Genomic DNA, 113,065 nt, shown 5'->3' on the forward strand with positions numbered 1-113,065 from the left:
CCCAAACAAAAAGGAACCATTATTGCATGTTATTAACCGACTTTTCACCCCAAGTCATTGACTTATTCTCGGCCAGTCATAGAAAATAGCCTGTTCCCAATCCAAAAACTCTTTTGATTCCGGTAAATGGCCAATAGCGCAAGTCCTGAAGACAATATCGTTTCGATTAGCAACTTGAGCTTTTCCAGAGGCCCCAGGAAAATTTTCGACGCTGTCAGCCTGGAGATTCAGCGCGGCAAAGTCACGGCCATCATGGGCCCCAGCGGCACCGGCAAAACCACGCTGTTGAAATTGATCGGCGGCCAGTTAACCCCGGATCGCGGCCAAATCCACGTGGACGGGCAAAATGTTCACCGCCTGAAACCTCGGGAACTCTACGAATTGCGCAAACGCATGGGCATGTTGTTTCAAAGCGGCGCGCTGCTCACGGATATGAGCGTCTATGACAATGTGGCGTTTCCGATGCGCGAACATACCCACTTGCCGGAATCGATGATTCGCACCTTGGTATTGATGAAACTGCACGCCGTCGGTTTGCGCGGTGCCCGCCATTTAATGCCCAACGAGTTGTCCGGCGGCATGGCCAGGCGGGTAGCTTTAGCACGTGCCATCGCTCTGGATCCGCTAATGATCATGTACGACGAACCGTTTACCGGCCAAGACCCCATTTCCAAGGGCGCGCTGGTACACTTGATCAAGGCGCTAAACACCACTCTGGGCCTGACCAGTATCATCGTCTCGCACGACGTACAAGAAACCGCCGCCATCGCCGATTACATCTATGTCTTGTCGGGAGGCAAAATCATCGGCCAAGGCACCCCGCAAGAATTACAACAATCCGATTCGGAGTGGGTGCAACAGTTTATGCACGGTGATGCCGACGGCCCTGTACACTTTCACTATTCGGCGCCTGATTACCTAGACGATCTGCTGGCGAGCAAATAACCACCTTGTATTCAACCATGTTTCAATTCCTGCAAAATCTGGGAAAAGCCACGCGCAGCAGCTTTGCCAAGCTCGGCCGCGCTTCGTTTTTTCTGAGCCACACGCTGACCGGCATTAGCGACGTGCTGCCACGCCCCAACCTGCTGATCAAACAGGTGTATTCGGTAGGGGTTTTGTCATTTTTGATTATCACCATCTCCGGCCTGTTCGTCGGCATGGTTTTAGGTTTACAAGGTTTTAATATTCTGTCCGACTTCGGCGCAGAGGAATCGCTGGGCGTGATGGTGGCTGCCTCATTGGTACGCGAATTAGGCCCTGTAGTGTCGGCACTATTGTTTGCCGGCCGGGCAGGCTCGGCATTGACCGCCGAAATCGGCTTGATGAAGGCCACCGAACAACTGTCAGGCATGGAAATGATGGCCGTAGACCCGATCAAACGCATCATTTCCCCGCGTTTTTTGGCAGGCTTTCTGTCCATGCCCTTACTTGCCGCCTTGTTTAGCGCCATTGGCATCATGGGCGGCCATCTGGTCGGCGTGGGTATGCTCGGCGTAGATGACGGCGCGTTTTGGGCGCAAATGCAGGCCAGTATCGATTTTCAAGAAGACATCATCAACGGCGTGCTGAAAAGCGTGGTGTTCGGCTTCGTAGTGTCCTGGATTGCCTTGTTCGAAGGCTACGATGCCATCCCCACTTCAGAAGGCGTCAGCCGCGCCACCACCCGCACTGTGGTCAATTCGGCCTTCTCGGTACTGGCCCTCGATTTCATTTTAACCGCACTCATGTTTGGAGACATTTAACATGCAGCATTCCAAAACCCAGGATACTCTGGTCGGTTTTTTTGTCGCCAGCGGCATCGCCGCCTTGTTTTACATGGCGCTGCAAGTCAGCAATCTCGGCAGCTACAGCAGCGACGACAGCTACACGGTCATCGCCCATTTTCAAAACAGCGGCGGTCTAAAAGTCAAATCCCCGGTGTCGGTTGCCGGCGTGCGCATCGGCCGGGTATCCGCAATCAGGCTGGACAAGGACAGCCACGAATCGGTCGTGGAAATGCGCATCGAATCGCAATACAACAATCTACCCAGCGATTCCGGCGTGAGCATTTATACCGCAGGCCTGCTGGGTGAGCAGTACGTCAGCCTGGACCCAGGCTCGTCGGACGAATATTTAAAGGATAAAAGCACCATCGACATCACCAGCTCCGCCATCGTGCTGGAAGAAATGATAGGCAAATTCATGCTGAACAAAGCGGAAGGCAAATAATGTCCAAGCTGACATTAACCGAACAGTCGCCCGGCCACTTTACCGTGGAAGGCAGCCTGACTTTTGCCAGCATCGACAAACAAACCTTGCAATCCTTCAAGTTTCTGAAAGGCATGGACAGCATGTGCATCGATCTAGCTAAAGTCCAGACCACCGATAGCGCCGGCCTGGCCTTGATGATCGAATGGATCAGGCTCAGCCGGATGGGCCGGGTCAAGCTGTCCTTCAAGAACATTCCGGCTCAGCTGCTGGCATTGGCCAAACTCAGCGGCTTGGACGAAACCGAATATTTTGCAACCCACACGCATTAAGCTGCATTCCAATTTACAAACCAATAAAAATCCATGGATAAATTACTGATTACCGGCGGCCAACCGCTACACGGCGAACTGAGAATCTCCGGTGCCAAAAACGCCGCCCTGCCTATTCTTGCCGCCACCTTGTTGTCCGATGTGCCGGTCAGCGTCGGCAACATTCCGCATTTGCACGACATTACTACTACCATGGAATTGTTGGGACAAATGGGCGTGGGACTGACCGTCGACGAAAAAATGAACATCGAAGTCGATACCAGCACCATTCACAAATACGAAGCGCCTTATGAGCTGGTGAAAACCATGCGCGCCTCGATTCTGGTATTGGGCCCCTTGCTGGCGCGTTTCGGCGAAGCGTATGTCTCGTTGCCCGGCGGCTGCGCCATCGGCACACGGCCTGTAGATATTCACATCGACTCGCTGCTGAAAATGGGCGCCGACATTACCGTCGAAGCCGGCTATATCCACGCCAAGGTCAAACGCTTGCAAGGCTGCCATCTGGTGCTGGATAAAGTCACCGTGACCGGCACCGAAAACATTCTAATGGCCGCCACACTGGCCGAAGGCGTGACCATCATCGAAAACGCCGCGAAAGAACCGGAAGTCACCGATTTGGCGCATTTTCTAAATAAAATGGGCGCCAAAATCACCGGCGTCGGCACCGATATTTTAACAGTGGAAGGCGTGGAAAGACTGGGCGTCGAAGGTTTGCATTACGACATCCTCCCCGACCGCATCGAAACCGGCACGTATCTGGTGGCAGGCGCAATTAGCCGCGGCCACGTCAAACTGAAAAACACCGACCCCAATACCCTAGACGCGGTATTGGTCAAATTAAAAGAAGCTGGCGCCGACATCACCTGCGGCGAGAATTGGATTGAATTGAATATGCACGGCAAGCGTCCAAAAGCCGTCACCGTGCGCACCGCGCCCTATCCAGCTTTCCCGACCGACATGCAGGCGCAATTTACCGCGCTAAATTCGGTCGCCGAAGGCGTAGGCCTGATCACCGAAACTGTATTTGAAAACCGTTTCATGCACGTGCAGGAGCTGCAACGCATGGGCGCACAAATCAAATTGGAATCTAATACCGCCATTTGTACAGGCAGCGGACAATTGAAAGCAGCGCCGGTCATGGCTACCGATCTGCGGGCTTCTGCCAGCCTAGTCTTAGCCGCTCTGGTCGCAGAGGGCGAAACCCTGGTGGATCGGATTTACCATATCGACCGTGGCTACGACCATATCGAAGAAAAATTGTCACAACTGGGCGCTACCATTCGCCGCGTTCCTAACTAAATTACTAGCAAAACCATGTTGACCATTGCCGTATCCAAAGGCCGTATTTACGAAGAAGCCCTGCCGTTTCTGGAACAGGCCGGCATCACGCCGATCGACGATCCGGACAAGAGCCGGAAGCTGATTCTGCAAACCACCCGCCCCGACGTGCAGTTGGTGATCATCCGCGCCACCGACGTTCCCACCTTTGTGGAATACGGCGCAGCGGACTTGGGCATCGCCGGCAAGGACGTGTTGATGGAACACGGCGCGGAGAGCCTTTACGAACCTTTGGATTTAGGCATTGCCGGTTGCCGCTTGATGACCGCCGGCCCGGTTAATGCCCCGGAAGTGAAAGGCCGCTTGCGGGTCGCCACCAAATACGTCAAAACCGCACAGCGTTATTACGCCAACCTGGGGATACAAGCCGAAATCATCAAGCTCTACGGTTCGATGGAGTTAGCGCCGCTGGTCGGATTGGCCGATTGCATCGTCGATTTGGTCGATACCGGCAACACCCTAAAAGCCAACGGCCTGGAGCCACGGGAACTAATCGCCAACATCACCTCTCGACTAGTGGTGAATAAAGCAGCGATGAAAATGAAACATCAAGCCATTCAAGCGCTCATCGACCAGTTCGAAACCACGTTGGCCCAGAGGGCGTAATCATGACTGCGATCAAAATGCTCTGCCTAGATAGCGCGGCAATCGACTTTGACAAACAATTGCAAGCCCGTTTAGCCTGGGATGCCAGCGATGATTTAGAGATACACAAACGGGTATTGGACATCATCGCCGACGTAAAAAAGCGCGGCGACAAAGCCTTGCTGGAATACACCAACCGCTTCGACGGCACCGCGTTTAAAGCCGCCTCCGAACTGGAACTGGACCGAGCTGCATTACAACAGGCCTGGGATACTTTACCCAGCACCCAAGCCATTGCTTTGCAAACCGCCGCCGACCGCGTCCGTGCTTATGCCGAGCATCAGAAGCTGCAATCCTGGCAATACACCGAGCTAGACGGCACCGTACTGGGCCAAAAAGTCACCGCATTGGATAAAGCCGGCCTCTACGTGCCGGGCGGCAAAGCCGCTTATCCGTCTTCGGTCTTGATGAACGCGATTCCGGCGAAAGTCGCCGGCGTCGGCGAATTGATCATGGTCGTCCCCACCCCGCGCGGCGAAACCAATGCCCTGGTATTGGCGGCGGCGCACGTGGCCGGCTTAGACCGCGTATTCACCATCGGCGGCGCCCAAGCGGTTGCAGCTCTGGCTTACGGTACCGAATCGATTCCGGCGGTGGATAAAATCGTCGGCCCCGGCAACATCTATGTCGCCACCGCAAAGAAACTGGTATTCGGCCAAGTCGGTATCGACATGATTGCCGGACCTTCCGAAATTTTGATCATCTGCGACGGCCAGACCAACCCGGACTGGATCGCGATGGATATGTTCTCGCAAGCCGAACACGACGAAAACGCCCAGGCCATTTTAATCAGCGATGATCCCGCGTTTCTGCAGCAAGTGGAAGCCAGCATCAACAAATTGCTCCCAGACATGGAACGCGCCGACATCATCCGCGCATCCTTGACCGGTCGCGGCGCGTTCATCAAAGTCGCTAATTTGTCCGAAGCCGCGCAAGTCGCCAACCGCATCGCCCCGGAGCATCTAGAGTTGTCCGTAGCGGAACCGGAAGCCTTGTGCGAGCAAATTCATAATGCCGGCGCCATCTTCATGGGCCGCTTCACCGCCGAAGCGCTGGGCGATTATTGCGCCGGACCGAACCATGTCCTGCCCACCTCCAGCACGGCCCGCTACTCATCGCCTTTAGGGGTTTACGATTTCCAAAAGCGCAGCAGTTTGATCAATTGCTCAGCGGTTGGCGCGCAGAACTTGGGCAAGATTGCTTCAGTGTTGGCGCGGGGCGAGAGTCTTACTGCGCATGCTCGGTCGGCGGAATTTAGGATTTAATCAACAAACTCGCGGAGGCCGGATAAGCGAAAGTATTTCCGGCCTGCAAATTATGCTGGCGAATGATCCTTCAGCCATTCTTTCAAGGCATCGTTCATCCTAGTCTGCCAGCCTTTGCCGGTAGCACGAAACGCCTCCAGCACCTCTGCATCCAACCTAATCCCGGTAAATACTTTCGGTGAATCCTTACGTGGCCGGCCACCTTTAGGCCTAAGCATTTCAACCGCCTGCTCCGTCCCAAATAACTCGGCAAACACCTCGCCGGCGGGGCGCATTTGTTTAAAATCGGTTTCGGTCAGATTTCGGACTTCGCCGCCTGCATCAGTTAATGGTATTGGTTCTGCCATATTTGCGGGCCTCTCTTAAATTTGCTTTTCGGAAACTAATGACGCGGATTCCACCGGTCACGGGAGTAAAACATAGGACATGTAGTCGCCCATCAAGATAACCAATCGCAACAAAACGTCGCTCCGGATGATCTTTACGAACATCTTCCGTTGCAATGGCGCTAGACCAGTCAAAATCTGCCACTCGCTCGAAGCTTAAGCCACGTTCGATTATGTTTCTGGCGTTTTTTACAGGATCGAACTCGATGATCATGAGGCATTAATGTATAAACAAAAACTGGTTAGAGCAAGTTTTTGTTTATACGAAAAGTGATTTTGTGTCGCTAACGCGACGATTTTTATATGTCGGGTCTCGGCCCGACAGCCTATTTCCTGAGCTTCTCACTTTTGGCGAGGGGTGGAATAGCGGGAACAAAACCATCCCTTATTTCAATATGAGTCGAAGCAGAGTCATATTTTTTTATATATGAAGCCTCCAATGATGTCTTTGTTTGAGATAGTTTTTATAGTTGGTTCAATTCGTGATCTTAATCCAACTTTATAAGCAAAGTTCGATAAGTAACCTAGCGTTGAGTGACAATAATTTAGTCCATCTACACTAACGCTGGGAGCGTCCGTTAATCCAGCAAAAGTTTTTATAAGATCATCAAAGTCTTCGAACAAAGAGCGACTATGCCTTGCTTTAGAGGCCTTAGATGGATCTTGGGGCATAGGACATTCAATAATCGGAATTTTTTTATTGCAAAATTCAATTAATTTGTAATTTGCAAACAGTATCTTTTCTGCTTGAGCAATCGGAGCAGAGTGCACGACCAAGTCCCTATACTCGCCTAAAGCTTTCAGCCAACCATTACCACTAGTTATTGATAATAATTCACGAATCAACACATCTTCTATAGACATTTTCTTTATGTCTTTTAATAATGAAGACATTGAATTTATATTTTTGTTTCTTATATTATGAAAATCAACTATATGAGCTGCAATAAATTCAGCAAGATAATCTCTAAGTATGCATGCATCAATCAGGAACGTCTGAATAGACAAATAACACAACCATGTAAAATTATCCATAAACTTAATTTCTTTGACGTGATTCTCCCGTTCGAGGATTGCCAAAAGCTGTTCATGGTATCTGTCAGAAAGTTCTTTTACCCTCCAACCACACACCCTCAACTGGTGAGATATTCGATTTGATAAGTCCCAAAGACGCCCATCTTTAATTGTATATGCGCTATTTCCTAGATTGCCCCATAATATGGCGGCCTCTTCATTTATCCATCTATCACTACAAGATTTGTTGTACGCTCTCCATTCTGGAAGGTCAGCGCCTTTAGCCTGATATGAGTTATCAATGAATTCAATTCCAATGATTTCTTGATTCAATGATTCGATACTACTGTAGAGCAGTTTATAGTGTGACGTATTAAAAATAAAAGATTGATTTTTTGAAGCAGGGTAAAGTTCACATTTAGGATTAGCTTCATTTGTACAGCGCAGCCCTCCTTTTAAATGCACAACCCTAATTGATGGCCATTCATGATTCATTGAGTTCACAAATCCCTGGCTGAATATCAGCCTTCTTAAATTTAGATAAAATCTTGTCAATCGTTATCCAGAGCCATAACACGCAATCTTTTAGACGCCAATAAGCTAATTAGTATTGCACCGCTTTTGGGCCCTCGATAATTTGGCGAATTTCGCTAACGTGAATGCGCTCTATGAGTTACAAGTTACGCAAATGTAGGCAATTTCAAATCTCGCGACTTGGGCTTTCTCCCCCATGCCGCGCCGAGCACCGGAACTTTTGGTGGGAATAGCCCGAAGGGGTGCGGCAGGGATGCCGCACGTTGGCGAAGGGGCAGGAAGCCCCTTTCGCCAACCCCCGCCAAAAGCTTCGGAGCGCAGGAAACAAGCGGCATCCGGGTGACTTTTCTTTGGCCAAACACAAATTCGTCTGGAACGAATTTGAACAGCCGATAGGCTGGCCCGAAGGGCGAAAACCAAGGATGGTTTTCGTAGCGAAAGTTACTCGGCTGTCGAGCCGAGACCCGACTTCAAAACCAGCCGGCGCACCAGCGACACAACCACACCACAACCCAGCGCATTATCCCCTGCGACTAAAAGACCAAAACCCCACAACCCCCACGCCAAATAACCAAAACGCTCCCGGTAGCGGCACCGTTTGCAACACTACATTATCCAGGCCGGCGGTTTCGATGATACCGTTGGTAAATTCGCCGTGAATGTACAACCCACTCAAATTGGACAGGACATTTTGAAAATCACTTTGACTGGCAAACACCCCGCCTGTGCTGCCCAGCCGCCATTCCGAGGAGGGCGCAAAAGTCAGACTGATATGAGTCCAGCTACTATCCGGCACGATGTTCGGGTCGCGTTTCCAGAGTAGGCGTTGGCCGTTGCCAACTAACATGACGTCGGTGGTTTGCCAATTGACATCGCCATCGCGATACGTGAGATCGTAGGACAGCCCGGTAGCGCCGAGCTGCGAGCCCAAGAAAGCCGCGGGAGCGGAGAAGGTAAAATCGCCGCTGTCAGGGTCGGTGGCGGCCAGATAATTGCCGGGATTGCCACCACCTGATACATGACTGGGTTGGTATTGGCCGATGATCGAATAATTGTTCTGGCTGAAATCGGCAAAACTGACGATTTGCCAGTTCTCGCTGTCGACATCGAATGAACTGGACACGCTGGCGAGAACCGGCTGCGACGTCAACAATACGATAGCAACAGGTAACAACTGTTTTTTGTTCATGATGGGTACTCCCAAGGTAAAAGCCCGGCACGGGCAACGTGTTTGCTTCGCCACAAGGCTCAAGGCATTAGTGGAAATGGTCGTAATTTTTGTCGAGCCTCGTATCTCCGCCTTCAAATAGTCCAAGCATCAGGCTGTTATCAGGCGCAATAAGGCTTAAGGACCTTGCAAATATTAGACGATTTGTAATTTCCCGGCGGGGATTACTCCAGTATCCCGCAGTAAGTACTTATCTCAGCTTTTAAACGGACATACGAGACAAGGCCCGCCATTTTGTCGGCTAAATACAAATTAACTTCTAGCGAGCGCCCACAGCCGACAGGCTGCCATACAGAGCAAAAGAACATCAAAGGTTTTCGTGGAAAATGTCATTTGGCCGTCAGATCACGAACTGCCAATAAAATAGTTGCCACGCCAGCGGTGTATACCTAAATGTCCTTAGCAGCATCCTGCACCAAGCCGCTCAAGCGCCGAATCAGCTCCCCTCTGGCACTGGTCTTGCGCCAAACCATGCCTATGGTCCGGCTCGGCGCCGGCTCAGCGAATGGCAGATAACGTAGCCCCGGTTCGTCTCGCACCGCGATACGTGGCATGAAGGTGATGCCGGTACCGGCGCGAACCATTTGCCGCAAGGTTTCCAGGCTGGTGGCGCGAAGATCCTGTTCTTCGTCGGCGCCGATTGTTTGGCAGATTTGCAAGGCATGCCCACGCAGGCAATGGCCTTCGTCAAGCAACAGCAAATGTTCGCCGTTTAGATCGTCTGGCTCGACTTGCGGCTTGACCGCCAACGGATGACCGTCTGCGACCGCCAGTAGAAACTCGTCGTCGAACAAGGCCTGGCTTTCCAGGAAATCCTCGTAAATCGGCAGAGCCAGCAAAGCGCAATCCATCTGCCCGCTGCGAAGTTGCTGTAACAATTGCTCGGTTTTTTCCTCGACTAAAATCAGGCGGATGCGTGGCAAATCCTTTTTGATTAGCGGTACCAGTGGCGGAAACAAATAGGTCGCCAAGGTTGGAAACGCGCCGAAACGCAGGTTACCGGCCAACGGGTCCTGGGCTGTCGCAGCCAGTTCCTTGATATTGTCTTGCTCCTTCAAGATGCGCCTTGCCGACGCCACGATCTGCTCGCCTAGCTCGGTAGGCAGCACTTTTTTGTTGGTGCGCTCGAAAATCTGGATACCCAATTCATCTTCCAACTTTTTAATCTGGGTACTCAAGGTCGGCTGGCTGATGCAACAACGGTCGGCAGCCTGCACAAAGCTGCGCAAGTCGGCAACGGCGATCAAATAATGTAAATCCCGCAGATTCATAGCCACCCCGTAAATAGCCAATAGCTATCGTTTAAATGATAACAATCGATTATGAGTCGATCATCGCGCAGAAACGCGCCTCGGCCGCCAAAGCCGCGACTTAAAATAAAGTCTAAGCAGTCCTTGGTTACCCACGCAAGCGGCACATACTGGCTACAGTGGGTAGTCACATTTCCACAACCGCTATAACTTGCCCACAAAATCTGTGGATAAGTCTGTTGGCAACCCGTTAAAAGCCGCTCTAAGTTGTTGCTGTGCTTAGAGTGGTGTTAAATTGTCTAAAATTTATACACTTTCCATTTCTTTAGACAACCCGGCACTTTGACCGGCCCCAGTAAAGGATCACAGATGATAGATTGGAACCACACCTATGCGGCAATTTGGCGTCAGCGCCAGGCGTTTCTGCGTCCTGTTCGGCAAATCGATCCGATCCGGCTGGATCAACTGCTGGGCATAGAGCCGCAAAAGCAGCAAATGATAGACAACACGCTGCGTTTTCTGGCGGGACTGCCGGCGAATAATGCCTTGTTATGGGGCGCGCGCGGCACTGGCAAATCCTCGCTGGTGAAAGCCTTGTTGAACGAATATTTGCATGAAGGTTTACGAGTCATCGAAGTGGATAAACAAGATTTACTGTATCTGCCGGAAATCGTCGACGACATTCGCGAACATAATCAGCGTTTTATTATTTATTGCGACGATTTATCGTTTGAGAACGGCGACGCTCTCTACAAGCCGCTGAAAAGTGTATTGGAAGGCTCTATTGAAATGCCGCCGGAGAATGTGCTGTTTTACGCCACGTCCAATCGCCGCCATTTGCTGCCGGAACATATGCGCGACAATCTGGATACGCTGCTGATTGACAACGAGGTGCATTATTCCGACACCATTGAGGAAAAAATCTCACTGTCCGACCGCTTCGGTTTGCGGCTGGCGTTTTACCCGCAGCATACTCAGACATACCTGGATATTGTCGACAGCTATTTCGTCGATTATCGCGGCAACCGCGAGGCTTTACACAAATCGGCGCTGGATTTTGCCCATCAGAATGCCGCCAAAAACGGCAGAACCGCGAAGCAATTTTTCAATGCCTTTAGTAATGACGAGCGTACCGAACAGCTGTAACTCCGTTCTAAACAAAGCGGCTCTCGGACTGGCGGGAGCCCGCTTAATACTTTGGCCCCCGATTTCGCAGGATTAACGGTATCGCGGAAATAATTACCAATAGAGCCGGCAATACTGTCTATTTAAAATCTTCGTCATCGAGAATAATCGAGCCGTCCTGCGCCCAATTCACTTGGGTGATACCCGGCTCCTCAGCTTCCAGCGCTTTAATAATCGCTTCTTTTTCATTCAGGAGTATTTGCTGCGCCCGCACCTGATCGGCCAAGGCCCGATTTTCCAACAACATCCGTTTGTGCGCCAGACCGTTCTCGACCACATTGACAATTTCCAGATTGCTCCAGGGCTTGTTGATAAAGCGAAATACTTCCGCCTCATTGATGGCGTGCTGGGCGCCTTCCAGGTCGGCAAAGCCGGTCAACACAATGCGCACAGCATCCGGCTGCATGCGCTTGAATAAAATCAAAAAATCGATACCGTTAATACCCGGCATTCGGTAATCGGAAATCACCAAATCAAAGCTATGTTCCTCAGCTAACAACAGTGCTTCCTCGCCGCTGGTTGCGGTAACGGGTTCGTACTGTTTCAGCAACCGCGTCAGCGCTTTCAGCACGTTCGGCTCGTCGTCGACGATGAGTATTTTAATATCTGCCTGGTTCATGATTTTGCACTAACAGTGGTATATTGATGACATAGTCTGGCAGGTAAAACCCCGTCTGCAAGTTTGGTATTCAAAAACCGCCAGACGCACCGGACTATTCGGTAGACGCCGATTCCGGCGGCCGAATCGGCAGCCAGACTCGAAACCGGCTACCCTGCCCAAGCTGGCTGCTTACTTCGATTTTACCGCCATGTTTACGGACGATATTCTGCGAAACCGACAACCCTAGCCCGGTGCCCTTGCCGACCGGCTTGGTGGTGAAGAACGGCTCAAACAAACGCGGCAGGTTCTCCGGGGCAATACCTTTGCCGTTATCGCGGATTTCCACCCAGACATTCGGCTCCGTGCAACCCGTACTAATATGAATATCGCCTTTGGTATCAATCGCGTGCGCGGCGTTAATCAGTAAATTCATAAACACCTGATTCAATTGCGAAGGCAGGCAATAAATCTCCGGTATCTCGCCGTATTGCTTGTGTACGGTGCAATGGTACTTCAGCTCGTTGTTGATAATATTCAGCGTGGAATCCAACCCTTTATGCAAATCGGCCAGTTCCCAATCGTTTTTATCGGCATGCGCAAAATCCTTCAAATCCTGAATAATGTCACGCACCCGCGACAAACCTTCCATGGACTCAGCAATCAATTCCGGAATATCGCCGCGCAAATAGTCAAGCTGCTTGGTTTGTTTCAACGTGCGCAAGTTTTGCAGCGCCTCCTCCGAAAAGTTTTTTTCGGCTAAAGCCGCGTTGTAAGCATCCATCACGCAAAAAACGTCACACAAATAGCCGTTCAGCGTATTCAAATTAGAATTGACGAAACCAATGGGATTATTGATTTCGTGAGCAATGCCGGCCGCCAGTTGCCCTATTGCCGCCAATTTTTCCGATTGTAATAGTTGCAAATGTACAGACTGATTCTCCTGATGCCGGCGTTGCACTTCGGCTTCCAGATAGGTATTTTGGTTTTTTAGCCAATCCCGGGCATGCTTCAGTTCCAGCTGCGTTTTGATTCTGGCCAATAGAATCGACAAATGACACGGCTTGTAAAGATAATCCACCGCACCCAGTGACAAACCCCGCTCTTCCTCCAGATCAGAGGTCAGGGCGGTCACGAATATCACGGGAATATCGCCGGTTTTGGGATCGGCTTTTAGCTGGCCGATGACTTCGTACCCATCCATATCGGGCATCATCACATCCAACAAAATCAAATCCGGCTTTGGCGCACCACCCGCCAATTGCAACGCACGCTGCCCGTTGGTCGCTACCAAAATCTGGTAATACGGGGCGAGAAACTGCCCGAAAACCGACAGGTTGATAGACTCGTCATCGACTAACAGAATGGTGGCTTGGCGCTCTGTCGATTGTTTATCGGATTCCATCTAAATTCCGTTGGCTTAGGTGAACCATGATCTGGATTGACTGCAAGCGTCTCAGGCAAGCCGATTCCGGTCACGACCCGCTTTTTGGCGCATCGGCAAAGTTTACCCGATTGTTGATGACATTCCAGTATGAACAGTGTGCCGATAGCCTAAAGTGCCTTTTGGCACTGCTTATAACCGCATATCACGGAGTTTATGCCGTAAAACCCGATCTAATAAAGACAAATCGCTTACGCTACAAGATTGGATCAGCGAAACCACCAATACACACTAAAATAAAAGGGGAAAACCACTGGCTGTTTTGCCCATGCCGAATAGATCAAACCCCATCATGCCAGGCCTCAACGAAAGCGAAAGCGCAATTGCTACTACTCCTACAGGTTTCCATCGCCTATGACCACCACCCCTCCCGATACCGGACGGCCGCCCCCCCCAGCTGGCGATATGCTGGCAACGGTCGGCAGTAACGATCAGACGTTACGCATACTGCTCAAACCCGATCTGTCGGTACGCCAAGCCCTCGACACCACCGCTTTGCGGGTACGCGCTGCCTGCGGCGGTTTGGGCACCTGTGGCGCGTGTCTGATTCAAACCGTAAGCGGCGAATTTAACCCACCGACGCTGGCGGAACGGCAAAAGCTGCTTCCTGAAGATTTGGCTGGCGGCATACGTTTAGCCTGCCAGTTGCGGGCGCGCAGCGACTGCACGCTTTATCTGGACAATCCGGCGCCGCATTCCGCCTGGAAAAGTCTGGACCCCACCCCGCTTTATCAAGCCCACGCCAATCCTGCCGTTTCCGAATATGTCTACGGGGTGGCGGTAGACCTGGGGACAACACACATCCGCCTATCGTTGTGGAATCGGCAATCCGGCCGACGCATCGGCACCCGCTACAGCATCAATCCACAAGTTGCGCATGGCGCGGACATTCTGACCCGGCTGGATGCCGAGCGCCTGGACGATCAAGATTGCCGGCGCATAGGCCGGGAAGCGCGCGCGGCCATCATCGACGGCATACGCGACATTCTCAGCCGCGATATGGGCGAAATAACGCCGATACTGGCGGAACTGGGCAAAGTATTAATAGTGGGCAATACCGCGATGTTGACGCTGATTTGCGGCAATAGCGGCGACTGCCTCTACCAGCCCGAGAACTGGCAAAGCCCTATCGCCTGCCTGCCCGCCGATGCCGATGCCTGGCGGCAGACATGGCGCACACCGCATGCCGACATCGACATCGCCCAACCGCTGGCTGGTTTTATCGGCTCAGATTTACTGGCCGACCTGCTCGCTACCGGCATTACTGAGCAATCGCAACCGATGCTGTTGGCCGACTTCGGCACTAATACCGAAATCGCCGTGTGGGACGGCAGCAACCTGTGGGTCAGTTCCGTGCCGGGCGGTCCCGCTTTTGAAGGCGTAGGCATGCGCAACGGTTTAACCGCAGAAGCCGGTGCAATTTGCAAAGTGTCGGCAAGCGGCTTACGGACGATAGGAGATGTCCAGGCGCGCGGCTACTGCGCCAGCGGCTTCATTGATGCCATTGCCTTGCTACTGGACCAAAAGCATCTGAAACCGTCCGGACGCTTCGCCGAACCGCAGTCCGAACAAGGCTTTTTATTGCAAGCCGACATTCCCAAAAGTGCCATTTTTGCGAGCGACATCGATATTTTCCAGCGTGCCAAGGCATCGACAGCCGCTGCCATGTCACAATTGATGTCGTACGCAGGCTTGGCAATAAGCGATTTGAATCGGCTGTGGATTTGCGGAAGTTTTGGTCAACATTTGGACCTAAACAGCGGGTTGCGGGTTGGCTTACTGCCTCCTATACCCCCCGAACGGGTCAGCCTGCTGGCCAATGCCAGTCTGGCCGGCTGCGAACAACTGCTGTTGAATCCGGCCGGGCCAAGTCTGTTAAACAATATTGTGCAACGGGCGCGCGTGGTCAATCTTGGCGGGGTTTTCGAATATGAAAACCGCTTTATCGACAATTTACGCTTGCAGCCCATGTCTATCGAGGAATTCGAATAATGCTCGACGCTTATATTCAATCCTATAACCAGGCGGTATTCGAAACCGATAAGCCGGCCGCCCTGGAGGTCGTCAATCACGCCTTAAACGACGGATTCAGCCCCGAGGATATCGTCTTCAAATTAGTCATCCCGGCCATCGAGTTGATGATGACCTTAATCGAAAAAGATCCGGACGCCAATCTGGCCCAGCATTTCATGACCGCGCAAATTGCGGCCGACGTCACCGAAAAAATGCTGGAAAAATTCAGTAAACCGCCGGAAATGATAGGCCGGGTCGTCATCGGTGCCGCCTACGGCGACTTGCATTCCTTGGGCAAACGGATCGTTAGCGGCTGCTTGAAATCGCTGATGGTGGATGTGGTCGACCTGGGCACCAACGTCACTGCCGAAAAATTCGTCGATACCGCGGTAGCCGAGAACGCCCAAGTCATCGCGGTTTCCGCGATGATGGTCCACACCGCCACCAGCGAAAAAGGCAGCCTGGGTGTGCGCAGTTTGTTACAAGAACGTGGTCTGGAACAACAAATCAAACTGGCGGTAGGCGGCGCTCCCTACCGTTTCGATCCGGAGTTGTACACCAAGGTCGGTGCGGATGCCTGGGCGCCGGATGGCGTCACCGCCGCCAAAGTCATCGTCGATCTGATTCGCGAGGTCAAGCCATGACACCTATGGAAATCCTCACCGCGGCGGCGACCGGCAACCCCGCGCCGCGCATTCCGGTTTTTTGCAATATGTCCGATCACGGCGCCCGAGAATTGGGCATGCCCGCCAAGCAATACTTCAGCAGGGGCGAATATGTGGCCGACGGCCAATTACGCCTGTTGCGGCGCTACGGCTACGACAACATCTGGAGCCTGCATTATGTTGGCAAGGAAGCGGAGTTGCTGGGTTGCCGGGAAATCCTGTTTGCCGACGACGGCGTTCCAAATGTCGCGGACTTCGTCATCAAAAACCTGGACGACATTGCCAAACTCGACATTCCCACCGACATTACACAGCATCCGGCCTGGCAATCGGTTGCCGACTGTCTAAAGATTTTGTGCTGCGAAGTCGGCACCACGCATCCGATTTGCGCCTACGTCACGGCCTCGACCACCTTGCCGGCCATCTTGATGGGTATGGATAAATGGATGGAGTTATTCCTGCTCGGCCCGTTTGATGTCCGCGACGAACTGCTGCGCAAATGCTCGGATTTCTGCCGGCAGGAAATCGCCGCCTTACGGGCCTTGGGCGCCAATGTGTTGATTTACTCCACGCCGTTTGGCTCGCCCTACTTCGTCAGCCGCAAGCAAATTGAGCAAAAGGTGATGCCCTGGATGCGCCGGGACTTGCTGCCGGGCGGAAATGAGGACATCGTTTATTACTGCGGCATGGCGGGTTTTAACGATGTGATCGATTTGGTTTTCGATGAACTTCACATCAAAACTCACTACATCAGCCCACTTGCCGACTTAGCCGAAGCCAAACGCCTGATCGGTAATCGCGGCCTGACCTGCGGGGTGATCGACGATATTAAAATGATTCACTGGAGCACCGAGCAAACCCGCGCCGAAGTGCAGCGTATTATCGAAATCGGCAAAACCGGCGGCCATTTTTTGTTCGGTAACGGCGTCATGCCAATGGCTGTGCCCGAGGCCAATATTCGGACTATGGTCGATGCAGCATTCGAATACGGGAGACTGCCATGAAAACCTTCGCGATACATCCGGAAAATCAAACTCCGCTGACCATGGTGGGCTGCGGCATTTTGCGTAAGGAAGTGGACGGACTAATCGCGAAAAATCACTGGAACGTGCATACCCATTATCTGGATTCGGCCTTGCACAATTACCTGAATCGTTTGTCGACCGAGCTGAATCAGGCGCTGGAAGAACGCGAGAAACTCGGCGAAAAAACCGTGGTGTTTTACGGCGGCTGCCACCCGTTGATGGAGAAATATCTGGAGGGCCACCACACTTGCCGCACCCACGGCCAAAACTGTATCGTCATGCTGCTCGGCTACGAGTTATTCATGCAGGAACTGGAAAAAGGCGCGTATTTTTTACTGGAAGACTGGGCCTTGACCTGGGAACCCATGATCACCGCCTGCTTCGGCGCAAACATGACGGTGATCAGGGAGATATTTCACAGTAGTCATAAATATATTCTGGCGCTGCGTACCCCCTGTAACGGCGATTTCAGCGCCGCCGCCGAAACCGCCGCGCGCTTCGTGGATTTGCCGCTGGCATGGATGGATGTCAGCCTGGAGCATTTGGAAACCGTTTTGGCCGATGCCATCCAACGCCGGCTTGCTGCGGAACAATGACCCAAGCGCCCTCCCATCAAGAGTTGCAGGACCAAATCAAGCAATTGGAAACCCGCGTCCGCAAGCTTTCGGAAGAAAAAGCGAATCTATATTTGATTCTGCACATGCTGGAGTTGTTAAACCCCATCGCCGGCGTCGAAGGGTTGTTAGAGAGCTTAATGACTGCTTTGTGCGGCAGTTTGGGCGGCAGCAATGTCGAAATTTATTATCTGGACGCAGGGGCAATCCATTACGCCAATTTAGCCGGCGAACGCCAAATTATTGATCATATCGACGATCCCTTAATCAACGAAGTTTTTCAGCAGCGCCGCTTTGTCGAACAAACCTCGGATTCTGAGCACACGCTACTGCGCGGCATGACGCCGGCCATTGCCTGCACCTGGGTCATGCCCTTGCAGGTGGGCAAAGAATTAATCGGCGCCATCAAAATGACCGACATGTTGGGCTCCGCGCAAATGCGCGATTATCTATCGCCGTTTTTCTCGCACATGGCGCTGATATTGAGCAATGAAATCAAAACCCGCATCGCGGAAAGCGCGAACCAGGCCAAAAGTAATTTCCTGGCCACCATGTCGCACGAAATCCGCACCCCGTTGAACGGTATCTTGGGAATGGCGCAACTGCTGAGTCTACCTGACTGCGACCCAAGCAAGCATCAAGAATGCGCCCGCACTATCCTCGCATCCGGACAGACTCTATTAACCCTGTTAAACGATGTGTTGGATTTGTCTAAAATCGAAGCCAATCGGCTGGAGCTGGTTTACTCTGCCGCGCAGCCTCGGCAAATCATCACCGAAGTCCAGTCGCTGTTTGGGGAAAGCGCACATCAGAAAAACCTGCAAATCGAAACCGTCTGGCTCGGCCCAAGCGAGCAATGCTATCTACTGGATCAAATCAGAGTCAGGCAAATGCTGTCAAATCTGGTCAGCAATGCCATCAAATTTACCCATCATGGCGTAATCCAAATCCAGGTAACCGAGTTGCGGCGGCAAGACTCGCAAGCACAACTGGAATTTTCCGTGTCCGATCAAGGCATCGGCATTGCCGCCGACCAACAGAGCCTACTTTTCAAACCCTTTACCCAAATCGACGCCAGTTCGACGCGGCGTTACGCCGGCACCGGTCTGGGCTTATCCATCGTACAACGCTTTGCCGGGCTGATGCAGGGCGAAGCCGGCGTGGAGAGTAGTCCGGGCAGGGGCGCCCGGTTCTGGTTCAGAATTCGCTGCGACCTGGTTGACTGTCAACTGCATAACCACAATTCCGCACAACAGCGCTTACCCGTCCCTTGCGCGGAGCTGTATTCCGCAGCAGTCAATGCCGAACATTATCAAGATGCGCTAGCCCATCCAGAGCAACCCGTCATGGCGGTAACCGACCCAACAAATGCAGAAGACATCGCCTTGCTGCACCACAACCAAGAATTACGGCCGCTAATGGACGAACTCGATAACTTATTAGCCAAAAACATGTTCCATGCCATTAATCACGTTAAAGCATTGCAAAATTTACTGCGCGCTAGTGCGCTAGAACCACGGTTTTCCGAAATAGCTCAGTCGGTTAACGAAATGAAATTCGACCAGGCACGCCAGCAGTTGCGGCAGCTTTATTCAGCCTTGGGTTGGAATGGAGTACAAACCGAATGAACAGCAAACAATTGAAAATTCTCGCCATCGACGACACTCCCGCCAACCTGGCCTTGTTGGGTTTGGCATTGCAGGACGATTACCAAATTCAAATCGCCACCTCCGGCGCTAAAGGCTTGGAACTGGCGCTGGATGAGCCGCCTGATCTGATTCTGCTCGACATCATGATGCCGGATATGGACGGCTACGAAACCTGTCGGCGGATCAAGGCCAGTCCGCTGTTAAAAGACATTCCGATTGTGTTCGTGACCGCTTTAAACGAAATTCAAGCCGAGGCCTTGGGCTTTTCTTTGGGCGCCGCGGACTATTTGACCAAACCCATCAGCATCGAAATCGCCCGCTTGCGGATTCGCAATCTGTTGCAACGCGAACAATTTCGTCAAGAGCTGCAACGCCGCGAGGCTGGGCAACGCCTAGCGGCCAGTGTATTTGCCCACACTCACGATAGCGTCGTCATTACCGACAGCGAGAACCGCATCATTGATGTCAACGCGGCTTTTAGTCGAATTACCGGCTACGCGCGCGAGGAAGTGCTGGGTAAAAATCCCAGTATTCTCAAATCCGGCCGGCAATCCGCGGAATTTTACAAAGCCATATGGCAAGCACTGAACGCACACGATCATTGGAGTGGCGAACTCTGGAACCGCAATAAAAAAGGCGAGGTTTTTGCTGCGCTGACCTCGATTTCGGTAGTGCGGGACGACGACGGCAAAATTCATCATTACATCGGTTTGTCGGCCGACATTACCCCGCTGAAGAACCATGAATACGATCTGGAACGCATCGCCCATTTTGATCCGCTGACCGGCATCCCCAACCGCGTATTACTGGCAGACCGCCTAGCCCAAGCGCTGGCCCACACACACCGCGCCGGCAACCATATGGCGGTATGCTATCTGGATCTCGACGGCTTTAAGCCGGTCAACGACCAATTCGGCCACGAAGCGGGGGATCAGTTACTGATAGAAATTTCCCTACGCATCCGCGACTGCCTCAGAGCCGGCGATACCGTCGCCCGCATCGGCGGCGACGAATTTGTGCTGCTCTTGCTGGATTTTAACGACACCCGCGAATGCGAGGCGGTATTGGAGCGCATGCTCTGCAAAGTCGCGGAACCGTTGAGCATAGATGATAACCAGGTCTGCGTATCGGCCAGCGTGGGCCTTACCCTATACCCTGATGACCTGGCAAGCGCGGACACGCTGCTGCGGCATGCCGACCAAGCCATGTATGTCGCCAAACAGCGCGGCAAAAATCGCTACCACCTGTTTGATCAGGAACTGGACAGAATAGCGCTGGTCCGCGGCGAGACCTTAACGCAAATCGAAGCCGCGCTGCTCAACAACCAGTTCGAATTGTATTTCCAACCCAAGGTCAATATGCGCCTGGGTAAAGTGCTGGGTGCGGAGGCTTTGATTCGCTGGCGGCATCCCGAGCGCGGCTTATTGTCGCCTGCGGCGTTTTTACCCGACATAGAAGGCACCGAACTGGTCATCGCCCTGGGCAATTGGGTATTGGCCCGCGCCCTGGACCACCTGCAAACGTGGCAAGACATGGGCTTGAACATTGCCATCAGCATCAATATCGCCCCGCGCCACTTACTGCACCAGGATTTCGTCGACACCTTGAAAACCGGCTTCGCTGCGCACCCGCAACTGCGCCCCCACTGCCTGGAACTGGAGATACTGGAAACAGCCGCACTGGAGGATATTGGCCGCGTCACCGCCGTGATGAAGGAATGCCAAAAACTGGGCGTCGGCTTTGCATTGGACGATTTCGGTACCGGCTATTCGTCGCTAACTTACCTGAAAGCCTTACCTGCCGACACCTTAAAAATCGACCAATCCTTTATTCGCGACATTCTCGGCGACCCGGAAGATCTAGCCATCGTCGCCGGCATTATCAATCTCACCGCCGCCTTTCATCGGCAAGTAATAGCCGAAGGCGTCGAAACCGATGAACATGGCTTGCTATTGCTGAAACTGGGCTGCGACAACGCTCAGGGCTACGGCATTGCGCGGCCGATGCCTGCTGCAGATTTGCCCGCCTGGATCAGCCACTGGCATCCTAATCGAGAGTGGTTGGAAAAATCACATCCCCAAGCCGGAGCCGCCGAAAAGTAACTATGGCTGATGACCACCATGATGCATAGCATGTCCACCGGGCACAGCATGGCGAGCGTGGTCGCTGAGTTGGGCATCGAAGTAGCTGTGCACTGCCTCAATCAGCTGCTTATCTTCACTCCGATACTCGATCTCGGCACCGTTCGGCAATTCCCGATAGGCAAAACTGACTTTCCCGGCTGCCGACGCCAAGGCGTTTAGCCCCGGCATGTCATCCCCATGAATGCGCCGCGGCCCTGAAAAATCGCCAGCCGCAAAATGTGTAGCCAGTTGCGACAGATGACTGCGCACTAAGCCAATTTGTTGGCTGTCAGCAGCATCCTTAGCGATCACTTGTTGAATACCACCAGTATCAGTCTTATTAAAAATATGCAGGGTTTTTTCCAGCGCAAACGGCATGACATGGCTGCCGCGCTCTTGCACTGCGTCTAAGCGCGATGGATCGACAGGTGGAATAGCCTGGACAATAGGAGCCGTTAGCACCAACGCCGCAATCAGTAATGATTTGTTCATTTTAATCTTCCTTTATCTGTAACTGCCGGTTCAGGTATCGTCACTTGGCTTGCGAATAATCACGGTCGACAAGGCCAACAATAAAATGCCGCCGGACACCAACAAAATGCCCATATCGGCCTGATGATGGGCTTGAATATCCGCGATCAACAACCTAGCCAACGCGGTGATGGCAATGTAAATCAGACAACGCACCGGCATTAGGTTGGTTTTGAAATAGATGCCGACCATCGCACCCAGCTCTAAATAGATAAACAACAGCAAAATGTCACCAATGGTGGCGTGACCTTGCAGCATCATGCCGCCGTAAGCCACCACCGCCGACCAGACAATACTGGCACCAATGACAAACAAGGCCAAATAATGAAATATTTCGATCAGCAAATTGCCTATTTCGTCCGCCAGCAATTTGGCCTGCTCGTTCAATTGTCTGAAACGCTGAATATCCAACACTTTACCTCACTGAACGGGCTGAGTATGCGCAGGCATCGCTGTGGGCATCTGGCCTGCCTGGATAATTTTTAAACCGCGCTGCGCCATCATCACGCCCATCGCGATCACCAATATTGCGGAAACCTTTACCAGCTGGCGCATGAAAACCTGCGACAACAAGCTGGCGAAGAACCCAAATCCGAGCAATGGCACTAACGTACCGAGACCAAACCAGAACAGCATCGACGCGCCCTGTAGCGGGTCGCCGCTGCCGGCGGCCATCACATACATGGCTTGTAACGGTCCACAACCCAACAAAAAACCGGTCAACAAGCCGGTACGCAAAGCACTGCGCGGTTTGCGCAATTCATCTGCAAGCTGGCGATTGACGGCCTTAGGCATGCGCAAGGTAAAGCGGCGCAAGACCGCAAAGACGTTGAGCATCTTCAGCCCGTACAGCAACAAAAACACGCTCGCCGCCAACGCCAGTCCGCCGCGCATCGGCGGGGTAATCGCAATGGTGGCGCCCAACAAGCCAAATCCGGCACCGAGTGCGCTGTAGGACAAGGTTTTGCCGACTGCGTAACGTAAATGCGCCAGCAGCTGGCGGGACTTGGCTTGACGAGGATCGGTGTAACCCACCACAAAACCGCCGCACATACCGATACAATGAAAACCGGTGAGAAAACCGATGCCCAGCAATACCGCTTGATCCATGTGCGGCGACATTTGCTGCATTACGCCGGGCATCAAACTCTTGCCCCAGAACGTCACGCCGCCGACCGCCAGCAATAACAACAGAAAAATCAACAGGCCTTTTAACTTGCCAGCGGCAGGCCGCGGCGTCAGTGCCACGCCATAGCCCTTGGCGCGAATGGCTTGGTATATCGCCGCTTCGTCGGCAAGCTGGTCGTCGAATTGCACATCCACCGTCGCTCGCACATAGCTGACATCCAGGGTTGTCACACCCGGTAAATCGGCCAGCGCTTGACGAATGACGTCTTCGCAACCAGGGCAATGCATGCCTTCGACTGTTAAATGCCTGTTGATTATCGTCATATCCCGCTCCCTGACAATTGGCGCTTTCCGGTTAGACCACCAGGAAATCGCGCATCATGCCCATATCTTCATGCTCCAGGTTATGGCAGTGGTACATGAACAAACCTTTAAAATCCTGGAAGGGCTTGATGATTTTGACCCGCTCGCCCGGCATCACCAACACCGTGTCTTTCCAGCCGCCTTCGATAAAACCCTCTTTAACCGTGGCGTAATCTGCGCTTTCGTTATTGGCGATAGTTCGGCTCAGGATTTGAAAATATTGGCCGTGCAAATGAATCGGATGGGCCATGGACATCATCATACCCATTCCGCCTCCCATACCGCCCATGCCGCCCATCTGATGCCCACCGGCTTCTGCGTTCTCGCCGCCGTGGCGCATGCCCATCATACCCATGCGCCGATGTTCACCTTCGCCCTGGTTGTTATCACCATGCCGCATACCACCCATCATGTCCATACCGCCCATTTTGTGAGAACCGGCATCGGCCTTTTCGGCACTGCCGTGCTCGCCACCGGCTTTGTCGCCGTGTCCGCCACCGCCATGCGCATGAAAAATTTCCAGCAATTGCACGGTATTTACGGGAATGCGCTCGCTCGGCAAAATATCGTTATAAGCATAAGGCCGACCATTTAAAACCATGCGCATCGGCCCTTCCGAAATAGCGATGGGCACCGGTTTACCGGGATTGGCTGTGTCGTTTACGCTGTAATGGTTAATTTTCGCCAGGCTGTTGGGTAATTTTGGACTCTCACTTTGCTGCCGGGTGACTTTCACCGTAAAAATCGGATAGTCGCTACCCACCGGTATGGCGCTGGCATGCATGCCCATGCCGCCACCCATACGGCCATGATCGCCTTGACCACCCCCCATCATCCGTTCGGCCATGCCCGGCAATACGCCGGAAAAAGAACGGCTGCGCAACACAAGCTTAGAGCCGACTTTACGCCCGCTGAAATCCGCCCAAATATCCAAACGCTCGCCGGGGGCCAGCATCACGTAAGGTTTATTGACCGGTGCTTCCAGCAAGCCGCCATCGGTACCGATGACGGTAATAGGCGACTTGTCATCCCAAGCCAGTTTGTAGATGCGCGCCGTTGAGCCGTTGAGGACGCGGAAACGATACGCTCGACTGGCGACGTCGAGCTGAAAATTGGCCAGACCGTTCACTAAAATCCGGTCGCCGTAAAAACCCATCATTCTGTCGTGCATGGCATGCACATATTGCAATTGATTATTCGCGTCGAACTTGCGGTCCTGAATCACGATCGGCACTTCGTATTCGCCGCCGGGCAGTTCCAGGCGCCGTTCTTCCTCGTCGTTCACCAAAATCGCACCCGCCAAACCGTGATAAACCTGCTTGGCTGTGGTGTTGTGCGGATGCGGATGGTAAATATTCATGCTGGCGCGGTTGAGCATTTCAAATTCGTACACAAACACTTGGCCGCTGTCTATCGTGTACAGCGGATGCCCGTCCACTTCCGCAGGTACATGCAAACCATGCCAGTGGGTAATACTCGGTTCGTTAAGCTGATTATGCAGATTGATTCTGATCTTTTGGCCCTTTTCGAAGCGCAGTATCGGCCCCAAATAAGAGCCGGGAATTTCCGTTAAAGTCTGCGCCGGTCCCTTCACCAATTTCGCAAAATACTGCTGCACGCGCGTGGGCTGGCCGGGCAAAATAGCCACCGCGTTTGGTTTGCAGATCAAGTCCAATTCCACGTCCGGGTGAAAATTGGCCGAGGCTTTGCGCGGCGGCATCGTCGGCATCTCGGCCATGTTTTCCATCGCTCTCAGCCATGCGGGCGCCGCAGCCCACGCCATTAATCCCGCTCCACTTTGTGCAAAAAAGCGCCGACGTGACGTATTGATTGAATAAGACATATACCCTCCTCAAACGATTTTTTATAGTTATACGCCAGGCGGTTGGCACCGGATGGCGGAATCAACGGCGTAGCACAACCGTCAATATTAGTCTAGCCTAATTCAAAGGTGATGGCGGGGCGACATTGGCAACGCTTCTCTGCGCGGCGTATGGCTATGAATGCGGTTGCCTATCAAACCGAGCGCCAACAAGGCGGCCAATCCTGCCAAGCCTCGTCGCCAGGCACGTTCGTCATCCTGCCACAGCTCTAACGATGCCAATAGTTGCCAGCTCAGCGCGTTAAACAATACATAAACCGCCACCAGTATCACGAACCAACCAAACCCGCGGCGTAACGCCGTCGCGCTGATGAAGTTGGATAACCAGCCACCCAGAAAACTGCCCATTACCGCACCCGCCGTCACCAGCGCCATCAAGGGAATATCCAGTTGGGCGTGATTCGCGTAGCCGCTCAAGCCGGCGCTGGCGTTCATGACAATAACCAGTAAAGACGTACCGATAGCCGCCGGCATCGGCAAACCCACCAGCAAGGTCAATGCCGGCACGATCAAAAATCCGCCACCGACCCCAACCAAGCCGGTCAGCCCGCCGACCAAAACCCCGTCGAACAACAATCGCAATACCGGTGTTTGTAAAGGACACATCGGTAGCGCCTGCTCAACAGCCGGCTGGCTTGGCGCTTTCTTGAAAATCATCGCCAGACCCGTCAACAATGTAATCGCGCCAAAAAACACCATGAGCCATTCCCCGGAAAAATGGCCGGCCAAGCGGCCACCGCCAAATGCGCCGAGCATCCCGGCCAAACCGAATACCAGCGCACTTTTCCAGCAGACATGGCCGCGCCGAGCATGCGGGATCAACGCCATCAGGCTGGAGACACCCACCACCACAAATGAGGTGACGATCGCGGTCTTGGGCGGTACATGCAGCACGTAAACCAGCATCGGCACCGTCAAAATCGAACCGCCGCCGCCCAACAAGCCCAACAGCAGGCCGATACAGATTGCCAAGATTAGCGTCAGGATCATCGGCTAACTCCGCCTATTCGGCAGGCGTCCCACAGGACTGATTGGCCGGCAGCGCCTGATCGATGAACTTGGGATACGCCAGCTTCAACTCGCTCATGATGCCGATAAACTCGGCGCGAGTGCGCCCCTGGCCCAAACGGGTGTTTTTTGCCATTTCCTGTTTGATGGTAGACACGGTATTACCCTGGTAATCATGCCCCGGATACACCAGCGTATCAGGCGGTAATGTGAATAACTTGCCGGTGATGCTGTCATACAGCTGGCCGGCATCGCCTTGCTGGAAATCAGTGCGCCCGCTACCGCCGATCAACAAGGCATCGCCGGTAAACACCCGATCAGCCATCACATAACTGACGCAACCGCTGGTATGGCCGGGGGTATGCCGCACCTGAATATCCAGATCGCCCACTTGCAATAACACCCCGTCGGTGACCAGCAAATCCGCACAGAGCGCGCCAGCATCCCGATGTACCACACTCTTGCTGCCAAGCTTTTCCCGCAACAATCCAGCGCCGGTAATGTGGTCGGCGTGCACATGGGTTTCGAATGTGTAAATCAGCTTGAGGTTCAGGCTTTGCAGCAAATCGATATAAATCGGCAGCTCCGAAGCCACCGGATCGATCAGACAGGCGCGACGGCTGCGTTCGCATCCCAACAAATAACTGTAGGTGGAGGTTTCTGTTTCGAAGAGTTGTCTGAAAATCATGACCCGCCTCATTAAGCGCAAAGTAAAAAGAATATAAGTGCTGTATATCAATACTCGTGCCAGTTTACCGGCAGTATTAATATCCGCACGGCCCACAAATCCAGCGCTATCCAGTATGGGCTAAATAGATATATACCTTTGTTTTAACTGATTATTTTAGTTTTCTTGCCTTAAAAAATTAAGTCACTAGGTTTGATGAAGCGGCCTGGCACCGGCCAAGCCTGGCGTTTCAATATGAAATATTGAAACGATGCTGATACACTTGAAACATCACTGAAACAAAACGAGCTTGAACGCATGGCATCTTCCTCACCGCTATTCAAACGCTGGCTCGGCCAAATCGGCGCCGATCAAGTCGTAGAAGTGTTGACCGATTTATTCGAAAGCGGCGCGGCCTTTATCGTAGACAGCAACAGCGACATCTTGCTGTGGAGCAAAGGCGCCGAACAATTGTTTGGCCTGAACGCAGCCGAGACCATAGGCAAACCCTGCAAAACCGCGCTGAATTGCGACAGCGGCAACGACCCCTGCAATCTGGCCGAACTCGGCATCGTCAAGTCGCAAGCGGTGCGGATACATCGCCCGGATGGCCGGACGCTGAATTGCTATCGAACCGCGCGCGCCTTCTACGACAACAACGGCGGCTTCGCCGGGGCGATTGAATTTCTGCAACCACAAAGCGACATAGCCCCGGAACAAAAGCCGGACGACAGCGACAGCTTTCACGGCATTCTGTCGCGCGACCCGGCCATGAAAGAAGCCATCAAAATCATCCGCAACGTCGCCGAAACTGAAGCCACCGTGTTAATCCGCGGCGAATCCGGCACCGGTAAAGAGATGGTGGCGCATGCCTTGCACCTGGAAAGCCCTAGGCACTATCAGCCGTTTTTGGCGATCAACTGCGCGGCCTTGACCCCCAGCCTGTTGGAAAGCGAATTGTTCGGCCACGTCAAAGGCGCATTTACCGGCGCGGTGCGTAATCATGCCGGCTTGTTTCAACGTGCCAACGGCGGTACTTTATTTTTGGACGAAATAGCGGAGTTGCCACTAGAGCTGCAAGCCAAGTTGCTGCGGGTGATACAGGAGCGTAACTTTACGCCGGTGGGCGGCGATAGCGCGGTCAGCGTGGATGTGCGGATTATTGCCGCCACGCATAGATCGTTGCGCGAAGAGGTCAAGGCCGGGCGGTTTCGAGAAGATTTGATGTATCGCTTACGAGTGGTGCCGATTTTTCTGCCACCGCTGCGCGAACGTCGCCAGGACATCAGCCTGTTGCTGCAACACCTGATAGACCGGCATAACACCCAAGGCCATCGCCATATCGACCGCATCGCGCCGGAAGCGATGCGCCTGTTGCTGGATTACCGCTGGCCGGGTAATGTCCGGGAACTGAATAATGTCGTCGAATACGCCTATGCGGTAGGCCGCGGCAGCGAACTCGGCATAGACGATTTGCCACCCGAGTTTCGTGAGCCGCTTAGACCGGCAGCAACGCTTGACCAAAACTCTGCCCCGCGTCCAAAAAGTCAAAACGAAGCGGAATTGATCCGCGAAGCCTTGGCAAATAACCCGGACAATCTGGAACAGGCCGCTCAATTTGCGGGGATGAGCCGGGCGACTTTTTGGCGAAAACGGCGGAAGTATGGGCTATAGGCTCGCTCAATTGGCAGGTTAATCACGTCAACGCCGCGCAAATATCGTATTGACGTCCGATTGATTGCGTTTTATGGTGTAGCTCCAGTCATCAATGGGACTCTATTCATGCAAGCACCCACTCTAAAACAGGAAGCGCTGGAATCGATTGACCGTTTGCCTGACAACGCAGACATGGACGAAATCATGTATCAGCTGTACGTCGTCGACAAGTTACGCAAAAGCCGCAAAGCTATCGCTGAAGACCAATTCATTCACCACGAAGAGTTAAAGCGCGAAATCGAACAATGGTGATTGTTTGGTCAAAACCCGCACGCGAAGACCTCCACTCGATACATCAATTTATTGCTCGTGATTCCAAACTCTACGCAAACCGCGTAACGCAAGACATTCTCGCTAAAGTGGATGTACTGGCGATCATGCCAAAGCTGGGCAGGACAGTTTCCGAAATTGGCGAGGAAAATGTGCGCGAAATCGGCGTATATTCATACCGGATACTTTACGAAATAATCGGCGAAACCTTATATATCCATGGTGTGATTCATAAGCGGCGAGACTTCAAACAGGAAGAGCTGCAACGGGAATAAGCATTGAATGGCTAAACGCAGACTGCTAATGCCGCCCCACCATCAACTCGATTTCCTCGACGATTTCTTCCTGGCGCAGCCGGTTGCGTTGCCGTTGTAATTCTTCGCCGCCTCGCTCCAGATGCCGCAACGCGGTTTCCATCTGCATCAGCCGCATGTGGTTTTCGACCCGAATCGAGCGTAACAATAAGGCCAGCAAGCTGTGAAACAGATAATGTTCGGCAACGCCTTGAGCCACTTCCGCTGCCGGTGCAAACGTCAACGGCGGGTTTAGCCGGGCGTGGCTGGCAACATTTGCCAGAGGCCAAAGACGTTGGCTGCGCGCCCCTTGTTCGTCACGAATACAAGCTATCAGTCCAAATTCGACGCCGCGCAGCTCTGCCACCGCCGCCAGAATACTATCTATCGCTGCCGGCGCATCCAGACCACCTTCGGCACCGCGCAGCCGTTGCAATGCGGCGCGTTCCTCAACCATTGGGTGCAGGCGTTCGCCAAGCAGAATCAGCGGACCTTGCTGATCGGCGTTTTGCTGCCAGTAACGGATCACGTCTTCGTTAAAGCTGCCGCAAAAGCCGCGCACGGAACCGAATAACAGCCAGATGTCTTTCCCGGTCGCGCTTAAAGCCGGCTCCGGCAAGCTGTCGGCCAAATCGGCCAAGGCCGTTTCCAGCGATTGCACAACTTGTTGCTGCGCGGCTTCGCGCTTGCCCACTTTCCGCAATTCGGCCAAAGCAAAACTGCGCATGGCGCCGAGAATGCCGGACAAATCGTCGAACAAGGCTAAGCGCGCCTCGACTTCCCGGCGCTGGCTCATGTTTTATCCGCCAAGAGTTGCCGCAACACTGACAACCATTGCTTTTTCGGCGAATCCAAAGTCAACGTATCCGGCAATTTTGCCAGTAGCCCGGCCAATACGCCCGCTGCATGTTCCGGTTTGAGGTTTTCCAGTAAACCCTCGCCATAGGCCAGCAACCAGGCCAGATGCGCGCGTTCGGACAAAGGTTGCAAACGGTCCTGTTTCAATATTTCCCGCAGCAAACGGCCGCGTTGCAGTTTTTCCTCGACACCGGCTTCCAAACGGGTGCCGAAGCGGGCGAACAACTCCAGCTCCAGAAACTGCAAATAATCCAACCGAATATGCGCGGAAGCGGTTTTGATTGCCGGATGCTGGGCCTTGCCGCCAATACGCGACACCGAACGGCCGATGTCGATGGCCGGCAGCATGCCTGCCGCGAACAGCTTGCTCTCCAGATATATCTGGCCGTCGGTGATCGAGATCAAGTTGGTGGGGATATACGCCGACAGCTCGCCCTGGCGGGTTTCGATAATCGGCAAGGCGGTCATGCTGCCGCCGCCATAGGCCGACGACAATACGGTCGAGCGCTCCAGCAGCCGGGAATGCAGATAAAAAATATCGCCCGGATAGGCTTCTCTTCCTGGCGGCCGTTGCAGTAGCAGCGATAACTCGCGGTAGGACTGGGCATGGCGCGTCAAATCGTCGTAGACCACCAAGGTGTCGCGGCCCATGCGCATCCAGTGCTCGGCAATCGCGCAGCCGGCAAAGGGCGCCAGATAGCGAAAACCCGGTAAAGCGTTGGCCTCAGCGACCACCACCACGGTATAGGCCAGCGCGTCGGCCTGACGCAGCGCTTCTAGGGTACCGGCGACGGAAGAACGCGGCTGGCCGATCAACACCATCACGCACAATACGTTGCGGCCACGTTGATTCAGCACGGCGTCCAGGGCCAGCGCGCTTTTGCCGATACCGTCGTTGCCGATGATCAACTGGCGCTGGCCCTTACCGATGGGAATCAGCGTATCGACGATCTTACAGCCGGTGTATAAAGGTTCGGAGACGAAATCGCGCGCGATGATGGGCGGGGCGGCAGCTTCCAGGGAACGAAACTGGCGCAATTCCGGCGGCGGCAAACCGTCCAGCGGATTACCGAGCGGATCGACCACTCGCCCCAATAAAGCGTCGCCAACACCTATTTCCAGCTTGCGGCCGATATGTTGCACGGCCATACCGGCTGTGACGCCAAGGTTTTGCGACAACAGTATCGCCCCCAGCACTTCCCGACCCAGCTGAAACACCAGGCCGGTACTGCCATCGTCGAAACCGATCAGTTCGTCCAGCCGCGCCGTCGGCAAGCCGCGGATCCAGGCGATGCCATCGCCAATGCCGGCCACACAGCCGCGCTCGGATAAGCGCAGGCCGAATTGGTAGGGCTTAACCGACTCAACCATGATTGGCTTGGCGCCGGAAAAACGCCAGTTCGTCGGCCAGATTGGCGTGCAATTGGCATTCGCCGACTATGGCGCGCAACCCGGCAATCAAGGCCGAGTCTTCCTTGAAGGTGATTTGCAAGGTTTGTCCGGCAGCAGTCGACAAGGCCTCCGTCACTCGCGCTTGATCGGCTTCGCTCAACGGGTGCGCGCTAAGCACTTCGACCGCAGAAGCGGCAATCAACATAGCAGCGGCTTTGCGTAGCGCCGCTAGCTCGCTGTCCGGCATATCAAGCAGGTCCTGCAGAAAGACCTCGACGATGCGCTGCGTCAATTGCGGCGATGCCAATCGTTGCAACATAGCCGCGGCCTGCCCGTAAGCAGCGCCCGCCGCTTCCCTTACCAAAGCCGCTTCTCTTCCCGCAATCAGCGTCTGGTTGCGGACCCGCAATTTAGCTTCTTCATCGGCTAGGGTTTGTTTCAAATTCTCTGTCGCGGTATTGCGCAACTGAGTTAACTCTTCGTCTAGTTGGCGGCGACTGGTCTCCTGTTCTTGATTCCAAGCGGCTAATCGTTGTTCGTATTGTTGACGCAGGGCTTCCGCTTCGTTGCGCAAAAGCGCGGCCTGCTCGGTTTCGTCTTTGATGCGCTGCTGCCGGGCATCGAGCATGGCCAGCACCGGCCGGTACAGAAAGCGTTGCAGTATCCACACCAGGACCAGAAAGTTGAGGATTTCCAGGATGAAGGTTGTCCAGTCGAATTGCATCATGGATGGGTAACCCGTTTTGTTGGATATGAACTTGCGGTGTTGTTCCGAAAATACCGCCGATCTTTTGTTTATCCGCTATCTTAAACCCCGCAATGGTTTCGATGTCTGAAAATTTAGCCTGCACAGTTTGCCGCTTAGGCACGTCTTGAGGCTCGAATACTTACGGCTTAGAATACGGCCCGCCTTTCCAGGCTAGAGCAGATTAGATGGAAAGTCCGAACCCACTTAGCATTTCTTTACCCTATGACCTCTTTGCAAGAACACCTGTCACACCCCAAGTATCGTCCGGATATTGACGGATTGAGAGCCATTGCCGTGCTCTCGGTTATCGCCTTTCATGCCTTTCCCAGCAGTTTGCAAGGCGGCTTTATAGGTGTAGACATCTTCTTTGTGATTTCTGGCTATCTGATTTCGACCATCATTTTTCAGAACCTGGAAAAGGGTACTTTCAGCTTCACCGAGTTTTATGCCCGCAGGGTTAAGCGGATCTTCCCGGCCCTGATTCTGGTGTTAGTCGCCTGTTACGTCTTCGGTTGGTTCGCGCTGTTTGCCGACGAGTACAAGCAGTTGAGCAAGCATATTGCCGCCGGCGCGGGATTCGTTTCCAACATTGTGTTGTGGAGCGAGGCCGGCTATTTCGACAACTCCGGCGAGACTAAACCCTTGCTGCATCTTTGGAGTTTGGGCATTGAGGAACAGTTTTACATAGTCTGGCCCTTATTGCTTTGGTTTGCCTGGGAGCGGAACTTCAATCTGTTGACCATTACGGTTCTGATTGCCATCGTCTCTTTCGGCCTGAATATCACAGGCATCATCGCCCATCCTGTCGCGACGTTTTACTCCCCACAAACCCGGTTTTGGGAGCTGTTATGCGGTAGTTTGCTGGCCTGGATGACGCTCTACAAGAAGGACTCGTTCTCTGCTATCAAGCTCAAGCTCGACGGCTGGCTGGCTGGCGCGGTTTATCGAAACTCTCACGCCGCCGACGGCAAAACGCTGGCCAACGCGCTTTCCATTCTGGGCATGCTGCTGCTGGCCTTCGGTTTTTTCATCATCAATAAAGATCTCAATTTCCCTGGCCGTTGGGCGGTAATCCCGATGTTGGCTGCGGTCATGATCATATCGGCTGGACCAAATGCCTGGGTTAATCGCATCGTCTTATCCCACCCGCTGGCGGTCTGGTTCGGCCTGATCAGTTTTCCGTTGTATTTGTGGCACTGGCCTTTGCTGTCTTTTGCGCAAATCATCGAGACCGACGTACCCAGTATGAATATCCGCGCCATTGCGGTGTTGCTGGCCGTGGCATTGGCTTGGCTGACCTACATACTGATTGAAAAACCGATACGTTTGGGCAGTCACAGCAGAGCCAAGACCGCGGTACTGCTGCTGCTGATGCTAGGTATCGGCTATGTCGGTTACGCCTCATATTCTCGGGACGGACTGGGTTTTCGTAAAGCCGATGCGCAGACCAAAACCAAAATGTATGCCGACGTAAACGGCACAGTGCTCTACAACACACCGGAGGACTGGGTCGATGAGCGCTGTAAGACGGTATTGGAGGGGGCCAGTTACAATTATTTGATGTGCCGCTTTACCACCGCCACCCCAAAAATGCTGGTGGTCGGCGATAGTCACGCCGCGCAATTTGTCTACGATTCCATTTCCAAGGGCTCGAACGATCTGGCATTGGTCGGTGTCAATGGCTGCCTGCCATTCATCGATCTGGTGAGCATTAATCCAACGGAAGAATTTGCCGAAAAATCGACACGATGCCGGGTAGTCGTTCCTATCGTGCTAAAGCTGCTGAAGGAATTCCCATCCATTCAGCGCGTGGTGTTTGCGACCAGAGGCGCGATGTACATTGAAGGTTTTGGCTTCGGCAATACTGATTCGAAAAACCTCTATCGGATTGTTAGAAGCCCGGATGATGTGTTGACGGAAAATTACAACCAATTTGTTTCCGGCTATGTCGCAACCATCAATGAGATTTTAAAGCTGGGCAAAGCGGTGGTTTTTATTGAAGACGTACCGGAGATTGGTATAAGCGCTAAAAACTGTGTGGACGAGCGCCCACTGCGTATTACAGACAAAGCGCTGCCCGAGTGCGATGTGTCCAGAAAGTCTTTTGAAGAACGCAATATAAACTACAGACGCGCGGTCGATGCCATCAATGCCGCCACGCATAAGCGGATTAAGATTTTTCCCGCCTACGAATATTTATGCGATGAATCGACTTGCGGCGGCATGCACGATGACATGTCTTATTTTTACGACGACGATCATCTTTCCATGCGCGGCAGTAAATTTATTTTCGACAAATTTACCGAATGGTTGGACAAAGAGTCCAAGTAAACGATTGGAGCGCCATATAGCAAACTGGGTTGAGTTATTTTAAAAAATATTCAAGCAGCGGATTTCTAAACAACACAATCAGGGCCACCACCAAACAATAAATCGCTAAGGACTCTATCATCGCCAAACCAATAAATAAGGTTCGGGTGATGGTTTTCTCGGCTTCCGGCTGGCGGGCCAGGGCTTCCAGCGCGGCGGCGATGGCTTTGCCCATTGCCAGAGCCGGCAACATAGTGCCGAGAGCAATGACCAGACCGGCCACGCCGGTGGAAATCATGCTGAATAAATGGATGTCGTTCATGGCTATTCCTCGGGAATGGCGGATGTATCGGATTCGCCAGGTTCCAACGCACCGGCAATGTAAATCAGCGCCAGCATACCAAAGATATAGGCCTGCACCACTGCTTCGATGACATGCAGCATCAATAACGGCACCGGCACCAGAAAGCCGGCAATCAACAATACCAGCAAGGCCGCCATTTCCAGACTCATAATGTTGCCGAATAGGCGGATGGCTAAAGCCAGGGTGCGGGTAAATTCGCTGATGATGTGAAACGGTAACAGGATAATGCTGGGCTCAACATAATGGCGAAAATGCTGGCACCAGCCGCGATCACGGATCCCGAACCAGTGAGTAGACCCGAACACCAGTACCGCCAATGCGGCGGTGGCGGACAAGTCGCGGGTGGGCGCGTGGAGTTCCGGAATTAAACCCACCAGATTAGCCACCAACACAAACAGCCACAAGCTGGCCACGAACGGCAGCGCCCGCCGCACTGAAGCCGCCGGTAAGACTTCGGCAATCGCGCCTTCTATCGCCACGACCACCGCTTCGAGCAAATTTCGCAATGAAGATGGCTGACGGCTGAAGCGCAGCGACAGGATTAGCAGCACAAAGCCCAGCATCACGCCCCAGGTAGTCACGACCGTGTTACTGATCGCCAGTGGGCCGAGTTGAAAAACGGTATCGGCTGCCGACTCGGAGTTATTCATGTCCGCACCTCGAATTAAACAAACAGAACAGCAATGTAGGTTGGGCAGAGCGTAGTGAAGCCCAACAAAATATAAATGTTGGGCTTCATGCGTTCAGCCTAGTCCACCCTTTACGACAGCCTCGCTGGACGCTGATTTATTCGACAGCCAAGTATTGACCGGGGGCCAATGGGCTTTCGTAGCGGACGCCTTCCCGGAAAAACTGCTCGGGGTTGGAAGCAATTTCGCGGGCGGCCAGGAATTGCGCATAGTAGTTACGGGAGGCGAAACCGAAGGCCGGACCGTCATAGGTATCTACGATACGCACGAAGTCACTGCCGACTTGGTTTTGTGCACGCTTCATCCCGCCGATGCCGTGGTTGTATGAAGTCACAGCCGCCGGCCAGTCACCGAGTTTGCCGTAAGCGTACGACAGGTAACGGGCAGCGCCGTTGGCGGACACGAAAGGATCGTAGCGCTGATCGACGCGATCACCGCCGGGCATGAAGGTTTTGGCGGCAGCCTTGGTAAATTGCCACATACCGACCGCGCCGGCGGAGGATTTGGCGGACGGTTGAAACGAGGATTCTACGTGCGGCAGATAAGCCAAGTCCTCAGGCAAGCCGGCATCGCGGAAGGTTTTTCTAAACTGCAAATCATAGCGGCCGCTGATCTCCAAGCCTCGCTTAAAGCGCTCGCGCGTGCCGCGCTGCGAACGTAGTCTGTCGCTAAGGCCAGGCAATACGCTATTGATCGATCTGCCGTTATTTTCCAGTTTGGCGATCAATTGCCGGTCGTTGGCATTCAACGCCGCGCCATAACGCACTTTACTTTCCAATTCCGCCAATTGGGCTTTCCAATACTCGCGGCGCTGGCTGATCATGTCTTTTTGCTCAGTTGTCAGGCCTTCCGCAACGTAGCCCGGTAAGGTCATCACTTCGTAGACGACATCCAAATAACGGTCGTCATGAAACGCCACTTCGGAACGCTGCCAGACCGCATAGGTTTTTCGCCAGAAATCCACGGCCGGCTCCAACGCTGCCGGTTTTGGGAAAGCCCCTGTATAAAACGCCGGTTTATACGGCGTCGGTTGCGGTTGATAAGACGGTCGCTGTTGGACGATATTCGGCCTGACCGACGCCATTTTCTCTCGCTTTACCGGCGAACTGCTGGTGCAAGCATTTAATAAAAATAAGGCTAATAAGGGAAGAGCTAAACGCAGCAAGGGTGGTTTCATTTTAGTTTGGTTATTGAGTGCAACGTTGATCGATGTAAAGTTTGCTACGCCGAAGAGCCGTAAGATATTCCTCGTGTATTTTTAATAAATAATAGCGCTCATTTCGAATTTTCGTGAAGAATAAATCCGAAAAAAATCAGCTTTTTTCCTGCAAAAATCGAAAAACATTATAAGCGCCAACCCCAATACCCAACACGATCAAACTGACAGTCCAGCGCACCGAATAACCAGTAGCCAATGTATCCAACCACCGTCCCAAATACGCACCGGCGACGATAGGCACTACAAACAGTAAACCCAGGGTGCCGCCATAAAACAGCATGCCAACCCAAGTCGCCGGGCGGCGAGTTTTATCTTCCAAGCGACGCAGATCGCGACGAGTGTGTTCGATTAATTTGTTGCGAAAACTCATGGCACTATTCCCGCTGATCCGCGACTACTCAATTCGGCTAGGCGCCGCACCAAAGAATGTTCAATTTCCGACAACGTCGCCCGCGCGGTATGTACTTCTGAATCGGCCAGGGCCATTTCCGCCGCGAGTCGTTCGCAGATGCTATCGCGGTCTTTGCCGAGAAAATAGCGCACCGTCGTCACAGTCAGTTGATTATCGGCAAAGCGCAGCACACCGCTGGGCAAGGCCAAATAATGCCAGACATCGGCTTGATCGCAGAAACGGGCCAGCCCGTATCTCAACAAAGCCACGCAGTGAATATGCCCCGCCAAAATCCCGAAACTGCCGTCGGTATCGGCGCCGATAAACTGGGTGACGGTATCGAAATGCTCGGCGCCACGACTATCCAGCAAAGTTAACGCAAACCCGTTCATGCCGACATTGCCCCTTTCATATAGCAATCGGCTTCGCTGAGCTGGTCATATTGGCCGTTCATAAATGCTTCGCAGTCGGTGATGGTTTGCGCCAGCGGCACGCGCACGCCCGGCATGCCGGTGTGATCGGCTACGGTGGTAAACGGTTGAGTCAGATAGCGTTGCAAGCGGCGCGCCCGTTCGACGATACGGCGATCCTCTTGTGAGAGCTCTTCGATACCGAGCATGGCGATAATATCTTCCAATTCTCGATAGCGCGACAAATGCTCGCGGACCGCACGCGCCACCTGGTAGTGCCGGTCGCCCAGGATATGGTGATCCATGATCCGGCTGCTGGATCGCAACGGATCGATGGCCGGATATATTCCTTTGGCGGCCTGTTGCCGCGACAAGATGACCACGCTATCCAGATGCCCAAGGATGGTAGCCACCGCCGGATCAGACATGTCATCGGCCGGCACATACACAGCCTGCACCGAGGTGATGGAGCCCGATTTGGTGGAGACGATACGTTCTTCCAGCGATGCAACTTCGGTCAGCAAAGTGGGTTGATAGCCGACCGTGGCGGGCATCCGCCCCAGCAAACCGGAAATCTCGCTACCGGCCTGGACGAAGCGAAAAATATTGTCCATCAAAAACAACACTTCGGTATCCAGCGTGTCGCGCAAATACTCGGCATAGGCCAAGGCGGTGTAACCGACATGAAAGCGCACGCCGGGCGATTCGTCCATTTGCCCGTAGACCAGTAGTGCTTTGGGTAATACGCCGGCATCGGCCATTTCATGCCAGAGTTCGTGGCCTTCACGCATGCGTTCGCCAACGCCGGCATAAACCGATACGCCTTGCATCGCCACGCTGACCGCGTGCATGAACTCCATCATCAACACGGTCTTGCCGACGCCAGCGCCGCCGAACAAGCCGGTTTTACCGCCGCGCACAAACGGACAAAGCAGGTCGATGACTTTGATGCCGGTTTCCAAGATTTGCGAAGCCGGCAGCGTATCGGACAGCAAGGGGGGAGCGGCGAGAATATTACGGAAATTAATGTTAGGTAAGGGCTGGCCGCCATCAAGCGGATCGCCGAACACATTGAGCATGCGCCCCAAACAACTGGGATCGACCGGCACATTTAAAGCGTCGCCACGATCAAACACCGGCATGCCGCGAAATAAGCCCGAAACCGAATGCAAAGCAATCGCCCGAATCAGCGTAGGCTCCAGATGCTGAAACACGACCAGCACATAGCGACCGCCACCGTTCACAACATCAAGAGCCTGACCGATTGGCGGCAGATATTCGCAACGCACATCAACCACCGGCCCCTGCGCGGCCTCAATCCGGCCCACCTGCTTCATCTCGCCTGTCATAGCAACTTGCTCCGACGCATAATCCCCCTAAAGCACTTGGAGTAGCATATTTTTAAAATTCTTGCGCCCCATAGCGAAAAAAGCTTGCTACGGAATCGTCAGTGCTTGGATAATCGCATTAGATATTTCGCATATTTGCACTATGTCGCAAGCACCGATTAGCGCTGGTACCCGGGGTTAGTTCAGGAACTTTGGACTTTATCACATTGCCCTAACAACGGAGTGTTGAAAAATGCCGGCGTTCCAACAGAAGGCAAGAAATATTCCGTTTATCCTCAGCAGCGATTTTTACGAGAAAGAGGGGGAAACATGAAACCAAAGGCAACGCAGTTAAGCTTTTGCTCAAGGTGCGGGGATGAAATTCCGCCAGACGAATTGCAATTTCTGCCAAATGCTTCGCTATGCGCTTTTTGCTACAACATGCAGCTGGAATATCGGGATATCCATCACTCAGGCATTAAAATACCCAAAACCGTCTTAACCTTAGTGCCGCAAACCCCAAAGACTCAAGACAGCAACGCGGCCTAACCGCTTCAATCCGGTAGCAAAACCCTTAAACGCTGGTAGCCACCGGACTTAAACCCCTATCATCGCTAAACTTTATAAAAAGCATCCTGTAACGGTATACGGGTTGCCTACTGTTTTATGTTTTTATAACCTTCTTCACTTTCACGCATTATTTTTTGGCCTTCCTCAACCAGATTGCGGCCTTCGTCAATCTTTATCTGGCCCTCACGTTGCATCACTTGCCCACGTTCGACCATTTGCTTACCCTCCTGCCAACGGCTACCCAACTGCGCAATGCCCTGACTATCCCGCAACATTTGTTCACCGGACAGAATTTTGTCCGCCTGCTTGGTCGGAGCGGCTGGCTCGCTAGCACAACCGGCGACCAGTAAAGTTAACAGAAGAACGGAAGTGTTCGGTCTAACTCTGCGCATAAATATGTCCTCTTTTGATGCACTGGAAATGATGGAGAGAAATATTGCAAAACACCATGGTATCTGGCAATCATTTTTTCAAGTTGGTATGGCGTTTTGGTCTAATCGCCGCGTGAGGGTTTAGCTGACCACAGGGTCCATACCCCATAAACAATTAGCGCTAATACCAACCAGCTACTGACCAAAGGGCCCACCACGCCGTCGTAATAGGTGTTGACCAGAAACAGCGAATCAGCTTGCAAATTGACATTGAACAAATCTCTGCTCACTTTAATCTGCCAGACCCACGCGGCGTGACAACCGATACATAGACCCAGACTTTGCGGCACCCGACTTCTGAGGATTGCTAAAAATAAGCCAACCACAAGTAAAGCCAGCAAGGCACTGATTATCTGCGGATTCAACCAATTGGCAAAAGCTTCGGCGATTAATGTTAAACCACTGCCCGGCGTTAAATCGGCGTAAGCCAGTGGCGACTTACTTTTTAAAAAATGTAGCGCCGCATAATAGATTGAGCTAATTGTCACGGCTGCCATCATTGACATTTTCCGGCCTAAAGCCCCCAGCAGCAGGCCGCGAAATAGCATTTCTTCGCCGACCGCAATCAGCATCGCAAAAAACAAACCCAATCCGATTTTTTCAGCTATTTTGCCCACCGTCCAATGCCGGGTATCGTCCCAGATATGAACATCCAGCCAATACAGCGTCAACAGCACCGGCAGCAAGGTCAATAAGCCCAAGGCCAGACCTTGGCCCATTTGTTTGAAAAATATCGCTTTGGGCGCGAATCCCAAATCCGCCCAACTGAATTGCAGATAGTTCTTTAACGGAAAAATACTCAACAGCAACAGCACCAAGGTAATTTTGCTGATAACTTTTGCCAACGACAAAATATCGCCGGCAAGCCACAGCAAACCGAAACCCAGCAGGCTCGCAGTCGTGGCGGCAATGACCAATATAAGCAACGGCAGCAACGCATAGACCAACCAGCGGATCAACGAAAATCTCCCCATAAGATTTGCACAGCGGTCAATGCCGATAATACTGCGGTCTCGGTACGCAAGATCCGGGCACCCATTCGCACCGGCACGAATCCCGCTGTCTTGGCAATTTGGCGTTCTTGCTCGCTGAAGCCGCCCTCGGGTCCGGACAGTAAGGTAACGCGGGAATTTACCGGCTTCAGGTCCGCTAGGGATTGCTCGGCATAGGGATCGAGAAACACGTTTAATCCTTGCTGTCCGCTCACCCAATCGCCTAAGTGGGCAATCTCGCCAATTACCGGACAATAAGTTCTTCCGGATTGTTCGGCCGCGTGCTCGACAATATGTTGCCAATGCTGCAAGCGTTGCTGTTTTTTATCGTCATTGAATTTGATCACGCAGCGCTCCGTTACCAACGGCGTTAACCGCGTGACACCCAGTTCAACGGCTTTTTGTACCGCCCAGTCCATCCGATCACCGCGAGAAATACCCAAACCCAAATTGATCGCCAGCGGTGATTCGACATTGCGCTCAATAAACTGCTCGATTTCTACCCGCACGATCTTGCGGCTGACCTCAGAGAAACGGCCCAGATATTCTCCGCCGTGGCCGTTAAACAGCACGATGCTCTGATCCTGCTTTAAGCGCAGCACACTGCGCACGTAATGGGCCGCATCGTCATCCAATTCGACACGTCCGCCCACATTGAGCGACTCAGCAACATATAAACGCGACACTCGCATTAGTCCTGCACCGCCAATTGGATGCCCTGCCAAGCCACGTCTGCCATCAGTTGTATCTCCTGTTCGTTGATCACATAGGGCGGCATGAAATAAATCACATTCCCCAAGGGCCGCAGCAACACGCCCCGACTCAAAGCATAGCGATAAACGGCCAATCCGCGCCGTTGCTGCCAAGGATAGGCCTCGCGCGTATGCTTATTTTTGACCAATTCGATAGCGACGATCATGCCGGTTTGCCTTACTTCGGCGACGTTGGGATGCTCCTTAAATCGCGCTACGGCTTTAGTCATTAGCCCAGCCAAATACCGATTGTTGGCAATCACATTTTGCTGCTCAAATATCCCCAGCGTCGCCAAGGCCGCCCGGCAGCCCAATGCGTTGCCGGTGTAGCTATGCGAGTGTAAAAAGGCAGTGAGATTCTGGTAGTCGTCGTAAAAAGCTTGATAGACCTGATTGCTGGTCAACACGGAGGACAAGGGTAAATAGCCGCCGGTCAGCCCTTTGGATAGGCAGATAAAATCCGGACTGATGGCCGCTTGTTCGCAGGCAAATAAGGTGCCGGTACGGCCAAAGCCCACGGCAATTTCGTCGGCGATCAAATGTACTTGGTATTTGTCGCACGCTTCACGTAGTAATTTTAGGTACACCGGATGATACATGCGCATACTGCCGGCGCATTGCACCAAAGGCTCGATAATTACCGCGCAAACTTCATCAGCGTGTCGCGCCAAGGCTTGCTCCATGGCCGCGAAACGGCGAATGGAATAGGCCTCCCAGCTTTCGCCATCTTCGCGATAGTAACAATCGGGGCCAGCTACCGTGATCACATCCATCAACAATGGCGCGTAGGTTTCCTTGTATAAAGCCACGTTGCCAACCGCCAATGCCCCCAGGGTTTCGCCGTGATAGCTGTTTTCCAGCGTGATGAATTTAGTTTTTTGCGTTTGTCCGAGATTGCGCCAATAATGAAAACTCATCTTTAACGCAATTTCGACCGCCGATGAACCGTTATCCGCGTAGAAGCACTTATCCAAACCCGGCGGCGTAATTTCCACCAACTTTTCCGCCAGTGTTAACGCCGCCTCATGGGTAAATCCACCGAGGATGACATGCTCAAGCGTCTCAAGCTGATCACGAAGCGCTTGATTGATAATGGGATTGGCGTGACCGAATAGATTGACCCACCAGGAACTGATTGCGTCCAGATAGCGGTTACCGTCGAAATCTTCCAGCCAGACGCCTTGGCCCGATTTAATCGGAATCAACGGCAACGCATCCGGCGCAGATGCCCGAGCATCGTGGTCTTTCATCTGACTACACGGGTGCCAGAGCACGGCAAGATCGCGCTGAGCGATAGTTTGATTATTCATAGCTTGCATAAAAAAGGGGCTTGCGCCCCTTTCCGGTTAGATTGATCTAAGCCTTAATAACGATAATGATCCGGTTTGTAAGGACCTTCCACCGGTACATTAATATACGCCGCCTGTTCTTTCGTCAATTCGGTCAGCTTGACGCCGATTTGCGCCAAATGCGAACGCGCGACTTTCTCATCAAGTTTCTTCGGCAATACGTAAACTTTGTTTTCATAGCTGGATGCGTTGGTCCAAAGCTCGATCTGCGCCAATACTTGGTTACAAAACGAGTTGGACATAACGAAGCTAGGATGGCCGGTGGCGCAGCCCAAATTCACCAGACGACCTTCTGCCAACACGATAATGCGCTTGCCGTCAGGGAAGATGACATGATCGACTTGTGGCTTGATGTTTTCCCAGGTGTAGTGGCGTAAGGACGCAATATCGATTTCCGAATCGAAATGGCCAATATTGCAGACGATAGCCTGATCACGCATCGCTTTCATGTGATCGTGAGTAATGACCCCGACGTTGCCCGTAGCCGTAACAAAGATGTTGGCAATAGGCGCCGCTTCGTCCATTGTTACTACACGATAACCTTCCATTGCTGCCTGTAATGCGCAGATCGGATCAATTTCGGTAATCAGAACAGTTGCACCCAATCCACGTAGAGATTGCGCGCAACCTTTACCTACATCGCCATAACCGCAGACTACGGCAATTTTGCCGGCCACCATCACGTCAGTAGCGCGTTTGATACCGTCGACCAAAGACTCGCGGCAACCGTAAAGGTTATCGAATTTGGATTTAGTAACCGAATCGTTGACATTGAATGCCGGTACTTTTAGCGTACCTTTCGCCACCATTTCGGTCAGACGCAGCACGCCGGTGGTAGTTTCTTCGGACAAGCCTTTCACATCCGCCATCAATTCGGGGAAGTTATTGTGCATCATGGTTGTCAGGTCCCCACCATCGTCCAGTATCATATTCGGACGCCAACCGTCAGGGCCAAGAATGGTTTGTTCGATACACCATTCCGCTTCCGCCTCGGTTTCGCCTTTCCAGGCAAAAACAGGAATACCGGCAGCAGCTATCGCAGCCGCTGCATGATCCTGAGTGGAGAAAATATTGCAGGAGGACCAGCGGACTTCCGCACCCAATGCCGTCAGCGTTTCTATCAATACCGCAGTTTGAATGGTCATATGCAAACAACCGGCGATACGCGCGCCCTTCAGTGGCTGTTGCGAGCCGAACTCGGCGCGCAAAGCCATCAAACCCGGCATTTCGGTTTCGGCGATATTAATTTCTTTACGACCCCATTCAGCTAGGGCTAAATCGGCAACTTTGTAATCGGCTTGGCTCATAATGTTTTCCTGATCCGGATTAAATGCCCGCAGCATCTTTCAATGCTTCGGCTTTGTCGGTTTTTTCCCAGCTGAAGCTGGCTTCGTTACGACCAAAATGGCCGTAAGAGGCAGTTGGACGATAAATCGGTTTTAATAAATCCAATTGGGCAATCAAGCCTTTCGGCCGCAAATCGAAGTGCTCGCGCACGATTTGCACCAAGCGTTCTTCTTCGATTTTGCCAGTACCGAAGGTTTCGATGCTTATGGAAGTAGGCTCAGCGACGCCGATCGCGTAGGAGACCTGAATTTCGCAACGCTCTGCCAGGCCGGCGGCAACGATGTTTTTTGCCACATAGCGTCCCATATAGGCCGCGGATCTATCCACTTTTGATGGATCTTTACCGGAAAACGCGCCGCCACCATGGCGAGCCATGCCACCGTAGGTATCGACGATGATTTTACGGCCGGTCAAGCCGCAGTCGCCCACGGGACCGCCGATGATGAACTGGCCGGTAGGATTGATGAAATACTTAGTATCTTTGTGCAGCCACTCTTTCGGCAAGGTCGGCAGGATGATTTCATCCATTACCGCTTCTTCCAGTTGTTTGCCACCTATTTCCGGGGAATGCTGGGTAGATAGAACGACGGCATCAATGGCGACCGGCTTGTTGTTTTCGTAACGGAAAGTCACCTGGCTTTTTGCATCCGGACGCAGCCATGTCAGGGTTTTATTCTTCCGCACCAAGGCTTGTCTCTCAACCAAACGATGCGCGTAGGTAATAGGGGCCGGCATTAACACGTCGGTTTCGTTGCTGGCATATCCAAACATTAAACCTTGGTCGCCGGCACCTTGTTCGTGGTTTTCCGATTCATCAACACCCATCGCGATGTCGGCTGACTGTTTACCGATGGCGTTCAATACTGCGCAGCTATTACCGTCAAAGCCGATTTCGCCGTTGTCGTAACCAATCTCGCAAACTACTTTTCTGACCAACTCTTCGGTATCCACCCAAGCATTGGTGGTAATTTCGCCGGCCAAAACCACCATACCGGTCTTGACCAGTGTTTCGCAGGCTACCCTGGAACGAGGGTCTTGAGCCAGCAAGGCATCAACGACAGCATCTGAAATTTGGTCAGCAACTTTGTCCGGATGACCTTCCGAAACAGACTCTGAGGTAAAAAGGTAGTTTTTATTCACGGTTACACCCTCGCCAAAATTAAAACTTGCGCGTATAAAAAAAGGCCGCGCAAACGGCCTGTTATCTGTGGTGGGCCCTGTAGGACTTGAACCTACGACCTGCCGATTATGAGTCGGAAGCTCTAACCAACTGAGCTAAGGGCCCTTAATTATCTAGCTTAAGAACACTGAAAACGCCTTACTCGCCATCAAGAAAACATCTTAACTGCTCTGATCTGGAAGGATGCCTTAGTTTCCGCAGCGCTTTTGCTTCGATCTGACGAATCCGCTCACGGGTCACGTCAAACTGTTTGCCAACCTCTTCCAGTGTATGGTCGGTATTCATGTTGATACCGAAACGCATCCGGAGCACCTTGGCCTCTCTAGCTGTTAAGCCCGCCAATACATTTTGAGTGGACTCGCGAAGGCCGGCGATTGTAGCAGACTCTACCGGCGAAAGCATCTTGGAATCTTCAATAAAATCACCCAAATGCGAATCTTCGTCGTCACCAATCGGTGTTTCCATTGAAATCGGCTCTTTGGCAATCTTCAACACTTTGCGAATTTTGTCCTCGGGCATTTCCATACGCTCAGCCAATTCTTCCGGTGTAGCCTCGCGACCCAGCTCCTGCAAAATCTGTCTGGAGACGCGATTCAGCTTGTTAATGGTTTCGATCATGTGTACCGGAATACGAATAGTTCTGGCCTGATCAGCGATGGAACGGGTAATCGCCTGACGGATCCACCATGTTGCGTAGGTAGAAAATTTGTAACCGCGTCGATATTCAAATTTATCGACAGCCTTCATCAGACCAATATTGCCTTCCTGAATCAAATCCAGAAACTGCAAGCCGCGATTGGTGTATTTTTTGGCAATAGAAATAACCAAGCGCAAATTAGCTTCGATCATTTCCTTTTTAGCGCGCCTGGCTTTAGCTTCCCCTAAGGAGATGCTACGACAAATACTTTTCAGAACAGCAATGCTCAAGCCGTAGCGAGACTCGATATCGGCCAATCGCTGCTGTGCCGCCCTAATATTCTCACGGTGACTACTGAAAACCTCAGAAAAATTAGGCCTTGCAGCGATAAATTGATCCAACCACTCAAGGTTAGCCTCATTCTCGGCAAAAGCATTGATAAAGTCTTTACGCGGCATTTTTGCTTTCTTGACGCAAACATCCAGTATGAAACGCTCTTCTTCGCGAATAGCTGAAATCAACTCTTCAGAAATGGATACCATTTTTTTCAAATACTGCGGCGTCCATTTAAACTCGCAAAATATTTCGTCTATCGCATCAAACAGTTTTTCGGTTTTATCATGGCCGTAACCATGTTTTTTAACTGAGGTCGTCGCGGCTTTTAAAGCTTTTCTGAGCAACTCGACTTTTTGCTTAACCTCTTCGTAATCAACGGTTTTGCTCTCTTCTTCAGCATCCTCAGCAGGCTCTTCAATCTCGATACCGCTGACGTCAATATCCTCAACCTCAGTGAGATCGACAAAACCCAACACCAAATCGTTGAGTCGTACGCCGGAGTCTTCAACCTGAACGGAATCAAATGCTTCGATAAAAGTTTCGACAATAAACCCGGATCGGGCAATGGCCCCCACTACTTGGCGTTGCCCTTCCTCAATCCGTTTCGCAATTTTTAATTCTTCCTCGCGAGTCAATAACTCAACCGAACCCATTTCACGCATATATAAGCGCACGGGATCGGTGGTTCGGCCGAACTCGCTATCGACAGACGCCAAGGCTGCGACTTCAGCCACTTCCTCGTCGTCATCTGCAGTAACGACGGCATCTGAGGTTATCAGCGAGTCATCGTCATCCGGCGCCACCTCATAAACCTGAATCCCCATATCATTGATCATGCCGATAATATCGTCGATTTGCTCGGGATCGATAATATCGCTAGGCAAATGGTCGTTGACTTCCGCATAAGTCAAATAACCCTGCGCCTTGCCTTTTGCTATCAGTTGTTTCAGTTGGGATTGCTGTTGTTCTTGATTCATTCTTTACTCACAATACGTTTTCAGCACCAAGCGCCGCAGAACAGGAAATTATAACGGCAAAAATTAATGCGGTCACCTAGGCCTTATCCCTTAAAAGCTTCCGCAGTATCTCTTTTTCTTCAATCATTAAGCCTTCTCGACCCTCCTTTTCGATCAATCGGGTTAGCATAGCTTCCTTGGCCTGTTTACAAAGCTGTCGCAACGCACCGCAAAACTCGGACTCTTCCCCGCCCACCGGTACATCGAGATCTAAACTAGCTAAAGCTTTTACAGCTTTTTCCTGGGATGTTCCTCGGAAAGACTCCAACAAGATGGCGCTATTTTCCGGCTTTTCAAGGGCAATCCGTTGCAACACCTCTCTTAATAACTCCACTCCGGCAAAACTCAAATCATCGAGAATAACTCCCTCACGCTCAATCAAGCTTGCAAAATGCGGGTGTTGAAGCAACAACCCTAATACCTTGCGAGCCAAACTGATTCTTGGCGAAGAGATGCCCTTTTTGCCAGCATAAAATTTAGACTTAAGTCTAGCCTGATTTTCGACAACATCCACGGCAATTCGGGAACCCGACAACTCTTGCAAACGGGCAAACATCATTTCCCTAAAAAACCCGGCAGGAACTTTTTCCAGCAAAGGCGTTGCTGTCGCTAGCAACTGAGACCGCCCCTCAACGGTTGTCAATTCCAATTGCCCGACAATATTCTCGAAAAAGTAATCAGACAAGACCTGCGCATTAGCAATTCGTTCCATAAATGCGGATGAATTTTCAGAACGCAACAGAGAATCCGGATCTTGCCCCTGTGGCAATAGCATTATTTTGATTTGCCTGCCATCACGCAAACAAGGCAAAGCAGCATCGGCAGCCTTCCAGGCCGCCTGCCTGCCGGCATTGTCACCATCGAAACAGAACACCAATTCAGAGGTAAATCGGAACAATAAATCGATTTGCGCTTTGGAAGTTGCAGTACCCAGCGCCGCGACCGCATTGGAAATGCCAAACTGAGCCAGGGCAATCACATCCATATAACCCTCTACCACCAGTATCCGACCGGGCTTGCTATTCTTTTCTAAAAGCTCACAAAGCCCATAAAGCTCCTTACTTTTAGAAAAAACCGCAGTCTCCGGCGAATTCAGGTATTTGGGCAAAGCATCATCCAATACTCGACCACCAAACCCCACCACTCGCTTCCGTTTATCCCTGATCGGAAACATCAATCTACCGCGAAAGCGGTCGTAAACCTTGCCATCATCCCTGACCACCAGCATACCAGCCTCGATCAAATCCGCTTGATCGAAACGCGCCAACAGGGCGTCCCACTTATTTGGCGCATACCCCAGAGAAAAATCCCGCGCCACCTCACCACTGACACCCCGGGCTTTCAAATAATCTACAGCGATCCTACCCTCGGCATTTCCGCGCAATTGCTCGGCGTAAAACCCAGCAACTCCCGCCAACACCTCGTAAATATGCGACACAGTTTTTTTATCCGGCCGCCCAGACTCGCCATCGATCAACTCCCTAGGCACATCCACGCCGGCAAAGGCTGCCAAATCCTCGACCGCCTCAACAAAGCCCAGATGGTTAAATTCCATCAAAAAGCCGATTGCATTACCGCTAGCTCCACAACCGAAGCAATGATATATCTGCCGACCGCGATTAACTGAAAAGCTGGGAGTTTTTTCGGTATGGAACGGGCAGCGCGCCGTAAAATTGCTGCCGGACTTTTTAAGAGGGACGCGCGAATCGATTAGATCGACAATATCGACCCGCACCAAAAGATCATCTATGAACTGACGAGGTATCCTGCCGGACATCTTACCGACAAGATATTAAGCGATAAAACAGGCCTTGATTCTCGCACTGACATTCGCCATGTCAGCTCTACCTTGCATTTGCGGCTTAAGCAAAGCCATCACACCACCCATGTCTTTTACCGATGTGGCGCCCACTTTAGCGATAGCGTCGGCGACCATGCCATCGATTTCAGCATCACTGAGCGGTTGTGGTAGAAAATCTTGAATAACCAACACTTCAGCTTCCTCGATTTCGGCCAAATCGTTGCGACTAGCGTCTCGGAACTGTTTGATGGACTCGCGCCGCTGCTTCAGCATTTTATCGAGCACAAGGATGATTCGCTCATCACTTAGCTCGATACGCTCGTCGACCTCAACCTGCTTGATAGCAGCCAAAATCATGCGGATTACACCCAGCCTGCCTTTTTCGCCGCCTTTCATCGCGGCTTTCATATCGTCCGTGATACGCTTTTTTAACGCATCCATTGTCTGCCTTAAATTTGTGGACGACCGCGACGCAGATTTTTCAGCGCATACCGTTCACGAGCCAGCTTTTTCAAATGACGCTTAACTGCCGCAGCACCTTTGCGTTTACGCTCGGTGGTTGGCTTCTCATAAAACTCGCGGCGGCGTACTTCAGCCAATACACCGGCTTTTTCGCACGCACGTTTGAAGCGACGAATCGCGATGTCAAAATGTTCGTTCTCTTTAACTTTAACTGATGGCATTATCAATAATCCGATTTATGTTAGTATCTTTTGACGCTATCGGCGATAGCAAGCCCGCCGAAAACGGCCGATTATACTCATAAAATTCTTTAATTCAAAAACTAATGTATGTTTTAGGCATAGAAAGCTCTTGCGACGAAACGGCTGTCGCCGTCTACCAGTCCAATAAGGGCTTAATTGCGCACACCTTATACAGCCAAATTGCCACGCACGCCGAGTATGGCGGCGTCGTTCCTGAACTAGCCTCAAGAGACCATATTCGCAAACTGGTTCCGCTAATCAAAGCGCTATTGAAAGAAGCCGAATTAACAGCCAATGACATTGAAGGCATTGCTTATACAGCAGGCCCCGGCTTGATGGGATCGTTGCTAGTCGGAGCCGCCACTGCTCAAAGTCTGGCTTGGACTTGGCAAATACCGGCTATTGCCGTGCACCACATGGAAGGACATTTATTGGCGCCGATGCTGGAGGATAATCCGCCCGCCTACCCTTTCGTCGCATTACTCATTTCAGGCGGCCATACCCTGCTTATTGAAGTCCGCGCGATTGGCGAATACCGCTTACTCGGAGAATCGCTGGACGATGCCGCGGGCGAAGCGTTCGACAAAACCGCAAAGCTATTAGGCCTGGACTATCCCGGCGGCCCGAAATTGGCTGAGTTAGCGCGCAATGGTCAAAATCGCTTCAAATTCCCCAGACCGATGACCGACAGACCAGGATTGGAATTTAGCTTTAGCGGCCTGAAAACCTTCACAATGAACGCATTGCACGCCACCGAGCAAACCGAGCAGGACAAAGCCGATATCGCTTTCGCATTTCAACAGGCCGTCGCGGAAACATTAAGCATCAAATGCAAACGGGCGTTACAACAGACGCAGTTGAAAACATTAATCGTAGCCGGTGGCGTGAGCGCCAACCACGAAATTCGGAGACAATTACAACAGATGGCCGCCAAAGAAGGGGCCGAAATACGCTTTCCTCGCCCGGAATTTTGCACTGACAACGGCGCGATGATTGCCTATGCAGGATGTCAGCGCTTAATGGCGGGGCAAACCCAAAACCTGGAAATTTTCGCCCGTCCGCGCTGGCCGATGGAGCAGCTAATCAGCCTTTGATCAAGACTCTTGCCCAGCCAATAAGCGCTGAATATTGCTTTTATGCCGCCACAGCAAAATCAGAGAAATAACGGTAAAGGTAATAATCAATTTGACATCGCCAACAATCAGCCAAACATAAAGGGGCGTTAATGTTGCAGCTACCAAAGCAGCTAACGACGAAATTCTGCCTATTTTGTAAACAACAAACCAAGTGGCAGCCACCACCAATCCCAATAGCCAAGCAACACCGAGCGTTACGCCCAGCGATGTTGCCACACCTTTGCCACCTTTAAATTCAAAAAAAATCGGATAAAGGTGCCCCAAAAAAGCGGCAAACACGACCATGGAAAGAACCATACTATCGACCGCCAACGCCTTCGCCAACAACACCGGTAATAGCCCTTTCAAAGCGTCACCGAGCAAAGTAATCGCCGCAGCCTTTTTACCGCCGATACGCATAACATTGGTTGCCCCCGGATTACCGGAACCGTTTTCCCGAGGATCCGCCAAGCCCATCATCTTACAGACGATAATCGCACTAGACACCGAGCCAGTTAAGTAAGCCAAAGGCACCAACAACCAATCCATCATTTAATCAACCTCTCGTCAATACTTGTACAGCGGCGCTATTTACTCGATACTGCCGCCTCTTCAAGAAATATAATAACCGGAAAGCAACGATGGACATCATCTTTTTAGGCGGGCTTGAAATCGATACTGTGATAGGTATTTACGAATGGGAAAGGAAGATTAAACAAAAAATCATCCTGGACATTGAAATGGGCTTTGACATCCAAAAAGCCGCCGCCAGCGACGATATTGCCCACACACTGGACTATAAAGCCGTTTCGGATCGCGTTGTCAGCTTTGTCGAGCACAGCGAATTTTATTTAGTGGAAAAGCTGATAGAAGAAATTGCCGGCATTTTACGCAGCGAATTTGCGATTCCCTGGGTAAAAATCACCCTAAACAAGAAAGGCGCGATTAGCCGCGCTCGCGACGTCGGCATCATCATCGAACGCGGCGAAAGATAGTCATGCCTACCGGATATATCAGCATCGGCAGCAATATAGATAAGGAAATTCACATTCCAGCCAGCCTGCTCACGCTACGCGAATTGTTCGGGGAGCTGACCATTTCCAGTATCTTCGAAAGCGAGCCGGTAGGCTTTGTCGGCGACAGCTTTCATAACCTCGTCGTGCAATTCGAATCGGCATTATCCGCGAAAGAAGTCGCCAAATTGCTGAAGCAAATCGAACTGGACCACGGCCGTAGCAGGGAAAGTCAAAAATTCTCGGCCCGAACTCTGGATTTGGACTTGATTTTATACGGCGACCAAATCATCAGTGACGGCAGACTGCAAATTCCGCGCGATGAAATAGAACATTATGCCTTCGTACTGGAGCCTTTAGCGGAAATTGCGCCAAACGCCACTCACCCGATAAGCAAGCGTTGTTACAAAGACCTGTGGCACGATTTCGACAAACGCGATTTACGCCAAACCAAACTTGAGAAATAACGCTCTGTAAACTTCAGCGAAACAGTGTCCGTCCACCATCTACCGTCAGTACTTGGCCGGTAATATAATCGGCGCTGCCAACCAAAAACCTTACTGCTTTGGCAATATCGTCTGCTTCGCCGCGACGCTGCAAGGCCACTTTTTTTAAGATTTCCACCCGCTCCGCTTCATCTACATCTTTCTCCGGCCATAAAATAGCGCCCGGAGCCACCGCGTTAACGCGGACTTCCGGCGCCATTTCCCTGGCCAATATCCGCGTCATCGCCACCAAGCCGGCCTTAGCCATGCTGTAAACCGGAAAGCCCGGCAAACCTGTCTCGGCGTGAATATCGGCGATATTGACTACACAGCCGTGTTTAACTTTTAGTGACGACCACAACGCTTGCGACAAAAAAAACGGCGCTTTCAGATTACTAGCCATGGCCAAATCCCAGTCCTGTTCCGTGACTTGCCCAAAAGGCACGGATTGAAACAAGGACGCATTATTCACCAAAACATCGACACCATCCCACTGAGCTACTGCATTTTCGGCCAACTTCTGGATGCTGCTAAACACCGATAAATCGCCGCTTAATACCCGTGCCGATTCGGCTCGCACGGCATTCAACTCGGCAGCTAAACCTAAAGCGTCTGCATCGGAGCGGTTGTAATGCAAAATCACATTACAACCCTCACCGTGCAGTAAGCGGGCACACGCCGCACCAATGCGTCTTGCCGCACCGGTTATCAGCACATTTTTGGGCATTTATTGCCCAGCGGCCGGCAAACTGGCGATCAATTTTTTTCTAATCAGATAGCAAGCTGCCAATGCGACGAATACGGGTAATTGGGTAAGTAAAAACTCAGTCACCGAATGCTTGGTTACCATGCCGGCCAATGGCACCACAATCAGCATTTTAGATAACCACCAAGTCAGCCAATACCCTATCAGACCGATCACAGACCAATTAATTAACGGGCCGCCATGATTTTTCGCCGCCATATAAAACCAAACCAAGGTCAAAATACCGCATAACTTAGCCAGAAATAACATCTTCTCCCCCATTGTATTGTTGTTAATATGCAAACCAAACCGTAACGCAATGTAAACCAATCCCGGCAGAAAGATCAAATCAATACCGTCAGACCCTTCGTATTGCCTCATAGAAAAAGGTAACCGAAGTATCAGAGTCGTTGCCTCACATTAGAGGTAACCTGGACTTGTGAAAAAATGAGTTTCAATTGTTGCTCAATGGCGGCCTTAAGAGCAAATGGATTGAGTTTGGCATGATGTTCCTGGAGAGTCTGTTTGGTGGTTTCCGGAATGTCAGGATGATTGATCACCCGTTGGTAAGGGGTTTGCGGGGCATGGTATTTTTTCACGACTTTGGCGCCGTCTCGGTGTTTTTTCCGCAGTTTCAGACTGGGACAGAAATGATTCTGCAAAGGGCACCAAAGCGTGCTGTAGACCGCGTTCATCAACGGCACCAGCGCGGCATTATCCAGCCGGTCGTAGCCGAATAATTGCCTGGCGTGAGTCCAGTTTTTCTGCTCGACGTGGGCATTGTCGTTTTTCTTGTAAGGCCTGGAGCGGGTAAACGCCGGCTTTTGCGGGTGGTCGGTGAAATAGCGAACCAGGTGATGATTGAGAAATTCAGAACCATTGTCGCAATCGAAGCCTTTCAAAGGGAATGGCAACAGGTTCTCGATGGCCTGAATCTGTTCCAGGATACCTTGCGAGCCTTTATTCCAGGTGGCCCGGCATTCGGTCCAGCCGGTGACAATGTCCGTCATCGTCAGGCTCCAGACGAAATCGCCGGCCAGCGAATTGCCACAGTGAGCGACAGTATCGGCTTCGACAAAACCGGGCTGGGTCTCGTCCCAGTGATGAGTGCGGATGGGAATCTGGGTTTTCAACAGAGACCCGGGTTTGGTGCCGGACAAGCCTTTGGGGTGCTGGACGCGCAAGGGTTTGAGCAAGCGATCCAAGGTCGCCGCCGACACCTTGAGCAAGTCGGCGCGCACGCCATCCGCCAAGGGGCCGTATTGATCTTCGTAATGAGGCAGCCAGATCGGTATCGCGGCTTTCAGGCGCTTGCCGCACAGTTGATCGCTAGCAAACCAGATGCGCTTCAATGGCTCCAGCAACACCTCGGCTTGATATTTCCGCTTGGGGCCGGGCCGTTTGCTAGGCGAAGCGGTTGGCTTGGCTTTTCGATTCAGCAAACGAATCGCGTACTTACGGGCGTAGCCGCAGACTTCGCAAAACTCGTTCAGGATCGTTTGTTTCGTGGCCCTATCACTTTGTCGATAACGTTTTTGGATAGCCTGTAAATAGGCTCGTCGTTCGTGTTTTCCCATGGTGGTAACCCGCTTGATTTCGGTTACACACAATGTGAAGCAACGACCCGTTTTTAATGACCCCTTGGGTTACTTTTAATTTGAGGCAATTCGCCCTTTATAGCTTGTGCTTCAAACTTGCAGGCTTAAAACATATAATCGCAGCCATCCTAAAACAAGAACATGAGGAACACCCATGCACGCACGTCTTTTTGCCATCGCATTGCTGACTATCGGTTTCGGCAATTCTGCTTGGTCGCAATCCACACCCAGCCACGGCGGCCACGGCGGAGCGAGCGGCGTAGAGGGCAGCGGGTGCATCAACGCTAAAATTAGCCGCTACACGCCGGAACATTTAGCCACAGTCAAACCGGGCTCGGAGTTTTCATTCGCGGTTTCCGGCAGCAATGGCCCGGGCCACATTCACGTGAGCATTAAACAGCAACCTGTCTCGGTTCAAGTTGAAGACAAGGACACCTTCTACTTGGTAAAAGGTAAACTGCCTGAGGACCTTAAAAACACGGTCGTGAGGATCTCGGTGAAAGCTAAAGCAAAAGTCAGTAAATGCGATGCTGACGGCGGCTGGTTACTGAAAGTTTCCGAGTAATCTAAGGCGGGAGTATCGAGAAGATACATTCAAATAGATCAATTGAAATCCCATTCGAACAAAGTCCACTTATTGATATTGGTGTTTTCGTCCAAATCATTTTTTTTCACATCCATCTGCTCGTCGCCGTTGGTATCCAGCATGTAGTAAGCAGGGCCAACCTGGGGCTGAATTTTCACCATGTATAGCTTGCCGTTGCGGCGAAACTCCTGAATAGTATCTTTGCCTTTACGAATAATGGTAATGTCGGGCTCCAACTCTTCCCCTGACTGCACCGGAGCCGGTAAATCAGGCGGTTCCGGAACTGGCGCCAATTCGTTGGCATCAGGGCCTGCGGCAAAAGCAACGATCGGCAAAAACAGCATCAAGCTAAAACCCAATAAACGAGACATCAAGATCCCTGCAAAAAATTTGAATGTGGGTAGTCATGATAATACAGATTCGGTAAAGCCGTATAAATCCATGGTTTGCCGGCTCCCTTAGACACACTAAAACCAGCAGGCATAAAAAAACCGGCACTTCCAAAAGAAAGTGCCGGCTTCTTCAGGCAGGTACTAAGCCTGTTTACGTAAGTATTTCTCTACCCCGGTAGTTCTAGCCACGACCTCATCCTTGGACTGCAAGGCTTGCTTTGCCATGTAACGCGCCACACCCGACACGCCAGGCGCATCCTTTGCTAGTGCGTCCTGTTTGGACATGTATCTGGCTACACCAGTGAGTTCTTTCGAATCCTTATCCAGCAACTCATGCTTAGTGACATATCGGCTAACCGAGCTCACTTCGGCAACAGGTTTTTGCGCTAATATTTGCTTGGCTAAATACTTGCTGACACCAGTAGGCGGCGGCAACTGTCTGGTCAATATTGCCTGCTTGGCAAGGTAACGGGCAACACCGGTTAAAGGCTCTGCCTGGCTTTGCAATTGCAACTGTTTAGCCAGATATTTGGCAACACCGGTTGGCTTTGGCGCTTGTTGGGCAGACGCAGCCTGCCTAGCCAGGTAACGCTCTACAGCGGAACCCTCAAATGCCAATTCCTCGGCCAATTCTTGCTGAGCATTTTGTTCTTGATTCAATTGGGCCTCCGCTTTTTCCTGTTGAGCTAGTGCTTCCGCTGCAACATATCGGGCAATCAAAGCCGCAGCTGCCGCTTTTCTATCCGCGGCCGCCTGCTCCGCCAAAAATTTAGCAACGCCGGTCAAAGGTGCCTGCTCTTTTAATAAGCGCTCCTGTTGAGCGACATACTTAGCCACACCGGTTACTAGTGGCGCATCTTTCGCCAACAAAGCTTGCTTAGTGACGTATTTGCTCACACCGGTTGCGATTGGCGCGTCTTTTGCCAAGACATCTTGCTTCAACACATATTTGGCAACACCGGTAACCAATGGCGTCGAACCGCTCTGCATATTTTGCCGAATGACGTATTTAGCAACATTGGTCACCGCATGGTCTTCGCGATCATTTTTGGTAATGTATTTAGAAACCCCAGTCACCGGCGCTTCTTTAGACAAAATCGACTGTTTGATCAGGTATTTGGCAACTCGAGTAACCGGATTTTCCGCTTGTTGAGTCAGATATTTATCGACACCCGTCGCAACCGGCTCGCTCTCGATTACTTCTTCGACAAGCTCTTCCACTACTTCGGCAACTTCTTCAATTTCTTCTTCTACTGTTTCCTCGACAACCGGATCCACGACAGCCGCCTCTTCGACGGCTTGCCGGGCTTTTTCCAATTGCGCTTGCAAGGCTAGATATTTCGCCACCCCGGTCAATGGCTGACCGTTTTCGTCCAGCTCCGGCTTAGGCGGCTCAAGTTTTTGCAGATAACGGGCTACACCGGTCAATTGCGCGTCTTCGCTGTCGACACGAGAATAAGCTTCCGACCGACTATCACTACTGCTCGAATTGTCGAACAAAAAGCCGAATAAGCTATTCATCAAACTGTTTGTTGCCATTTGAGAATACTCCTGAATGTAATAATTGTTATGTGTCTAGACGACGAGTTCATCAAATTCACGGTATAGCCTAAAAATACTAGGAACCCGCCGCGCTGAATACTACTTTAGGCTGAAAACTGGCTGCCGGGTACTTGGCATCAACTTCTGACGTCGGCTCCTGCTTTGCTTCGGCGCAAGGCGCACTAGCATTACTGGTAGCGGCGACCGGAGAACTGGCCTTGGCGACTTCCGCAATAGCAGGATCTCTGTAGAGAACCTTAGGTTGAAAATCCGCGGCAGGATATTCCTGGGCACTGACAGCAGCCGATGCAGCAAACAGCAAGCCCGTTAAAAACTTCTTAATCAATTGCGTGTTTATCATGATTCCACCTTACTCTATTGATTAAAGACGGGCCTGCCGGCAACCTCGTCACCGACAGGCCTTTCACTTAGCGCCTATTAAAGCACAGCTTCCACATTAGCGACGACATTGTCCACGGTAAAGCCGAACTCTTTGAAGAGCTGACCTGCCGGGGCCGATTCGCCGAAACGGTCCAATCCTACGACTCTACCCGCGCTGCCGGCGTATTTCCACCAGCTGTCGGTTACTCCCGCTTCTACTACCACGCGCTGGGTAACGCTTGGCGGCAATACGCTGTCTTTGTAAGCTTGGTCTTGCGCTTCGAAGACGTTGGTAGACGGTAGTGACACCACGCGGATTTTTTTGCCTTTCGCGCTCAATGCGTCAGCGGCTTTCAACGCCAATTCCACTTCGGAACCGGTGGCAATGATGATCGCGTCCGGTGTGCCATCGCTGTCTTTCAGGATGTAGCCACCTTTGCTGATCGCGTCAATTTGTGCGGCGGTGCGGGGCACGTGCGGCAGGTTTTGACGGGAGAAGATCAAGGTGCTCGGTCCGTCCGTACGTTCGATAGCGGCTTTCCAGCACACGGCCGACTCGACGGCATCGCAAGGGCGCCAGACGTGCATGTTGGGGATCATGCGCAGGGTGGCGGTTTGTTCGACCGGTTGGTGGGTCGGGCCGTCTTCGCCCAGACCAATGGAGTCGTGGGTGTAAACGAAGATGGTCGGGATTTTCATCAACGCGGCCATGCGCAGGGCGTTACGGGCGTATTCCGAGAACATCAGGAAGGTGGCGCCGTAGGGTTTGAAGCCGCCGTGCAGGGTGATGCCGTTCATGATGGCGGACATACCGAATTCACGCACACCGTAGTAGGCGTAGTTGCCATCGAAGCCCGGTTGGTTGACGTCTTTGCAGCCGGACCACAGGGTCAGGTTGGAGCCGGCCAAGTCGGCAGAGCCGCCCAGCAGTTCGGGCAACAGGGGGCCAAAGCCGTTCAAGGTGTTTTGTGAGGCTTTGCGGCTGGCGATGGTTTCGCCTTTGGCATCCACCGCAGCGATAAACGCTTTGGATTTTTCAGCCCAATCGGCAGGCAGTTGGTTTTTGATCACGCGACGTTCGAATTCGGCTGCCAATTCCGGATGTGCGGCTTTGTAGGCAGCAAATTTGGCGTTCCAGGCGCTTTCCAGTTGGGCGCCTTTGGCGTTGGCGTCCCAAGCGGCTTTGATGTCGGCAGGGATTTCGAACGGCGCGTGCGGCCAGCCCAGCTTTTCGCGGGTCAGGGCGATTTCAGCTTCACCTAAAGCGGCGCCGTGGCATTCTTCTTTGCCTTGTTTGTTCGGCGAACCGAAACCGATGATGGTTTGGCAGCAGATGATAGAAGGCTTGTCGGTGACTTTTTTGGCTTCTTCAATCGCGGCTTTGACGGCGTCGGGGTTGTGGCCGTCGACTTTAGGAATGACGTGCCAGCCGTAGGCTTCGAAGCGTTTCGGGGTGTCGTCGAGGAACCAGCCGGCAACGTTGCCATGACCACGGACTTCGCCGTCGATGGAGATGTTGTTGTCGTCGTAGAAGGCGATCAGTTTGCCCAGTTTCATGGAGCCGGCCAGGGAGCAGGCTTCGTGGGAGATACCTTCCATCAAGCAACCGTCACCCAGGAATACGTAGGTGTGGTGGTCGACGATGTCGTGACCGGGACGGTTGAATTGGCCGGCCAGGGTGCGTTCGGCTAAAGCGAAACCGACGGCATTGGTGATGCCTTGTCCCAAGGGACCCGTGGTGGTTTCGACGCCCTCGGTGTAGCCATATTCAGGGTGTCCTGGGGTTTGTGAGTGCAGTTGGCGGAACTGTTTCAGTTCTTCGATCGGCAGGTTGTAGCCGGCCAAGTGCAGCAAGGAATAAATCAGCATGGAGCCGTGGCCGTTGGACAAAATGAAGCGGTCGCGGTTGGGCCATTTAGGGTTGCTGGGATTATGTTGCAGAAAATCATTCCACAATACTTCTGCGATGTCGGCCATCCCCATCGGGGCACCGGGGTGCCCGGAGTTGGCTTTCTGTACGGCGTCCATGCTAAGTGCGCGGATGGCGTTCGCTAAGTCTCGGCGCGAAGGCATGTTTAATTCTCCTTTGAATCTGGTAGTGCGAGCCGGCTCGTGATCGGCCGTGCCCGGTAAAAACTGGGGGTTATAACGAACGAAAGGACGAGTGGCGCTAACCACCCGTCCTTATATTTCCTAACAAATAGGAATTGACAAAGCTGGTTTATGCAGCAGCAGCGTCAACCAGTTCGCGGATTTCGCGAGCAGCTGTTGCTGGGCATGGTGCGCCATAGATAGCAGCACCAACCACGATGATGTTAGCGCCAGCTTCAACGACTTGTTGAACAGTCGCTTGTTTGATACCGCCGGCAACAGAAATACGTACGCCCAAGCCCAAACGAGCGATGTCGTTCAAGTCGCCAAATGGGGTTTGGCCTGCCGCTTGTGCATCCAAACCGGTGTGAATACCGACGATTTGCGCGCCCAATTTAACAGACTCTCTCGCGCACTCGGCTTTGTCAGCCACGTTGATCAAGTCGATTTGGGTTTCGGCAGCGTGTTTTTTTGCTGCTTTGATAACGCCAGCGATAGTAGCCAAACCGGATACGCCCAACACGGTGCAGATGTCTGCGCCTGCAGCGTAGAAAGCGCCTGCTTCGTATTCGCCTGCGTCCATAGTTTTCAAGTCAACCAACAACAATTTGTCTGGGTAACGTTGTCTCAGTTCTTTGACCAGGTTGATACCGTTATATTTAATGCAAGGAGTGCCGATTTCAAAAATATCGACATAAGGCGCTACTTTATCAGCCAATTCGACAGTTTGGTTGAAATCCAGTGAATCCAACGCCATTTGAATTAATGGTCTTGCCATATTTATGTGCTCCGATTGTTATAGTTACAGTTATTGTTTTAAGACCCACCCCCCAACCAAACACCATTTTCAGGTCTTTAAGTCGAGAGCGCCGCAAGCCTTTGTCGATGGGCATTTTTCGCGAGTGCGGCAACTCTAAATCAGAATAAGGCACCCTGTCAATTGAAGACCGACTATTTACCCGGCAAAAACCCCGTATTTAGTCGAGACCGATAAAAACTTAACCGCCCAGACCCGTCCAAGGCTTGAATAGCCCCGTCGCGTCAACCCCAAACATATCCAGAATTCGCCCCACCCCCTCATCAACCATTGCCCGCACGGAATCGGTCTTGTTGTAAAAAGCCGGCATTGGCGGATAGATAATCCCGCCCATTTCCGTGACGCTGGCCATATTGCGGATATGCGCCAAATTTAACGGGGTCTCGCGGGGCACCAGTACCGTTTTGCGGCGCTCTTTCAACGCCACGTCCGCCGCTCTGGAAATCAAGTTATCGCCAAACCCATGCGCTACCGCCGCCAGCGTCTTCATCGAACACGGCGCAATCACCACGCCTTCGGTCTTGAAAGAGCCGCTGGCAATACAGGAAGCAATATCGTTTATGCCATGCGTAACATTCGCCAGCTCATACAAAGCAGCCCGATCCATATCCAGTTCGTATTTCAGGTTAACCAAGCCGGCGGACGATACCACCAGATGCGTTTCCCATTCGTCTTGCTCTCGCAATATTTGCAGCATCCTGACGCCGTAAATAGCCCCGGTTGCGCCGGTCATGCCGATGACCAGTCGTTTTTTATTGCTCATAATGCCCTTGTCTACGCTAAAAGCCTGGCCATCTCATCGGTCGCGGATACTAACGCATCGATCATTTCGTCGCCCCGCGCAATGTGGCCGGCATTTGGCAGCACTACGTAACGAGATTGCGGCAACGCTTGATGCAGGCGCCAACCGGCTTCTATAGGACAGGTCAAATCGTTTCTGCCGTGAATGATGATAGTTGGTATCGACTGTAACGCCGCACAGTTTTCCAGGATTTGATTTTCGCGGATGAAATAATCATGGATGGCATAAGACAATTCCATTTTTACTTGCCGTAGCATTTGCTCGCTAACCGACTCCATACTTTCCAGATAGTCATTGCCCAGCGCCACTTGCCCGCTCCAGGCTTGCCATTGTTGAGCAGCACGTTTAGCTACATCCTGATCGGCACCAAAAATCGCCTCCACCAATCGCTCCAGGACATTGGCATCCGGCAAATTGGGCAAAGCATCCAGCAAGATCTGCCAGCGTTCGGGGTAGATTTTATTGACGCCGTTACCCAGAAACCACTCCATATCGGCCTGCCGCGCTAAAAACACGCCGCGCAAGATCATAGCCAACACCTGTGTCGGATGCTGCTGAGCATAAAGCAAAGCCAACGTACCACCCCAGGAACCGCCGAATAACAACCAACTATCAATCCGTAATTGCGTGCGGATACGCTCCATATCGGCCAGCAAATCCTGAGTGGTATTGCCTTGCAATTCACCAAACGGCTCGGATAATCCGCAGCCACGCTGGTCCATCAGGATAATGTGGTAGCGCTCGGGATCGAAAAACCGCCGATGATCCGGCTTGGTGCCGGAACACGGGCCGCCATGCAAAAAAATCGCCGGAATACCGGCCGGATTGCCGGATTGCTCGACATAGACGCGATGCTCGCTATCGGTTTCCAGAAAAAAGGTATGGAACGGCGAAATATCCGGATAGAGGGTTTTCATTGTTTTTCATCCATAAAAAAAGGGAAGGCTGTGACACCTTCCCTTTTGCATGCTAACTAAGTGTTAACTTAGAATTTGAAACCTAAGTAACCGCCAGCACTGAAACCGTCGGTAGGTGTACCGTCCAATTTGCTGGTGGAGTAGTGGTAACGCACGTCTGAACCCAATACGATGCCTCTGAAGATGTCATATTCTGCGCCAGCACCGAAGTTCATACCAGCATTCAACACGGAAACCGCGTTGGAAGGCACGCCCAGAATGTTGATGTCCAGACCAACCGGAATCAACCAAGGACGGAATTTGCTGCCATGCATGAATTTGATTTTTGGAGAAGCATTGATTCTCAAGCGAGCATCGGTTGCTTGTGTGTCATCAGTAATCGCCGTTGCATTGAGAGATGGTACATAGTAACCACTCGACACAGTGTTCGCACCAGTACCGTACTGAGCATATTCAATACCCAACTCAATAGCGAAAGAGGTGTCATCCACCAATCCGAACAAATCGTTGTTCACGTTAAAATCAAACGCACCACCGAAGTAAAAACCTTCGTTGTTTTGGTTGTTGGATAAGAATGCGCCATTATGGGTTGGAAAAACAGTGCTTCCTCTGGCGTGATCCAAAGCTTGCCAACCGCCACGAACCGCCACCAAGTTATCTTTGGCAGACGCTTGCGCAGGAGTTGACTTAACAGACGCCATCCATTGATCCAACTCTTGAACTTTTGCATTCGCAGCAGTGGAGCTGGCAGATGAAGATTTAACGCGGCTCAATTCAGCTTGCATGGCTTGCATTTGCTCGGCCATTTGTTGCATTTGCGCTTCCAGAGCTTCGGTTTTTCTGGCGGCAGCGTCAGCGACGCGCTCGGCACTGGAACCGGCAGCTTGGGCTTGTGGGGCAATGAATGCTCCAGCCATTGTTAAAGACGCTGCGGCAACACCCAGCGCTAATTTGCTTTTAGTAAAACTCATTGTTGTTCCCCCCAAGGGTAATTATTGTTAAGACTGAATAGCTTTAAAGCAACACAGGATTTCTTCACGTGGGCAATAATAGCAGCAAAACACTAGCCTTACAAGTTTTAAGTCTATTTTTTTTACTCAAAAAATTTGTTTTATATCAATAAGATACAAATACTTTGTAAACTATAATCCATATTTGTCAAAAATTAACAACAGCCATTTGCTTTTTCACACACCCATGGACAATCGGCAAACCCTATCAAAATAAGCCGCCTTCGTGTTACCTTAAAAAAGCCTTCTTACACCCGTTTTCCTCGGCATTTGCATGACCACACACCTGGATATTCTGATCATCGGCGGCGGTATCAGCGGCCTATTAGCCGCTCGCGAACTGCGCCTGGCCGGCCGCGACGTCACCATCCTCGACAAATCCAAACCGGGCCAGGAATCCTCATGGGCCGGCGGCGGCATTTTGCTGCCGATTTATCCCTGGCGCCAAGCCGCAGCGATCTCTGATTTAGCGGTCAACAGCTTAAAAAAATACCCGGCCTTAAGCCGGGACCTGCTCGCCGCGACCGGTATCGACCCTGAATGGTATGACTGCGGCATGCTGATCTGCAAAAATCCGGACTACGCACAAGCCATAGAATGGTGCGAGCATTACCACATCGACTACCAGCCGGCCGCAACGGCCTTGACCGAGCCGTTTACCAGCGATCTCGACCATCCGCTATGGCTGCCGGGAATTGCCCAGGCCCGCAATCCCAGATTATTAAAATCGCTCCACGCTTACTTAATACAAGCCGGCGTGAAATTTTTGGATAGCACCGAAATTCACAAGATCGGCATCGCCAACCACCGAGTTGAACGCATTGACACCAACAACGGCACCTACACCGCTCAGCACCTGATCGTCAGCGCCGGCGCCTGGACCACCGATTTAATGCGGGATTTATTGCCGGATTGGCCGGTAGACCTGCAAATCAAGCCGGTCAGAGGCCAGATGCTGCTGTTCGACGCCACGCCAACAACCTTGCCTTATATGGTATTGGACGGCGATCAATATTTGATCCCGCGCCGTGACGGCAAAATACTGGCGGGCAGCACCGTGGAGCAAGCCGGCTTTCACAAAGTCACCACCGAAGACGCCAAGCAACAGCTTTACCAATTCGCCACCGAGTTACTGCCGACCTTGAAAAACTATCCCGTTTGCCATCATTGGGCCGGCCTGCGCCCAGGCAGCCCGCAAGGCATACCGACGGTTGGACAACATCCCAAAATTGACAATCTCAGCATCAATGCCGGCCATTTTAGAAATGGCTTGGTGATGGGACCGGCTTCCGCAAAGCTGTTGGCGGACCTGATTTTGCAGCGCCCCACCGAAATAGACCCGACCCCGTATTCGCTAACTCGAGCAACCGCGCCATGAATTTTTATCCTTTGTTACGCCCCTTACTGTTCTCCCTGGACCCGGAAACCGCGCATCATGTCACGCTGGATTTGTTAAAACTGGCCCAGCGCAGCGGCTTGTCGGTTTTGAGCAAACCCAAAGTCAGCGACAAGCCGGTCGAAGTGATGGGCTTGAATTTCAAAAACCCGCTTGGCTTGGCTGCCGGCCTGGATAAAAACGGCGATTACATTGATGCGTTGGCCGAGTTGGGTTTTGGCTTTATCGAAATCGGCACCGTCACCCCGCGCCCGCAACCCGGCAACCCCAAACCGCGCCTGTTCCGCCTGCCGGAACACCAGGCCATCATCAACCGGATGGGTTTTAATAACCAGGGTATCGATCATTTGCTGGAACAAGTCGGTAAATGCCAATATCGCGGCATTTTGGGCATCAATATTGGCAAGAACGCCGATACGCCATTGGAAAACGCGACTGAAGATTATTTGATCGGTCTCAGGAAAAGTTACGCGGCAGCGAGCTATATCACCATCAACATTTCCTCGCCCAACACCAAGAATTTACGCCAACTGCAGCAAGGGGACGAGATCAAGCAACTACTCAGCGCATTGAAGGAAGAACAACTGAAGTTGCAAGCGGCACAGGGCAAGTACACGCCCATCGCGGTAAAAATCGCGCCGGATTTAACCGATGAAGAAATCCGCCACATCGCGGGGTTGTTGTTGGAATTTGGCATCGACGGGGTGATTGCCACCAACACCACCATCGCCCGCGATAAAATCCAGGGCCATATCCACGCCAACGAAGCCGGCGGCTTGAGCGGCGCGCCGGTTAAAGACAGTTCGACTCGGGTGGTGAAAGGCTTGGCAGCAGAATTGAACGGCAAACTACCGATTATCGCGGCCGGCGGCATATTAAGCGGCACAGACGCCCAGGAAAAACTCGCCGCGGGCGCCAGTCTGGTGCAGATTTATAGCGGCTTGATCTATAAAGGCCCGGCGTTGATCGAAGAGATACTGAGCACTATCTGATAAGCCAAAGGGTACGCGCTGCGTACCCTACTAAGCTACGTTGCTTCAGACTTAATTTCTAATCTTGTACCCGGTTTTAAATACCCACCAGACAAAAATCAAACAGACGGTCAGAAAGCCAAACGTCATGCCTATGCTCATCGCGACATCCACGTCGGCCATGCCGTAAAAGCTCCAGCGAAAGCCGCTGATCAAATACACCACCGGATTAAACAAGGTGACTTTCTGCCACAAGGGCGGCAGCATATTGATCGAATAGAACGCGCCGCCCAGAAAAGTCAGCGGCGTCACCACCAACATCGGCACCACCTGCAGCTTCTGAAAACTGTCGGCCCACAGGCCGATAATGAAGCCGAACAGGCTGAAGGTCACCGCTGTCAGCAGCAAAAAGCCGATCATCCACAGCGGATGGGCGATCTCGTAAGGCACGAACAAACGAGCTGTGCCCAAAATCAGCAAGCCCAGCAGCACCGACTTAGTCGCCGCCGCCCCCACATAACCCAGCAGCACTTCGACCCAGGACACCGGCGCCGACAGCAGTTCGTAAATCGTGCCCGCCCACTTCGGCATATAGATGCCGAAAGAAGCGTTGGAGATGCTTTCGTTGAGCAGATTCAGCATCACGAGGCCGGGGATGATAAAGGCCCCGTAACTAACGCTATCGATGTCGCCCATCCGTGAACCGATGGCTTTACCGAAGACAATAAAGTACAGCGAGGTGGTCAGCACCGGCGCGGCGATGCTTTGCGCCAGCGTGCGAAAGGTACGGGCCATTTCGAAGCGGTAAATGGCGCGGATGCCGTAGATATTCATGATTGCGCCCCTTGTGATTGGTGAACCAGGCTGACGAAAATGTCTTCCAACGAGCTTTCGCTGGAGCTGAGGTCTTTGAAATCGATCCCGTGTTCGCTCAGCCGGCGTAGCAACTCGGCAATACCTGTCTCCTCTTCTTGGGTGTCGAAGCTGTAGACCAAGCGTTCGCCGTCTTCTGTCAGCGTCAACGCCCAGGCGTCAAGTTCGGACGGAATCTCGGACATGGGCTGGCGCAAGGTCAGCGTCAATTGCTTCTTGCCGAGTTTGCGCATCAGCACCGCTTTGTCTTCGACGATGATCAATTCGCCCTTGTTGATGACGCCAATGCGATCCGCCATGTCTTCGGCTTCTTCGATGTAATGGGTAGTCAAGATGATGGTAGTGCCGTTGGCGCGCAGTTCGCGCACCATACGCCACATGTCGTGGCGCAGTTCCACATCGACGCCCGCGCTCGGCTCATCCAGAAACAATATCGTCGGCTCATGCGCTAGCGCCTTGGCGATCAGCACCCGGCGTTTCATACCACCGGAAAGCGACATGATTTTCGCGTCGCGCTTGTCCCATAACGATAAATCCCGCAGCACTTTTTCTATATAAGCAGGGTTGGGCGGCTTGCCAAACAGTCCGCGGCTGAAATTAACCGTGGCCCACACCGACTCGAAGGCGTCGGTGTGCAATTCCTGCGGCACTAGGCCAATGGCGGCGCGCACGGCGCGGTAGTCTCGGACGGTGTCGTGGCCGTCGGCGATGATGCTACCGGCACTGGCGTTGACGATGCCGCAAATGACGCCGATTAACGTGGTTTTGCCGGCGCCATTGGCCCCGAGCAAAGCAAATATCTCGCCGCGCCGAATGTCCAGGTTGATGTTTTTCAAAGCCTGGAAACCGCCGGCATAGGTCTTGTTGACCCCGCGTATGGAAATAATAGGGTCGTTATTCATGGACAATTCGCGGTTAAGAGTTGGCGATAAGGTTTCGTCATGTGATTTTCCTGTTTGCACAATTGCGATGAGTTTCGTTGATTTTGCTATTGCTTGTCGCGGCTAGCGATCGATTTATTGTCGATCCCACTCACCAATGAATCAACTGTCCAGCCGCCACCGAAAGCCCGGTACAACGACACCATCGCCACGCCGACCGCCGTTTCGGCTTTGGCGCGTTCGTCGCTGACAGACAGTTTGCTGCGTTGGGCATCCAAAACGGCCAAATAATTCCCTGCGCCGCGACTATACAAGGTATCGACAAGCCGGTAGGCTTTTTCCGCCGAGGCTTCCGCTTCAGTCAATCGGCCGAAGCTATCGGTCGCGGCACGATGGGCGACGAAGGCGTTTTCGACATCTTCCAAAGCCAACAAGAAAGTCTTCTCGTAATTGGCCGCGACTTGCTCCAACCGCGCATCTGCGGCGGTGATATGGGCGCGGATGCGGCCGGCGTTGAAGATCGGTGCGGAAAGCCCCGAGCCCAGCGCATACACGCTATCCGCCAGACTCGGAAACCCGCCGACCGCCAGTGCGCCGAGACCGCCGCTGGCCGACAAAACGATCTTGGGATAAAGATCGGCCCGCGCCGAACCCAGGCTGGCCGCCGCCGCGCTGACTTCGGTTTGCGCCAGGCGCAGATCCGGCCGTTGCGCCAGTATGTCGGCCGGCAGCAGGTTTGGCATGGCCGGCGCTTGCTTCGGCAACCGGCCGACAGCGGCCAGCCGCGTTCCCAGGTTTTCCGGCGGCTCGCCCAGCAATACGCCCAAACTATGGATCAGGTTTTGCTCGGCGTTAACCAAACCCGGCAGCGTCGCTTCGGTGCCCTGCAACAAGGTTTGCTGGCGGGCCAGATCGGCCTCGTTTGCCAGCCCGGCTTTAACAAATACCTGCGATGTCCTCAGCCGCTCGCGTTGCAAGGCTATATTTTCTTGCAGAATGCCGGTGCGTCGCTGCACGCCGCGCAGTTCCAGATAATTGGTCGCCACCTGGGCCAACAGGCCGACTTGCGCCGCATGCAAGCCTTCCTGACTGCCTTCGGCTTGCGCGGCGGCGGCTTCCGCTTCCAAATGCCGGCCGCCGAACACGTCGATTTCCCAGCGCGCCGCCAGTCCGCCGCTGACGGCATCGGCGGTCGGAGTGATCAATTTGATGCCTTGCTCGCTCGGCACGCCGACGATGCGGTCGATGCGTTTTTCCCGGCCGCCGGACAGCGAGAAATCTAGACTGGGGTACAGCGCCGCTTCGGCGACGGTGACCATCGCGTTGGCTTCGCGGACGCGAGCGGAGGCGATCTTCAGATCGTGGTTGGCGGCCAAGGCTTGGTCTATCAACTCGTTCAGCAAGGGGTCGTTGAATCCTTGCCACCAAGTCTTCAGGTCCGCCGTTTCGGCGGTTTGGGCATTGGGCGCGTGTTGCCAGGTTGCCGGGCTATTGAGCGCTACCTGGTCCCCGACGCGGGTCGGCGTACAGGCGATTAGACTAGCCAGGGACAGTATGGTCAGTGGTGTTAAATATCGATTATTCATTGTAAAACTCCGTTGCCGCATCGCGCGGTATCCGCGAGGATTATCGTAAAAGCGGGGTTTATTCCTTCTCCCCTTGGGAGAAGGTTAGGATGAGGGCATATAAAACAAAGCCTTATCCCCTCACCCCAACCCTCTCCCGGCGGGAGAGGGAGTTTTTGCGTCGGTACGCGCCACTCTGAACCAAGCCGCATACAACGCTGGCAGGAAGAACACCGTCAGCGCGGTCGCCACCGTCAGCCCGCCCATGATCGCGATGGCCTGCGGGCCGAAGAAGTCGTTGCGCGACAGCGGTATCATCGCCAGGATCGCCGCCGCTGCGGTCAGCATGATCGGCCGGAACCGCCGCACTGTCGATTCGACGATGGCCGACCAAGTGTCGAGTCCTGACTGTTCGTCCTGATCGATCTGATCCACCAAAATCACCGAATTGCGCATGATCATGCCGGCCAGCGCCAGGATGCCGAGCAAGGCCACGAAGCCGAACGGCGCTCCGAACAACAGCAGAGCGAAGGCCGCGCCGATCACGCCCAGCGGCGCGGTGCTGAACACCATGAAAGTCCTGGACAGATTCTGCAACTGCATCATCAACAGGATCAGCGTGACAATCAGCACCAGCGGAATCCAGATCAGAATCGACTTTTGCGCGTTCACCGCGTCTTCCTTGGAGCCGCCGGTTTCGATGAAATAGCCGGTTGGCAGGCTATACTGAATCGGTTTAAGTTTCGGGACGATTTCCGCCGCCACGTCCGGGGCCATCTTGCCGTCGGCCACATCGGCGCGTACCGAGATGGCCGGAAAGCGGTTGCGCCGCCAGCGCACGCCGTCCTCGAATACGGTCTCGAATTTGACGAACTGCGACAGCGCTACTGCCTTGCCATTGGCCGTACGCACCGCGACGTCCGGCAATTGGTCGGCGGCGCTGCGTAATTCGGGGCTGGCCCGCCAGACGATGTCGATCAATTTATCCTGCTCGCGCAGTTGTCCGACCGGGATGCCGGTGTAATGCGCCTGCAAGGCTAGTGACAGGCTGGCCGTCGACACGCCCAGGGCGCGGGCCTTGTCCTGATCCAAATCTAAGCGGAACGACGGCATACGGTCATGCCAGTCGTCGTTGACATCCACGGTGCCGGGATGATTGCGCACCACCCCGGCCACCCGCTCGGCAATGCCGCGCACGATGTTGGGATTTTCGCCGAGCACTCGGAACGCCAACGGATAATCCATAGGCGGCCCGACATTGAGACGCTTCACCCGACCGCGCACGTTCGGAAAGTCGGTCTCAAGAATCCGGCGGACGCGCTGCATCACCCGTTCCCGCGCCTGGTTATCCTTGGTCATCACCACCAGTTCGGCCAGATTGGTATTCGCCAGTTGTTGCACGATCAACATGAAAAACCTCGGCGTACCGCTGCCAACATAGCTGGCGACATGCTCCACGTCCTCGTCCTCGGCTAATAACGCTTCCATGCGTTTGGCGGCGGCTTCGGTTTGCTCGAAGGCACTGCCTTCCGGCAGCCACAGGTTGACAATGACTTCCGGTCGATTGGATAGCGGGAAGAACTGTTCGGGAACGTGGGTTAAGGCCACCACACCTAGGCCGAACAAAGCCAGCGTGGCGACAATGACTTTCTTACGGTGCGCTACGCAGGCATCCACCCAGCGCCGCAAGCGGTTGTAGAACGGCGTATCGAACAAATCGTGGATCGGGCCGTCGGCGTTGGCATGCACCTTGAGAATCAAGAATCCCAGATACGGAGTGAACACCACCGCGCCTATCCACGACAGTATCAGCGAAATGCCCACCACCTGAAAAATCGCCACGGTATATTCGCCGGCCGACGATTGCGCCAATCCCACCGGCAGGAAACCGGCGATGGTGATCAAGGTACCGGTCAGCATCGGAAAGGCGGTGGCGGTATACGCATAGGTCGCGGCGCGCATCCGGTCCCAACCTTCTTCCAGCTTGCGGGCCATCATCTCGACGGCAATCATCGCATCGTCCACCAACAGGCCCAGCGCCAGGATCAATGCGCCCAAGGAAATCCGCTGCAAATCGATGCCGCACAGCAGCATCACCAGCAAGGTGGCGGCCAGCACCAGCGGCACAGTCAGCGCCACCACGGAACCAGTGCGCCAGCCCAGGCTCAAGAAGCTGACCACCAATACGGTAGCCAGCGCTTCGAGGAAGGTTTGGCCGAATTCCGCCATCTGGTTTTTCACCACATGCGCTTGATTGGCGACTTGCTCCACGTCCATGCCCAACGGCAACTCGTTTATGATGCCGGCCAGCGTGTCCTCCAGGTTTTTTCCCAGGGCGATCACATTGCCTTTTTTATTCATGGTCACGCCGAGCCCCAGGGCCGATTTGCCGTTGAAACGCATCTTGAATTCCGCTGGATCGACATAGCCGCGCGTCACCTTTGCAAAATCTTTGACCTTGAAGGTGCGATTAGCGAGGCGTACCGCCATATTGGCGACGCTATCTTCCGAGTCGAACGAGCCAGTCAGGCGTATCGGCAGATTGCGTTGCGCGGAAAACACGGTGCCGGCCGGCGCCATGCCGTTCTGCGCCTGCACGGCCTGAGCCACCGCCGCCGACTCCAGGCCCAGTTCGGCCAGCTTTTTGTCGGAAAACTCGACGAAAATCTTTTCATCCTGTACGCCGATCAGATCGATCTTCTCGACATCCTTGACCCGCAACAACTGTTGGCGGACCGAATCGGCCGCCAGTTTGAGGTCGGCATAATTAAAGCCGTCGCCAGAGAAGGCATAGAGCAGACTATAGGTATCGCCGAACTCGTCGTTGAAAAACGGCCCGATGCTGCCGGGCGGCAGCGTCATGCGGATGTCATCGACTTTTTTGCGCACTTGATACCAAAGCTCGGGAATCTCCTTGGGCGGCGTATCTTCGCGCGGGGTGACGAAAATCACCGATTCGCCGGGTTTGGAGTAACTGCGCAGGTAATCCAGGTTGGGCAGCTCCTGGATTTTCTTTTCCAGCCTGTCGGTCAACTGATGCTCGACTTCCAAAGCGGTGGCGCCGGGATAGAGGGTCTTGACCACCATGATTCGGAACGTGAACGGCGGATCTTCCTGCTGGCCCAGCATGTGATAGGCGAATACCCCGCCGAGCACCACCAATGCCAGCATAAAACCGGTGAAGGAGCGATGGTTAAGCACCCATTCGCTGAGGTTGAACGCTTTCATAATTGTTCCTGCCGACCGTGGTTATTAGGCAATTCCGATCCTTCCGGCAAGCGCACAGCCTGCCCCTCGGCCAGACGTTGAACACCGGCGCTGACCAGCAATTGGCCGGCGGCGAGCCCGTCGACGGCAATGCGTTCGCCGGGCTGCGTTTCGCCCAGGCGAACCGGCACGGATTTGACGGTAGCCGCCTGCTCGTCGACCACCCAGACCAATGAATGATCGGGTTGGTTTTGTGGGGTATAGACGGCGGACAGCGGGATGGCGATACCGGAAGCGGTGTTCGCCGTTATATGAACGGTCGCCGTCATGCCTAATTGCGCGGCATCCAGACCTTCCAGCAAGCTGGCCTTGACGCGGTAGGTGCGGCTGGCCGGATCGGCGGCCGAGGCGATTTCGCGGATTTTAGCATTGAGCCGCCGTTCGTCATCGGACCACAAAGACACGCTAACGGCTTGTTGGTGTTTGATTTCCGCCAAGCGATGCTCGGGCACGTCGAAGTGAATTTCCTTTTCGTCGAGCTGGGCCAGTGTCACCACGGCTTGGCCGGCCGCCAGCACCTGTCCGGCCTCGACAGCCAGCGCCGTCACCACGCCGTCGCGGTCGGCATGCAATTCGGTATAGCTCAGCTGGTTATTCGCCTCAGCCAATTGCGCTGCCAGCGCCGCCGTCCGCTCCCGCGCCGTGGTGTAAGCAGTTTCGTGGCGTTCGAACTCCGGCGGGCTGATGACTTGCTGGTTCAGTAATTCGCGGTATCTCACCAGATCGTCGCGCAGAAAATTACTGTCGGCCAGGGAGGAAGCCAGCTGAGCCTTAAGGCCCTGCACGGCCAGGCGGTAATCGTTGCCGTCCAGTATCGCCAGCAGTTGGCCTTTACGCACGGAGTCGCCGACGTCCACTTTGCGCTCCAGCAGTTTACCGGCCACTCGGAAGGATAAGGGCGTCTCGAATCTGGCCCGGACTTCCCCGGCAAAACTTCTGGCGCCGGCGACGGCGTTTTGCTCGATGCGAAACACCTTCACCGGGCGGACAACGGATTGTGTGGGTTTGTCCTGGTCGCTGCAGCCGGCGTTCATCATAAGCGGCAACAGCCCAGCCAGCAGCCAGCCTTTGTTGGTGAATTGGAATTGCAGCCGGTCAGGGGCAATCGGTGTAAACGGCGTATTTGGTTTCGGCATGTGGCTGCCTCCTTCGGTAAAAGGTTGAGTGATATTCGAAATAATCATTCGCTGCTGTTATTGATCAGGATCTCGGCGGCCAACTTGGCATCGACGGCTGCAGGGGAATTACGCTGCAATGGTTCGGCAAAGCAATGGCCATCAATTAGCCTCTCGCCCGAAAATCAATAATGTCGATGACGCCGAGGCATAGAGCTGGTCTTCTGCATCAATCAGACGGGCTTCGGCAAAAGCGACTCGCTTCCCTAACGACAAAACCCTGCCTTCCGCTCTTACCAAGCCCGTGTGCTTGGTCATGGCCTGATGATAGGCAATTTTCAATTCCAAGGTGGTATAGGCCTGCTTTCCGGTTAGTCTGGAATGAACGGCACAGCCGCAGGCGGAATCCAGCAAAGTGGCCGCATAGCCGCCGTGAACGGTGCCCAGGGGGTTATAGGCATGTTCGCCAGGTTTGCCGGCAAACACGGCTTTGCCTAGATCGACTTCCACCAGCTCGAAATCCAGCGACATCAACATTCCCGGCTTACGCTCGGAGGTCATCAGGGCACGCAACTGGTTTAAGCCATTGAGCCCGGCGCCGGTTTCGTTCACAAGACTCATATCGCTACCGTTCCTTCTCGGACATGCCTACTCGCGGCATGCGCCACTGTCATGGCATTCTTAGATGAATAGATCATGTGCTTATCTTCCAATCATTCAGACTATCGGCAGCTGGTTAAACTGGCGCAAGCTCTTGTCCACCAAGGCTTCCGGCATGAAACGACGCAGAAAGCGCACTTGGTTTGCCTGTTTTCCGGCGGTATAGCGCCTTTTGGGAGCCACGGCAGTCGCGGCTTTCAACACCGTGTCGGCGACCACCTGCGGAGCATCGCCCGCATTCACACCATTGCGCATGACCACTTCCATGCCGGCACGCACAGAGTCGTAGACGGCCAGCGGTTGATCGGGCTTGGTGAGGCTGGCTTCGAACGCGGTGCGGGTATATCCCGGTTCCACCAGTACCACCCGGATGCCGAAGCTGCGCAGTTCGTGGTCCAGCGATTCGGAATAGCCTTCGACCGCATGCTTGGTCGCGGCATACAGCGCGTTGTAAGGCGCTGGGATAAAACCAAGGGCGGAGCTGATATTGACGATTCTGCCTTTCCCTTGCTTGCGCATGGTCGGCAACACGGCATTGGTCACGCGAGTAATGCCGAACACGTTGACGTCAAACAAAGCCTGGGCTTGCGCGGTGGACGATTCTTCCGCGCCTCCTAGCAAGCCGACACCGGCATTATTGACCAGCAGATCGATGCGTCCGGCCTGTTTCAAGACCTCGGCTACCGTGTCGTTTACCGAGGCTTCATCGGTGACGTCGCAGCTCAGCATGGTGATGCCGTCGACGCTTGCAGCTGCCTTGCGGCTGGTGCCGAATACGCGGTAACCCGCGCGTTGCAGGGCCTTGGCCGTTACCAACCCAATGCCAGAGGATGCACCGGTGATCAAGGCTACGGCTTGGTCTTTATTGTTCATATCAAGTCTCCCGTGGGGTGGATTGTCTATCGCTTAAGTGTTACTATCATTTTGAAAGCAATGTTACTATCAATTTAATATTAAGTAACTACTAAAAACGTATGAACGATAAAAATATTTGTGCTGATCCTTGTCCTATCGCGCGCAGCCTGGCTTTTCTCGGCGACGCCTGGAGTCTATTGATTCTGCGGGACGCGCATTTTGGCCTGACGCGCTTCGACCAGTTTCGGAAAAGCCTGGGTATCGCGCCGACGATGTTGACCCGGCGCTTGGCGACGCTGACAGAGGAAGGCATCTTGGAAAAGCGGCTTTACTCGGAGCGTCCGCCACGGGAGGAGTATGTGTTGACAGCCGCCGGCCGCGATTTTCTGCCGGTGTTGATTATGATAGGGGCATGGGGTAGCCAACACCGTAGTGGCGGCAAACTGGTGTATATCGAGGACGCCGAAACCGGGCAGGCAATTAAACCAGTGGCCATCGACGAGGTGACGGGCGCAAAGATCGGTTCACGGCCGATTCGCTTTGTGTTGCCGGATGGCGGCTAATCTTTGGCCCATTTCTGCGTATAGTCCAACCGCATGTCAAGAGCCGGATTCAGCCAAACACTGCATGGTACTATTCGATCACGACACCGTTTGTTTTATAGAGGATGCAATGGCCAGCTATTTCTGGAGCATGTCGCCAGTGTTTACAGAGACATAAACAAAGTTCCGCATGATTACGTTGTATCAATTTCCCAGAGCCTGGAACATTCCCAACCCCAGTCAGTTTTGCGTAAAGCTGGAAACGTATCTGCGCATGGCCGGTATCGAATATCGGATTGCCGAAACTTTGCCCCTCTATGCGCCCTTCGGCAAGCTACCTTTCATAGAAGACAACGGCCTAAAGCTTCCCGATAGCCGGGTGATTATTCGCTACCTGCAACAACATTATGGCGACAGCCTGGATGAGCATCTGTCGACCAAGCAAAAGGCCATAGCTCTGGCTTGGCAACGCTTGTTGGAAGAACATTTGTATTGGGTATGCATGTATAGCCGCTGGCAATACGGAGCGGAGAATTGGCAAATCAATAAGCAGGCGATCTTTCAAGGTTTGTCCCAACCCATGATGGACATAGTTGCCGCAATCTATAAGCGGCGGATTCGGGGACAACTACGCGGCCATGGCATTGGCCGACTAGCCGCTGCCGACATTTTCGAATTGGGCCGGCGCGACGTGGCGGCTCTTGCCGCCGCGCTTCACGGCAAGGCGTTTTTGCTGGGAAATCGGCCCAGCAGCGTCGATGCTTCGGTCTACGGCATATTGATCAATTTGATGGCTTGTCCGGTTAGCTCGCCGGTCAAGGATTACGCCTTAACGCAATCGTCGTTAGTCGATTATTGCCGGCGCATCCAGGTCCGCTATTTTCCCGAGCTGGGCGAACCGACGTTTGGGGAATGATGGTCCAGCATGGCGCAAGCGGCGCGAATTTCATCCCTTAGCCAGCGGTTGGCAATATCCTGGTCTTGCAGCGGATGCCAGACCATGACCGTGTCGTAATGCGGTAAATCCAGCGGCAAGGGCACCCATTGCAATGGCAAGTTCCGGACGAATTGCTCGGCCGTTCGTTTGGGAAAAGCCATGACCATGTCCGTTTGTGCCACGATCAACGATGCGGACAGAAAATGCGACACGGTCAGCGCCACACGCCGCTCGCGACCGTGTTCCGCCAACCAGGCGTCTACTTGGCCCATACCGGCCCCGGTTCTGGATAGCAGAATATGCGGCAGGTCGATATAGTCTTCCAGCGTCAATGCCGCATTCACTCGCGGGTGGCCTATGCGGGCCACGCAGACCATGAAATCGTCGAACAGGCGTTCGCAATTTAGATGCTTGGGTGGATTCAACATCACTTCAAAACCCAGTATCAGGTCTATCTCGCTTTGCTCCAAGGCATTAATAGGAAAGCGGCTGCTGGTACGTTTGAAATGAATATCTACGCCGGGCGCCTGGCGGGCAATGCGCGGCGCCAATATCGGCAACAGCAAGGCTTCCACGTAATCCGTTGCCGCAATGGTAAAAGCGCGCCGGCAGGTGGCGGGATCGAACGGCGCCGGCGCGCGAATCAAGTTTTCCACATCTTTAATGACCGCCGATACGGGAGCCACCAGTGACAGGGCGCGTAGCGTCGGTGTCATACCCTCCGGGGTTTTCACCAGCAATGGGTCTTCCAATTGTTGCCGCAAGCGTTGCAGCACGTGGCTCATTGCCGATTGGCTGATGAACATTTTTTCCGCCGCCCGCGACACATTACGTTCCTTCATCAGCAGATCGAAGGCGATCAATAGATTCAAATCAAACGTTCTTAAGTCGGCCATGGCTGGGTTTCCGGAATGTAAACGCAGGCTATGTTACCGAAAATGCCTGGGGCGTTTGGCATCAATTATTTTCATATGCGCATGAATACAAAGCATTTTACCGTTTGCCTCCTCAGGCATAGATTTACCGCCGACGCAGCCGCTGCCGTTTAGTTTCTACCCAAGGAATATGCATTAGTTTCCCCCAAGGAACTTGCAAGTTAACGCGGTGGCGCGTCGCCTGACTCTCAATCGTGCATCAAGCGCCGGGTTTTGGCGGGATGCTGATTGAGAACAACAAGGTGGTTAGCAGTATCACCAAAACTTACTCAAATATCAGGAGAATCATCATGCCTTTGTGGAAAGTCTACCATCCCAGCGGAGCCTTCAGCGCAGAAGACAAACAGGAACTGGCTGAACAAATCACCAGCGTCTATGCGGCGGTGCCAATCCCAAGATTTTACGCCGTCGTTATTTTCGAAGAAGTGGTTAAAGGCAATTGTTTTGTCGGTGGCGTGCGGAATGACAAGTTTATTCGCTTTAAGGTTGACCAAATCGCCCGGACATTGCCGGGACCGATCATACGAGAATGGTGGATGCGAACGCTTGACGACGTGATTGCGCCTTTTGTCAAAGAGCGTGGTTTCGATTGGGAGATTTCAATTGACGAAACCCCATTCGATCTTTGGTCGCTACAGGGCGAATTGCCGCCGCCTTTCGAGTCGATAGCGGAAAAGCGCTGGGTTGCGGAAAACAAGGCTAGCCCTTACACCTACCCGGAAAAACTACCCGCAGGCCACTTTTTACTGACCCCAGGCGTAACGGGTTGATTGACTATTAACCCGGCCCTAATTATCACGGGTATTCCGTTCGGGCTGAGCGGAAGCCCTGGCTGGATTGCCTTTCGACAGGGCGAATAGGATTTAAGGGCCGGGTTAATAATGCCGAAGTGGTCTGAGACGCTTAGACTTATATTATCGGCTGAACAGACAACCCACCGGGCATTTACTCGCCCGCAATCGCCATCTGTTCCAGCAAAATCGAGCCAACCCGGATATTACCGCGCAAATCCACATCGTTGCCGATGGCGACGATGTTGCGCAGCATGGACTTTAAATTGCCAGCAATCGTGATTTCCTGCACGGGATATTGAATGACACCGTTTTCCACCCAAAAGCCGGAAGCGCCGCGCGAATAATCGCCGGTCACGCGATTAACGCCCTGCCCCATCAATTCGGTGACCAGCAAACCGGTGTCCAGCAATTTCAGCATGCCGGCAAAATCGTTGCTGCCGGGTTCGACGGTCAGATTGTGCACGCCGCCGGCATTGCCGGTGGTTTGCATGCCCAACTTGCGGGCCGAGTAGGTGCTGAGCACGTACGATCTTAAAATACCGTCGCTGACAATATCCCTGGCCTTAGTCGCGACACCTTCCGAGTCGTAACTGGCGCTGCCCAGCGCACCGCGCACGAAGGGTTGCTCATGAATGCGCACGAAATCCGGCAAAATTTGCGTATCCAGCGTATCCAGCAAAAACGAAGATTTGCGATATAAACTGCCGCCGCTGATCGCACCGATCAGCGCCCCGATCAAACCGGACGCCATTTCCGATGCAAACAATACCGGACATTGCCGCGTACTTAGGCTACGGGCGTTCAAGCGAGCTATGGTGCGTTGCGCGGTTTTTTCGCCGACTTGTCTAGCCGATTCCAGAGCTGCCGCATCACGCGCCACGCTGTACCAATAATCGCGCTGCATCGCGTCGCCGCTGCCGGCCAGCACCGAACAACTCAACGAATGTCGGCTGGATTGGTAACCTTGCAAAAAGCCCAGCGAATTGCCGAATACCCGGGTGCCTTGATGCGTATTGACCGACGCGCCTTCGGAATTGCTAATCGCTTTGTCGTAGCCGCGCGCGATGTTTTCACATTCGATGGCGATATTGATGGCTTGCTCGGCGTTAATATCCCAGGGGTGGTTCAGATCCAGATCCGGAAACTCGGTTGCCAATAACTCGGCATCCGGCAAGCCGGAATAGGCATCGTCGCTGGCGTAACGGGCGATACTACAGGCTGCCTTGACGGTTTCTTTTAGCGAATCACTGGAAATATCGTTGGTGCTGGCCGAGCCCTTTTTCTGGCCGAAATAAACGGTAACCCCGATGCCTTGATCGCAGTGATACTCGACGGTTTCCACTTCCCCTAGCCGCGCCGACACCGACAGCCCGTTGTCTACGCTGAACGCCGCTTCGGCACCACTGGCTCCTTGTTGTTTGGCTTCGTCCAATAACTGTTGAACGACATTTTTTAAGCGATTAATTTCTTCCTGATTTTGCACGGTAAGTCTCTTAGAATTCGATTGCAGGTGTGGGCCGAGCGGCCCGGGGCATTAAACGCTGGTACCGCCGACGGTTAGACCATCGATTTTCAAGGTGGGCTGACCGACGCCGACCGGTACGCTTTGCCCGTCTTTGCCGCAAGTGCCGACGCCGCTATCCAGGGCCATGTCGTTGCCGACCATCGATACTTTGGTCAGAACGTCCGGACCATTACCAATTAGCGTGGCACCTTTCACTGGGCGGGTAATTTTGCCGTCTTCGATCAAGTAGGCTTCGCTGGTGGAAAATACAAATTTGCCGGAGGTAATATCCACTTGGCCGCCGCCAAAGTTACGGGCGTACAAGCCTTTCTTAACGGAACGGATAATTTCTTCCGGATCGCTCTGCCCCGGCAGCATATAGGTATTGGTCATGCGCGGCATCGGCAAGTGCGCATACGATTCCCGGCGGCCGTTGCCGGTGGGTTTGACGCCCATCAAGCGCGCATTGAGCTTGTCTTGCATATAGCCTTTTAAAATACCTTTTTCGATGAGCACGGTGTTTTCGGTGGGCGTGCCTTCGTCGTCGATATTCAAGGAGCCGCGCCGGCCAACCAGCGTACCGTCGTCGACTACGGTGCATAAATCAGAAGCCACCCGCTCGCCGACTCTACCACTAAACGCCGAAGTGCCTTTGCGGTTGAAATCGCCTTCCAAACCGTGACCGATCGCTTCGTGCAACAAAATCCCCGGCCAGCCCGGCCCCAACACCACGGTCATATTGCCGGCCGGTGCTTCCTGGGCCTGCAAATTAACCTGGGCCAAACGCACCGCTTCGCGGCCGTATTCGAAAGCCCGATCATTTTCCAGAAAAAAGCTGTAATCGCTGCGCCCGCCGCCGCCCATGCTGCCCTGCTCGCGGCGACCGTTTTCGACCATAATCACCGTCACGTTCATCCGCACCAAGGGCCGCACATCGGCCGCCAACGAGCCATCCTGATTGGCAATCAACACGCTGTCATAAGCCGCAATCAAGCTGACCATCACTTCTTCGATCCGGCTGTCCAACTTGCGGGTTTCGCTATCGACACGTTTTAGTAAGTCGATTTTTGCCTGATCGTCCAGAGACTTTAAGGGATTGACCGGTTGGTATAACTGCGGCCAACTCTTGGCGACTTCGATCTGGCGCCGCGCCTGCTGACCGTGTCTGACAATGGCTTTGACGTTATTGGCGGCCTCCAGCAGAATCGGCAATTCGATGCGGTCGCTGTAAGCAAAGCCGGTCTTATCGCCGCTCACCACGCGCACCCCGGCGCCGTGTTCTATGGAATGACTACCTTCCTTGATGATGCCGCCCTCCATGGACCAGGACTCGAAATGACTGGACTGAAAATAAATATCGGCCGCGTCGACCGGCGCACTGAGCAGCGCCGCCATCACTCGGTCTACGTCCTGGGTTTGCAGGCCGTTGCCGGCCAGAATGGATTGGGTAACTTGTTCTAGTAATGGCATAAGAAAATTAAAAATAAAACGGTTTCGTCAACGGTGCACGCCATCACATCACGAAAAATGACGCGATATAAGCAACAGCCACGGCAGTAAAAGCGATAGTCACCTTGTCCCTTATCGTCAGCGACAGCCAATACAACTCTAATTCGGTCTTCCGCCGTACCCAGGTATTCAAAAGCATTTGCTTAAAAGAGGCCCAAAGCCGGGGAACTAATTTCGAAAGTCGATAAAAACCGAACCAGGCAATGGTGACCAAAATATAAAACGTCACCACCTGGCTGCCGTGGCGGTCAGACTCGAATAGATACTCGATGATTTCACCGACATCCAAAACGTGGAACACCAATTCGACGGCTTCTTCAATACCCAATTCGACATACTCGAAGGCCACATGAAATCCTTCGAACACCAGATGCATCAATTCACCCAGCAGCTCCAGCGTCACATCGTACATGACGATAGCGAGTACCACAAAACCGACGATGATCAAGTCGAGATTCTTTCTAATCATGGCTAATTCCTTACTGCGCTCGCCACTGTCGCTTCGGGCACCTGCCACTCTACCCGCCAATGCCCCCGGCCATCCGCCAACGCTGGATTCAAGTAAGGCAACAAGGCTTCGGCTTGACTATCCAGTTGCCACGGCGGATTGATGAATAACATGCCGGAACCGGTCATGCCACGCCCCGGTCCGTCATCGGCTATACAATGCTCGATGCGCAGCTGGCGAGGAATGCCGCTTTGCTCAAGTTGCCGCATGAAGTTTTCAGTGGCCGTGCGGTCGATGACCGGATACCACAGCGCATAAACACCGGTAGCGAAGTGTTTATATGCGGTCGTCAGCGCTGCGATGATTTTTTTGTATTCGTCGCGCATTTCGTAACTGGGATCGATCAGAATCAAGCCGCGCTTTTGGATGGGCGGCAACTTCTTGCTCAAGGTCTGCAAGCCGTCTTCCTTGGAGACGCTGACCTGCTTGTCGCCGGCGAACAATTGTTGAAGGGCTTCGACATCGCTACTGTGCAATTCCGACAATACCAAGCGGTCTTGTTGCCTGACCAAACGCTTGACCAATTGCGGCGAGCCGGGATAGCGCACCAGTTGCCGTCCGGTGTTTTCCGCACGTACTGCGGATAGATAATCTTTTAATTCCGGCGGCGCGTCCTGGCTATCCCAAAGTTTGGCGATGCCTTGCTGGTATTCGCCGGTTTTTTGGGCAAACTCGGATTTAAAAGAATATTTACCGGCTCCGGCGTGGGTATCGATGTAAACAAACGGTTTGTCTTTCTGTTTCAAGGCGTTGATCGCCAGCGTCAGCAGACTGTGCTTTAAAACATCGGCAAAATTGCCGGCGTGGAAGCCGTGGCGGTAACTAAGCATGCTGTTCACCCATTATTATTGTTATTCCATTCCGTTCAATTTCAGCTTAATTTGGCTCTGAACATAAAAAACACCGCACCCAGCAAACATAGCCCGGCCCAGAGATAATCCAGTTTCAACGGTTCTTTCATGTAATACACCGAGAACGGTACAAAGACGCTCAGCGCTATCACTTCCTGCATAATTTTCAGTTGGGCAACACTGCACTGCGTGTATCCGATACGATTGGCGGGCACTTGTAACAGATATTCGAATAGGGCGATGCCCCAACTGACGAATGCGGCCAGCAACCAAGGTTTGTTATTCAATTCCTTTAGATGTGCGTACCAGGCAAAGGTCATAAAGACGTTGCTGCAAATCAATAAGCCGGCGGAGACCAGGATGGCATTCATGCTGATTCAATTGTTAGTTGCTGATAGCGTTGTTTGTAATCGTTGACGGCTTGGGCCCGCAATTTGCGGATAGCGATACCAATCTGCTCGCCTTGCAAGCCTTTCAGCAAAGCCACCGAGGTATCGACAGCGGTGGCCGCCAATGCCGCCGAGCGAATGTAGTCGGCTTGCGGGTAGGGCCGGTCTTCGAATCCGGTCCGGCCGCGCGCGTCGGCTTCGCACGCCTGGAGAAATTCAGCCAAATGGCTATCGGGCTTGAATGCGCCCAGGGTTTGCAACATATCGGTCAAGGTATCCGCCCGCAATTCCAAAGCCCGGTGGCAATGGGTGTGGTATTGCATGACCTGCGCACAGAGCGATTTAAAATGATTCGGCACCCGCAATCTTTGGCACAGTTTGGCAAGCACCGGCAAACCTTTTTGCTCATGCCCATGATGGCTGGGCCAATGCTGGCTGGGGGTCAAGGCCTTACCTAGATCATGTAACAAGGCCGCTAGGCGTACCTCTGGCTTTTCGGAAAGCCGCGCCGCCTGCTCCAGCACCATCAAGGCATGCACGCCGGTATCGATTTCCGGATGATATTTCTCCGGTTGCGGTACGCCGAATAAAGCGTCGAGCTCGGGAAAAACCACTCGCAATGCGCCACAGTCTTTCAGCACCTGGAAAAACGCCACCGGCGTCCGTTCCAATAAGGCTTTGTGCAATTCGGCCCACACCCGCTCGGCAACCAGAAAATCCGCTTCGCCGGCCACCACCATCTTGCGCATCAATTCCAGCGTTTCCTCGGCGACAGTAAAGCCCAAATGGGCATAACGGGCAGCGAAACGGGCCACACGCAAGATCCGCACCGGGTCTTCACTAAAAGCGGGTGACACATGCCGCAAGATGCGGTTTTCCAAATCGCGCCGTCCATGAAACGGATCAATCAATTCGCCGTCATCCGTCATTGCCATTGCATTGACGGTTAAATCCCGCCGCAATAAATCCTCTTCCAGCGTCACATCCGGTGAGGCATGCACCGCAAATCCCTTGTAACCCGGGGCCGTTTTACGCTCGGTACGCGCCAAGGCATATTCTTCGTGATCGATAGGATGCAAAAATACCGGAAAGTCTTTGCCCACCGGCCGAAAACCGGCGGCCAGCATACTGTCCGCAGTCTCACCTACCACCAGCCAGTCACGCTCCTTAACCGGAAAATCCAGCAAACGGTCGCGAACTGCGCCGCCGACCAGATACGTTTTCATGCCTTAGCCACTCGCCTACTTAATGGATCAAAAGACACAGTATAAATGAGTCGCTATCATAGTGCTTTGCTTATTCCCCAGCCATTAATCATCATGACGGAAATTTTTTTAGCCAGCCTTTTGCTGGGCATTCTAGCCGGCGTCGCCGCCGGTTTGTTCGGTATAGGCGGCGGCGCATTGATTGTGCCGGTACTGGTGTGGGTGTTCCAAACTCAGCGCTTTGATCCGGAACAAGTTATGTTAATTGCCGTTGCCACATCTTTAGCAACCGCAATATTTACTTCGCTGGCCTCTGTGCGTACTCACCACAAACTTGGGAACATCGACTGGCATCGGGCAAAACATTTAGCGCCGAGCATGCTGCTGGGTGCCGTTGGCGGTGCCGTATTGGCCGAATATATCAGCGCCGACTCACTACGTTGGTTTTTTGTTGCTTATCTAATTTATACCAGCGCGCAAATGGCAATACCCAAACCCAACAAAGCGTCATCACACCCAGCCAAATTCTCCCTGGATTACCCGATGGGTCTGTTGATCGGCGTACTATCAGCCATTTTAGGCATCGGCGGCGGCACCATGACCGTACCTTACCTGGCGAGCAACGGCCTGCCGATGAAAAACGCGGTCGCCACCTCCAGCACCTGCGCAATCCCTATTGCCCTGGCGGCTGCGACCAGTTACGCGGTATTGGGTTGGCAAGATAGTCATTTACCTGTTGGCAGTTTCGGCTATCTGTACCTGCCCGCCTTCGCCGGCATAGTCTTAACCAGCATATTTACCGCACCGTTAGGCGCCAAATTGGCGCACAGTTTGCCTGCGCAAAAATTGAAGCGTTACTTTGCGATTGTGCTGTTGGCACTTGCGCTGAAAATGGCCTGGTAAGGCCGGGAACTTAAGCGCAGAGACATCGCTCCAAGTGCTGTTAGTTCCGGTTTGATTGCTCTGTTGCGCAAAGAAAAACTTCATCGTATACTTCGGCGCAGCTTTCTCGATCAAGCTATCGCACACAACAACAAAACCTCTGGAGGGTATATAAATGAAATGGGAAACACCAGCTTACAATGACATGCGTTTCGGTTTTGAAGTTACCATGTACATCTACAACCGTTAATCCTTAGGGATGACGATAAAAAAGGGGCATTTTCCTGCCCCTTTTTTTTGCCTGGCGTTTTTTAATCCCGTATCATGCGGCGCTCATTCATCATTCCCCTTAGGCAAACATGAAGATTAGAGTTCTCGGCGCCGGCGCCGGCGGCGGCTTTCCGCAATGGAACTGCAACTGCGACAATTGCCGACGCCTGCGTAACGGCCAATTCAACGGCAAAGCCCGCACCCAATCGTCGATAGCGATCAGTACCGACAACCGCAACTGGCTGCTGTTTAACACCTCGCCGGACATTCGCGCCCAATTGGAGGCGTTTCCCGCCATTCAGCCTAAAGAAGGCATCCGCGATACCGGTATCAAGGCCGTGCTCTTGATCGACAGCCAGATCGACCATACCACCGGCATGTTGATGCTGCGCGAAGGCAAACCGTTGAACGTCTATTGCACCGAGATGGTCAAGCAGGATTTGACCACGGGCTTTCCGCTGTTCACGATGCTGAAAGATTACTGTACGGTCAACCATCATCCGATTGCCTGCGACGAAACACCGTTCGAGATTCCGGGTATAGACGACATTCGGATTTATGCCCATGCTTTGAAAAGCAAGGCACCGCCTTATTCGCCGCACCGCCACGACCCGCACGATGGCGACAACATCGGCGTGATCGTCGAGCAAATTTCCACCGGCAAAAAACTGTATTACTCACCGGGCTTGGGCGAAATCGAACCGCATGTATTTAACGCCATGCAAACGGTCGACTGCCTGATGGTGGACGGCACGTTCTGGACCGATGACGAAATGGTCACCCGTGGCATCAGCCACAAACATGCCCGCGAGATAGGCCACTTGCCACAATCAGGCCCTGGCGGCATGATTGAAGTGTTGAATGGTGTACCCAAGGCCCGGAAAATTTTGATTCATATCAACAACACCAACCCGATTCTCGACGAAGATTCGCCGGAGCGTAAAACCTTGGATGCCAACGGCATCGAAGTGGCTTACGACGGACTGGAAATTGACTTATAACCAAGGTGTGACATGACTACTGATAATCAACCCTGGAGCCGCGACGAATTCGAAGCCAAATTGCGCGGCATGGAAAAGTTCTACCACATTCATCATCCGATGCACACGTTGATGAATGAAGGCAAACTGACCAAGCAACAATTGCAAGGTTGGGTCGCCAATCGCTTTTACTACCAGGTGATGATTCCGATCAAGGACGCCAATATCATGGCCAACTGCCCGGACCGGGAAACCCGCGCTAAATGGGTACAACGCATCCTCGACCATGACGGCCACCCTGGCGACCCAGGTGGCATCGAAGCCTGGATACGTTTAGGCATCGCAGTTGGCCTGAGCCGCGAAGAAATCACTTCGCTGGAACATGTGCTGCCCGGCGTACGTTTTGCCGTGGACGCTTACGTTAATTTCGCCCGCCGCGCCGAGTGGCATGAAGCCGCCAGTTCCTCGCTAACGGAACTATTCGCCCCCAAAATTCATCAACAGCGCTTGGACAACTGGCCCGACGTCTATCCCTGGGTCGAACAAGAGGGTTACACTTACTTCCGCAAACGCCTGACCGAAGCCCGCCGCGACGTGGAACACGGCCTGGAACTGACGCTGGACTGGTATAAAACCCGCGAGCAGCAAGAACGCATGGTGCAAATTCTGAAATTTAAACTGGATGTGTTGTGGAGCATGGCCGATGCGATGTATCTGGCTTATGTCGCCGACATGCCGCCGTATTTTAATATCGAGCAATAATGCAAACAGCCGAACAACTTCATTTTAGTGCTGCAGACTTTTTGGCTTGGGAAGAAACCCAGACCGAGAAGCACGAGTTCGTCGCGGGTGAAGTGTTTGCGATGACGGGTGCTAGGCGCGAACATGTCGTTGTCAGCCTAAATATCGCCTCAGCCTTAAAACAACGCTTGCGAGGATCGCCCTGTCAGGCCTATATGGCCGACCTCAAATTACACGTCGAGGCCGCCGATGCTTTTTTCTATCCCGACGTGGTGGTGTCTTGTCATCAGGAGGACAACACAGCCCAACAATTTATTTCACATCCGACTTTGATCGTCGAGGTGCTATCGGATTCGACAGCGGACTACGACAGAGGCGGCAAATTCGTCGCTTACCGCAAGCTGGAGTCGCTTCAGGAATACCTGATCGTCGACATCGACGCCCGCCGAGTTGAATGCTTCCGCCGCACTCCGGACAACGATTGGCTGTTGCACGACTACATAGGCGACGTGGATTGCCAACTGCATAGTTTAAGCCTCAGCCTGCCGCTGGCGGAAATTTTTGAAGACATCGAAACGGCTTAACTTTCCAGTCGTTTGTTTACACACCGGAATTCTATGACCATCACCCCCGATCAACTTATCCAGTTCTCGCCGCTGCATCGGCTGCAATGGGAAGAAACCCAGCAAAAGTACGTGATTCTTTATCCCGAGGGCATGGTCGAGTTGAACCAAAGCTCGGCGGAAATACTCAAGCTGTGCGACGGTAGCCGGATGCTGGAACAAATCGTCGCCGAATTGGAAGAAAAATTCGCCACGTCCGGCCTGACCAATGACATCACTAACTTTTTGAACGTAGCATTACAAAATGGCTGGATCAAGCAAGCTTAATATCACCCCGCCCCGCTGGCTGTTGGCCGAGCTGAGCTACAAATGTCCGCTGCAATGCCCATATTGCTCCAATCCGCTGGATTACGTTAAATATCCGGACGAATTAAGTACCGAGGATTGGAAACGCGTATTGAGCCAAGCCCGCAAAATGGGTGCGGTGCAGTTGGGGTTTTCCGGCGGTGAACCACTAACCCGGCAGGATTTGACTGAATTGGTCGGCTATGCGCGCGAGTTGGGTTATTACTCCAACCTCATCACCTCCGGCTACGGCTTGAGCGAAGAAAAAATCGTCGAATTGAAGCAAGCCGGTTTAGATCACATCCAAATCAGCATCCAGGCCAGCACCCAGGAACTGAACGATCATATCGCCGGCACCGCCACTTACCAACACAAACAGGACGTGGCAAAACTGATTAAAAAACACGGCTATCCGATGGTGCTATGCGTGGTAATCCACCGCGAAAACATTCACCAAATGCCGCAAATTCTGGAGATGGCCGAAAACCTCGGCGCCGATTATCTGGAGTTAGCCAATACCCAATATTACGGCTGGGCGCATTTGAATCGCGACGCCTTGCTGCCCACCCGCGAGCAGTTTCAGGAAGCGGAAAAAATTGCCCAAGCTTACAAGGAAAAAGTCGCCGGCAAGATGAAGATTTACTATGTGGTGCCGGATTATTACGAAGACCGACCAAAGGCTTGCATGAACGGTTGGGGCACGACGTTTTTGACCATCGCCCCGGACGGTACCGCGTTGCCCTGCCATTCGGCTCGCGAATTGCCCGGCCTGGATTGCCCGAACGTCAAGGATTTCAGCATCGAAGAAATCTGGAATGAGTCGAAAACCTTCAACTTCTTCCGCGGCACCGAGTGGATGCAGGAGCCTTGCCGCAGCTGCGACGAGAAGCTTAAAGACTTCGGCGGTTGCCGCTGTCAGGCCTTCTTGTTCAACGGCGACATGTACAGCACCGATCCCGTGTGCAGCAAGTCCCCGGAACGGCACAGAATCGACGCCGCGATTGATTCGGCGCGCGAACTCGCCTTGTCCGACCGGGAAAAGCCGCTGATATTCCGCAACAGCAAAAACTCCAAACAATTTTAAACACCTATCCCAGCCGGCGAATCATCTGAGCCGCCGGCTGACTCTTCACTCCTGCGCGACAGCAGTCTCCGGCTGCTCTGTTTGACCGCCATCCTGAAACTGCATCTTATGCAATTTGGCATACGCCCCATCGCGAGCCAACAGTTCGCGATGCGAACCTTGTTCGACAATCCGGCCTTTGTCCATTACCAAGATCACATCCGCACTCTCGATGGTGGACAAGCGATGCGCCACCACCAAGGTCGTGCGGCCTTGCATCACCCGATTCAATGCCGCCTGAATGTAGCGCTCCGATTCGGTATCCAGCGCCGAAGTGGCTTCATCCAGAATCAAAATGGGCGCATCCTTCAATAGGGCCCGAGCCAGGGCCAAGCGCTGGCGCTGGCCACCGGACAGCTTGACACCATTCTCACCAATCTCGGTCTCCAATCCTTGCGGCATTTTGCTGATAAAGTCCATCGCATAGGCATCGACCGCGGCCTGCTCTATCTGCTCTCTGGCCGCACCTTGTAACGCACCATAGGCAATATTATTCGCAACGGAAGCGTTGAACAAGGTGACGTTTTGGGTAACCAAGGCGATCTGCCGGCGCAAACTATCCAAGCGGTAGCGTTTTAACGGCACGCCATCGATCAAAATCTCGCCCTGCTCGTAGTCGTAAAAACGCGGCAACAGGTTAATCATCGTGCTTTTGCCGCCACCCGAAGCCCCGACCAAGGCTACAGTCTGGCCGGGTTCGATCGTCACATTGATGTTATTCAAGGCCGGGGTTTCACTGCCGGGATAGCTAAAACTGAGATTTTTGAATTCGATGCGGCCCTGGCTGCGCTCAACCTGATAGTCGCCACCATCGATTTCCGCCGGCTCGTCCAATACTTCGAATAAAGATTCCGCCGCCGCGATACCGCGCAGGATCTCGGAATTGGCATCGCTCAATTGCCGAATCGGTTTGGGCAACAAGAATGCCGCGGTAAAAAAGCCGACGAATTCCCCCGGGCTGGACGATTTCATCATGATCAAGGCCAGATACATCATGCCGGCCAAGGCAAAAGAAATGACCAGTTGCATCAACGGATTATTCAGCGATACGGTCATGATCAGCTTGCGATGTTGGCCGCGATTTTCCAGACTGGCTTTCTTAAAGCGTTGCCGCTCGTAATCTTCCCCGCCGAAACTTTTTACGATACGGTTTCCGGAGACCATTTCCGAGGTGATATGCGTCAAATCGCCCACGGTATCTTGCATGTTGCGGCTTAAGCGTTTTAAACGTTTGCCGACATAACGCACCATGATCGCTACCACCGGGGCTATCGCCAAAAACACCAAGGAGAGCTGCCAGTTGGTATAAGCCAGATAACCCAGCAAGCCAACCGCAGTAAAACCTTCGCGCACGAAAGAACGAATCGAATCGGACGTCGCCCGCGTGACTTCGCCGATGTTATTGGTAATCCGCGAAATCATGTAGCCGCTGTTATGCGCATCGAAATATTGCACCGACAAGCGGGTGTACTGATTAAAAATTTCGCAACGCAGCTTGTGAATCAAATTGCCGGAAATTCGCGCCAGGTAATAATTACCCAAAAACGAGCCTATGCCTCGTACCAGAAACAACACCACGAAGGCCAGCGGCAGATATTGAATATCTCCCCGATCCGGCGCCCCAAAGCTGTCGATGATGCGCTGAATAATCATCACCACCGCCGGCTCGGTTGCGGCATAGATCGCAAAACCGATGGCAGTTACCAAAAATAAACGCCAATACGGCAACACAAACGCCAATAAACGCTTGTACACCTGCCCGTCCGTCATGGTTTTGCGCGAATTTTGTAACGTGTTCAATACTGTTTACCTTTAAAATGTACAGCCATGTTGATCAGCCAGCGTTCCATGCCCAACCAAAAACCGCTCAATATACAACCTAAACGCATTTTGGTGGTAACCCTGCGATATCTGGGCGATACGCTGCTGGTTACCCCACTCATCTCGTCGCTGAAGCAAGCCTATCCAAACGCCGACATTGACGTTCTACTACCGGCCAGCAACGCCGGTATGCTGGAAGGCAATCCCGACATCCGGCGCTTATTAACCGTAGCGGGCAAGCCTGGCGGCTTGGCATTCGGCAAATTGTTATTCAGCCTATTTCGGCGTTACGATTTAGCCATTTCCACGCAAGCCGGCGACCGGCCAACTTTGTGCGCAGCGATAGCCGGCAAAACCAGCATCGGCTTTGTGCCTGGCGATGCTACTAAGGCTTGGTTGAAAAAAGCGCTACTCAAGCGCTGGCTGGTATTTAGCAGCGATTACGGTCACGCCGTCTTGGAAAACTTGCGCTTCTGCAAGTTACTGGGAATAGCGCCTTGCTATCGCCTGACTCCGCCGCAAAGCTCGACGCCGATACCCAGCATAACTGATCCCTACGTCGTTCTACATATTATGCCGCAATGGCGCTATAAACAGTGGCACGCCGAGGGCTGGTGCGAGCTCATCGCCTTTTTAGACCGGCAAGGTTTTAAAGTCGTATTGACCGGCAGCGGCAGCCCTACCGAGTTGGCAGCCTTGCGAGAAATACAGCAACAACTGCCAACAGATGTCATCAATCTTGCCGGTCAGCTTTCGCTGGCGCAATTGTCCGCTTTGATTGGCAAAGCCGCATTATTCGTCGGCCCCGACACCGGCATCACCCACTTGGCGGCGGCCACCGGCACACTGACTTTTGCCTTATTCGGACCCACCGATCCGGAAAAATGGGCACCCTGGCCGTGCGGATACGGCGAAGATAAAACGCCATTCGCGTCTCGTGGTTCAAGCCAAGTAAATAACGTGTATCTGCTGCAAGGCCAAACCGAACAAAACTGCCTACCCTGCCAACTGGAAGGTTGCGACCGGCACCGTGAGAGCTACAGCGCCTGCCTTGATCAGTTATCCAGTGGCCGGGTGATCGACGTGATCGCGCAAACATTGCAAGCCAAACGGCCATAACGATGATGTTATTTTCCACAAAACCGTCGATAATCGCCGCTTTTTTCAGCAGCCTAACTACAATTTCGCATGATGCAATCGCCTAGCCTTGACCGCATTTTGGTTTTGAATGTCAAAGCGTTCAGTCAACGCCGTATGTTCATGGAACAACAACTACGCGATTTCGGACTATCGGCGGAATTTATTTTCGACTGGGATATAGGCGATTTGACAGACAGCGTGGTGGCCGAGTATTTCCGTGACGACCGTCATCTGACTACGGCTCAGCAATCCTGCGCATTAAAGCATGTGGCAGCCTTACAGAGAATTGCGGACGGTAATGGCCAAGGTTTCTGTTTGGTACTGGAAGACGATGCCGTGTTCAGCAAGGATATTCAGCTCGGTTTGCAACGCGCACTCAGTCAGAGCGGGCAATTTCCCGGCAACAAAGTCATCTACGTCGGCTCCGGCGGTAATTTTTTTACGCCCAAGAGTCAGCGCAAACCGGATCAATACCTGTATCTCGGGCATCGCGGTCGCTTTGCCGATTCCTATCTTATTGATTCCAGCACCGCCCGTCAGAGACTAGACTGGATTAAAACGCACAAAATCGCCGAGCCGATTGACAATCAGTTCGAAAAAATCGACAAACAGCTCGGCATTCAAATGATTTGGCTGGAAGATCCTGTCATCGAACAAGGCAGTAAAAACGGCCTGTTCAAAAGTGCTTTGGAAGCCGATCCGCCCACCTGGCTGAAAGGACTGTTTTTCCGCTGGGAAAAACTCAAGCGTAAATACATTTATCAGTTATGGCGCTAAGGCTACAAAATATGCTTGCATCCCCCCTGACATCCGAGACATCGCTCAACATCTGTCGCTGCCTCACTATTGCCGCTGCTATCGCCGCCCCCGTTTCCACGGCGGTTGCCAGCATAGCCAGCGTGGCGTTACTGGTATTCTGGCTAATCTCCGGCCAGGCATTGCAAACACTTAAATTGTCTTGGCAACAGCCGATCGGAAAAATGATCGCGCTTTTCTTTGCCTGGTTAATCATCGGCACGCTTTACGCCGAAACAGACTGGCACAGCAAATTGGAAACCTTATCCAGCTGGAAAAAACTACTTTACGTGTTTCTGCTACTCGGTGTTTTTCAGCAATCGCAGTGGCAAAAACGTTTTGTCTACAGCTATTTTGTCGCCATGGTGGTGGCTGGCATGATTGCGATGCCGCTTTGGGCGTTGGATCTTATCGTTAGAGACGGCCGGGAAGCCGGTATTTTCATGACCAATCACGCCACCCAGAGCACTGCTTTTGTGGCGGCCCTGCTATGCGCTATCTTCCTGGTGCAGGAACCGCTAACCCCTCGTTGGAAATATGCCGTGTGGGCGGGAATTGCCATATTTTTATTCAATATTTTCTTCATCAGTACGGGTAGGAGTGGCTATTTGGCTGTCCCCATCGCCGCGGTTTTTGCATTGGGCTCGATATATGGCTACAGCAAACTACCACAAATTATTGGGATAGCCGCCATCGTGCTGGTGGCCTTTGGCCTGAGCTCCAACACCTTGCAAGACCGATTCAGACTGGCCTGGGACGAACAAGCAAGCTATCAAAGCAGCCAGGATTTAACATCGGTAGGCATTCGGGTGGTCTTTTACAAAAACACCCTGGAACTCATCGAGAAAGCGCCTTGGTTTGGCTATGGCACCTCATCGTTCAAGCCGACCTACAGTAATTATGCCTTGGCCAAAAGCCAGGGATGGCAAGGCACCAGCACCAGCGACCCGCATAATCAATACCTGTTTATTTGGCTGGAAAACGGCTTGGTCGGCTTGCTGCTGTTCTTTGCTTACATTGTCGTCGCATTGCGCCAAGGCATGAATAACAAGCCATACGGGCCGATTGCCGCCAGTTTTTTGGTGGCGATTTGTGCTTCAAGCCTGTTCAACTCGCATTTCAAAACTTTTGCTGAAGGCTATTTGCTGGCGTTTTTTCTCGCCGCCTTACTCAGTCATCCTGCGGATTCCGCCCTTCGTCAGGCCAATGCTTAGCGTTATCGTCATCACCAAAAACGAGGCGCAACATATCGGCCGCTGCCTGGCATCGGTTGCTTGGGCCGATGAAATCATTATTCTCGACTCGGGTAGTAGCGATGAGACTGTCGCGATTTGCCGACAATTTACCGATAAAGTCTTCATCACCGACTGGCCCGGATTTGGACCGCAAAAGCAAAGAGCACTGGATAAAGCCCTCGGCGACTGGGTGTTGTCTATCGATGCCGACGAGGAAATCGGGCCGGCGTTAAAAGCCGAAATCCAGCAAGCCATGCAGCAAAACGAGGTGCAAGGCTTCGAAATCCCCCGCTTATCCAGCTACTGCGGCAAGCCAATCAAGCATGGCGGCTGGTGGCCGGATTACGTGCTTAGGCTGTTTCGCCGCGATGTCGGACGCTTCAGCAGCGAAGTCGTGCATGAGCGTATTGAGGTTAAAGGGGCTATCCGTCGGCTTAATAACCCGCTTTGGCATGAAGCCTTCGTAGACCCGGCAGAGGTGTTACATAAGATCAACGCTTATTCCTCGCTGGGCGCCGAAAAAATGTTTAAAAGTGGTAAGCGCGCCAGCTTGGGCAAAGCTATCGGCAAGGGCCTGTGGACCTTCATCCGCACTTACTTCGTCCAGGCAGCCATTCTGGATGGCGCGGAAGGCTTAATGTTGGCCATATCCAACGCCGAGGGCAGTTATTACAAATACCTGAAACTACGCGAGCTTTGCAGTAAAACAGCCAGCAAATGAACAGCTTGATTTCTGTCATCGTCACCACCTATAACTGGCCGGACGCGCTCTCCGCCTGTTTACTCGCACTGATGGCTCAACAAGATCGCCGGTTTGAAATCATCATCGCCGATGACGGTTCCGGTACGGCAACGCAGGAATTGATCAAAGGCTTTATCGAAACCAGCGAAATTCCATTGCGGCACGTTTGGCATGAAGATAAGGGATTTCGGGCCGGCACCATTCGTAATAAAGCGGTTGCCGCCAGTCGCGGCGATTATCTGCTGTTTATGGACGGCGATTGCGTTGCGCTACCGGATTTTATTAGCCATCATCGGCAATTGGCCGAAACCGGTTATTTCGTTCCGGGCAACCGGCTGTTATTGAACGAAGCTTACACATCACTGGTATTAGGGCAAAAAATACCCCTGCATAAACAGTCACTTGGCTTTTTTTTATGGCAACGACTGCAAGGCCGCATCAACCGTTTGTTGCCGTTACTGTATTTACCTCTGCACAGCTGGCGTTATCGGCAACCGCAGAATTGGCAAAAAGCCATGACTTGCAATCTGGCGGTCTGGAAAGACGATTTTCTGGCAACAAATGGTTTTGATGAAGTCTTCGAAGGCTGGGGATATGAAGATTCGGACTTGGTGATCCGCCTGATTCATCAAGGCGTCAAACGGAAAGAGGGCCGCTTTGCGGTACCGGTATTACATCTTTGGCACCGGCATAACGATAGAAGTCAACACGATGAAAATTACCGGCGTTTGTTACAGAGGGTAGCGGATATATCGATAACTCGTGCGGAACGGGGCGTGGACCAGTATCTGGAAACGACCAGCGCCTAACCCAAACCGGAACGTTTGCCGCCGCCATGCAAACGCATTAATAAAACCGCTTCATCACGGGTCAAGCCGCAATCCCGGACCAGCGCCTCAATGCCAACCCCGCTGCGGATTTTTTGGATGACATCTTCATAGCCGCCTGCGGGGATAGGTTCAGCGGGCGCCACGTCAGCAACGGTTTGCCGTTGCGTGTTGACTTGATCGACAATGCTATTCAATCGCGAGTCGTTCGCCGCCAGCCGCCGGTCAACAGCCACAGCGGCAGAGCAAAGGCCGGCCACATCCTCGTTGCTACGCTGCACCCGCTCTTCAAGACGCTGAAATTGTTGTTTTAGTGTTTGCTGCTGGCGCAACAGCCGAACTAACACCGCTAGCATAAATACGACTACCCCCGCCAAAACCAGCACTAAATATTCGCTCATCACACTATTTCGTCAACATGCTCGGCAGGCTGTTTATCGTCTTTGTTTGGGTCGGGTTTGGTCTGCGGTTGTTTTTGCGGCTGGCGCTTTTCACGCTCTTCGCGCTCGACCTTGTATACGGTATGTATTGGAGAAAAAGGCGTGATCGGTGTTATCTCGGCCATCTGGCACCTCGCATGCCTAGTTAGGCAATCAAAACATATCCAGCTCGGCTTTTTCGTCGTCGCTGAGGAATTTATTCAAATCCACCAGAATTAACAACTGATTATCTCGGCTGGTGACACCTTGAATGTATTTTGAGCTTTCTTCATTGCCGACGTTAGGCGCGGTTTCAATCTCGGAAGCGCGCATTTCCACGACTTCGGCGACGCTATCCACCAAAATGCCGATGATATGCCGGTCGGTTTCGATGATCACTACCCGTGACGCATCATCGGTGTCTTTGGAAGGTAAGCCGAAACGGTTACGGGTATCGATCACCGTCACCACATTACCGCGTAAATTGATAATCCCCAATACATACGACGGCGCGCCGGGCACTGGGGCAATTTCGGTAATCCGCAATACCTCTTGTACTTGCATGACATTGATACCGTACTTTTCGTCACCTAGACAAAAAGTCACCCATTGCATGATAGGGTCGCCTTGTTTTTTATCTTCGCTCATTTTGCTTTATCCAGATGCTGTTTAACTATTTTTTCTATGCGGTACCAACTGTTTAACATCGATAATCGCTGTCAACTCGTCTATTACCGTACCGATTAACCATGGTTTTTTTTGTCTGGCCGTTCGCCATCTGACCCCATCGGGCTTTACTTTACCGATGGAGAGAATTTCATCACACACCAAACCCCATTTTTTATCCTGGGTGATTAAAATGCGCTCGAACGGATATTCTTCACTATCCGGTTGCAGGCCTCGGCTTTTGCCAAAAATCAGCTGCCGGGTATCAAGCACGCCGATACGGCTATCATGCTCGTCCAGCAAACCCAAGAACCAAGAGGGTTGTCCGGGAATTTTCGTGGGCTTGCGGTCGATTTTGATCGTTCTCGACAACTCGATCAGCGGCGTTGCCAATATCAGCTTATCAACCTTAAAAAACAAAGCCTGAAACTCATACTGCGACCAATCCGGCATGATAGACAGTGCCTGTAGTTTAGCCGGGATTTCCGGCTCTACAAGCTTGGGTTGCCGGTTCCTGACCAGTGCTTTGGAGATTGCTTTTGGACTGCCGGTCACGACCGGAGCAGGATCCGGCAATTTGATAGGCTCCTCAACAACAAGCTGTTCCAGCAATATTGCCGGCTTTACGCTAACAGCTTCCTCAGCCTCGGGTACCTCATCCAATAGCGTCTGCAGATACACATCAAGCGCTAACTGTTGATGAACGATACTGGGGGGTGGTTTTGCCTGAGTCATTTATGCGGTGCCAAGTTTTTGTCTGGACTCTTATCAAGCAATAACAGTTCCAACAATTCGGCATAGGCTTCGGCCGCACGCGCGCTTTTGTCGTAAAGGGGTAAGGGAATACCGGCCTGGCTGGCATCCCGCACTTTAGTATCCACCGGGACGACCGAACTCCAGGCATTGTCTGGATACTGTTGATGTAAGGCCGCTAAGCTGTCGCGAGCCGCCTTGGTGCGTTTATCAAACATGGTCGGCACGATAGTGAATTTAGGCGGTGTTTTCCGGGAATGAAAAACCATTTTTATGGTATGCACCATTCTATCCAGACCTTTTAGGGCCAGGAATTCGGCTAAAACCGGAATCACTAAATGATCGCAGGCCGCCAGCGCATTGATCATTAACACCCCCAACATCGGCGGGCTATCGATAATCACATAGTCGTATTGGTCGGCCACTTTGTGTAATGCGGTAGCAACCACCAAGCCCATGCCGCCGATTGCGGCGACCTGCCTATCCAAGGTGGCTATAGCAGTGGATGCGGGCAAGACATCGATACCGTCGAAGTCGGTTTTGGCGATATAGACCTGAGGATCGACGTTTTTCTTTTTCTCGCTAGCGTCAAGAAATAAATTGTAAACGCCAAGCTCGATCTCATCCGGATTCATCTTGAAATAGCTGGTCAACGAACCATGGGGATCCAAATCGACCAGCAAAGTCCTGAACCCCCAGGACGACAATAAGCCACCCAGTGTCACCACGGTAGTCGTTTTACCGACTCCGCCTTTTTGATTGGAAACTGACCATATTTTCATAACTGAGCCGGCGCTTCCGGCGTCTTTTCAACTGCGGTTTCAGGTGGCGAGCTGGGCTGTGACGGCGCCAAATTCAGCACTTTCGCGCGTTCGTCGTCAGTCATGCCGTAACGAGCAAAGGCTTGCGACATCAGCACCAATACAACTCGCCGATTTTTAAAACGCCCCTCCTCGTCTTTGTTATCGGCGATCGGATGAAATTCTCCATAGCCCACCGCCGATAATCGTGTCGCCGGAATATTGTTTTTTACCAATTCCTTGACCACACTGGTTGCCCTGGCCGAAGACAAGTCCCAATTGGACGGATAAAAGCCGGTGGAAATCGGTACGTTGTCGGTATATCCCTCGACATTGATCACATTGGGTACGTCGCGCACGGCCTCTGCAACTTTCTGCAACACCGGAACGGCCTTGCTGGAGAGCTCGGCCTTACCGCTGGCAAACAGTAACTCGCTATTCATTTCCAGTTCCACCCAGAAATCGTGCTGTTTGATACCCACCAACTGGCTTTCCACAAAAGGCTGCAAGGCTCGTTGAAACTCCTGCGACACTTCATCCAACCGGCGTTTCTCCTGCATGATTTCTTCGCTCAGCTCTCTTTCCTCGGCCGTCATCAAATTTGGCAATTCAATCGGCTGGATCGTGGTGGGAATCACACCGATCTGAATCGGCTCGGCTTCTTTTTGGATCTTTTCGTTGTGAAACAGTGCCTGGTCCAGCGATTCGGAGAAAGTTTCGTACTTACCCTTATTAACCGAGGAAATAGAATACATCACCACAAAAAACGCAAACAGCAAGGTCACGAAATCCGCGTAAGACACCATCCAGCGGTCGTGATTATCGGCCTGTTGCAATGGTCTACGTCTGCGCCGACTCATAAGGCCTCCCTTATTTTTCCAATAAAAAGCCGGATAATTTCAACTCGATATTGCGCGGGTTTTCGCCCTCGGCTATCGACGAAATGCCTTCTATCACCATTTCCCTGGCTTGCGATGCTTCGAAAATCAGACTCTTCAGCTTATTGGCGATAGGAATAAACAATAAGTTGGCTAGGCCGACACCGTAAATAGTCGCCACGAAAGCTGTCGCGATGCCGCTACCCAATAACTCCGGTTTGGCTAAATTCTGCATGACGTGAATCAAGCCTATTACCGCGCCAATAATGCCGATCGTCGGCGCATACCCACCCATCGCCTCGAAAACCCTTGCCGCTTGAGTATCCAAATGCTCCTTTGTAGTCAGCTCAACCTCAAGGCAATCGCGTATCACTTCCGGCTCGTTGCCGTCGACCAGCAACTGCAAACCTTTTTTGGCAAAACTGTCTTTTTCGGTTTCGATAACCGATTCCAGCCCCAACAGGCCTTCTTTACGCGCCAACGAACTCCAGCGCACAATCTTGTCGATTTGCTTTTTAAGCTGCAAATTTTGCGGCACAAAAATCCAACTCAAAATACGTAAGCTGCGCAGAAATACCTTAGGCGGAAATTGCAACAGTGTCGCTCCCAGCGTACCGCCCACCACAATAATGAAGGCATGAAAATTGATCAGGGACCCGAGTTCTCCTCCCCCCATTAGGTTACCGCCGATAATCGCGGCAAAACCTATCAACACACCCAAAATACTGAGAATATCCATCAATGTAATTTTTTAAATTGGTTGGCAATCTCTTCCAGAGAATAAATATGATCCGCCAGACCGGCTTCTGCGATGGCTTTCGGCATGCCGTAGATAGTACTTGTCGCCTCGTCCTGCGCCCAGATTTGCGCGCCGCGCTGCTTTAACTTCATAGCACCAGCCTTGCCGTCTGCGCCCATGCCGGTCAACACCACCGCCAACACATGCCCGGCGAATACCTCGGCAAGCGAGTCAAAAGTAATATCAACACAGGGACTATAAATTTCCCCACTTTGCTTGGCCCGCAACACAATCCGCCGCTCACCGGCTACTTGCTTAACTTGCATCTGCATTGCACCTGGCCCCAATAACGCGGTACCCGGCTGCAATACGTCACCATCCCGCGCCTCCCTGACATTAATATTGCATAGCAAATTCAAGCGTTCGGCAAAGCTTTTGGTGAAATTAGGCGGCATGTGTTGCACCAGCAATATAGGTATCGAACACTCAGCCGGAATTTTGCTCAGCACGTATTGCATGGCGACCGGCCCGCCTGTCGAGGCGGCAACCACCAAAAGCTCGATTTTGCTGCTGGTTGCAGTTTTTGGCCACGCGGACGCAGCGCGTATCGGCTTAACTACGGGGTTTTCGGCGGTTGAGCTCTGATGTTCTTCTTGATTCACGCGCGGCAGAGGTCGTGGGGAAGACATTCTAGTAGCCTGAGAAGCCACCATTCTCACTCTATATCTCAGTAAGTAGCGAGCCGTTTCACGATTAGCATCAATGTCTTCCAACTGCTTGGGCAAAAAGTCGATAGCGCCGGCATTCAACGCATCCAGAGTGGCTTGAGCGCCGACTTGCGTCATTGCCGAAAACATTAGTATCGGACAGGGCCGGGTGCCCATGATTTTTTTGACTGCCGTGATACCATCCATGATTGGCATCTCCACATCCATAGTGATAACGTCCGGCTGCAGACTTGCCGCAAGTTCTATGGCTTCGCGACCGTCGTGAGCGACGCCAATCACTATAAACTCTTGATCCTCTTCTAAAATTTCCCGAATTCTTTTACAGATAAAACTGGAGTCGTCGACGATCAGCACCCTTATGGTCATATTGCCGCGTCACATCGCATACTTCTTCATCAGACCAGGCACATCGAGTATCAGTGCTATCTTGCCGTCACCGGTGATGGTTGCTCCCGCCAATCCTTCCAATCCATGTAACTTGGCACCCAGCGCTTTAATCACCACTTCTTCCTGACCGATTAATTGATCCACCACGAACCCGACATGCCTGCCGCCGGCGTTCACCACCACCACATGATTGGTCGGCTGCGTTTCGCCTGTGAAGTAAGAACCTCTGACCAGCCATTCGCTTAAATAAAACAGCGGTAAGGCCTTGTTTCTGACCATTACCACCAATTGACCATCTACCTTATTGGTTTTGCTCAAATCCAGATCGAGTATTTCCAAGACGCTGGCCAAGGGTAACGCGAAAGCCTGCCCGCGCAACTTCACCATCAGGGTCGGCATAATAGCCAAAGTCAACGGCACCTTAATGATAATGGTACTGCCCTTACCTTCCACCGAATCGATTTCCACCACACCGTTCATTTGCGCGATCCGTGTTTTCACCACATCCATGCCGACACCGCGACCTGACACGTCGGAAATTTCAGTTTTGGTGGAAAATCCGGGCAGAAAAATCAGGTTGTAACACTCTTTATCGTCAAGACGGGCGGCGCTTTCTTCATCCATCAAGCCTTTTTCCACCACTTTGGTGCGCAGTATGTCGGGGTTCATGCCCTTGCCGTCGTCTTTGATGGACAACTGAATATGATCGCCTTCCTGAGACGCTTTCAATATCACCACGCCTTCCCGAGGCTTGCCGTTGGCTTCGCGCTCATCCGGCGATTCGATTCCGTGATCTACCGCGTTTCTGACCAAATGCACTAAAGGATCCGCCAGGGCCTCGACCAGATTTTTGTCGAGATCGGTTTCTTCACCCACCAACTCCAGCCTGATTTCTTTTTTCAGACTTCTAGCCAAATCGCGTACCACACGCGGAAAACGCCCGAAGACTTTTTTGATTGGCTGCATCCGGGTTTTCATGACCGCCAATTGTAAATCGGCAGTCACCACGTCCAAATTGGATATCGCTTTGGACAACTGCTCTCCGGCTTCAGCATTGGCTTTAAGGGTCTGGAAACGGTTACGCACCAGAACCAGCTCGCCGACCATGTTCATAATATCGTCCAAAATCTGGGTATCTACCCTGACGGTGGTATCGGCTTGGGGTGTTGCGGCTTTACTCTTGTCGGAAACGGAATCTACTACCGACGCTACTTTGCCTAGACTATTTTCCGGCTCCACATCGACGGACGGTTTCGCGACCGGCTCAGGTTTAGCCGCCACGAACGGTTTCTCGACAGGCAACTCTACATTTTTAATTGGTGGGTTTTTTTCACCCGCAGCCGGCTCATCAATCTTGCCCAAATTGGCAGCATCGAACTTACCTTTGCCGTGCAAAGCATCGAGGACCTTATCGAACTCCTCGTCGGTAATATCGCCGGAATCGCTGGCGGGCACAGACGGCTCGGTTTTTACAGAAAACTTACCTTTGCCATGCAACTCGTCCAGCAGATTTTCAAACTCGTCTTCACTGATTTCGTCATCCGCCGTCGGCACTGCCGATTGCGCTGCGATGTTCGCGGTGGGAGAACCGCCCTTACCATGCAGCGCATCCAGCAAATCTTCGAATTCCTGCTCGGTAATTTCATCGCCATCTTCCGAGCCAGATTCGTTGGCCAATAACTCCTCTGGATCGAGCATTGCATCATAGTCTTGCGCTGCGGATTCTTGAGGGGATAGCGGCGGGGTGGATTCGAAGGTTTCGTTGATGACAGCGGCTTCAACCGCTATCTCAGCAGGCGCGGCAGCTTCGGCCGGCCCCGCGTAAGATTTCAAGCGTTTTAATAGACCTTGATCGGCCGATTTTGGCGTATTACCGGAACGGACTTGCCCGAACATCTCGTTGACGATGTCCACGACTTGCAAAATCACGTCCATCAAATCCGGCGTGACTTGGCGATCACCCTGTCTGAGCACGTTAAAAACGTCTTCGGCGTTGTGACAGACATCGACCAAGGCGCTAATAGCCAAAAAACCGGCGCCGCCCTTTATGGTGTGGAACCCGCGAAATATGGAATTCAGAAGATCGAGATCGCCAGGCGATTGCTCCAGTTCCACCAGCTGCTCACCCAGAGAATCGAGAATCTCCCCGGCCTCGACCAGGAAGTCTTGCAATATTTCGTCGTCCAGATCGATCGCCATGTTGTTTTCCTCAGAAACCTAGACTAGACAGTAAATCGTCAACATCGACCTGACTGGTGGCCACATCACCGGCTCTGTCATCTACTCCGGGAACAACCGGTCCGGGCACTTCGGGCTGCAACGCGGCACCGCTGCTTGGCGTAATTTTACGACTGGAAATTTTGATCAGATTCACCATGCTGCCTTCAAGATCCTGCACCAAATCGATAACCCGGCGGATAATCTGCCCGGTAATATCTTGAAACCCTTGAGCCATCAATATATCGTTTAAACCCGCCTGGATTTTTTCCAGAGACACTTGCGACTGCTCAAAATACTGACTGAGATCGGCGCTCATTGCTTTAAACTCGTCAAATGGCATTTCCCGATCCAAAAAGCGATTCCATTGCGCCGACAATTGTTTAACCTGCCCGTTTAGCTCATCCGATACCGGCAATAACTCTTCAACGGCGGTTAAGGTTTGATCTGCGGCTTGCTCCGTCATCGCGATCACATAATGCAGACGCTCCTTGGCATCCGGAATATCGTGCTCAGCCATGGCCGCTATTTTGGAGTCGACGGAAAAACTCACCATGGTATCGTGCAATTGGCGAGTTAGGCGGCCAATTTCTTTAAACAATTGTGTTTCTCTTAATCCGGCTACTTGATCAAGAATTTCATCGGCAGCCGCTTCGTCGCACTTTTCTAATGCTGCGACCAAATCTCGGGCCAAACTCAGCAGGTCAGTATTCATGGTAATCTCCCTGTGCTTCAGCCGTCGATGCGTTCAAAAATCTTTTCGATTTTCTCTTTAAGCGTAGCAGCCGTAAAAGGCTTGATGACATAACCATTTACACCGGCCTGTGCAGCCATAATGATTTGCTCGCGCTTGGCTTCGGCTGTGACCATCAACACCGGCAGATTAGCCAAACTGGGAGTAGACCTGACGGCCTTTAATAAATCGATGCCGGTCATGCCCGGCATATTCCAGTCAGTAATCAAAAAATCGATACCGCCTTTTTCCAGAATAGGCAGTGCTGTTTTACCGTCGTCCGCTTCCACGGTGTTGGTAAAACCCAGATCTTTCAACAGGTTTTTTACTATTCTCCGCATTGTCGAAAAGTCATCGACAACCAGAATACGCATATTTTTATCCAAGGATAATCTCCACCCAGATTACTTTATTGTTAAGAAACCGCTAAATTGTGACCAATAAATGCGAAAAATTCCTGCAATAACCACACATTAGCTGCACTTTTCATTATCTTTCCCTTCCACCCAATCCGCAAGTCTAGCGCGTAAGCGCAACATCGCCTGACTACAAATTTGGCTAACCCGCGATTCGCTGACATCGAGCACCTTGCCAATCTCACGCAAATTCAGCTCTTCGTCGTAATACAGCGATATGACTAAGCGCTCCCGTTCCGGTAATTCCGAGATGGCCTTGGCTAGGGCTTTTTGAAAATTCTGTTGGATCAGCACATCTTCCGGCTGCTGATTGCCGTGCACATCATCTATAACACTGTCTTCGCCTTGCACCAATTCTTCGACGCTAAAGGTCTTACAAGACACCGCGTCCTGCAAAATATGATGGTATTCAGTCAGATCGATACCCATATGCCCGGCCACTTCGGTATCCTTGGCATCACGTCCCAGCTGATTCTCAACCTCGCGTATCGCCTCCGCTACCATCCGGGCTTTCTTATGCACCGAACGCGGCGTCCAATCCGAACGGCGCAATTCATCCAGCATGGCCCCGCGAATGCGGATACCGGCATAGGTATCGAAACTGGCACCCTGCCCAGCATCATAATGTTTCAGCGCTTCCAGCAAGCCCAACATGCCGGATTGAATCAAATCATCGAGCTGCACCGTATCGGGCAGTCGTCCCATTAAGTGGTAGGCAATGCGTTTTACCAGCGGCGCATGTTGAATGACTAAGGCATCAACATTTCCAGCCTGCACAGCAGCATACATTGCCGCTCCACTCATGCAACATCCTCTTTCGCGCTGTACTGAATCATCCGTTCGACAAAAAACTCCAGGTAGCCGCCCGCTTTGGGCTTGATCGGCCAGCTGTCGATTTTTCGCGCCAAATTCTTAATCGCCAGCGCCGCCTTACTTTGCGGGAATGCTTCCACCACTGGCGTTTGTTTTTGCACGGATTTTTTCAAATATTCGTCCTGCGGCACCGCGCCGACAAACTGCAAGGCCACATCCAAATAACGGTCCGTCACTTTACTCAGCTTATTGAACAAAGCCTGCCCATGCTCAGCCGACTGCACCATATTCGTAATGATATGAAAGCTATTCAACCCGTAATCTCTATTCAACAGCTTGATATACGCATAAGCATCAGCCAACGAGGTAGGTTCGTCACAAACCACGACGATGATTTCCTGACAGGCGCGAGCAAAGTTCACCACACTTGCCGAAATACCGGCGGCAGTGTCAACAATCAACACATCCAACTCTCGGTCGATTTCGCTAAAAGCCCTTATCACGCCGGCTTGCTCGATACTAGACAAATCGGACATCCGCTGAATACCTGACGAAGCCGGAATGATTTTTAGCCCGGAAGGCCCGGTCATCATGATTTCCTTCAAGCTTTTTTCGCCGCTCAATACATGCGACAAATTGAATTCGGGAAACATGCCCAACAAAATATCGACATTGGCCAAACCCATATCGGCATCGAGTATCGCCACCCGCCTACCCATTTTGGACAGCGCCACGCCGATATTCACGGAAAGGTTGGTTTTGCCAACCCCGCCCTTGCCACTTGTTACCGCGATTACTCGCACCGGTTTCATATGTCTCATTTGTCTAATTCCAGCTGCCTGATCGAATGACTTATGCATGGCTTTCCGCCAGCCAGTCTTCAACATTCACGTCGTCGCCATAGCCATGGTCCTGATCGACACTTTCCATACACTGCCGAATCAAAGCATCGGCATCGGGCAAGTAAATATCTTCCGGAACCTGCTGACCGTCAGTGATAAATGACAATGGCATACGCCGCTCGATAATCGCCGACAACGCGGTACCTTTGCTAACTGCCTCATCAAACTTGGTTAGTATAGTCGCTTGTGGTTCGAGTATTCGGAACGCATCCATAATTTCCAGCATTGCTTTGTATTGCGTGGTGGCGGACATCACCAGATAAGAGCGTATAGGCAAATCGCCGTGTTGCAAGGTTTTCAGCTGCTCGGCCAAACGCATATCGCGCTGACTCATGCCGGCGGTGTCGATCAAAATCAGGCGTTTATCGGAAAAACTATTGATATGCCTGCGCAATTCTTCCGCATCACCCGCTACTCTGACCGGCACATCCAAAATTCTGCCGTAAGTATTGATTTGCTCGTGCGCGCCTATCCGATAATTATCGGTGGTAATCAGCGCTATCTGCCGAGAACCATGTTTTAAAATAAACTGCGCGGCCAATTTAGCGACTGTGGTGGTTTTACCGACGCCGGTGGAGCCAACCAATGCGGCGATACCGCCTTGGTCCAACAGGTTGTCGTCGGCTATCGGCACCAGTCTGGCCAACATTTCCTGGGCTTTGCCGATGGCCAAATCGAATTGCTTATGGCTACCCAACCGGTTGGCTATCTTGCCCGCCAAATTTTTCGAGAAGCCACACTCCAACATCCGATCACGCAAATCATCGTGTAAAGGTAGCCCGTGTTGCGGCATTTGCATGACGATATTCGACAGTTTGCTGTCCAACATCGTCCGCAGTTCTTTCATTTCCGCGCGCATTTCGTCGAGGAATTTATCGCCGTTGTGCGATTGCACCGGCCGTGGCTCGGTCAACGGTTTGATTTTGGGATCGGCACTTGCCCAGGCAGGTTTTTCAATTTTTTCAACTTGGCGAACTTTTTCGGCGATTTTCTGCGCGTTGTTATGCCCAACCTGGAGTTTTTCGGCATAACCGACGTATTGATCCAGGTTGCGACGGATCGGATTTTCCGGAATGCTGCCTTCCGCGCCGCGTTTTCTGGCGCTGCTTAAAACATGCAGCGATTTCTTTTCGGCTTCGAGATCGGGCAAATCGACTTTTTTAACTTCATTGGGCGGTGATTTTTCGTCTTCGCGTTGCTTGAGATTTTTATGAATGACCTGTTCGTCAAAGTCGCGGGCCGCCACGATTTCCACGCCGCCATCCACCGAACGGTTGGACATAATCACTGCATCGGCGCCCAATTCTTCTTTGACCATGCGCATGGCCTGCCGTATGTCTGCTGCAAAAAAGCGTTTAATTTTCATCGCGCAACCTCTGTTTTATTGTCCCCGCTGTCCCACTGTGGAAACCACCCTGATCTGCCGATCTTGCGGGATTTCATTATAGGCCAGCACATGTAAGCCGGATATCGAATGACGAACGAAGCGAGCCAACCAAGGGCGGATATAAGAAGACACCAACAACACTGCGGTCTGTCCTTCCATTTCCATCCTTTGCGCACTTTCCTCCAGGGATTTGTGCATCTGCTCGGCTAGACCCGGTTCTAAACCTGCACCACCTTCGCCCGCCGTCTGCAATGACCTATGCAATATCTGTTCCAATCCAGGATCGAGGGTAATAACCGGGATCTCTGTCTGTACACCATTGATTTCATGGACAATTGAGCGCCCCAAGGCCGCCCGCACCGCTGAGGTCAAGATGTCCGGATCTTGACTCTTCACCCCGTACTCCGCCAAAGTTTCGGCGATGGTTCGTAAATCGCGAATGGAAACCCGCTCTTGCAGCAGATTTTGCAGAACCTTGACCAAAATACCCAAGGGCAAGGTTTTCGGCACCAGATCCTCGACCAGCTTCGGCGCCACTTTGGACAAATTATCCAGTAACTGCTGCGCCTCCTCGTAACCGAACAATTCATGCGCATTGCTTTGCAGAATATGACTGAGATGCGTGGCCACCACGGTGCTGGGGTCGACTACCGTGTAACCCAGGGTTTGCGCCTGATCTTTTTGATTGGCGTCGATCCAGATCGCATCCAAGCCAAATGCCGGATCCTTACAAGGCGCGCCTTGCAAAGTACCGAACACCCGACCGGGATTAATCGCCATTTCTTTCTCGGGCATGATATTGGCCTCGCCAACGCTCACGCCCATCAAGGAAATCCGGTATTCGGTAGGCGACAAATCCAGGTTATCCCGGATATGCACCGACGGAATCAGAAAGCCCAGTTCTTGCGATAACTTCTTGCGCACACCTTTGATGCGCATCATCAATTGGCCGCCTTGATTTCTATCCACCAGCGGAATCAAGCGGTACCCCACTTCCAGGCCAATGGCATCGACCGGCATTACATCGTCCCAGCCCAATTCCTTGATCTCGGTTTTGGCCAGTTGCTGCGGCGAAACGATACGTTCCATTTCCAGGGCTTTTTCTTCCTCCAACTTACGGCGTCTGTCGATCAAATAAGCGCCACCGACCAATGTCAGCGCTAACAGGATAAACACCAGATTCGGCATGCCGGGAATGATACCCAGGATACCCATCACCGCCGCCGTCACCAGCAAGGTACGAGGATCTTCGAACAGCTGTGAACTTAACTGTTTACCAATATCCTGCTTGCTGCCGCGAACCCGCGTCACCACCATCGCCGCGGCCACCGACAACAACAGCGATGGAATCTGCGCCACCAAACCGTCACCGATGGTCAGCAACACATAAATATTGGCGGCGTCGGCAAAGCTCATGCCGTGTTGGCCCACGCCTATCGCCAAGCCGCCTATCATGTTCACGAACAAAATGATGATGCCGGCTACCGCGTCGCCACGCACGAATTTACTGGCGCCATCCATGGAGCCGTAAAAATCCGCTTCCGCCGCCACTTCTTCCCGGCGGGCACGCGCTTCATCCTGATTGATCAACCCGGAATTCAAATCGGCGTCGATGGCCATCTGCTTGCCAGGCATCGCATCCAAGGTAAAACGAGCGCTTACTTCCGCCACCCGGCCGGCACCTTTGGTGACCACCATAAAATTGATGACCACCAAGATCGCAAACACCACGATACCGACCGCGAAATTGCCGCCGATGACGAACGAACCGAAGGCTTCAATGACTTTCCCGGCGGCATCCCCACCCTCATGCCCGCGAATCAACACGACCCGGGTGGAAGCCACGTTCAAGGACAGCCGCAACAAGGTTGCGACCAGAATGACGGTAGGAAATGAGGCAAACTCCAGCGGCTTGAGGGTGTAAATCACCACCAACAAGATGATCAGCGAAAACGCGATATTGAAGGTAAAAAACAGATCCAGCACAAACGGCGGCAGCGGCAAAATCAACAACGCCAGCAACATCACGATCAATAGTGGCGCGCGCAAGCCCAAGCCGGTCAGCGCCTTAAGTGAGTTGAGTATTTTCGTAAAATCCATAATTCAGCTCGATACCGGGCTATTGCTTAAAGTCGTCGGGTACTTGCACATCGGTAGGCGGAACCGGTTTGTTCCAGCCGTATTGCGTCGAAGCCCGTAATTGAAAAACATAGGCCAATACTTGAGCGACGGCTAAGAATAAGCCGCGAGGTATTTCCTGATTCAGGTCGGTGGAATAGTATAAAGCTCTTGCTAGCGAAGGCGCTGCGACCAAGGGTACTTGCGAGGCCATTGCCAGCTGGCGGATCTGTGCGGCAACTAAATCCGTGCCTTTGGCAACCAGCAAAGGTGCACCATTGCCGTTCTGATCGTATTTTAAGGCTACCGCGAAATGGGTAGGATTGGTGACGATGACGTCGGCACTAGGCACCGCATCCATCATCCGCCGCTGCGCGGCCTCCATCTGCATGCGGCGGATTTTGCCTTTAACTTCCGGATTACCCTCTTGATCCTTAGCCTCGTCCCGAACTTCCTGCTTGGTCATTTTCAGTTGGCGCTGGTGATTCCATAACTGATAAGGGGCATCCAGCATTACCAACAATAAAAAGGTAGCACTCAAAATCACTAAACAGAAGGAAATAATATCGCCGACATGATGGATGGCTTGATCGAGCGGCAAGCGGCTCAAGCCCATGAAATCGTCGAAATACAGTTTGAATAAATTCCAGGAGACAATCGCAACCAGTATGGTTTTGATGATGGCCTTGACCAATTCGACCAAGCCTTGAATCCCGATGATTTTTTTTATCCCAGTCAGCGGATTAAGCTTGGAAAACTTCATTTCGAAGGCTTCGCTGGTAAAGTTCCAACCACCCAACATCATCGCCGCCGCCAAATCGGCAACCACCAATACCACCAAAAACGGCAGGATTACCCACAAACCTTCGGCAAACGCTGCCTTCAGATAAATCAGCGGAGTCGCCGGATCGAACACAGCCTCCCGCGACAACTGCAAGGGATGCTTCATCATCTCCAGCATACTGCGCCACATGCCTTGCCCGAAATAGAAAAACAGCGCCGAACTGGTAATCAACGTTACAAAAGTGTTGAGTTCCTTGGAACGGGGAATCTGGCCTTTTTTACGCGACTCGCTAAGTCGCTTGCCGGTGGGGTCTTCGGTTTTATCTTGACCGGAATCTTCCGCCATTTATTGCAACCTCAATAATGCATGGACCAGCGCGAAGCCGTTGTGCAGCATATCGCTAAAACCTTCCAGCATGGTCGGCAGGCCAATCCAGATTAAGCCCATACCCAGCATGATGGTGATAGGGAAGCCGACGCCGAATATCTGTAGCTGCGGCGCGGCTTTTGACGCCACACCGAAGCTGATGTTGACGAATAACAAGGTCGCCATCACCGGCATAGCCAGTAGCAGACCATCAGCAAATATCAGACTGCTCCAACTGATTACTCGCCACACATCGCTCTTATCCATACCCATACTGCCGACCGGTAATGTATGGAAGCTTTGCGCCAACATCTCGATCAGCAATAAATGGCCATCCACCGCTAAAAACAACAAGCTGCCGCTAATCACAAATAGTTGGGCGATCACCGGCACCTGCACCCCAGTTGCCGGATCGACCATGGATGCAAAGCCCAAACCCATGCTGTAAGCGATAGTCTGTCCGGCAAACAACATGATGGAAAACACCATTTGCAGGATGAAGCCTGTGGTCAGCCCCAAGGCGACTTGCTGTACCGCCACCATAAACCCTTGGTAGCTAAATATTTCAATATCCGGCATCGCCGGCAAAGTTGGCATAATGACCCAGGTAATCAATAGGCTGGCGATTAATCTTACTTTGGCCGGCACCGCTTTAACGCTAAAAACCGGCACGGTGATGAACATGGAACTGATGCGAAAGAATGGCCAGACAAACGAAGCAAGATACCGCAGTAGCTCGTCTTCGCCGAAGTTCATCCTATTAGCGTAGGAATATCGCGCATCAAATCTTGGAAATAATCGATGAGCATTTGTAACATGCCGGGACCGGCTATCATCAACACGGCGATAATAGTCGCCAGCTTGGGGATAAAGGTCAGAGTCTGTTCTTGAATCGAAGTCGCCGCCTGGAACATGGACACCAGCAAACCAACAACCAAGGAGGCAATCAGGATAGGACCCATTAATTTCAAGGAAATCAATACGGTGTCCTGGGCTATTGCCGAGATGGTTTCCGGTGTCATCATGATCTTGGCCTATACGTAAAAGCTGGCTGCCAGCATTTCCATCACCATGGTCCAACCGTCCGCCAGCACAAACAACATAATCTTGAACGGCAACGACACGATCATCGGTGACAGCATCATCATACCCATAGACATCAATACACTGGCAACCACCAGATCGATGACCAGGAACGGCAGAAAAATTAGAAAGCCTATCTGAAACGCGGTTTTCAATTCGCTAGTCACATAAGCCGGCACCAACAAGGAAAACGGCACATCTTCCGGCTTGTCAATTTGTTCACGGCCAGAGATACGTACAAAGGTATCCAAATCCGCCTCGCGGGTTTGCTTGAGCATGAACTGTTTAAACGGCTCGGAGGCATTTTGTAAGGCAGTCACTGCGTCAATTTTTTCTTCCATGTACGGCTGCACGGCGGTTTCATTCACTTTCTCCAGAACCGGCATCATAATGAAAATAGTTAGAAATAGAGATAGCCCCAATAACACTTGGTTACTTGGCGCTTGTGCGGCACCTATGGCTTGGCGTAGCAAGCCCAGTACGATCATGATGCGAGTAAACGAAGTCATCGATAACAACAATGCCGGCAATAAGGTCAGCATAGTCATCAACGCTAAAATCTGGATGGTAACCGTATAGGTTTCGCCACCTTTAGGGTTACTGGTAACGGTAATAGCATCTATGCCTACTGCGGCGTAAACAGCTTCCGGCAAAAACAGTAAGCCTATTATCAGGCAGGAAAAAATCAACTTAATCATGGTGCTTACCTTGCATGACCTGCAGCAATTTCTTGGCAAATACGCTGGTTTCCTGACCCTCTTCAGTATTCATAAACAAGCGCTGGTCGCCTTCAAGCTCAAGCAGTTTATCGATACGCCCGCTACTAACGCCTAACAGTAGCTGTTTTTCACCGACTTTAACCAAAACCAATTTTTCACGCATACCCAATGACAATCCGGCCAGCACTGCCAACTGACTTTTACCGACAAAAGCCAAACTGCCGGTTTTACGTAATAGCCACACCGACAGAAAAAATAGCGC

At 52.6% G+C, this 113,065-nt stretch carries 119 protein-coding genes and 1 tRNA gene (1 of these 120 running past the window's edge); 40 read left to right on the forward strand and 80 right to left on the reverse strand.

Going from position 1 to position 113,065, the window contains the following annotated elements; genetic code table 11:
* Positions 1-126: 126 nt before the first annotated feature.
* From JWZ98_RS19815 to hisD, 7 genes are read left to right on the forward strand one after another with little or no spacing between them, the layout of a single operon-like run.
* Positions 127-945 (forward strand): ATP-binding cassette domain-containing protein, encoded by an 819-nt coding sequence (locus tag JWZ98_RS19815; protein WP_205451475.1) that lies wholly within the window; start codon positions 127-129, stop codon positions 943-945.
* A 17-nt stretch (positions 946-962) separates the two neighbouring features.
* Positions 963-1,745: a lipid asymmetry maintenance ABC transporter permease subunit MlaE gene (gene mlaE / locus JWZ98_RS19820; RefSeq protein ID WP_205451476.1), complete on the forward strand. Its 783-nt coding sequence runs from the start codon at positions 963-965 to the stop codon at positions 1,743-1,745.
* Between the two features lies 1 nt (position 1,746).
* Positions 1,747-2,211, forward strand: a complete 465-nt coding sequence (gene mlaD, locus JWZ98_RS19825) for an outer membrane lipid asymmetry maintenance protein MlaD (RefSeq protein WP_033157732.1) — start codon at positions 1,747-1,749, stop codon at positions 2,209-2,211.
* Positions 2,211-2,522 (forward strand): STAS domain-containing protein, encoded by a 312-nt coding sequence (locus JWZ98_RS19830; RefSeq protein ID WP_033157731.1) that lies wholly within the window; start codon positions 2,211-2,213, stop codon positions 2,520-2,522. The genes mlaD and JWZ98_RS19830 overlap by 1 nt, the downstream gene beginning before the upstream one ends.
* 33 nt (positions 2,523-2,555) lie before the next feature.
* A complete protein-coding gene (gene murA / locus JWZ98_RS19835) occupies positions 2,556-3,821 on the forward strand; it encodes a UDP-N-acetylglucosamine 1-carboxyvinyltransferase (RefSeq protein ID WP_205451477.1) in 1,266 nt (421 codons plus the stop codon).
* Between the two features lie 15 nt (positions 3,822-3,836).
* The gene (gene hisG, locus JWZ98_RS19840; RefSeq protein ID WP_205451478.1) at positions 3,837-4,466 is read left to right on the forward strand and encodes an ATP phosphoribosyltransferase; all 630 of its coding nucleotides are present in this window, start codon (positions 3,837-3,839) and stop codon (positions 4,464-4,466) included.
* Between the two features lie 2 nt (positions 4,467-4,468).
* Positions 4,469-5,770, forward strand: coding sequence for a histidinol dehydrogenase (gene hisD / locus JWZ98_RS19845; protein WP_205451479.1), 1,302 nt, complete (start codon positions 4,469-4,471; stop codon positions 5,768-5,770).
* Positions 5,771-5,820: 50 nt separating this feature from the next.
* Here the strand turns inward: hisD and JWZ98_RS19850 are convergent, their stop codons facing one another.
* From JWZ98_RS19850 to JWZ98_RS19870, 5 genes are all read right to left on the reverse strand, one after another.
* Positions 5,821-6,117 carry a BrnA antitoxin family protein gene (locus tag JWZ98_RS19850; RefSeq protein WP_205451480.1) on the reverse strand — a complete coding sequence of 99 codons (297 nt, stop codon included), beginning with the start codon at positions 6,115-6,117 and terminating at the stop codon, positions 5,821-5,823.
* On the reverse strand, positions 6,092-6,370 hold the full coding sequence (locus tag JWZ98_RS19855) for a BrnT family toxin (RefSeq protein WP_205451481.1): 279 nt from the start codon (positions 6,368-6,370) through the stop codon (positions 6,092-6,094). The genes JWZ98_RS19850 and JWZ98_RS19855 overlap by 26 nt, the downstream gene beginning before the upstream one ends.
* A 197-nt stretch (positions 6,371-6,567) precedes the next feature.
* Positions 6,568-7,665 (reverse strand): hypothetical protein, encoded by a 1,098-nt coding sequence (locus tag JWZ98_RS19860; protein WP_205451482.1) that lies wholly within the window; start codon positions 7,663-7,665, stop codon positions 6,568-6,570.
* Positions 7,666-8,224: 559 nt separating this feature from the next.
* Positions 8,225-8,893 carry a laminin B domain-containing protein gene (locus JWZ98_RS19865; protein ID WP_205451483.1) on the reverse strand — a complete coding sequence of 223 codons (669 nt, stop codon included), beginning with the start codon at positions 8,891-8,893 and terminating at the stop codon, positions 8,225-8,227.
* 428 nt (positions 8,894-9,321) lie between these two features.
* Entirely contained in the window at positions 9,322-10,203 is an 882-nt protein-coding gene (locus tag JWZ98_RS19870; protein ID WP_205451484.1) for a LysR substrate-binding domain-containing protein, read from the reverse strand.
* A 348-nt stretch (positions 10,204-10,551) separates the two neighbouring features.
* Between JWZ98_RS19870 and JWZ98_RS19875 the strand changes: the two genes are divergently transcribed.
* Complete coding sequence (locus tag JWZ98_RS19875; RefSeq protein ID WP_101054482.1) at positions 10,552-11,328, forward strand: ATP-binding protein; 777 nt, start codon at positions 10,552-10,554, stop codon at positions 11,326-11,328.
* Positions 11,329-11,446: 118 nt separating this feature from the next.
* On the opposite strand, the gene JWZ98_RS19880 is transcribed toward JWZ98_RS19875, so the two are convergent.
* Both JWZ98_RS19880 and JWZ98_RS19885 read right to left on the reverse strand, forming a co-directional pair.
* A complete protein-coding gene (locus JWZ98_RS19880) occupies positions 11,447-11,986 on the reverse strand; it encodes a response regulator (protein ID WP_033157719.1) in 540 nt (179 codons plus the stop codon).
* 94 nt (positions 11,987-12,080) lie between these two features.
* A complete protein-coding gene (locus JWZ98_RS19885; RefSeq protein ID WP_033157718.1) occupies positions 12,081-13,370 on the reverse strand; it encodes an ATP-binding protein in 1,290 nt (429 codons plus the stop codon).
* A 393-nt stretch (positions 13,371-13,763) separates the two neighbouring features.
* On the opposite strand from JWZ98_RS19885, the gene JWZ98_RS19890 reads away from it, so the two are divergent.
* The 6 genes from JWZ98_RS19890 to JWZ98_RS19915 are packed head-to-tail and all read left to right on the forward strand — an operon-like array spanning position 13,764 to position 21,477.
* Positions 13,764-15,401 carry an ASKHA domain-containing protein gene (locus JWZ98_RS19890; RefSeq protein ID WP_205451485.1) on the forward strand — a complete coding sequence of 546 codons (1,638 nt, stop codon included), beginning with the start codon at positions 13,764-13,766 and terminating at the stop codon, positions 15,399-15,401.
* Positions 15,401-16,066 carry a cobalamin-dependent protein gene (locus JWZ98_RS19895; RefSeq protein ID WP_171697406.1) on the forward strand — a complete coding sequence of 222 codons (666 nt, stop codon included), beginning with the start codon at positions 15,401-15,403 and terminating at the stop codon, positions 16,064-16,066. The genes JWZ98_RS19890 and JWZ98_RS19895 overlap by 1 nt, the downstream gene beginning before the upstream one ends.
* Positions 16,063-17,091: a uroporphyrinogen decarboxylase family protein gene (locus JWZ98_RS19900; RefSeq protein ID WP_171697405.1), complete on the forward strand. Its 1,029-nt coding sequence runs from the start codon at positions 16,063-16,065 to the stop codon at positions 17,089-17,091. The genes JWZ98_RS19895 and JWZ98_RS19900 overlap by 4 nt, the downstream gene beginning before the upstream one ends.
* Positions 17,088-17,708, forward strand: coding sequence for a DUF1638 domain-containing protein (locus tag JWZ98_RS19905; protein ID WP_171697404.1), 621 nt, complete (start codon positions 17,088-17,090; stop codon positions 17,706-17,708). Before JWZ98_RS19900 ends, JWZ98_RS19905 begins: the two co-directional genes overlap by 4 nt.
* On the forward strand, positions 17,705-19,354 hold the full coding sequence (locus tag JWZ98_RS19910) for an ATP-binding protein (RefSeq protein ID WP_205451486.1): 1,650 nt from the start codon (positions 17,705-17,707) through the stop codon (positions 19,352-19,354). Before JWZ98_RS19905 ends, JWZ98_RS19910 begins: the two co-directional genes overlap by 4 nt.
* On the forward strand, positions 19,351-21,477 hold the full coding sequence (locus tag JWZ98_RS19915; RefSeq protein WP_205451487.1) for an EAL domain-containing protein: 2,127 nt from the start codon (positions 19,351-19,353) through the stop codon (positions 21,475-21,477). Before JWZ98_RS19910 ends, JWZ98_RS19915 begins: the two co-directional genes overlap by 4 nt.
* Here the strand turns inward: JWZ98_RS19915 and JWZ98_RS19920 are convergent, their stop codons facing one another.
* The 6 genes from JWZ98_RS19920 to JWZ98_RS19945 form a co-directional block, all read right to left on the reverse strand.
* Entirely contained in the window at positions 21,478-21,990 is a 513-nt protein-coding gene (locus JWZ98_RS19920) for an aspartate carbamoyltransferase (protein WP_171697401.1), read from the reverse strand.
* 30 nt (positions 21,991-22,020) lie between these two features.
* The gene (locus tag JWZ98_RS19925) at positions 22,021-22,440 is read right to left on the reverse strand and encodes a phosphate-starvation-inducible PsiE family protein (RefSeq protein WP_171697400.1); all 420 of its coding nucleotides are present in this window, start codon (positions 22,438-22,440) and stop codon (positions 22,021-22,023) included.
* A gap of 9 nt (positions 22,441-22,449) precedes the next feature.
* Positions 22,450-23,481: a sulfite exporter TauE/SafE family protein gene (locus JWZ98_RS19930; protein ID WP_205451488.1), complete on the reverse strand. Its 1,032-nt coding sequence runs from the start codon at positions 23,479-23,481 to the stop codon at positions 22,450-22,452.
* Between the two features lie 31 nt (positions 23,482-23,512).
* Positions 23,513-25,363, reverse strand: a complete 1,851-nt coding sequence (locus JWZ98_RS19935) for a multicopper oxidase domain-containing protein (RefSeq protein WP_205451489.1) — start codon at positions 25,361-25,363, stop codon at positions 23,513-23,515.
* Positions 25,364-25,465: 102 nt separating this feature from the next.
* The gene (locus JWZ98_RS19940; RefSeq protein WP_205451490.1) at positions 25,466-26,392 is read right to left on the reverse strand and encodes a sulfite exporter TauE/SafE family protein; all 927 of its coding nucleotides are present in this window, start codon (positions 26,390-26,392) and stop codon (positions 25,466-25,468) included.
* Positions 26,393-26,405: 13 nt separating this feature from the next.
* Complete coding sequence (locus JWZ98_RS19945; RefSeq protein ID WP_205451491.1) at positions 26,406-27,098, reverse strand: MBL fold metallo-hydrolase; 693 nt, start codon at positions 27,096-27,098, stop codon at positions 26,406-26,408.
* A 297-nt stretch (positions 27,099-27,395) separates the two neighbouring features.
* On the opposite strand from JWZ98_RS19945, the gene JWZ98_RS19950 reads away from it, so the two are divergent.
* From JWZ98_RS19950 to JWZ98_RS19960, 3 genes are all read left to right on the forward strand, one after another.
* Positions 27,396-28,751: a sigma 54-interacting transcriptional regulator gene (locus JWZ98_RS19950; RefSeq protein ID WP_205451492.1), complete on the forward strand. Its 1,356-nt coding sequence runs from the start codon at positions 27,396-27,398 to the stop codon at positions 28,749-28,751.
* A gap of 108 nt (positions 28,752-28,859) precedes the next feature.
* Positions 28,860-29,045: a hypothetical protein gene (locus JWZ98_RS19955; RefSeq protein ID WP_171697394.1), complete on the forward strand. Its 186-nt coding sequence runs from the start codon at positions 28,860-28,862 to the stop codon at positions 29,043-29,045.
* A complete protein-coding gene (locus JWZ98_RS19960; RefSeq protein WP_205451493.1) occupies positions 29,039-29,338 on the forward strand; it encodes a type II toxin-antitoxin system RelE/ParE family toxin in 300 nt (99 codons plus the stop codon). Before JWZ98_RS19955 ends, JWZ98_RS19960 begins: the two co-directional genes overlap by 7 nt.
* Positions 29,339-29,363: 25 nt before the next feature.
* On the opposite strand, the gene JWZ98_RS19965 is transcribed toward JWZ98_RS19960, so the two are convergent.
* From JWZ98_RS19965 to JWZ98_RS19975, 3 genes are read right to left on the reverse strand one after another with little or no spacing between them, the layout of a single operon-like run.
* On the reverse strand, positions 29,364-30,152 hold the full coding sequence (locus JWZ98_RS19965) for a F0F1 ATP synthase subunit gamma (protein ID WP_205451494.1): 789 nt from the start codon (positions 30,150-30,152) through the stop codon (positions 29,364-29,366).
* Positions 30,149-31,585, reverse strand: a complete 1,437-nt coding sequence (locus JWZ98_RS19970; protein ID WP_205451495.1) for a F0F1 ATP synthase subunit alpha — start codon at positions 31,583-31,585, stop codon at positions 30,149-30,151. Before JWZ98_RS19970 ends, JWZ98_RS19965 begins: the two co-directional genes overlap by 4 nt.
* Positions 31,578-32,333, reverse strand: coding sequence for a F0F1 ATP synthase subunit delta (locus JWZ98_RS19975; protein WP_205451496.1), 756 nt, complete (start codon positions 32,331-32,333; stop codon positions 31,578-31,580). Before JWZ98_RS19975 ends, JWZ98_RS19970 begins: the two co-directional genes overlap by 8 nt.
* A 243-nt stretch (positions 32,334-32,576) precedes the next feature.
* Between JWZ98_RS19975 and JWZ98_RS19980 the strand changes: the two genes are divergently transcribed.
* Entirely contained in the window at positions 32,577-34,685 is a 2,109-nt protein-coding gene (locus tag JWZ98_RS19980; protein ID WP_205451497.1) for an acyltransferase family protein, read from the forward strand.
* A 34-nt stretch (positions 34,686-34,719) separates the two neighbouring features.
* Here the strand turns inward: JWZ98_RS19980 and JWZ98_RS19985 are convergent, their stop codons facing one another.
* From JWZ98_RS19985 to atpD, 6 genes are all read right to left on the reverse strand, one after another.
* Positions 34,720-34,986, reverse strand: coding sequence for a F0F1 ATP synthase subunit C (locus JWZ98_RS19985; protein ID WP_020483596.1), 267 nt, complete (start codon positions 34,984-34,986; stop codon positions 34,720-34,722).
* A 2-nt stretch (positions 34,987-34,988) separates the two neighbouring features.
* Entirely contained in the window at positions 34,989-35,678 is a 690-nt protein-coding gene (locus JWZ98_RS19990) for a F0F1 ATP synthase subunit A (protein WP_205451498.1), read from the reverse strand.
* A gap of 136 nt (positions 35,679-35,814) precedes the next feature.
* Positions 35,815-36,894, reverse strand: a complete 1,080-nt coding sequence (locus JWZ98_RS19995) for a lytic transglycosylase domain-containing protein (protein ID WP_240348110.1) — start codon at positions 36,892-36,894, stop codon at positions 35,815-35,817.
* 136 nt (positions 36,895-37,030) lie between these two features.
* Positions 37,031-37,306 carry an AtpZ/AtpI family protein gene (locus JWZ98_RS20000; RefSeq protein ID WP_033157702.1) on the reverse strand — a complete coding sequence of 92 codons (276 nt, stop codon included), beginning with the start codon at positions 37,304-37,306 and terminating at the stop codon, positions 37,031-37,033.
* Positions 37,303-37,719 (reverse strand): F0F1 ATP synthase subunit epsilon, encoded by a 417-nt coding sequence (locus JWZ98_RS20005; protein WP_205451499.1) that lies wholly within the window; start codon positions 37,717-37,719, stop codon positions 37,303-37,305. Before JWZ98_RS20005 ends, JWZ98_RS20000 begins: the two co-directional genes overlap by 4 nt.
* Positions 37,716-39,086 carry a F0F1 ATP synthase subunit beta gene (gene atpD, locus JWZ98_RS20010; protein WP_240348111.1) on the reverse strand — a complete coding sequence of 457 codons (1,371 nt, stop codon included), beginning with the start codon at positions 39,084-39,086 and terminating at the stop codon, positions 37,716-37,718. Before atpD ends, JWZ98_RS20005 begins: the two co-directional genes overlap by 4 nt.
* A 222-nt stretch (positions 39,087-39,308) precedes the next feature.
* Here atpD and JWZ98_RS20015 point away from each other — a divergent pair, with 222 nt between their 5' ends.
* The gene (locus JWZ98_RS20015) at positions 39,309-39,614 is read left to right on the forward strand and encodes a TraR/DksA C4-type zinc finger protein (protein WP_205451500.1); all 306 of its coding nucleotides are present in this window, start codon (positions 39,309-39,311) and stop codon (positions 39,612-39,614) included.
* A 107-nt stretch (positions 39,615-39,721) separates the two neighbouring features.
* Here the strand turns inward: JWZ98_RS20015 and JWZ98_RS20020 are convergent, their stop codons facing one another.
* From JWZ98_RS20020 to rpsU, 11 genes are all read right to left on the reverse strand, one after another.
* Positions 39,722-40,027 (reverse strand): hypothetical protein, encoded by a 306-nt coding sequence (locus JWZ98_RS20020; protein WP_033157699.1) that lies wholly within the window; start codon positions 40,025-40,027, stop codon positions 39,722-39,724.
* A 101-nt stretch (positions 40,028-40,128) separates the two neighbouring features.
* A complete protein-coding gene (locus JWZ98_RS20025) occupies positions 40,129-41,040 on the reverse strand; it encodes a CPBP family intramembrane glutamic endopeptidase (protein WP_240348112.1) in 912 nt (303 codons plus the stop codon).
* Positions 41,022-41,750: a 16S rRNA (uracil(1498)-N(3))-methyltransferase gene (locus tag JWZ98_RS20030; protein WP_205451501.1), complete on the reverse strand. Its 729-nt coding sequence runs from the start codon at positions 41,748-41,750 to the stop codon at positions 41,022-41,024. The genes JWZ98_RS20025 and JWZ98_RS20030 overlap by 19 nt, the downstream gene beginning before the upstream one ends.
* Positions 41,750-43,120 carry an adenosylmethionine--8-amino-7-oxononanoate transaminase gene (locus JWZ98_RS20035; RefSeq protein ID WP_205451502.1) on the reverse strand — a complete coding sequence of 457 codons (1,371 nt, stop codon included), beginning with the start codon at positions 43,118-43,120 and terminating at the stop codon, positions 41,750-41,752. The genes JWZ98_RS20030 and JWZ98_RS20035 overlap by 1 nt, the downstream gene beginning before the upstream one ends.
* A 53-nt stretch (positions 43,121-43,173) precedes the next feature.
* Positions 43,174-44,466: an adenosylhomocysteinase gene (gene ahcY, locus JWZ98_RS20040; RefSeq protein ID WP_171697381.1), complete on the reverse strand. Its 1,293-nt coding sequence runs from the start codon at positions 44,464-44,466 to the stop codon at positions 43,174-43,176.
* A 19-nt stretch (positions 44,467-44,485) separates the two neighbouring features.
* On the reverse strand, positions 44,486-45,646 hold the full coding sequence (metK, locus tag JWZ98_RS20045; RefSeq protein WP_171697380.1) for a methionine adenosyltransferase: 1,161 nt from the start codon (positions 45,644-45,646) through the stop codon (positions 44,486-44,488).
* A gap of 68 nt (positions 45,647-45,714) precedes the next feature.
* Positions 45,715-45,791: transfer RNA gene (locus tag JWZ98_RS20050), tRNA-Ile, on the reverse strand.
* 33 nt (positions 45,792-45,824) lie between these two features.
* On the reverse strand, positions 45,825-47,636 hold the full coding sequence (rpoD, locus tag JWZ98_RS20055) for an RNA polymerase sigma factor RpoD (RefSeq protein ID WP_171697379.1): 1,812 nt from the start codon (positions 47,634-47,636) through the stop codon (positions 45,825-45,827).
* Between the two features lie 76 nt (positions 47,637-47,712).
* Positions 47,713-49,452, reverse strand: coding sequence for a DNA primase (gene dnaG, locus JWZ98_RS20060; RefSeq protein WP_205451503.1), 1,740 nt, complete (start codon positions 49,450-49,452; stop codon positions 47,713-47,715).
* 15 nt (positions 49,453-49,467) lie between these two features.
* The gene (locus JWZ98_RS20065; protein ID WP_033157692.1) at positions 49,468-49,917 is read right to left on the reverse strand and encodes a GatB/YqeY domain-containing protein; all 450 of its coding nucleotides are present in this window, start codon (positions 49,915-49,917) and stop codon (positions 49,468-49,470) included.
* 8 nt (positions 49,918-49,925) lie between these two features.
* Positions 49,926-50,159 (reverse strand): 30S ribosomal protein S21, encoded by a 234-nt coding sequence (gene rpsU, locus JWZ98_RS20070; RefSeq protein WP_020483611.1) that lies wholly within the window; start codon positions 50,157-50,159, stop codon positions 49,926-49,928.
* Between the two features lie 104 nt (positions 50,160-50,263).
* Here rpsU and tsaD point away from each other — a divergent pair, with 104 nt between their 5' ends.
* Positions 50,264-51,274, forward strand: coding sequence for a tRNA (adenosine(37)-N6)-threonylcarbamoyltransferase complex transferase subunit TsaD (gene tsaD / locus JWZ98_RS20075; protein WP_033157691.1), 1,011 nt, complete (start codon positions 50,264-50,266; stop codon positions 51,272-51,274).
* Here the strand turns inward: tsaD and plsY are convergent, their stop codons facing one another.
* Positions 51,275-51,847 carry a glycerol-3-phosphate 1-O-acyltransferase PlsY gene (gene plsY, locus JWZ98_RS20080; protein WP_205451504.1) on the reverse strand — a complete coding sequence of 191 codons (573 nt, stop codon included), beginning with the start codon at positions 51,845-51,847 and terminating at the stop codon, positions 51,275-51,277. It lies immediately after the preceding gene.
* An 89-nt stretch (positions 51,848-51,936) separates the two neighbouring features.
* Between plsY and folB the strand changes: the two genes are divergently transcribed.
* Together folB and folK are read left to right on the forward strand one after the other, a co-directional pair.
* Positions 51,937-52,290 (forward strand): dihydroneopterin aldolase, encoded by a 354-nt coding sequence (folB, locus tag JWZ98_RS20085; protein WP_033157689.1) that lies wholly within the window; start codon positions 51,937-51,939, stop codon positions 52,288-52,290.
* Between the two features lie 2 nt (positions 52,291-52,292).
* Positions 52,293-52,775: a 2-amino-4-hydroxy-6-hydroxymethyldihydropteridine diphosphokinase gene (folK, locus tag JWZ98_RS20090; RefSeq protein ID WP_101054502.1), complete on the forward strand. Its 483-nt coding sequence runs from the start codon at positions 52,293-52,295 to the stop codon at positions 52,773-52,775.
* A 13-nt stretch (positions 52,776-52,788) separates the two neighbouring features.
* Here the strand turns inward: folK and JWZ98_RS20095 are convergent, their stop codons facing one another.
* Genes JWZ98_RS20095 through JWZ98_RS20105 form a run of 3 tightly spaced genes read right to left on the reverse strand, consistent with a single transcriptional unit; the run spans position 52,789 to position 55,115 of the window.
* Positions 52,789-53,520, reverse strand: a complete 732-nt coding sequence (locus tag JWZ98_RS20095) for a pteridine reductase (RefSeq protein WP_205451505.1) — start codon at positions 53,518-53,520, stop codon at positions 52,789-52,791.
* The gene (locus JWZ98_RS20100) at positions 53,521-53,919 is read right to left on the reverse strand and encodes a hypothetical protein (RefSeq protein ID WP_240348113.1); all 399 of its coding nucleotides are present in this window, start codon (positions 53,917-53,919) and stop codon (positions 53,521-53,523) included.
* Between the two features lie 20 nt (positions 53,920-53,939).
* Positions 53,940-55,115: an integrase gene (locus JWZ98_RS20105; protein ID WP_205450356.1), complete on the reverse strand. Its 1,176-nt coding sequence runs from the start codon at positions 55,113-55,115 to the stop codon at positions 53,940-53,942.
* 175 nt (positions 55,116-55,290) lie between these two features.
* On the opposite strand from JWZ98_RS20105, the gene JWZ98_RS20110 reads away from it, so the two are divergent.
* Positions 55,291-55,701 (forward strand): hypothetical protein, encoded by a 411-nt coding sequence (locus JWZ98_RS20110; RefSeq protein ID WP_205451506.1) that lies wholly within the window; start codon positions 55,291-55,293, stop codon positions 55,699-55,701.
* A 38-nt stretch (positions 55,702-55,739) separates the two neighbouring features.
* Here JWZ98_RS20110 and JWZ98_RS20115 read toward each other — a convergent pair whose 3' ends face one another.
* The 8 genes from JWZ98_RS20115 to JWZ98_RS20150 form a co-directional block, all read right to left on the reverse strand.
* Positions 55,740-56,093, reverse strand: a complete 354-nt coding sequence (locus tag JWZ98_RS20115) for a DUF2782 domain-containing protein (RefSeq protein ID WP_205451507.1) — start codon at positions 56,091-56,093, stop codon at positions 55,740-55,742.
* Between the two features lie 162 nt (positions 56,094-56,255).
* On the reverse strand, positions 56,256-57,653 hold the full coding sequence (locus JWZ98_RS20120; RefSeq protein WP_205451508.1) for a hypothetical protein: 1,398 nt from the start codon (positions 57,651-57,653) through the stop codon (positions 56,256-56,258).
* Positions 57,654-57,732: 79 nt separating this feature from the next.
* Positions 57,733-58,017, reverse strand: a complete 285-nt coding sequence (locus tag JWZ98_RS20125) for a hypothetical protein (RefSeq protein ID WP_051670148.1) — start codon at positions 58,015-58,017, stop codon at positions 57,733-57,735.
* 77 nt (positions 58,018-58,094) lie between these two features.
* Positions 58,095-60,110 (reverse strand): transketolase, encoded by a 2,016-nt coding sequence (gene tkt / locus JWZ98_RS20130; protein ID WP_205451509.1) that lies wholly within the window; start codon positions 60,108-60,110, stop codon positions 58,095-58,097.
* A 148-nt stretch (positions 60,111-60,258) separates the two neighbouring features.
* Positions 60,259-60,906: a 3-hexulose-6-phosphate synthase gene (gene hxlA, locus JWZ98_RS20135; RefSeq protein ID WP_033159367.1), complete on the reverse strand. Its 648-nt coding sequence runs from the start codon at positions 60,904-60,906 to the stop codon at positions 60,259-60,261.
* 220 nt (positions 60,907-61,126) lie between these two features.
* On the reverse strand, positions 61,127-61,708 hold the full coding sequence (locus JWZ98_RS20140; protein WP_205451510.1) for a UbiX family flavin prenyltransferase: 582 nt from the start codon (positions 61,706-61,708) through the stop codon (positions 61,127-61,129).
* 11 nt (positions 61,709-61,719) lie between these two features.
* Positions 61,720-62,664, reverse strand: coding sequence for a prolyl aminopeptidase (gene pip / locus JWZ98_RS20145; protein WP_205451511.1), 945 nt, complete (start codon positions 62,662-62,664; stop codon positions 61,720-61,722).
* A gap of 68 nt (positions 62,665-62,732) precedes the next feature.
* Complete coding sequence (locus JWZ98_RS20150) at positions 62,733-63,635, reverse strand: hypothetical protein (protein ID WP_033159370.1); 903 nt, start codon at positions 63,633-63,635, stop codon at positions 62,733-62,735.
* A 313-nt stretch (positions 63,636-63,948) separates the two neighbouring features.
* On the opposite strand from JWZ98_RS20150, the gene JWZ98_RS20155 reads away from it, so the two are divergent.
* Both JWZ98_RS20155 and JWZ98_RS20160 read left to right on the forward strand, forming a co-directional pair.
* Positions 63,949-65,052: an FAD-dependent oxidoreductase gene (locus tag JWZ98_RS20155; RefSeq protein ID WP_205451512.1), complete on the forward strand. Its 1,104-nt coding sequence runs from the start codon at positions 63,949-63,951 to the stop codon at positions 65,050-65,052.
* Complete coding sequence (locus tag JWZ98_RS20160; RefSeq protein WP_205451513.1) at positions 65,049-66,062, forward strand: quinone-dependent dihydroorotate dehydrogenase; 1,014 nt, start codon at positions 65,049-65,051, stop codon at positions 66,060-66,062. The genes JWZ98_RS20155 and JWZ98_RS20160 overlap by 4 nt, the downstream gene beginning before the upstream one ends.
* Positions 66,063-66,113: 51 nt before the next feature.
* Here the strand turns inward: JWZ98_RS20160 and JWZ98_RS20165 are convergent, their stop codons facing one another.
* From JWZ98_RS20165 to JWZ98_RS20195, 7 genes are all read right to left on the reverse strand, one after another.
* The gene (locus tag JWZ98_RS20165) at positions 66,114-66,875 is read right to left on the reverse strand and encodes an ABC transporter permease (protein WP_205451514.1); all 762 of its coding nucleotides are present in this window, start codon (positions 66,873-66,875) and stop codon (positions 66,114-66,116) included.
* The gene (locus tag JWZ98_RS20170; protein WP_205451515.1) at positions 66,872-67,816 is read right to left on the reverse strand and encodes an ABC transporter ATP-binding protein; all 945 of its coding nucleotides are present in this window, start codon (positions 67,814-67,816) and stop codon (positions 66,872-66,874) included. The genes JWZ98_RS20165 and JWZ98_RS20170 overlap by 4 nt, the downstream gene beginning before the upstream one ends.
* Positions 67,817-67,902: 86 nt before the next feature.
* Positions 67,903-69,381, reverse strand: a complete 1,479-nt coding sequence (locus tag JWZ98_RS20175; protein WP_205451516.1) for a TolC family protein — start codon at positions 69,379-69,381, stop codon at positions 67,903-67,905.
* 120 nt (positions 69,382-69,501) lie between these two features.
* Positions 69,502-72,588 (reverse strand): efflux RND transporter permease subunit, encoded by a 3,087-nt coding sequence (locus JWZ98_RS20180; protein WP_205451517.1) that lies wholly within the window; start codon positions 72,586-72,588, stop codon positions 69,502-69,504.
* Positions 72,585-73,763: an efflux RND transporter periplasmic adaptor subunit gene (locus tag JWZ98_RS20185; RefSeq protein ID WP_240348114.1), complete on the reverse strand. Its 1,179-nt coding sequence runs from the start codon at positions 73,761-73,763 to the stop codon at positions 72,585-72,587. The genes JWZ98_RS20180 and JWZ98_RS20185 overlap by 4 nt, the downstream gene beginning before the upstream one ends.
* A 141-nt stretch (positions 73,764-73,904) precedes the next feature.
* On the reverse strand, positions 73,905-74,363 hold the full coding sequence (locus JWZ98_RS20190; RefSeq protein WP_205451518.1) for a PaaI family thioesterase: 459 nt from the start codon (positions 74,361-74,363) through the stop codon (positions 73,905-73,907).
* A 96-nt stretch (positions 74,364-74,459) separates the two neighbouring features.
* Positions 74,460-75,275: an oxidoreductase gene (locus tag JWZ98_RS20195; protein WP_205451519.1), complete on the reverse strand. Its 816-nt coding sequence runs from the start codon at positions 75,273-75,275 to the stop codon at positions 74,460-74,462.
* A 101-nt stretch (positions 75,276-75,376) separates the two neighbouring features.
* Between JWZ98_RS20195 and JWZ98_RS20200 the strand changes: the two genes are divergently transcribed.
* Complete coding sequence (locus JWZ98_RS20200) at positions 75,377-75,820, forward strand: helix-turn-helix domain-containing protein (RefSeq protein WP_101053249.1); 444 nt, start codon at positions 75,377-75,379, stop codon at positions 75,818-75,820.
* Positions 75,821-75,989: 169 nt separating this feature from the next.
* Positions 75,990-76,715, forward strand: coding sequence for a glutathione S-transferase family protein (locus JWZ98_RS20205; RefSeq protein WP_205451520.1), 726 nt, complete (start codon positions 75,990-75,992; stop codon positions 76,713-76,715).
* On the opposite strand, the gene JWZ98_RS20210 is transcribed toward JWZ98_RS20205, so the two are convergent.
* On the reverse strand, positions 76,676-77,632 hold the full coding sequence (locus JWZ98_RS20210) for a LysR family transcriptional regulator (protein WP_205451521.1): 957 nt from the start codon (positions 77,630-77,632) through the stop codon (positions 76,676-76,678). The genes JWZ98_RS20205 and JWZ98_RS20210 overlap by 40 nt on opposite strands.
* Before the next feature lie 329 nt (positions 77,633-77,961).
* On the opposite strand from JWZ98_RS20210, the gene JWZ98_RS20215 reads away from it, so the two are divergent.
* The gene (locus JWZ98_RS20215) at positions 77,962-78,441 is read left to right on the forward strand and encodes a tautomerase family protein (RefSeq protein ID WP_205451522.1); all 480 of its coding nucleotides are present in this window, start codon (positions 77,962-77,964) and stop codon (positions 78,439-78,441) included.
* A 175-nt stretch (positions 78,442-78,616) separates the two neighbouring features.
* On the opposite strand, the gene pmbA is transcribed toward JWZ98_RS20215, so the two are convergent.
* Genes pmbA through JWZ98_RS20245 form a run of 6 tightly spaced genes read right to left on the reverse strand, consistent with a single transcriptional unit; the run spans position 78,617 to position 84,452 of the window.
* Complete coding sequence (gene pmbA / locus JWZ98_RS20220) at positions 78,617-79,948, reverse strand: metalloprotease PmbA (protein WP_205451523.1); 1,332 nt, start codon at positions 79,946-79,948, stop codon at positions 78,617-78,619.
* 51 nt (positions 79,949-79,999) lie between these two features.
* Positions 80,000-81,439: a metalloprotease TldD gene (tldD, locus tag JWZ98_RS20225; protein WP_101053255.1), complete on the reverse strand. Its 1,440-nt coding sequence runs from the start codon at positions 81,437-81,439 to the stop codon at positions 80,000-80,002.
* Between the two features lie 43 nt (positions 81,440-81,482).
* Positions 81,483-81,947 carry a hypothetical protein gene (locus JWZ98_RS20230; RefSeq protein WP_033159385.1) on the reverse strand — a complete coding sequence of 155 codons (465 nt, stop codon included), beginning with the start codon at positions 81,945-81,947 and terminating at the stop codon, positions 81,483-81,485.
* Between the two features lie 2 nt (positions 81,948-81,949).
* Positions 81,950-82,816 (reverse strand): 23S rRNA (adenine(2030)-N(6))-methyltransferase RlmJ, encoded by an 867-nt coding sequence (gene rlmJ / locus JWZ98_RS20235; RefSeq protein ID WP_205451524.1) that lies wholly within the window; start codon positions 82,814-82,816, stop codon positions 81,950-81,952.
* A 41-nt stretch (positions 82,817-82,857) separates the two neighbouring features.
* Positions 82,858-83,208: a DMT family protein gene (locus JWZ98_RS20240; RefSeq protein ID WP_033159387.1), complete on the reverse strand. Its 351-nt coding sequence runs from the start codon at positions 83,206-83,208 to the stop codon at positions 82,858-82,860.
* On the reverse strand, positions 83,205-84,452 hold the full coding sequence (locus tag JWZ98_RS20245; protein WP_205451525.1) for a multifunctional CCA addition/repair protein: 1,248 nt from the start codon (positions 84,450-84,452) through the stop codon (positions 83,205-83,207). The genes JWZ98_RS20240 and JWZ98_RS20245 overlap by 4 nt, the downstream gene beginning before the upstream one ends.
* 93 nt (positions 84,453-84,545) lie before the next feature.
* On the opposite strand from JWZ98_RS20245, the gene JWZ98_RS20250 reads away from it, so the two are divergent.
* From JWZ98_RS20250 to pqqE, 7 genes are all read left to right on the forward strand, one after another.
* Complete coding sequence (locus tag JWZ98_RS20250; RefSeq protein ID WP_205451526.1) at positions 84,546-85,334, forward strand: sulfite exporter TauE/SafE family protein; 789 nt, start codon at positions 84,546-84,548, stop codon at positions 85,332-85,334.
* Between the two features lie 154 nt (positions 85,335-85,488).
* A complete protein-coding gene (gene pqqA / locus JWZ98_RS20255; protein WP_054760176.1) occupies positions 85,489-85,563 on the forward strand; it encodes a pyrroloquinoline quinone precursor peptide PqqA in 75 nt (24 codons plus the stop codon).
* 109 nt (positions 85,564-85,672) lie between these two features.
* The gene (pqqB, locus tag JWZ98_RS20260) at positions 85,673-86,584 is read left to right on the forward strand and encodes a pyrroloquinoline quinone biosynthesis protein PqqB (protein ID WP_205451527.1); all 912 of its coding nucleotides are present in this window, start codon (positions 85,673-85,675) and stop codon (positions 86,582-86,584) included.
* A 12-nt stretch (positions 86,585-86,596) separates the two neighbouring features.
* Positions 86,597-87,325, forward strand: a complete 729-nt coding sequence (gene pqqC, locus JWZ98_RS20265; RefSeq protein WP_205451528.1) for a pyrroloquinoline-quinone synthase PqqC — start codon at positions 86,597-86,599, stop codon at positions 87,323-87,325.
* The gene (locus JWZ98_RS20270) at positions 87,325-87,888 is read left to right on the forward strand and encodes a Uma2 family endonuclease (protein ID WP_205451529.1); all 564 of its coding nucleotides are present in this window, start codon (positions 87,325-87,327) and stop codon (positions 87,886-87,888) included. Before pqqC ends, JWZ98_RS20270 begins: the two co-directional genes overlap by 1 nt.
* Before the next feature lie 33 nt (positions 87,889-87,921).
* Entirely contained in the window at positions 87,922-88,194 is a 273-nt protein-coding gene (gene pqqD, locus JWZ98_RS20275; RefSeq protein WP_205451530.1) for a pyrroloquinoline quinone biosynthesis peptide chaperone PqqD, read from the forward strand.
* Positions 88,172-89,296: a pyrroloquinoline quinone biosynthesis protein PqqE gene (gene pqqE, locus JWZ98_RS20280; RefSeq protein ID WP_205451531.1), complete on the forward strand. Its 1,125-nt coding sequence runs from the start codon at positions 88,172-88,174 to the stop codon at positions 89,294-89,296. Before pqqD ends, pqqE begins: the two co-directional genes overlap by 23 nt.
* Positions 89,297-89,341: 45 nt before the next feature.
* Here the strand turns inward: pqqE and msbA are convergent, their stop codons facing one another.
* Entirely contained in the window at positions 89,342-91,105 is a 1,764-nt protein-coding gene (gene msbA, locus JWZ98_RS20285) for a lipid A export permease/ATP-binding protein MsbA (protein WP_205454507.1), read from the reverse strand.
* Positions 91,106-91,162: 57 nt separating this feature from the next.
* Between msbA and JWZ98_RS20290 the strand changes: the two genes are divergently transcribed.
* From JWZ98_RS20290 to JWZ98_RS20310, 5 genes are all read left to right on the forward strand, one after another.
* Positions 91,163-92,275: a glycosyltransferase family 9 protein gene (locus JWZ98_RS20290; RefSeq protein WP_205451532.1), complete on the forward strand. Its 1,113-nt coding sequence runs from the start codon at positions 91,163-91,165 to the stop codon at positions 92,273-92,275.
* 69 nt (positions 92,276-92,344) lie between these two features.
* Positions 92,345-93,073 carry a glycosyltransferase family 25 protein gene (locus tag JWZ98_RS20295; RefSeq protein WP_205451533.1) on the forward strand — a complete coding sequence of 243 codons (729 nt, stop codon included), beginning with the start codon at positions 92,345-92,347 and terminating at the stop codon, positions 93,071-93,073.
* 11 nt (positions 93,074-93,084) lie between these two features.
* Positions 93,085-94,305, forward strand: a complete 1,221-nt coding sequence (locus JWZ98_RS20300) for an O-antigen ligase family protein (RefSeq protein ID WP_205451534.1) — start codon at positions 93,085-93,087, stop codon at positions 94,303-94,305.
* A complete protein-coding gene (locus tag JWZ98_RS20305) occupies positions 94,298-95,047 on the forward strand; it encodes a glycosyltransferase family 2 protein (RefSeq protein WP_205451535.1) in 750 nt (249 codons plus the stop codon). Before JWZ98_RS20300 ends, JWZ98_RS20305 begins: the two co-directional genes overlap by 8 nt.
* A complete protein-coding gene (locus tag JWZ98_RS20310) occupies positions 95,044-95,877 on the forward strand; it encodes a glycosyltransferase family 2 protein (protein ID WP_205451536.1) in 834 nt (277 codons plus the stop codon). The genes JWZ98_RS20305 and JWZ98_RS20310 overlap by 4 nt, the downstream gene beginning before the upstream one ends.
* Here the strand turns inward: JWZ98_RS20310 and JWZ98_RS20315 are convergent.
* From JWZ98_RS20315 to fliO, 20 genes are all read right to left on the reverse strand, one after another.
* A complete protein-coding gene (locus JWZ98_RS20315) occupies positions 95,874-96,296 on the reverse strand; it encodes a DUF2802 domain-containing protein (protein WP_033159398.1) in 423 nt (140 codons plus the stop codon). The genes JWZ98_RS20310 and JWZ98_RS20315 overlap by 4 nt on opposite strands.
* Entirely contained in the window at positions 96,296-96,460 is a 165-nt protein-coding gene (locus JWZ98_RS20320) for a hypothetical protein (protein ID WP_165786323.1), read from the reverse strand. The genes JWZ98_RS20315 and JWZ98_RS20320 overlap by 1 nt, the downstream gene beginning before the upstream one ends.
* Positions 96,461-96,488: 28 nt before the next feature.
* Entirely contained in the window at positions 96,489-96,962 is a 474-nt protein-coding gene (locus JWZ98_RS20325; protein WP_033159399.1) for a chemotaxis protein CheW, read from the reverse strand.
* Positions 96,963-96,983: 21 nt separating this feature from the next.
* Positions 96,984-97,715: a chemotaxis protein CheW gene (locus tag JWZ98_RS20330; RefSeq protein ID WP_101053265.1), complete on the reverse strand. Its 732-nt coding sequence runs from the start codon at positions 97,713-97,715 to the stop codon at positions 96,984-96,986.
* Entirely contained in the window at positions 97,712-98,515 is an 804-nt protein-coding gene (locus tag JWZ98_RS20335; RefSeq protein ID WP_101053267.1) for a ParA family protein, read from the reverse strand. Before JWZ98_RS20335 ends, JWZ98_RS20330 begins: the two co-directional genes overlap by 4 nt.
* Positions 98,512-99,393 (reverse strand): flagellar motor protein MotD, encoded by an 882-nt coding sequence (motD, locus tag JWZ98_RS20340; protein WP_205451537.1) that lies wholly within the window; start codon positions 99,391-99,393, stop codon positions 98,512-98,514. Before motD ends, JWZ98_RS20335 begins: the two co-directional genes overlap by 4 nt.
* 10 nt (positions 99,394-99,403) lie before the next feature.
* Entirely contained in the window at positions 99,404-100,150 is a 747-nt protein-coding gene (locus JWZ98_RS20345; protein WP_033159403.1) for a flagellar motor protein, read from the reverse strand.
* Complete coding sequence (locus JWZ98_RS20350; protein WP_205451538.1) at positions 100,150-101,244, reverse strand: chemotaxis response regulator protein-glutamate methylesterase; 1,095 nt, start codon at positions 101,242-101,244, stop codon at positions 100,150-100,152. The genes JWZ98_RS20345 and JWZ98_RS20350 overlap by 1 nt, the downstream gene beginning before the upstream one ends.
* 9 nt (positions 101,245-101,253) lie before the next feature.
* Positions 101,254-103,464: a chemotaxis protein CheA gene (locus tag JWZ98_RS20355; protein ID WP_205451539.1), complete on the reverse strand. Its 2,211-nt coding sequence runs from the start codon at positions 103,462-103,464 to the stop codon at positions 101,254-101,256.
* Positions 103,465-103,474: 10 nt separating this feature from the next.
* Complete coding sequence (locus JWZ98_RS20360; protein WP_020483668.1) at positions 103,475-104,197, reverse strand: protein phosphatase CheZ; 723 nt, start codon at positions 104,195-104,197, stop codon at positions 103,475-103,477.
* A 17-nt stretch (positions 104,198-104,214) separates the two neighbouring features.
* Positions 104,215-104,601, reverse strand: coding sequence for a chemotaxis response regulator CheY (gene cheY / locus JWZ98_RS20365; RefSeq protein ID WP_020483669.1), 387 nt, complete (start codon positions 104,599-104,601; stop codon positions 104,215-104,217).
* Between the two features lie 87 nt (positions 104,602-104,688).
* The gene (locus tag JWZ98_RS20370; RefSeq protein WP_033159407.1) at positions 104,689-105,435 is read right to left on the reverse strand and encodes an RNA polymerase sigma factor FliA; all 747 of its coding nucleotides are present in this window, start codon (positions 105,433-105,435) and stop codon (positions 104,689-104,691) included.
* Positions 105,432-106,265, reverse strand: a complete 834-nt coding sequence (locus JWZ98_RS20375; protein ID WP_033159408.1) for a MinD/ParA family protein — start codon at positions 106,263-106,265, stop codon at positions 105,432-105,434. The genes JWZ98_RS20370 and JWZ98_RS20375 overlap by 4 nt, the downstream gene beginning before the upstream one ends.
* 31 nt (positions 106,266-106,296) lie before the next feature.
* Positions 106,297-107,712 carry a flagellar biosynthesis protein FlhF gene (flhF, locus tag JWZ98_RS20380; RefSeq protein ID WP_205451540.1) on the reverse strand — a complete coding sequence of 472 codons (1,416 nt, stop codon included), beginning with the start codon at positions 107,710-107,712 and terminating at the stop codon, positions 106,297-106,299.
* Between the two features lie 15 nt (positions 107,713-107,727).
* Positions 107,728-109,833 carry a flagellar biosynthesis protein FlhA gene (flhA, locus tag JWZ98_RS20385; protein WP_205451541.1) on the reverse strand — a complete coding sequence of 702 codons (2,106 nt, stop codon included), beginning with the start codon at positions 109,831-109,833 and terminating at the stop codon, positions 107,728-107,730.
* Positions 109,834-109,852: 19 nt separating this feature from the next.
* The gene (gene flhB / locus JWZ98_RS20390; RefSeq protein WP_205451542.1) at positions 109,853-110,980 is read right to left on the reverse strand and encodes a flagellar biosynthesis protein FlhB; all 1,128 of its coding nucleotides are present in this window, start codon (positions 110,978-110,980) and stop codon (positions 109,853-109,855) included.
* Complete coding sequence (fliR, locus tag JWZ98_RS20395; RefSeq protein ID WP_101053275.1) at positions 110,981-111,757, reverse strand: flagellar biosynthetic protein FliR; 777 nt, start codon at positions 111,755-111,757, stop codon at positions 110,981-110,983. It abuts the gene before it with no gap.
* Entirely contained in the window at positions 111,754-112,026 is a 273-nt protein-coding gene (fliQ, locus tag JWZ98_RS20400) for a flagellar biosynthesis protein FliQ (protein ID WP_020483676.1), read from the reverse strand. Before fliQ ends, fliR begins: the two co-directional genes overlap by 4 nt.
* A 9-nt stretch (positions 112,027-112,035) precedes the next feature.
* Entirely contained in the window at positions 112,036-112,782 is a 747-nt protein-coding gene (gene fliP / locus JWZ98_RS20405; protein ID WP_033159413.1) for a flagellar type III secretion system pore protein FliP, read from the reverse strand.
* Positions 112,775-113,065, reverse strand: partial view of a flagellar biosynthetic protein FliO gene (fliO, locus tag JWZ98_RS20410; RefSeq protein ID WP_205451543.1) — the 3' portion only. 153 nt of this gene lie beyond the right edge of the window; only the last 291 of its 444 coding nucleotides appear in the window; its start codon lies off the right edge, out of view; it ends in the stop codon at positions 112,775-112,777. Before fliO ends, fliP begins: the two co-directional genes overlap by 8 nt.

Source organism: Methylomonas sp. EFPC1 (assembly GCF_016925515.1).
GTDB lineage: Bacteria > Pseudomonadota > Gammaproteobacteria > Methylococcales > Methylomonadaceae > Methylomonas > Methylomonas defluvii.

Excerpts from the sequence above, each read along its gene's own strand:
- JWZ98_RS19945 (WP_205451491.1), bottom strand. The coding sequence starts at position 27,098 with ATGATTTTCAGACAACTCTTCGAAACAGAAACCTCCACCTACAGTTAT.
- JWZ98_RS19935 (WP_205451489.1), bottom strand. The coding sequence starts at position 25,363 with ATGTCTTATTCAATCAATACGTCACGTCGGCGCTTTTTTGCACAAAGT.
- mlaE (WP_205451476.1), top strand. The coding sequence starts at position 963 with ATGTTTCAATTCCTGCAAAATCTGGGAAAAGCCACGCGCAGCAGCTTT.
- JWZ98_RS20210 (WP_205451521.1), bottom strand. The coding sequence starts at position 77,632 with ATGGCCGACTTAAGAACGTTTGATTTGAATCTATTGATCGCCTTCGAT.
- JWZ98_RS20305 (WP_205451535.1), top strand. The coding sequence starts at position 94,298 with ATGCTTAGCGTTATCGTCATCACCAAAAACGAGGCGCAACATATCGGC.
- JWZ98_RS20175 (WP_205451516.1), bottom strand. The coding sequence starts at position 69,381 with ATGAATAATCGATATTTAACACCACTGACCATACTGTCCCTGGCTAGT.
- JWZ98_RS20370 (WP_033159407.1), bottom strand. The coding sequence starts at position 105,435 with ATGAGTGGAGCGGCAATGTATGCTGCTGTGCAGGCTGGAAATGTTGAT.
- JWZ98_RS20160 (WP_205451513.1), top strand. The coding sequence starts at position 65,049 with ATGAATTTTTATCCTTTGTTACGCCCCTTACTGTTCTCCCTGGACCCG.
- JWZ98_RS20035 (WP_205451502.1), bottom strand. The coding sequence starts at position 43,120 with ATGAATAATCAAACTATCGCTCAGCGCGATCTTGCCGTGCTCTGGCAC.
- JWZ98_RS19880 (WP_033157719.1), bottom strand. The coding sequence starts at position 11,986 with ATGAACCAGGCAGATATTAAAATACTCATCGTCGACGACGAGCCGAAC.
- JWZ98_RS19900 (WP_171697405.1), top strand. The coding sequence starts at position 16,063 with ATGACACCTATGGAAATCCTCACCGCGGCGGCGACCGGCAACCCCGCG.
- JWZ98_RS20005 (WP_205451499.1), bottom strand. The coding sequence starts at position 37,719 with ATGAACGGGTTTGCGTTAACTTTGCTGGATAGTCGTGGCGCCGAGCAT.
- JWZ98_RS20020 (WP_033157699.1), bottom strand. The coding sequence starts at position 40,027 with ATGCGCAGAGTTAGACCGAACACTTCCGTTCTTCTGTTAACTTTACTG.
- JWZ98_RS20350 (WP_205451538.1), bottom strand. The coding sequence starts at position 101,244 with ATGACCATAAGGGTGCTGATCGTCGACGACTCCAGTTTTATCTGTAAA.
- JWZ98_RS20095 (WP_205451505.1), bottom strand. The coding sequence starts at position 53,520 with ATGCCCAAAAATGTGCTGATAACCGGTGCGGCAAGACGCATTGGTGCG.
- JWZ98_RS19870 (WP_205451484.1), bottom strand. The coding sequence starts at position 10,203 with ATGAATCTGCGGGATTTACATTATTTGATCGCCGTTGCCGACTTGCGC.
- motD (WP_205451537.1), bottom strand. The coding sequence starts at position 99,393 with ATGAGTCGGCGCAGACGTAGACCATTGCAACAGGCCGATAATCACGAC.
- JWZ98_RS20115 (WP_205451507.1), bottom strand. The coding sequence starts at position 56,093 with ATGTCTCGTTTATTGGGTTTTAGCTTGATGCTGTTTTTGCCGATCGTT.
- JWZ98_RS19830 (WP_033157731.1), top strand. The coding sequence starts at position 2,211 with ATGTCCAAGCTGACATTAACCGAACAGTCGCCCGGCCACTTTACCGTG.
- JWZ98_RS19930 (WP_205451488.1), bottom strand. The coding sequence starts at position 23,481 with ATGACGATAATCAACAGGCATTTAACAGTCGAAGGCATGCATTGCCCT.
- fliQ (WP_020483676.1), bottom strand. The coding sequence starts at position 112,026 with ATGATGACACCGGAAACCATCTCGGCAATAGCCCAGGACACCGTATTG.
- JWZ98_RS20150 (WP_033159370.1), bottom strand. The coding sequence starts at position 63,635 with ATGAGTTTTACTAAAAGCAAATTAGCGCTGGGTGTTGCCGCAGCGTCT.
- rpoD (WP_171697379.1), bottom strand. The coding sequence starts at position 47,636 with ATGAATCAAGAACAACAGCAATCCCAACTGAAACAACTGATAGCAAAA.
- JWZ98_RS20270 (WP_205451529.1), top strand. The coding sequence starts at position 87,325 with ATGCAAACAGCCGAACAACTTCATTTTAGTGCTGCAGACTTTTTGGCT.
- JWZ98_RS19950 (WP_205451492.1), top strand. The coding sequence starts at position 27,396 with ATGGCATCTTCCTCACCGCTATTCAAACGCTGGCTCGGCCAAATCGGC.
- JWZ98_RS20375 (WP_033159408.1), bottom strand. The coding sequence starts at position 106,265 with ATGAGACATATGAAACCGGTGCGAGTAATCGCGGTAACAAGTGGCAAG.
- murA (WP_205451477.1), top strand. The coding sequence starts at position 2,556 with ATGGATAAATTACTGATTACCGGCGGCCAACCGCTACACGGCGAACTG.
- JWZ98_RS19965 (WP_205451494.1), bottom strand. The coding sequence starts at position 30,152 with ATGAGCCAGCGCCGGGAAGTCGAGGCGCGCTTAGCCTTGTTCGACGAT.
- tkt (WP_205451509.1), bottom strand. The coding sequence starts at position 60,110 with ATGCCTTCGCGCCGAGACTTAGCGAACGCCATCCGCGCACTTAGCATG.
- JWZ98_RS20360 (WP_020483668.1), bottom strand. The coding sequence starts at position 104,197 with ATGAATACTGACCTGCTGAGTTTGGCCCGAGATTTGGTCGCAGCATTA.
- JWZ98_RS19960 (WP_205451493.1), top strand. The coding sequence starts at position 29,039 with ATGGTGATTGTTTGGTCAAAACCCGCACGCGAAGACCTCCACTCGATA.
- JWZ98_RS20185 (WP_240348114.1), bottom strand. The coding sequence starts at position 73,763 with ATGCCGAAACCAAATACGCCGTTTACACCGATTGCCCCTGACCGGCTG.
- JWZ98_RS20325 (WP_033159399.1), bottom strand. The coding sequence starts at position 96,962 with ATGAGCGAAGATAAAAAACAAGGCGACCCTATCATGCAATGGGTGACT.
- JWZ98_RS20345 (WP_033159403.1), bottom strand. The coding sequence starts at position 100,150 with ATGGATATTCTCAGTATTTTGGGTGTGTTGATAGGTTTTGCCGCGATT.
- mlaD (WP_033157732.1), top strand. The coding sequence starts at position 1,747 with ATGCAGCATTCCAAAACCCAGGATACTCTGGTCGGTTTTTTTGTCGCC.
- JWZ98_RS20205 (WP_205451520.1), top strand. The coding sequence starts at position 75,990 with ATGATTACGTTGTATCAATTTCCCAGAGCCTGGAACATTCCCAACCCC.
- folK (WP_101054502.1), top strand. The coding sequence starts at position 52,293 with ATGCCTACCGGATATATCAGCATCGGCAGCAATATAGATAAGGAAATT.
- pqqE (WP_205451531.1), top strand. The coding sequence starts at position 88,172 with ATGGCTGGATCAAGCAAGCTTAATATCACCCCGCCCCGCTGGCTGTTG.
- JWZ98_RS20335 (WP_101053267.1), bottom strand. The coding sequence starts at position 98,515 with ATGAAAATATGGTCAGTTTCCAATCAAAAAGGCGGAGTCGGTAAAACG.
- JWZ98_RS19855 (WP_205451481.1), bottom strand. The coding sequence starts at position 6,370 with ATGATCATCGAGTTCGATCCTGTAAAAAACGCCAGAAACATAATCGAA.
- JWZ98_RS20295 (WP_205451533.1), top strand. The coding sequence starts at position 92,345 with ATGATGCAATCGCCTAGCCTTGACCGCATTTTGGTTTTGAATGTCAAA.
- JWZ98_RS19890 (WP_205451485.1), top strand. The coding sequence starts at position 13,764 with ATGACCACCACCCCTCCCGATACCGGACGGCCGCCCCCCCCAGCTGGC.
- JWZ98_RS20315 (WP_033159398.1), bottom strand. The coding sequence starts at position 96,296 with ATGAGCGAATATTTAGTGCTGGTTTTGGCGGGGGTAGTCGTATTTATG.
- JWZ98_RS20320 (WP_165786323.1), bottom strand. The coding sequence starts at position 96,460 with ATGGCCGAGATAACACCGATCACGCCTTTTTCTCCAATACATACCGTA.
- JWZ98_RS20125 (WP_051670148.1), bottom strand. The coding sequence starts at position 58,017 with ATGATAAACACGCAATTGATTAAGAAGTTTTTAACGGGCTTGCTGTTT.
- JWZ98_RS19815 (WP_205451475.1), top strand. The coding sequence starts at position 127 with ATGGCCAATAGCGCAAGTCCTGAAGACAATATCGTTTCGATTAGCAAC.
- tldD (WP_101053255.1), bottom strand. The coding sequence starts at position 81,439 with ATGCCATTACTAGAACAAGTTACCCAATCCATTCTGGCCGGCAACGGC.
- flhA (WP_205451541.1), bottom strand. The coding sequence starts at position 109,833 with ATGGATTTTACGAAAATACTCAACTCACTTAAGGCGCTGACCGGCTTG.
- pqqC (WP_205451528.1), top strand. The coding sequence starts at position 86,597 with ATGACTACTGATAATCAACCCTGGAGCCGCGACGAATTCGAAGCCAAA.
- hisG (WP_205451478.1), top strand. The coding sequence starts at position 3,837 with ATGTTGACCATTGCCGTATCCAAAGGCCGTATTTACGAAGAAGCCCTG.
- JWZ98_RS20170 (WP_205451515.1), bottom strand. The coding sequence starts at position 67,816 with ATGAATAACGACCCTATTATTTCCATACGCGGGGTCAACAAGACCTAT.
- JWZ98_RS19865 (WP_205451483.1), bottom strand. The coding sequence starts at position 8,893 with ATGAACAAAAAACAGTTGTTACCTGTTGCTATCGTATTGTTGACGTCG.
- JWZ98_RS20065 (WP_033157692.1), bottom strand. The coding sequence starts at position 49,917 with ATGGATGCGTTAAAAAAGCGTATCACGGACGATATGAAAGCCGCGATG.
- JWZ98_RS20190 (WP_205451518.1), bottom strand. The coding sequence starts at position 74,363 with ATGAGTCTTGTGAACGAAACCGGCGCCGGGCTCAATGGCTTAAACCAG.
- fliP (WP_033159413.1), bottom strand. The coding sequence starts at position 112,782 with ATGATTAAGTTGATTTTTTCCTGCCTGATAATAGGCTTACTGTTTTTG.
- JWZ98_RS20140 (WP_205451510.1), bottom strand. The coding sequence starts at position 61,708 with ATGAGCAATAAAAAACGACTGGTCATCGGCATGACCGGCGCAACCGGG.
- tsaD (WP_033157691.1), top strand. The coding sequence starts at position 50,264 with ATGTATGTTTTAGGCATAGAAAGCTCTTGCGACGAAACGGCTGTCGCC.
- JWZ98_RS20290 (WP_205451532.1), top strand. The coding sequence starts at position 91,163 with ATGTTGATCAGCCAGCGTTCCATGCCCAACCAAAAACCGCTCAATATA.
- JWZ98_RS20025 (WP_240348112.1), bottom strand. The coding sequence starts at position 41,040 with ATGGGGAGATTTTCGTTGATCCGCTGGTTGGTCTATGCGTTGCTGCCG.
- JWZ98_RS19990 (WP_205451498.1), bottom strand. The coding sequence starts at position 35,678 with ATGAATAACTCCGAGTCGGCAGCCGATACCGTTTTTCAACTCGGCCCA.
- JWZ98_RS19875 (WP_101054482.1), top strand. The coding sequence starts at position 10,552 with ATGATAGATTGGAACCACACCTATGCGGCAATTTGGCGTCAGCGCCAG.
- plsY (WP_205451504.1), bottom strand. The coding sequence starts at position 51,847 with ATGATGGATTGGTTGTTGGTGCCTTTGGCTTACTTAACTGGCTCGGTG.
- JWZ98_RS20105 (WP_205450356.1), bottom strand. The coding sequence starts at position 55,115 with ATGGGAAAACACGAACGACGAGCCTATTTACAGGCTATCCAAAAACGT.
- JWZ98_RS20230 (WP_033159385.1), bottom strand. The coding sequence starts at position 81,947 with ATGATTAGAAAGAATCTCGACTTGATCATCGTCGGTTTTGTGGTACTC.
- JWZ98_RS19885 (WP_033157718.1), bottom strand. The coding sequence starts at position 13,370 with ATGGAATCCGATAAACAATCGACAGAGCGCCAAGCCACCATTCTGTTA.
- atpD (WP_240348111.1), bottom strand. The coding sequence starts at position 39,086 with ATGACAGGCGAGATGAAGCAGGTGGGCCGGATTGAGGCCGCGCAGGGG.
- pip (WP_205451511.1), bottom strand. The coding sequence starts at position 62,664 with ATGAAAACCCTCTATCCGGATATTTCGCCGTTCCATACCTTTTTTCTG.
- JWZ98_RS20310 (WP_205451536.1), top strand. The coding sequence starts at position 95,044 with ATGAACAGCTTGATTTCTGTCATCGTCACCACCTATAACTGGCCGGAC.
- JWZ98_RS20100 (WP_240348113.1), bottom strand. The coding sequence starts at position 53,919 with ATGAGGCAATACGAAGGGTCTGACGGTATTGATTTGATCTTTCTGCCG.
- JWZ98_RS19905 (WP_171697404.1), top strand. The coding sequence starts at position 17,088 with ATGAAAACCTTCGCGATACATCCGGAAAATCAAACTCCGCTGACCATG.
- JWZ98_RS20240 (WP_033159387.1), bottom strand. The coding sequence starts at position 83,208 with ATGAATGCCATCCTGGTCTCCGCCGGCTTATTGATTTGCAGCAACGTC.
- flhB (WP_205451542.1), bottom strand. The coding sequence starts at position 110,980 with ATGGCGGAAGATTCCGGTCAAGATAAAACCGAAGACCCCACCGGCAAG.
- folB (WP_033157689.1), top strand. The coding sequence starts at position 51,937 with ATGGACATCATCTTTTTAGGCGGGCTTGAAATCGATACTGTGATAGGT.
- JWZ98_RS20195 (WP_205451519.1), bottom strand. The coding sequence starts at position 75,275 with ATGAACAATAAAGACCAAGCCGTAGCCTTGATCACCGGTGCATCCTCT.
- JWZ98_RS20200 (WP_101053249.1), top strand. The coding sequence starts at position 75,377 with ATGAACGATAAAAATATTTGTGCTGATCCTTGTCCTATCGCGCGCAGC.
- dnaG (WP_205451503.1), bottom strand. The coding sequence starts at position 49,452 with ATGTCCGGCAGGATACCTCGTCAGTTCATAGATGATCTTTTGGTGCGG.
- JWZ98_RS20120 (WP_205451508.1), bottom strand. The coding sequence starts at position 57,653 with ATGGCAACAAACAGTTTGATGAATAGCTTATTCGGCTTTTTGTTCGAC.
- JWZ98_RS19975 (WP_205451496.1), bottom strand. The coding sequence starts at position 32,333 with ATGATGCAATTCGACTGGACAACCTTCATCCTGGAAATCCTCAACTTT.
- JWZ98_RS19985 (WP_020483596.1), bottom strand. The coding sequence starts at position 34,986 with ATGAACGACATCCATTTATTCAGCATGATTTCCACCGGCGTGGCCGGT.
- JWZ98_RS19920 (WP_171697401.1), bottom strand. The coding sequence starts at position 21,990 with ATGAACAAATCATTACTGATTGCGGCGTTGGTGCTAACGGCTCCTATT.
- rlmJ (WP_205451524.1), bottom strand. The coding sequence starts at position 82,816 with ATGCTTAGTTACCGCCACGGCTTCCACGCCGGCAATTTTGCCGATGTT.
- JWZ98_RS20030 (WP_205451501.1), bottom strand. The coding sequence starts at position 41,750 with ATGCGAGTGTCGCGTTTATATGTTGCTGAGTCGCTCAATGTGGGCGGA.
- rpsU (WP_020483611.1), bottom strand. The coding sequence starts at position 50,159 with ATGCCATCAGTTAAAGTTAAAGAGAACGAACATTTTGACATCGCGATT.
- JWZ98_RS19955 (WP_171697394.1), top strand. The coding sequence starts at position 28,860 with ATGCAAGCACCCACTCTAAAACAGGAAGCGCTGGAATCGATTGACCGT.
- ahcY (WP_171697381.1), bottom strand. The coding sequence starts at position 44,466 with ATGAGCCAAGCCGATTACAAAGTTGCCGATTTAGCCCTAGCTGAATGG.
- JWZ98_RS20215 (WP_205451522.1), top strand. The coding sequence starts at position 77,962 with ATGCCTTTGTGGAAAGTCTACCATCCCAGCGGAGCCTTCAGCGCAGAA.
- pqqB (WP_205451527.1), top strand. The coding sequence starts at position 85,673 with ATGAAGATTAGAGTTCTCGGCGCCGGCGCCGGCGGCGGCTTTCCGCAA.
- JWZ98_RS20165 (WP_205451514.1), bottom strand. The coding sequence starts at position 66,875 with ATGAATATCTACGGCATCCGCGCCATTTACCGCTTCGAAATGGCCCGT.
- JWZ98_RS20110 (WP_205451506.1), top strand. The coding sequence starts at position 55,291 with ATGCACGCACGTCTTTTTGCCATCGCATTGCTGACTATCGGTTTCGGC.
- JWZ98_RS19995 (WP_240348110.1), bottom strand. The coding sequence starts at position 36,894 with ATGAAACCACCCTTGCTGCGTTTAGCTCTTCCCTTATTAGCCTTATTT.
- hisD (WP_205451479.1), top strand. The coding sequence starts at position 4,469 with ATGACTGCGATCAAAATGCTCTGCCTAGATAGCGCGGCAATCGACTTT.
- JWZ98_RS19910 (WP_205451486.1), top strand. The coding sequence starts at position 17,705 with ATGACCCAAGCGCCCTCCCATCAAGAGTTGCAGGACCAAATCAAGCAA.
- JWZ98_RS19940 (WP_205451490.1), bottom strand. The coding sequence starts at position 26,392 with ATGATCCTGACGCTAATCTTGGCAATCTGTATCGGCCTGCTGTTGGGC.
- fliR (WP_101053275.1), bottom strand. The coding sequence starts at position 111,757 with ATGAACTTCGGCGAAGACGAGCTACTGCGGTATCTTGCTTCGTTTGTC.
- JWZ98_RS20300 (WP_205451534.1), top strand. The coding sequence starts at position 93,085 with ATGCTTGCATCCCCCCTGACATCCGAGACATCGCTCAACATCTGTCGC.
- JWZ98_RS19980 (WP_205451497.1), top strand. The coding sequence starts at position 32,577 with ATGACCTCTTTGCAAGAACACCTGTCACACCCCAAGTATCGTCCGGAT.
- JWZ98_RS20355 (WP_205451539.1), bottom strand. The coding sequence starts at position 103,464 with ATGGCGATCGATCTGGACGACGAAATATTGCAAGACTTCCTGGTCGAG.
- pqqD (WP_205451530.1), top strand. The coding sequence starts at position 87,922 with ATGACCATCACCCCCGATCAACTTATCCAGTTCTCGCCGCTGCATCGG.
- JWZ98_RS19850 (WP_205451480.1), bottom strand. The coding sequence starts at position 6,117 with ATGGCAGAACCAATACCATTAACTGATGCAGGCGGCGAAGTCCGAAAT.
- flhF (WP_205451540.1), bottom strand. The coding sequence starts at position 107,712 with ATGAAAATTAAACGCTTTTTTGCAGCAGACATACGGCAGGCCATGCGC.
- JWZ98_RS19860 (WP_205451482.1), bottom strand. The coding sequence starts at position 7,665 with ATGAATCATGAATGGCCATCAATTAGGGTTGTGCATTTAAAAGGAGGG.
- hxlA (WP_033159367.1), bottom strand. The coding sequence starts at position 60,906 with ATGGCAAGACCATTAATTCAAATGGCGTTGGATTCACTGGATTTCAAC.
- JWZ98_RS20330 (WP_101053265.1), bottom strand. The coding sequence starts at position 97,715 with ATGACTCAGGCAAAACCACCCCCCAGTATCGTTCATCAACAGTTAGCG.
- JWZ98_RS19915 (WP_205451487.1), top strand. The coding sequence starts at position 19,351 with ATGAACAGCAAACAATTGAAAATTCTCGCCATCGACGACACTCCCGCC.
- JWZ98_RS20155 (WP_205451512.1), top strand. The coding sequence starts at position 63,949 with ATGACCACACACCTGGATATTCTGATCATCGGCGGCGGTATCAGCGGC.
- JWZ98_RS19895 (WP_171697406.1), top strand. The coding sequence starts at position 15,401 with ATGCTCGACGCTTATATTCAATCCTATAACCAGGCGGTATTCGAAACC.
- JWZ98_RS20245 (WP_205451525.1), bottom strand. The coding sequence starts at position 84,452 with ATGAAAACGTATCTGGTCGGCGGCGCAGTTCGCGACCGTTTGCTGGAT.
- JWZ98_RS19970 (WP_205451495.1), bottom strand. The coding sequence starts at position 31,585 with ATGGTTGAGTCGGTTAAGCCCTACCAATTCGGCCTGCGCTTATCCGAG.
- JWZ98_RS20000 (WP_033157702.1), bottom strand. The coding sequence starts at position 37,306 with ATGAGTTTTCGCAACAAATTAATCGAACACACTCGTCGCGATCTGCGT.
- JWZ98_RS20180 (WP_205451517.1), bottom strand. The coding sequence starts at position 72,588 with ATGAAAGCGTTCAACCTCAGCGAATGGGTGCTTAACCATCGCTCCTTC.
- JWZ98_RS20250 (WP_205451526.1), top strand. The coding sequence starts at position 84,546 with ATGACGGAAATTTTTTTAGCCAGCCTTTTGCTGGGCATTCTAGCCGGC.
- msbA (WP_205454507.1), bottom strand. The coding sequence starts at position 91,105 with ATGACGGACGGGCAGGTGTACAAGCGTTTATTGGCGTTTGTGTTGCCG.